The sequence below is a fragment of the Pseudochrobactrum algeriensis genome, from assembly GCF_018436245.1.
GTDB classification, from domain to species: Bacteria; Pseudomonadota; Alphaproteobacteria; order Rhizobiales; family Rhizobiaceae; genus Pseudochrobactrum; species Pseudochrobactrum saccharolyticum.
Window position 1 is genome coordinate 519,043 of the sequence record NZ_CP075361.1, and the last position, 115,343, is coordinate 634,385.

The following is a 115,343-nucleotide window of genomic DNA, read 5'->3' on the forward strand; positions in this document are numbered from 1 at the left end:
TCATGACGGTCATACAACCATGCTGCTTGGTGCGGCTGAACATCTGGCACGGACAAAGAATTTCAACGGCACTGTCACACTGGTATTCCAGCCGGCAGAAGAAGCCGGTGAAATCAGCGGTGCACAGGCAATGATCGCGGACGGTCTGTTCGAGCGCTTTCCGTGCGATGCGATTTTCGGCCTGCACAATCATCCGGGTGCGCCGGAAGGCACTATTCTCACCCGTTCCGGCCCGATGATGGCCGCGGCTGATACGGCTTATATCAAAGTTATCGGCAAAGGCGGTCACGCCTCCCGTCCGCATCTGACCGTTGATCCGGTGATGGTCGCCTGCAGTTTGGTGATGGCTCTGCAAACTGTCGTTGCCCGCAATGTCGATCCGACAGAAACTGCAGTGATTACAGTCGGCACTATTCACGGCGGCGAAGCATCCAATGTTATTCCTGATGATGTTGATCTGGCAGTGAGCATCCGCTCGTTCTCGCCGGTTGTACGTGAGCTGCTGCAAAACCGCGTTTGTGAACTGACTGAGCAGCATGTGGAAGCCTATGGCGCGACAGCTGAGATCAAATATGAGCTGGGCTATCCGGTGGTGGTCAATTCCGATGCGGAAACCGCTTTTGCGACAGAGGTTGCGCGTGAGCTGATCGGCGATGCCAAGGTTTCAACCTGTCCGTTGATCCCGGGCAGCGAGGATTTCTCTTATTTCCTCCAGCACAAGCCGGGTAGTTTCCTGCGTCTTGGTAATGGTGTGGATTCAGCCGTGTTGCATAATCCGAAATATAATTTCAATGATGCCAATCTGCCGGTCGGTTCTGCGCTCTGGGCGCGGCTGGCTGAACGTTATCTGGCTGCCGGTGGTAATAGCTAAAGCATGTCTCCCAAAAGTGGGCACCGGTTTTGGGATAAAGACATGCGTTAAAACAAAGAAATAGAGCGGGTGCAGTGGATCAGATTACATGCAGCACGCTCTTGTAAAACGCATCTGAGAGATAAAAAGGTGGTTCGCCACCTTTTTATATGCACTCCTATCATTATTTTCTGCGGATGGTGCAGGCTTCATATCCGTTGGCAAAGAGACGTCCGGCACGCATACCGATCATGCGTGGCATGTCCGCCAATGTGGCGGCACCTATAGAATGTGCCATAGCGATTGTTGCCTGAGCACAGATCGCAGCATCTTCCGCAGCATTATGATGATGAAAGCTCAGACCAAGATAATCAGCAAGAATATTCAGCTTGTGTGACGGCAATTGCGGCCAGACCATTTGTGCCATTTTGACTGAACAAAGATAATGCAATTCAGGATAGCTCTGCTGATACTGATCCAGTGAAGCGCGCCAGACACTGAAATCAAAAGCTGCATTATGGGCAATCATTGTGGCTCCCATAAAATCATCGGCGAATTCATCCATCACTTCCGGAAATTCTCCGGCATCTTCCACATGCTCCGGACGGATACCGTGGATGGCAATGTTGAAAGAGGAAAAACGCATAGTTTTCGGCCGGATAAAGCGCTCTTCAACCCGCACGACCTGACCATCTTCAATCCATGCCAGACCGACAGAACAGGCGCTGCCGCGTTGTTCATTGGCAGTTTCAAAATCAATTGCAATGGTTTTCACGGGATGCTCCGGCACTGTCTGTATGTGTTGTTACTGGAGAATAATGCGCGCATGGTCAAGAACCGGAGCTGCTGATGGCGGTAAAGCCGTCAAATCGCACTCCATTCCTCCATTCTCTCGCGAATGAGATTACGCAGAATGGGGAACATCGGCGGCTGTGAGCGACCGGACAGGCGAATGATGGCGAATTGCGACGTGTCTGAAACAGGACGCACAGGAACTTCCACCAGTTGTCCTGATGTTATCAGCTCATGTGCCGGTGCGATAACGCCGTAATAAATGGTCTGACTGCTCAATGTGGTCTGAAGCAACCCGTCAATCGCATCGGAGTGAAAGGTGACACTCTCATCGGGATGGGCTTCCGGTCCGTAGATCGCGACCATATTGCGTATCTGCTCAGGCGCGAGGATTGTGGTTGCCAATGGCCATGGCCGCAGATCAGAAAATTTGACCTGTTGATTTTGCAGCAAGGGATGCCCCTGACTGACCAGAAAACCTGTGCGCAATGCGGGCAGCATTTCAATATGCAGATCTGCGGTTATCGTTACACCTCTGATTTCGACAACCAGCATGTCCAGCGTTCTCTCCCGCAATGCCTGCACTTGCAGCGGAATGGAACCGCGCATCAGCAGAATATGCAAAGACGGATTGGTGGTTGAAAACCGGCTCAGAAGCGGCGCTGTCAGCAGGGCGCTTGGTGTTGACCCAAGCCCGATCCTGATCCTTCCCGCACTGCCTTCATGCTGCTGTTTGACAACTCGATAGAGTTCTTCGGTCTCGAACAATACGCGGCGTGCATGGTCGAGCACCACATTGCCAAAAGCCGTGACTTCACAGCGCTTGCCGATTCTATCAACCAGCTTCATCCCCAGCTCGGCTTCCAGTTGCGCAATACTGCGCGACAGTGCCGGTTGGGTGAGATGCGCATGTTCCGCTGCCCGTGTGAAAGAGCCTTTCTCAGCAAGCGCAATAAAATGTCGTAATTGCTGAATGTTCATGAAACTTTCCTAAACTGGTATGCCTATTATGCATGATTATCAAATTTACTATGCATTGGACAAATGAAAATGCACCTCTTAGCTAACATCGGTAATAGTTTTTAAGTCTAGGAGGGTGGAGTCATGAAAAACATCAGAGCGCTGATTGAGCGCGATGTTGAGGAGTTTGTTGCGCTGAGGCGTGATCTGCACCAGCACCCTGAACTGGCATTTAACGAAATCAGAACCGGTGGCATTGTCGCTGATCTGCTGGAAAAATGGGGCTATAAGGTTGAGCGCAATATCGGCACAACCGGTATTGTCGGCCAGTTGTGCAATGGTGAAGCCTCAGCGGCCATTGGTCTGCGTGCGGATATGGATGCGCTGCCGATTTTGGAAGCAACCGGTCTGCCTTATGCCAGCGTCAATAGTGGTGTGATGCATGCCTGCGGACATGACGGTCACACAACAATGCTGCTTGCCGCTGCCAAAGCGCTGGCCGAGCGCCGCAATTTCAGCGGTACTGTTAATCTGATCTTCCAGCCTGCTGAAGAATATGGCCGCCCTGATAGCGGTGCAGCCCGTATGGTTGCTGACGGCTTGTTTGAAAAGTTCCCGTGCGATGCCGTGTTTGGTATCCATAATATGCCGGGTTCGCCGCAAGGCCAGTTGCAGTTTTATGATGGTGCGATGATGGCATCGTCCGACAGTGTTTCCATCAAGATCACCGGTCGCGGCGGCCATGGTGCGCAGCCGCATACAACGGCCGATCCGATTGTTGCAACCGCTGCTATCGTGATGGCCTTGCAGACTGTTGTCGCACGAAATGTTAATCCGCTGGATGCGGCTGTCGTTACCGTCGGTGTTATGCAGGCGGGCATGGCGAATAATGTCATCCCTGAGACTGCACAGATCGAACTGACAGTGCGTTGTTTCAAGCCGGAAGTCCGCGATCTGCTTGAAGACCGTATTCGTGATCTGGTCGCCACGCAGGCACAGAGTTTCGGCGTCAAAGCTGATATTGATTATGTTCGCGGCTATCCTGCCTTGCAGAATTCCACCGAAGAAACAGAGTTCGCACGTGAGGTTGGCAAGCGCTTTGCCGCTGAGGGTAATTTTGTTGCCCAGACCACGCCGATGACCGGTAGTGAAGATTTTGCCTTCATGCTCGAAAAACGTCCGGGTTCTTATATTTTCCTCGGAAACGGCGATCAGCCGGGCCCTGTGAGCCGTGCGCTGCATAATGACGGCTTCGATTTTAATGACGCGAATATCGTTGAGGGAGCCGCCTATTGGGTGGCCTTGACGGAGGAATTTCTGAACGGCAACACAGGCCGTAAAGACTAAAACTATTATATCTGTTGGAGGATAACCATGAGCGCTTCTGTTATGCACGCGCCGCATACGGCTTCGGACGATCTGTCCGGCCAGTCTGAAAAACCACCGGTCAAGGCAATTGCTGCGGCCGTTGCCGGTAACGCTCTCGAATTTTACGATTTTATCGTCTATTCGTTTTTCGCGGTTTATATCGGGCAGACATTCTTCCCGCTCGGCAGTGAAACAGCAAGCCTTCTGGCCTCAGTTGCAGTTTTCGGTGTGGGCTTTTTCACCCGTCCGCTTGGCGGCGTTCTGATTGGTGCTTTCGCGGATAAAGCAGGGCGCCGCGCTGCAATGATCCTGACTGTGACGCTGATTACCGTCGGTACATTGGGTCTGGCCGCAACGCCGAGCTATGAAACAATCGGCATTGCCGCGCCGATCATCGTTCTGCTATGCCGTCTGTTGCAGGGGCTGGCACTTGGCGGTGAAGTCGGGCCGGCATCGGCCATGCTGATTGAAGCTGCACCGCGCGATAAGCGCGGCCTTTATGCCAGCTGGCAGATTGCCAGTCAGGGTATCGCCGTCGTTGCCGGTGGCCTGATGGGCGTGCTGGTGTCATGGTATCTGCCACATGAAGATCTGGTGTCATGGGGCTGGCGTATTCCGTTCCTCGTCTCGCTGGCGCTTATTCCGATTGCGCTTTATATCCGCCGCGCTTTGCCGGAAACTCTGGAAAAGCCAAGCGATAAAACCGGTACGCAGATTGTGACTTCGGTATTCTCCGATCACACACGTTTTCTGGTGCTGGGTATTCTGGTGATGATTTCGACCACCGTGTCGACACAGGTAGGCAACTATATGACCACCTATGCCATTCAGACCCTGAAACTGCCTGCAATTCTCGCGCAGGCCGGTACAGTGCTTGGCGGTACGATGACTTTCATTTTCGCCCTCGTTGCCGGTTATCTTGCTGATAAATATGGTCGCAAAGGCGTGATGATCTGGCCGCGTATCGTGCTGATGATCGTTATTATCCCACTGTTCTTCTGGCTGTCGGAATCCAAAGATGCGACAGTGCTGCTGATTGTAACCGCTGCGATTACACTGCTCACCTCGATGACAGGCGCTGCAAGCCTTGTGGCAATCCCTGAGATGATGCCGATTGCTCTGCGTGCCACCGGTGTTTCCCTGATCTATGCGATCGGTGCGACATTGTTTGGCGGCACCACACAGTTTATTATCACATGGCTGATCGGCATTTTTGGTGCTGTGGCACCGGCTTATTATGTGGTTGCAACCAGTGTGATTTCGCTTGTGGCGATGTTTATGATGCCGGAAACCCGTAATTTTGACGTTAAACGTTAAAAGATCGCGCATTTGAGAATGGACAGAATGGCTGGCATTGTTTAGCCATTCTGGCTCACAAGCAGGCGGTGATGCGGTGTAAACCGGTCACCGCTGCTTTCATGACTGTTGGTTACGCAATAGCGGTATCTCAAAGGTGTAAAATAGTTGAAACAGCGTTTGCGCGCCGTACTCGATGAAATCGAGGCTGAAATCAAAGATACCGGTATCCGTGGCAAAGTCGCTGATTATATTCCGCCTCTTGCACAGGTTGATCCTGCGAAATTCGGCATATCCATTATGCTTCATGACGGCACACTGATCTCTGCCGGTGACGCTCAGGAAAAATTCTCTATCCAAAGTATTTCCAAAGTGTTTGCTCTGGCGCTGGCTCTGGGCAAAAGAGGTGACGGCATTTGGCAGCGTGTCGGCCGTGAGCCTTCAGGCGATCCTTTTAACTCCAGTGTCTTGCTTGAGCTGGAAAAAGGACTGCCGCGCAATCCGTTCATCAATGCCGGTGCGATTGTGATTTCAGATATTCTGCTGAGTTCACATCAACCGCGTGAAACGATCGGCGAGATTGTACGTTTTGTGCAATCCATCGCTGAGGATGACGATATTTATATTGATGAAGTGGTGGCAAAAGCAGAAGACCGCACCGGCTTCAATAATGCGGCGCTGGCCAATTTATTGAAAGCGAATAAAAATCTCGACAATCTGCCGCCCCATGTTCTGGGCGTGTATCACCACCAATGTGCTTTGGCGATGTCCTGTGAGCAACTGGCGCGGGCAGGGCTGTTTCTTTCTGCATCCGGCCGCAATCCGGTCAGTAATCACCGTATTGTCAGTGTGGAACGTGCCTTGCGTATCAACGCGCTGATGATGACCTGTGGTCACTATGACGGCTCCGGCGATTTTGCATTTCGTGTCGGCGTGCCAGCCAAAAGCGGTGTCGGTGGTGGTATTCTCGCTATCGTTCCCGGTATTTCATCCATTGCTGTGTGGTCGCCGGGCTTGAACCAGCACGGCAACTCGCTGCTTGGCACACGCGCTCTGGAAATCCTGTGCCGCCGTATGGGCTGGTCAGTGTTCGGGAGCTGAAGCGATGTTCTCTGTGAGATTTGCATCGGGCAAAAACGAAAAACCTCACTCCTGAAGGGGACTGACACAGAAGCTTCGTTTTGAAACCGGATTGCGCCAGCATTTTGTTGCATCGATATGGCGAAGTCCGGCTGTTGTTACCTCGTTGAGTAACCACGTACCATCTCTTTGATAGACGACGCTGCGGTCACCGTCGGGCCATACATAGACTTCGAGCCTGATCTGACGGCGTTCTTCTTTGAGTTGCCCGGCAGCTTGGTAGAATGAAAATTCACGGCATATCTTGTCGGAATAGACAGACCCGCGGTCATCCTCAACGCGGCACTGCACGCGGTTATGGGAATATAGTCCCTTGCTCCAGTCGGTCAGCAATTTCCGGTTCGCCTGACAAGCCTGCTCAATATTGTCCATGCAGCCCATGTCATAGGCTCTGGAAGCTTCTGATATCATGTCACCTGAGTTTTGCAGATCTTCAGGTGTTACAGAGGCTGCACTGTCAGAGTTGTCATGTGCCTCCAGCAACATATTTCCGTATTTGAGGCAGGCCTCGCCATCTGTCGTCTTCACGTAAGGATGAAAACATCCGTTCCGATAGGCTATAGCGGCTTTTTGTAAATCTGTTTCTATACCAAGCCCTGAGGCATAGATATTTCCGGCCAGTTTGCATGCATAGGCTGACAGCCCCAGATCGGCAGAATTGCAGGCAAATTCCGACCATTGCAGTGCATTGGCATAGCGGGTCTTCTGACTCAATGCGAATTTGGCTGCATCATAGCAAATACGCACATCCGCAAGTCTTTCGTTGGCGTGAGTAACCTGATATCCGCACGTCTTGGTGTAGACATCCATCGCGGCGTTAACTTCACCGGCAGAGTTCAAACTATCTGCTAAGGAAAGGCAGGTACTGGCGGGGTTGTCATCAAAGCGACAACCGGTACGCAGCACGGATAACAGAGTGACGCTTTTGTCGTCCTCAGGTGACTGATTTGTCTCCGGATTATTTTGCGCTTTTGTAGCTATAAGCGATGCTAATGCCTGACAGCCATTGATATTTTCATTATTACACGCATTCGCCAGCATTGTTTCAATATTGTGTACCTGATCTGTGCTTTCCAGAGAAGCATAGGCGGATACCGCAGCGCTGCACGCCTGCGGGCCGTTGGACGTTTTGTCTGTCATGCATGTCATAACAAGCGTGTCGTAGAGTTTGCGCTGGGCAGGTTTTGCCGTTTCGAGATTTGGATCAAGCGCAACACCAAGACTGTCACAAATGCTGTCCTTGTCAGACTGTCCGGCGCACAACTTGATTGCTCTGGCTGCTGCCGCATTCCGGTCTTCAGCAGACCAGTGATCAGTTAGTTTGGTCTGTACTGCGCAGGCCGCCGGATCACCCGCGATACAGCCGCGTTCAAGCAAACCTTTTGCTTTTGCAATTCTTGTATCCGTGAGTGGCGGCGTTTTGTTTGCCTGCAGAAAATCCCGATATTTATAATAAGCGGGTTTACAGTGTACAATATTGGGTTGTTTCGGGCCGGGTGTACAAATTTCTTCAGTCAATGATCCGAGTGAATAATTCTCGTCGGCCGTTGCAGATGTATATTCACCGCGGGCTTGCACGACATATCCGAAGGCATCAGGAACTTCTTCACAAGCCCATGCAATACCGGATCTGCATGCTGTGAGTTTCGCGGTAAAATTTGATGCGGCCTCTGCAAGCGTAGGCTTTGTATAAGGTGCGGTGCCGCGGGCAAGCAGAATGCAGCTCACAGCCTGACGTGCGTCGCAGCCCGGCTTGGCAAGTTCAGGCAGTACAAGATCTTCAGCATTGCCGGTGCCGCCCTCGACCGTGCGAAACTGCGCATTCTCCAAGGTATTGTCTGTGCGGTTGATCGCCAGCTGACAGCCGCGTATGTCTCCTCCCATACAGCCCATCAGAGCGTAATGTGTAACCTTTGCGGGTAAAGTACCGTCCGGATCTTCTATATTGTAGATCGCTTCAGCATAGCTGCTGCAGGCTTCGTTCAAACCCAGATCGCAGGCTTTCTTAAGATTGGTCGCATTTCCTGCTTCTCCCATCAAGTTGCGGGCGGCGGCAAAACGGTCGGAGACAGAGGCAAAGCGATCATTCTCTCCCTCTGAGAATTCCTTCTCATCTTTCACTAATGCTTTAACAAATTCGGTACCAGTTGAGCATTCGCTGTTTTCGGGAAGATCACTGGCGCGGGCTATAATACTCCCGCTCGCCCGAATATTCAGCAGGCCAAGTGAAAGCGCATATTGACCGTCAGCCAATCGGTAAGCGGCCATGGATGGGCGATATTCTTTCAGAGCGACGGCTTGCTTGTTCAAAGCTGTTAGCGTGTCTGTCTTAGCCGCGATCAGATGGCAGGTATTGGGAGGAGCCTGAAAACTGCGGCCTCTGTCAGAACGCTTGGTGAAATCGCAAAAATGACTGATTTTTTCTACAGGCACAAAACCTGTTGCACGTTGCAGGCCTGTTCCGGTTGCATAGTCAACTGCAAAATAAGGCAGATTATCTGCCCCGAAGGTGACGTCCTTTAACCGAACCTCTTCGCCCGATTTCAACATATGGGCAGGGGATTTTCCCGGAGCAGCCATCACTGATGTGGCTTCACATATGTGTCTGGTACTCAGTTCCTGATAGGGAGGTAAATTCTTGGAATGAGCAGAATGAGTGACTGTGAAAACTGACAGTAGCAACACCAGTAAGCGCACAGCTTCTTTTTTGATCCGGCTTATACTGATCACTCTGCAAATCATCATGCTTTCTCCGCAATAATTCCGACAATACAATGCCGGAATACATGCTTCATGTAACATAGATAATTATGATCTGAATATATTATCCTCGCGCGATCAAACACATGCGGAGTTCACAGCTCAATGACCTGTCTGCTCACTCTGGCCTGTTCTGCAGTCAGCGCCATCAAATGACTTGTGACTGATTTTTGAGCAGCGGTTCTGATTTCATGTCCATAAGGAGCGCGTAGCGCAGTGGCGAAATCTTCCATCAATCGCAGATCGCCGCCCATATGATCACCGGCAAGTGTTTCAATCTGAATTGTGATATCCGGCCGGTCATCAAAGAATTTAATCACCAGACTGCCGTCTTCAAAACAACCGGTCAGTTCTCCCTCGCTACCACCGATGTGGATATGGCGTTCGGTGCGCTTGTTGAAGGCATGAACTTCAAAACTGGCGGTAATATTATTGGTAAATTCAATGCCGACAATCTGCCGGTCAACCACTGTATTGTCACTGTGATAAACACAACGGCCATAAGGCCCGTTACGGATCGCCTGCGTGCGCGCCTCAAGACTGGTGTCAACGGAGATCATGGAAACCGGCCAACCGGTATGCTCTCCCAGATAAATCCGGCGTGCGGAATAGGGGCATGTCATTTCCACCAGACAGCCATCGAGACAACGTTCCGCAGCGCCTTGCGGGGCGTTCTCCGGTGTAAATTGTTTCAGGCTGCCGAAACTGGAAATACGTAAAGGCGTTTCATCCGTCAGCCAGTGCAGAATATCCATATCATGGCTGCATTTCGCCAGTATCAGTGGACTGCCGTCTTCTAAGCGCCGGAAATTGCCGCGCACATAACTGTGCGAATGATGATAATAACCGATATTTTCGGAAGCGCGGATACTTTGCACAGTCCCGAAAGTCCGGTTCTCAATCAGCTCTTTGATCTTGGCAAAGAACGGTGTGTAGCGCAGCACATGACAGATCATCAGAAAGCGCTGGTTGCGGTCGGCGGCTTCCGCCATGCGTTGACAGGCTTCAACCGTGGAAGCCATCGGCTTTTCCAGCAGCACATTGAATTTGCGATCTAGAGCAGCAATGGCAACAGTTTCATGATCCTTGTCGAGATTGGCCACGACAACTGCATCAATGTTTTTGAGCGCGTTGAGCATGGTGATACTGTCTGAAAAGCAGTTCTCCGGCGCAATGCCATGCTTGCTGGCAAATGCAGCAACCGCATCCGGTCTGATATCGCAGACGGCGGCAAATTTCATAAGATGCGGGTTTTTCAGGGCAATATCGCCATAGGCATTGCCGCGATAACCGGCACCGATAAGAGCAACCTGCGGGATCTGTGTCATATTGCTATCCGCTGTAATCGGAAAAAATGCGGAGCTTTTGAGCGCTGTATATCGAATAGACACACAAGGCTGTAGGCTCCGCAGTCTGGGGGTGAAGGTGTAATGGTTATGATTTGCGTGCGCCGACCAGCTCATCCCACTTGCGGAAAGCCTGCACCATTTTTTCCGGTTTCAGCGGCAGCTCAATCGGATTATTGGCAATCAGGTCATCATATTCAGGTCGTCCGAATTGCTTGATAATATCCTGACTATGCTGCGGGGCCATGGAAAGCGGAACATTTTTCACCGCGGGGCCCGGATAGAGCGAGCCTTCATTATAGGCAAAGGCCTGTGCTTCCGGTGTGAGCAGGAAGGCCATAATGTCCAGCGTCACCGCCAGAACATCATCTTTCACGCCTTTCGGAATACACATGAAGAAGGCATCAGAAACCCAGTGGAAGCCTTTCAGTGTGGAGATTTTAGCTGTTTCCGGCACAATGCCGACCGCGCGCGGATTAATGTCCCAGCCGGTGGTGGTCACGATAATATCGCGTGAACCTTCGCCGAATTCCTTCATCGTTGCGCCGGTACCTGCCGGATAATAATCAATATAATCGCCGAGTTCCGCGAGATAGCTCCATGTTTTCTCCCAGCCGTTGATCGGATCGGTCGGGTCTTTGTCACCGAGAATATAAGGCAGCCCCATCATGAAGGTGCGGGCAGGGCCTGAATTTGTCGGACGGGCATAGAGGAAACGGCCCGGATTTTCTTTTGCCCAGGCCAGCAGTTCTTCAGCACTTTCCGGTGCTTTTGCCACACGCTCCGGTGCATATTCAAGCAGCGGGCCCGAAGGGTAATAGGTGACAACCACACCGTAACCGGCACCCTGAATTTTATGCAGGTTCAGGGCTGCAGGCTCGTAATTGGCTTCAATATCAGGAAAAGTTTCATTAAACTCTGGCAGGATTTGCATCCATGTATCTTCGATAAGACCGGCTGCGAGACCGTCACTGCCGGTCAGCACAAGATCAATATCAACGCGATTGCTTTTTTGTTGCACTTTGAGTTTACCGGCCAGTTCGGTCACCGGTGCTTTCAGAAACACGATGCGGGAAACCTTATCCGGATTGCGCTCGGCATAAAGTTCAAGAGCAGGCTGTACGAGCGACAAAGCCCCGCCGACATCCATCAGCTTCACCTCGACCGGTTTGGCAGGCAGCGGCATTTTGCGGGCAAAACTTAAGCCACTCCCAGCCAGAAATGCGGTTGCGGATGCACCTGTAATCAGCACGCGCCGGTTCATTCTCAGATCATTGATTTTCATCCTGTTCCCCTTTTTATTTTTATAGGTTGAGCGGTTTTGATGCTTATGTGTCATGCTCCGGAAAGGTTGCTTTCCGTATAAACAGATCAGATGTCCATTCGATGAAACTCACAGGCTGTTTTATGCCTCGGGCAGCGAGAACAGGCGCCAGAAGTGCCTCAACATTACCGGATGCCATGCGCACTGCTTCATCAAAGGAGGCAATGCCCCATGCCACAAGATTACGCACAGCCTGATCGAGACACAGCGTTGAACCGGCGAGACCGGCACCATTCGGATTTTTGACCATGCCATTGTCATGGCGCTCAATCCGCATATCCGCGAAATGATAAAAGCCTGTCTCAGCCGCTGCTGCGGAAACCGCATCGGTTACCAAAACGGAACGCGAAATCCCCTTCGCCCGTATCATTACTTTGAGCGCTTGCGGCGGAATATGAAATCCGTCGGCAATGAGGCAGGCGGTGAGGCGGTCTTCTGCCAATTGGGCAAACAGCGGATTTTCCAGCTTTGGCATATGCTGCGGCAGGCCATTGCCGAGATGGGTGGAAAGGCTGGCTCCGGCCGAGGCTGCTTGAGCCGCAGTCTCAAAGTTACAATCAGAATGGCCGATGGCTGTGAGAATATTGCGGGCCTTCATCGCTGCAATAAATTCTTCAGAACCGGAGAGTTCCGGCGCCAGCGTCACCAGCAGGATCGGTGTGGTGATCCGCGCCTGCAAATCATCAATCAGACTGGCATATGGTGGTGTCATAACGCCAGCCGGATGGCATCCGGCAAAACCCTGTTGCGGGTTGAGAAACGGCCCTTCAATATGCAGGCCTAAGCATATCAGACGGCCAAGTCTGCTATGCTGAATGGCATTATCCAGCACTTGAATACGCTGCAGCAACACATCCGGTGCAGCAGTGATCAGCGTCGGCAAACAGGCGGTGACACCTGACGCGAGCATAGCTTCTAATGCATGGTCGAGTTCAGATGCGGTAAGCTTGCCGGAGTTGAAATCAACACCGGCAAAGCCGTTGACCTGAAGATCGGTTAAACCTTTGGTGCGCATGACAAAAGCGACGCTGATTGGGTGTCGAGCAAAGCCACAGTGTTGTTGTGATTTTGCAAAATGGATGCCGGATGAAGCGGTGTTACTGGTCCTTCAAGGGCATTTTTAACAGCCTGCGCCTTACGTTGATCCGGCACGGATAGAATGATCAGGGACGATTTCATAATCTGTTTAATGCTCATGGAGATAGCCTGAGCAGGCACATCTTCCAGCGTGGCAAACCAGCCTTCACCCATTTGCTGACGGCGGCAGGCTTCGTCCAGATCAACAATAATATAAGGTTTGTCGGTCTCGAAATCGGCCGGCGGGTCATTAAAAGCCAGATGGCAATTTTCGCCGATACCGGCAAAGCAAACATCAATGCTTTCATTCATGATCAGCTTGCTGAGCCTGCTGGCTTCTGCTTCCGGATTATCTTCGGCATTGATTTCGTGGAGTGTGACTTTACCGCCGAGCGGTTTAACAAAGCGCTCAATCAGATAGCGGCGGAAGCTTGCCGGATGGCTCTTTTTCATGCCGACATATTCATCCAGATGAAAAGCGGTGACTTTGGACCAGTCAATATCCGGTTCGCGGATCAGTACTTCCAGCATTTCAAACTGGCTGGCACCGGTAGCAACAATAATTGAGGCTTTCCCCTTGTTGCGCAGAGCCGATCTGATGGCTTCCGCACCACGTTTTGCTGCAGCCTCTCCTAATTGCTGTTTCGTGTCGAAAACACGTATTTCCACGCCATTCTCCCCGTTTTAAAAGGCAAAGCATCAGCACTCCCGCGCATGACGCAGGCTGCAAAGCTCTGATTGTAAGGCTGATCGGTAATGTCGCTTTTTTAAGCTGGCACTGACCTCTGCCTCCTCCTGATTAAAAGAATACACCTTCATTTTAGGCTTGCAAGTTATTTTTGAATAATATTATTCAAAATAATAATATGGGATGAGTTGCTATGCAGAATTTTCAGAATCTCCGCTTTTCCGATGCGCATCAGCGTGATTGTGCCCGTGTTGTCAGCAGTCTGCTGGAGGCGGACGGGCAGTCCCGCGCCAGCCTTGCGGCTACGCTTGATCTGACCTCGATGACAACCTCACGCATTATTGCAGATTTGCTGGATAATGGTTTTGTAACGGAAGACGTGGCTGAAAGGCGCGGGCGCGGGCGCCCCGGAACACTCGTACGATTGAACGCCAAACGGGTCGGCTTCACTGTTATTAAAATGACCAGCTATCTGGTGGAAGGCGCTTTACTGGACTTGCAGGGGAATATTATTACCTCGCAGACCAAGTGTTTGAATGCTGATGCTGATAATCAGCAGATGACGGTTTTTCTGCAACAAATGATACAGGCATTGCGGGCTTCGCAACCGGATATGATGGTGCATGTCGGCACGACAATTCTCGTGGCGGGTATTGTCGATGTTAAAAAAAGGGTTTGGCTGATTACATCCCGCTGGCCGCAGGTGCGGGACTTTAATCTCGCTGAAGCCTTGAACCCTGTTACGCCGCTTGTCTGTTTGTTCCGCCAGCTGGATATCGAACTGGATGTGCATTTCAAAGCAGAGACTGCGCCGGTCAATACCGCTGCATTATTGCATTGGGGCTGGGGGATCGGGCTTGCTTATTGTTCCCGCGATGTTGCCAGTATTGCCCATCAGGGGCCTTTTGGTGAGATCGGCCATTGGCGTTTTGATACATTGCAGGATCGCCCTTGCGGTTGTGGTAACAGAGGTTGTCTGGAAACGGCGGTTGCCTTGCCGGTCTTGTTGCAGCAATTGGGGCTGGATGAGCTGATCAGCTTGGGTCAAGAGCAGGATATCGGCGGATATTTGCAGGATGCATCACTTGCAGACCATGTTGATATGCAGCTGGCAATCCGTCTTGTGGCGCGGGCGCTGGGCAATATGTGCCGCATTCTGTTTCCTGACAGAGTCTATCTGACAGGGCCGTTTACTTCTAATCAGGCTGTTTTTACTCAGTTATGCAGTCAGTTTCAGGCAGAAGGGCTGGTTGGTGCTTTAAAACTGCCCGATGTGATTATGGTACAAACCGAAAATCAGGACATTTTGCATAGCGCTATTCGTCCGCTGATTGAGAGTGCTCTCGGAAACTTACCCGCTATTGCAGCGGGGGAATTATAGCGTATCCCGAAAAGTGTGAAGCGCCTTCGCGGGGAAATCAGTCCACCGGACTGATTTCTAAATCCCGCTTCGATCAGATAAGATACGCGTTGAAACAAAGAGTTAGAGCGATTTTACCGATTTAATTTTAACGGGAACCGCTCTAAATCCGCCGTCAGATAACATGATCTGACGGCGGGTGTATTTTTTAATTGTTAGACTGTTTGGCGCGGGCAACAATCTGTGTCGGATTGACAAAGCGCAGTGCCAGTAACAGCCATACCAGAGTGGTAATCATATAGATCACTGCCATGGCATCAATAGACTGGACTGAGCGTACGCCCGAGGCAAAGACAGAATAATAGAGCGCCACAACAAGCGTCTGGCTGGTTGGTCCTGCGGTGAGGAATGTCAGCTCAAACATGGCAACTGTGCGGACAAGCACCAGTAGCAATGCAGCCAGAATGCCGGGCAACAGCATCGGCATCAGTACATAGCGAAACAGCTGGAATTTATTCGCGCCAAAGACATGGGCAGCTGCTTCCACTTTCGGATCAATCTGCTCAATGAACGGGATCATCACCAGAATAACAAAAGGAACGGTCGGCACTAGATTGGCCAGCACAACGCCCCAGAATGTCCCTCCGACACCCGCCTGATAGAGCACGGTTGCCAGCGGAATACCAAACGTGATCGGCGGCACCAGCAACGGCAGCAGAAACAACAGCATCACCAGATTGCGGCCGGGAAAGTTACGGCGCGCCATGGCATAGGCTGCCGTAACGCCGAGCAGACCGGACAGAGCCACAACCGTGAAGACGATCTGGAAGGTGACAATCAGCACATCACCGAGCTGGAACTCCCGCCATGCGGTGAAGTACCACCGCGTTGTCAGTGCCTGCGGCAACCATGTGCCGAGCCAGCGCGTTGAAAAGGACGAGAGCACTACTGTTGCGATCATTGCCAGCAGGTTGATGACAAAAAAGGCAACAATGACCCAGACCGCGGTGATCCATAATTTGGATCCGATAGAGGTATCTCTGATCATATTAGCCTTTACCTCCGCTGGTCGCGCCGCGATAAAACAGACTGCGAATGCCAAGAACCCCAGCGACAATCGCCAGCTGCACAGTGGCCATAATCATGGCAACAGCGGATGCCATTGAATAATCATATTGCTCAAAGGCTGCCTGATAGGCGGCAATGGAAATAACGCGTGTCGGCCCTGCCGGAGCGCCAAGCAACACGGCGGACGGGAAGACTGCGAAAGCCAGCACAAAGGACAGGCAGAAGGTAATTGCCAGTCCAGGCATCAGCAGTGGCAGCAGGACGTGGCGGAAGCGTTGCCAGCTTTTGGCGCCATGAGTTGCTGCGGCCTGTTCCAGTGCCGGATCAATACCGGTGACATAAGACAAAGTGAGCAAAAAGGTGAAAGGAAAGCCGGTAATAATCAGCGATGCGAAGACGCCCCAGTAATTATTGGTCAGCTTTAACGGGCTGTCGACAAGACCGATAAACATCAGCGTGCGGCTGAACCAGCCCTGAGGCCCAAGGTAATTGAGCAAGCCTTCAGCTACCAGAACTGTACCCAGCGTGACCGGCAGAACAAGAATGGTGGTGAGCAGGCGCTGACGGCGCATCAGCCGGACACGGAACGCCACCGGCACAGCAATCAGCAGGCTGATCAGCGTGACAGGGATGGCCAGCCACAATGTCGTTCCGATAGTTTTATACAAAAACGGATCGGAGAAGAACTTGATATAATTGGCAAACATACCTTCCCCCTCTTGCGGGGTGAAGGAGAGTAGCAAGCCATAGATGAACGGATAGATAAAGACCCCCAGCAGGAATATGACCGCAGGCAGAACCAGCATGGTTGTGCCGTCGATCCCTTTGACGGCGAGCCTTTGTCGCAGTGACAGTTTTTCAAGATCGGAAGAGGTGTTCATGTGTCACCTCACGCCGGAAACACAAGAGCACGGGCAGGGTCGATAGCCAGCGCGATAGCGCTGCCTGGTGCTGCATTCGCTGAAGCGTGAAACACCAGCTCATGTGCATTATCGGTGCTGGCAGTGCCGACAAAATCACGACCGCGATATTCAATAGTCTCAACTTTTGCCAGAATATTTGATTGGATGGTTGATGCGTTTGCAGCTGTCGTGCTCACATCATCCGGTCGCACTGCAAGAACAGCATTTTGCCCGATGGTCAGCGGTACCCGCGCGGTACCGGAAATCTGGGCATTGCCGATATCGAGTGTCACCTTGCCGTTCTGTTCGGCGATAACTTTACCGGAGAGGCGGTTGCGGTAGCCCATGAATTCGGCCACATCCAGATGATCCGGGTGTTCATAAAGCTCGACCGGTGAACCGACCTGACGGATTTCACCATCGCGAAGCACCACAATCCTGTCGGCCAGCGACAGGGCTTCATCCTGATCGTGGGTCACATAAATTGTTGTGGCACCAAGTTGATTATGAATGCGGCGGATTTCAGCACGCATTTCCAGACGCAGCTTGGCATCAAGATTGGACAATGGCTCGTCCATCAGAACCAGAGGCGGTTCAATCACGATGGCGCGGGCAATGGCAACACGCTGCTGCTGGCCGCCTGATAGCTGCCCCGGCAATTTGTCTTCCTGACCATGCAAACGTACCATGGCAATGGCGGCTTCCACACGGCTGTTCATTTCCGCTTTGGGTGTGCCGCGCATTTTCAGGCCGAAACCGACATTCTGGCGTACAGTCATATGCGGAAACAGCGCATAATTCTGAAACACCATACCGAAACCGCGATCTTCTGGTTTCAGGGTGTCGATACGGGTTTTATCAATAAAAATACCACCACCCGTTGTCGCGAGCAGTCCGGCGATACAGTTCAATGCTGTGGATTTTCCGCAGCCGGACGGGCCGAGCAGGGCAATAAATTCGCCTTTCCTGATCGAAAGGGAGATGCCTTTTAATGCCTGATGAGCTCCGAAAGACCGGCTGAGCTTTTCAAGCCGGATTTCCTCAAAGGGTAGTGACGCAAGTTGCATGAAATACCTCATTGCCGGATGTCACCTGAAAGGCAGATGACATCCGTCGTTTACCGGTTTTATTTTGGCTGGCTGGCGACTTCTTCGTCCCAGCGACGGAACGCGACGACCATGGCATCCGGATCAAGCGGCAGCTCCACCGGATTATTTGCGATCCAGTCGGCATATTCTGCGCGGCCATATTCCGCGATGGCATCCTGACTGGATTGCGGTGCCATGGAGAGCGGCACATCTTTGACCGCAGGGCCCGGATAGAAATAGCCTTCATCATAGGTATAAGCCTGCTGCTCAGGGGTGAGCAGGAAGCTCATCAGATCGAGCAGGACAGCGAGTTTTTCGTCACTGACACCCTTCGGCACGCTCATGAACTGCGCATCGGCAACCCAATGGAAGCCATCCAGTTTGGCAACGGCTGCCTCTTTTGGCACGACACCAAGCACGCGCGGATTGATATCCCAGCCGGTTGTGGTCACAGTCATATGACGGGTGCCTTCGCCGAGCTCTTTCATCAGAGCGCCGGTGCCGGTCGGGTAATATTCAACATATTTATGCAGCTCTTTCAGATAAGCCCATGTCTTATCCCAGCCTTTGACCGGATCGCGCGGGTCTGCATCACCGAGCAGATATGGCAGACCCATCAGGAATGTGCGGCCGGGGCCGGAATTGGCCGGACGGGCATAGGCAAATTTATTCGGATTTTCTTTTGCCCATGCGAGCAATTCTTCCGCATTGGCAGGCACTTTTTTTACATGCTCAGGCATATATTCGAGCAGCGGACCCGACGGATAATAAACGACTGCAACGCCGTGATCTTTGGCAAAGGCCTGCATGCGCCATGCCGGTTCCAGATAAATGGATTGCAGGTCAGGTAAGGCCGCGGTGTGGTCAGGAAACAGCTTGACCCACAGGTCCATTTCCAGTCCGGCAGCCAGCGCATCTGCGCCGGTCAGCACCAGATCAATATCGAGGCGCTTGGCGGCCTGCTGCGCTTTCAGCTTGCCCGGAAGTTCCGGTGCCGGTGCTTTGGTGAAAGTAATTTTTGAAACCAGTTCCGGCTTGGCCGCAGCATAATTTTCAATTGCTTTCTGGGTCAGCGCCAGATTGCCGGCGACATCAACAATGTTGATTGCGACCGGCGATGTCGGCAGTGCCAGTTTGCTCTGTGCCCAGAGCTTTGTTGCCGGCAGTGTAGCAAGAGCTGCCAGACCACCCAATGTCTGTCTGCGTGTGAAATGCATGACTGTTCCTCCCCGTTGTTTTTTATTGGTCGTACGGCCTGCCTCCTCAGAAAGGCCGTCTTTTATTTTAATATATTAGTCTATCAATTTTGCAGGGCAAGCAAAAAATATCCCGTTTTTACGGCTTGGTGCTTACGAACCTGAAATTCTGAACTGTTTTAGTCGCGCCGCTTGTCAGTAATGTTTCAAGCTGCTGTAAAATGACGGATTTGAAACGTGCATTTTGAGCGAGTTCAGGCGCGAAAATACTGTCAAAAGCCAGCAATGCACTCAGTATATCCTGTGCTGTGGTGAGCCCCGCCGTTGCCTGCAAGAGTTGTTCACGTAGCGGATCACGAATGTCGATAGCTTGTCCGTGTTCATCTTTACCGGTCACAAAGCGCATCCATGCGGCGACACCAAGTGCGAGGCGGTCAAAAGACTGACCGGCCAGAAGACGGTTCTGGATTGTATTCAGCAGGCGCTGCGGCAGTTTCTGCGAGCCGTCCATGGCAATCTGCGCTGTCCGGTGATGCAGAGCCGGATTGCAAAACCGTTCAATCAGCTGGTCTTTATAGGTTGAAAGATCAAAATCCGGCAGAGCGGGCAGTGTCGGCGTTATTTCCTCATCCATCATGGCGCGGATGAATGTTTTAAAACCGGCAGCGGCCATGGTTGCGGATACGGTTTCATGACCGGAGAGAAAGCCGAGATAGGCAAGTGTGGAGTGACTGCCATTGAGCAGACGCAGCTTCATCAGCTCAAAAGCGGCGACATCGCGGACAAAGGTTGCGCCGGATTTTTCCCATGAAGGGCGACCGGAAGGGAAATGATCTTCAATCACCCATTGGCTGAACGGTTCTGTGCAGACCGGCCATTGATCTTTCACGTTCAAAGCACGGCTGACACTTGCGCGATCCTGATCGGTGGTTGCCGGTACAATGCGGTCAATCATACTGGACGGGAATGCAACATGTTCCGTGATAAAACGGCCAAGTTCCGGATTTGTCAGCTCGGCAAGCCGGACAGTCACACGCTTTAGTGTTGCACCATTGGCTGGCAGATTATCACAGGAGAGAATTGTGAAGGGCTGTAGTCCTGATGCGTGTCTTCTCTTGATGGCCTCTACCAGAAAGCCGGGGGCAGAGCGCGGCGCATGCGGGTGTTTCAGGTCATGGATAATATCGCTGTTGCTCTCATCCAGCGTGCGGCTGGCGGGGGCGTAGCAATAGCCTTTTTCGGTCACAGTCAGCGTGACAATGCGGATATCCGGCTGGCACATGGCTTGCAGCACGGCGTCCGGGTTTTCCGGTGCGACCAGAATATCGGTGAGACAGCCGATAACATGCAGTTTTTCACCGGCACCATCACGCACGGCAACACTATAGAGATAATCTTGCGGAGCGAGTGCATCTCTGGTGTCGGGACTACGCAGAGAAACGCCGGTAATGCCCCAGCTCGGGTCATCCTGCAGGATATTCTCCGTATACACCGCCTGATGCGCACGGTGAAATGCGCCGATGCCTAAATGGATAATCCCTGTTTTCAATTGAGAGCGATCATAGGCAGGTTTGCCCACAGTTGCAGGCAGATCGGCCAAGGTTCTGTCAGATAGAGAATTGAGTGTTCCGGTCATAATTTATAAGCCTGTTTAGCCAGCCGGTAGCTGAGGTCATGAGCGACCTCATAGGCTTCTTCCTCATTAAGGCGGTGCTCAGCAACAAGACGGGCAAGGAAGGCACAATCCACACGGCGTGCCATATCATGGCGGGCGGGAATGGAGAGATAAGCGCGGGTGTCGTCATTAAAACCGACGGTGTTGTAGAAACCGGCGCTTTCCGTCGTCAGTTCACGATAGCGCCTGATCCCCTCCGGACTGTCATGGAACCACCATGCGGGGCCGAGCTTGAGGGCCGGGTAATGCCCCGCCAGCGGTGCAAGTTCGCGGCTGTAAGCCGTCTCATCCAGCGTGAACAGAATAAGCGTCAGGCGCGGATCATTGCCATGCGCATCAAGCAGAGGTTTGAGTTCTTTCACATAGCCGGTCTGGTTCGGAATATCCGCACCTTTGTCAAAACCGAAAGCGGAAAAAATCTGCGGATTATGATTGCGGTATGAGCCCGGATGGATCTGCATGACCAGCCCGTCATCAATGCTCATGCGAGCCATTTCGGTCAGCATCTGCGCGCGAAACAGTTCTGCATCTTCCGGTTTGACCGGTTGTTTGATGATCCGTGCAAACAGCGCTTCCGCTTCCTCTGCCGAGAGATTGGCTGTCTGTGCAGTCGGGTGACCGTGATCGGTGGATGTTGCGCCGCGTGCCTTGAAATAGGCGCGGCGGCTGCGGTGCGCCTGCAAATAACCCTGATAGGTCATCGGATTATTTGTCAGTGCGATAAATTTTTCCAGTTCACTCTGAAAATCAGGACGGGATGCATCAACCACTGCATCTGGACGGTAGGCGGGAACAACGCGCCCGTGCCAGCCTGAGCTAAGGATCGCATCATGATGTGTCAGCGGATCATTGGCGGAATCCGTAGTGGAGATTACTTCAATATTGAAGCGGTCATATAGCGCGCGCGGACGCATTTCCGGCGTCGCCAGCCTTTCGGAAATCAGATCATAAAGCCGGTCGGCATTGTTCTCGCTGAGACGTTCTGTAATGCCGAAAACGCTCTCCAGAGAATGTTCAAACCAGAGGCGTGACGGTGTGCCGCGAAACAGAGGCCAGTGTTTTGCAAATAATCGCCAGATGGTACGGCTGTCGGCTTCCACCGCTGCGCCATCCAGACGGGCAATGCCTAATTGCTCCAGCGGAATGCCCTGCGAGTAGAGCATACGGCAGATATAATGATCGGGTTTGACAAACAGGGTTGCCGGATCGGGAAAAGCGATATCTGTCGCATACCATGACGGTTCTGTATGCCCGTGCGGGGAGATAATCGGCAGTTTTTCGACCGATGCGAACAAGCGTCGCGCTATGGCGCGGCTGTCTGCCTCCGCAGGCAGAAGGCGATCCGGATTGAGTGCCATTGCTGGTCTTTTCCTCCCTGACAGACTTTGAGGTCTGTTTCCCGTCATTGCTGTCCGGCTTTTTCTGTCCGCGGTTTTTGATCCGTCTTGTACAGAATTTACATCCGGCGCTTGGCGAACAGTAAATAATAATATATTAGTATGTCAACAGCGCATGGATTTTTTGTTTCGGATCGCAGTTGCGAGCGGATAAACAAGACCTGAAGACTTGAGATTCAGGCAGGAGAACAAGATTGAACACGCAGCCGACATTCGGGCAGATATCCTCAGGAAGGCGGCCTGCCACAGGGCGTGAAACCGCAGCAAAGCTGATTTACCGCGCATTACAGGCGGATATTGTTGCAATGAAGCTGCTGCCTGGCACGGCGCTGAACGAGAAAACATTTATTGAGCAATTCGGTGTGAGTCGCACGCCGGTGCGTGAGGCGCTTATTCGTCTGGCTGAAGAAGGGCTGGTCGATATTTTCCCGCAGTCAGGCACTTTCGTGGCGCGCATTCCGGTTGATCTGATACCGGAATCTGTGGTGATCCGTCAGGCGCTGGAAGGAGCGACGGCGGAACATGCGGCATTATCATCAACACCGGAAGCCGTCGCTAAGCTGGATGAGCTGATTGATATGCAGCAATTCCATGCCAGCCGTGAAAAGCTCGGATTGTTTCATGAAGCAGACGATGCTTTCCATGAGGCAGTAGCGGAAATCGCCGGTTATCCCGGCATCTGGCAGCACCTGAAACTTGTGAAAATCCAGATCGACCGTGCACGGCGCATGACCGTTCCGGTGCTGGGGCGTATGGATCAGGTTTTGCGCGAACATAAACTAATCAGGGATGCCATTGCCGCCAAAGATGCACCGGAAGCGATAAAGGCGATGAAGCATCATCTCAGCGCTGTTCTGCCTGATATTGACGAATTGCGGAAAAGCCATCCGGATTTCTTCGTCTGATCAGGTGTTCGTCAGCTGCCGCAGATTTTCAAAATCATAAAATATAAAAACTTATTCGGAGGAGGGGTTAATGCGTCAAGCGTGGAGATGGTTCGGGCCGGATGCCGGTGTGCCTTTGGATGCTGTACGTCAGGCCGGAGCGACAGATATTGTATCTGCTTTGCATGATGTGCCGATCGGACAGGCATGGACGTCCAACCAGATTGCAGAACGCAAGACGCTGATTGAAAATACCCCTGCTGACCGTACGCCGCTTGTCTGGTCTGTGGTGGAGAGTATCCCGATCTCAGATGCGATCAAGCGTGAAGGCGGTGCTGCAAAACAGGATATCGCCGCATGGATTGCCTCAATGGAGGCTTTGGCGGCACATGATATTAAAGTTATTTGCTATAATTTCATGCCGGTTGTGGACTGGTGCCGCACTGATCTGGATTATGTAACGCCAACCGGCGCGACTGCCATGCGTTTTGATCAGGATCGTTTTGCTGCTTTTGATCTGCATATTTTGCAGCGTAAAAATGCGGAACGGGATTATTCCGAAGCTGACCGTCTTGCTGCCCGTGCAACCTATGAGGCGATGAGCGAGGCTGAGATTAATCAGCTGATTTTCAATATTGCCAGTGCTTTACCGGGTTCGACAACCGAGCCGCTGACGATACCGGCTTTCCGCGACAAGCTGGAAACCTATGCCCATGTGGATGCCAATAAGTTAAGACAAAATCTGATTGCGTTCTTGGAAGAAGTGACCCCTGTTGCGGACGAACTGGGTGTGCGCCTGACCCTGCATCCGGATGATCCGCCTCGCTCCCTGTTCGGACTGCCGCGCATTGCTTCAAATGAAGCCGATTATGCCGCGATTTTTGATGCGGTGCCGTCACCGGCCAATGGTATGTGTTTCTGTTCCGGCAGTCTTGGCGTGCGGGCGGATAATGATCTGCCTGCAATGGCGCGCCGTTTTGCATCACGTATCTATTTCTCGCATTTACGGGCAACCACGCGACAGGGTGACGGGCGCAGCTTCTATGAAGCCGCCCATCTTGAAGGCGATGTGGATATGGTTGCATTGCTGCGTGCGCTGGTCGAGGAAGACCGCAAGCGGGATAGCGGATCAAAGATTATTTTCCGCTCCGATCATGGTCACCGTATGCTGGATGATCTGGCAAAACAGGTGACACCGGGTTATCCGGTTATCGGCCGGTTACGTGGCCTTGCAGAATTGCGTGGCGCGATCACCGCATTGGATGCCGGTGCTTTGTGTCCGGCAAAGGCGGGCGGGTGAGCGATGACCCGTCAGAACAGTCCGGTTATTGTCCTTCATCCGTCTGACCATGTGGCGGTTGCGCGGGTGACAATCCGCGCCGGAGAGCCTGTCGGCAGTGGTGAACTTGTCGCCGCTAATCTGATCGGCAAAGGGCATAAAGTTGCACTTGTGCCCATCACAAAAGGACAGGAAATCCGCAAATACGGCAATGTGATTGGTGTCGCGACAGAGAATATTGCTGCGGGTGCGCATGTGCATCTGCATAATCTGGCAATGCTGCCGTCACAGCACGAGCATGAATTCTGTGTTGATTATGCGGAGCCGGAACTGTTTCCTGAAGCGGAAAGACGCAGTTTTTTGGGTTTCGACCGCGGTGCAGGCGGGGTTGGTACGCGCAATTATATTGGTGTGATTGCAACGGTGAATTGTTCGGCCACAGTTTCACAATATGTGGCGGATCATTTCAACCGCATGGGCGGTTTGAAAGACTATGACAATATTGACGGTGTTGTGGTGCTTGGGCATGCGGGTGGCTGCGGGATCAATACCCAGTCGGAAGCCTATCGGGTTCTGACCCGCACGATACAGGGCTATGCCCGTCACCCCAATTTCGGCGGCGTGTTGCTGATCGGGCTGGGTTGCGAAACCAATCAGATTGCTCCGATCCTTGAACATTACAAGCTGGAAGAAGGTGAGCGTTTGCAGACGCTGACCATCCAGCAATATGGCGGCACACGGAAGACAATTGAAGCGGCGATTGCAGCGATTGAAACTATGTTGCCGGTTGTGAATGCGGCGCAGCGCACACAACAGCCTTTGTCGCAGCTTAAACTCGGTTTGCAATGCGGCGGGTCGGATGGCTATTCGGGGATTTCCGCAAATCCGGCACTCGGCTATGCGTCGGATTTGCTTGTGCGGCATGGCGGCACCAGTGTTTTGTCGGAAACGCCGGAGATTTACGGTGCTGAACATTTGCTGACCCGCAGGGCGGCGCGGGCGGACATTGCTGAAAAGCTGTTGTCACGGATTGACTGGTGGCGCGATTACACGCAGCGCAACGGCGATGAACTTAATAATAATCCGTCTCATGGCAATAAGCTGGGCGGGTTGACCACAATCCTCGAAAAATCACTCGGTGCCGTGGCGAAAGGCGGCTCTATGCCACTGCGTCAGGTTTATGAATATGCCGAAACGATTGATGAGGCGGGTTTCGTGTTTATGGATACACCGGGCTATGATCCGGTTTCTGTGACCGGGCAGGTGGCAGGGGGGTGTAACCTCATCTGTTTCACCACAGGACGTGGATCCGTCTCGGGTTTCAAACCTGCGCCGAGTATTAAAATCGCAACCAATTCAGATATGTATGAGCATATGAAGGAAGATATGGATCTGAATTGCGGTGGTATTGTTACCGGTGAAGAGAGTATCCAGCAGGCAGGCGAACGTATCTTTGAGGAGATTATTGCTGTTGCTTCCGGTCGCAAGACAGTGAGCGAGATTTACGGCTATGGCGATAATGAATTTGTGCCATGGCAGCTCGGGGCAACGACCTGACAAACAAATAGCATGACGGGGGAATGGTGAGGAAAAAGCTCTTTTTGTCTGCCGGTGAATGTATGATTGAAATGTCCTCACTGGGAGGCAGTGAGTTTCATCTTGGCTTTGCAGGCGATACTTTAAACACCGCATGGTATGCGCGCGCTTGTCTGCCTGTGCAGGACTGGGATGTGTCGTATTTTACCCGTATCGGTACGGATAGTTTTTCTGCCAAGATGAAAGATTTTTTGAACCGAAACGGGATCGGTACTGCCTATATTGAGGAGGATACGCAGCGTCAGGCTGGTCTTTATTTGATCGAAGTTGAGAACGGGGAACGGCATTTTACTTATTGGCGCAACCAGTCGGCAGCACGTCTGCTGGCGGTCAATCAGCCATTGCTCGCCAAGGCTTTTTCCGATGCCAATATCATATATTTTTCTGCGATTACGCTGGCTATTCTTTGTCCTGAGCAGCGGACAGTATTTATCTCTCATTTGCGAGATGCTGCCCGTGCGGGAAAAACGGTGGTGTTTGATACCAATATCAGGCCGCGTTTGTGGGAGAACCACGATATTTTGCGAGAATCGATCATGCAGGCGGCAGCGGTTGCGCAGATTGTTTTGCCGAGTTTTGATGATGAAGCGGCAATGTTTGGTGATCGTAGTTTAGAGGATTGCGCTGTCCGCTATCGCGCTGCCGGTGCACAGGTCGTTGTGGTTAAAAACGGCGGCGGCACAATGCTGATTGCTGATGACAATGGCATGCGCCAGATCACGGATATTGAGCCGCTCATACCGGTGGACACAACCGGTGCCGGAGATTCATTCAATGGCGGTTTTCTTGCGGCACTGTTGAGTGGCAAAGATATTGAGACGGCTGTCAAAGCCGGTCATGCTGTTGCCTCTCAGGTGGTGATGCAGCGCGGAGCATTAATGCCGATGGGGCAATTAGTGTAATATACAAAAGTCATTTATTTGCAGAGCCTTAATAAAAAAAGGCCGGTTTAAACCGGCCTTTTTATTCATTTATTTTACTGGTTTGATATTCATCGCCAGCGTATCTTCATCAGCGCGCGGTGTCAGTTCCACCTTGTCTTTCTTCACAGCCCATGCACTGAGCTGGATCGCCAGCGGCAGATCAGGACGATCCGTTGCTACCAGATTATTCGCCTTTTCAAGTAAAGTGCGGCGCTCATCTGCATCCATCGCTGCGGCTGCATCTTCAATCAGCTTGTCCATTTCCGGATTGGCATAGCCGCGCACGTTAAACGCACCGAGCGATTTTGCCGGTTCATTGGAATGCATCAGCGATGACAACATGTAATTGGCTTCGCCGGTCAATGTACCCCAGCTTGCCATATAGAGCGAATATTCACCGCGGGTTTTCGCAGGGTTGAACACCGCTGCCGGAACACCGTTGACATCCGCAGTAATGCCGATCGCAGCCAGCATCTGGGCGACTGTAGGTCCCAGCTCATTCGGCATACGGTCATTCGAATAGCTCAGTGTAATTTTGAAACCATCCGGATAACCGGCTTCTGTGAGGAGCTCTTTTGCACGATTAATATTGAATTCAGGTGCCTGCAGCGACTTATCATAGCCGAAAATATTGGAGGTCACCAATTGTGTCGGTACGGCTGCCATGCCTTCCAGAGCAAATTCGACAATAGTCTCACGGTCAATTGCCAGATCAAAAGCCTCTCGCACGCGCGGGTCAAGCAGCGGATTTTTGTCCAGTTTGCTACCATCCTTGGCAAATACCATCGGGCTTTTTTCGCGGAAATCAAATTCGAGATAGCTGATATAGATGCTCTCATTTTTCACAACTGTCAGCGATGAATCCTGTTCAAGAACAGGCACATCCGAGGCCGGCACTTTGGAAATAACATCAACCTGACCGGCTTTCAGCTGGGCAACGCGGGCAGCATCATTCGGGATTTCCTTGCGGATAACGCGATCCCACGGCTGCGCACCACCCCAGTAACCGTCGAAACGCTCCAGAACCAGATCCTGTGTCGGTGCCCATGAAACGAATTTATAAGGGCCGGTGCCGATTGTCGCTTTACCGGTATTAAAGCCTTCTGCTGCTGTTTCCTGTGTTGAATAGGCGGCAGCCGCTTTATGCGAAGTGATAAACAGACGGATAAAATCATTCGGCAATGTCGGTGCCGCAGAATTTGTGGTCACGCGCACAGTCAGCGGATCAACAACTTCTACCGATTTAACACGGCGCACAAAAATCGTTGCCGGATTTGGTCCTGTTACATGCGGAATACGCTCGATGGAGAATTTCACATCTTCCGCTGTAAAATCCGAACCGTCATGGAATTTCACGCCTTCGCGCAGTTTGAATTCCCATGTCGTATCATCAAGTGCCTGCCAGCTCACTGCCAGCGACGGCTCAAGCTCAAGATTATTGCCTGAGCGGATCAGCGTATCGAAAATATGTTTCGTCGCTTCGGCATTGGCGGCAGTTGCCGTGAAATGCGGGTCCATCGACGCAGGGCCGGCTTTAATTGCCATAACCAGATCGGCTGCAAAAACCTGTCCGGCGCTAAAAAGCAATGTTGTGCCAAGCATTAAAGCATGCAGTGTTTTTTTCATGTGAATAGTCCAGTCCCCATTATTAGTCTTGTTCAAACTCTTCATCACGCTCCGGCAGATCGGAGGCAATTGTTTCCGGCCATTCGCGGGAGGCGATCACCAGTTTGGTCAGCAGTTCCGAGAGCATCATGCGCTCAGCAGGGCTGAGCGTTTCCAGCATCAGGCGTTCACGCTCGAGCATCGGCGTCATTTTCGCTTCAACAATGGCGCGACCAGTATCGGTCAGGCACAGCACAACACGACGCAGGTCATCACTGTCATCCTCGCGTTGCACCAGTTTCAGGCGCGTCAGCTTTTTAGTGGCGCGGCTCAGTGTGTTTTTCGGAAAGCCGGAACCGGCAACCACTTCGGACAAAGTCGTGCGGTCGCGCAGAAACAGCGAATACAGCACCACAAATTCCGGCCGCAAAAGATCATGATCCGCACCGATCAGCCCGTAGATCGGATTGTTGTAATGCAGAGCCAGATAGTTGATCCGGAAGGACAACCAGCACGGATTTTCCCATAATTTTGTATGCAGAATATCGCTTTCGCTGATGCGGCTGTCCGCCGCCTCACTGCGCCCCGCGCGCCCCTCTAACAGAGCGATTGCTACGCGTTCCTCCATCACTTCTCCCCGTGACAGTTTAGCAATTAAGTTCCATTCAGAACAAGATATAGCTTGTTTTAAGGATGTCAAACGTAATTTTTGTTCCAATTGGAACTTGTATGCGAAATATTTTCATGGATAATAGTTTTCAGAAACCCATGAGCGCAGACTCGGGAACACATTCGAAATGAGAGGAATTTCACATGCATATTAACGCCATGCACTGGGCGCAGGTTGAAGAGCGCGTCAAACAGGACGACCGCTGCATCCTGCCAATCGGCAGCGTTGAGCAACATGCCCGCATCAGCCTTGGCACAGATATGATCCTTGCCGAGAAAGTATCGCTGGATGCCGCAGAACCGCTGGGCGTGCCGGTATTTCCCGTGCTCCCTTATGGTCTGGCATCCAGTTTCGCCGACTTCCCCGGTACAGTATCCCTGAGCCTGCGCACCTATATCGGTGTGATTGAAGATATTCTCGACAGCATTTACCGCGCCGGTTTCCGTCGTATTCTGATCGTCAACGGCCATGGCGGCAATGCGCCTGCCGGTACTGTTGTGTCTGAGTGGCTGAACCGCAACCGCGATGCCAGCGTCAAAATGCACGATTGGTGGCGCGCACCACAAACCATGGGCAAAGTACTGGAAATCGACAGCCGTGCTTCCCACGCCTCATGGATGGAAAACTTTCCGTGGACACGTCTTGAAGGCGTTCAGCAGCCGGAACATGCGGTAGAGCGCATTGATTTTGGTGCAATGGCACGGGTTGATGCCGGTCGCAAACGCGCCCTGCTGGAAAGCTGCGAAGGCAATTATCACGGACTTTTTGAACGTCCGGACGCCGATATGCTGGCAATTTGGGATGTTGCTGTGCGTGAAACCCGCTTTGAACTCGAAAACGGCTGGCACTGAAATTTATAAATTTCCGGACAGGAGAAATCCTGTCCGGCATTGGAAATAGTTAAGCGGATACGGCGGGAGGAAACTGTCCACTATCCGCTTTTGGGGGAGCATAGCTGATGATTGCATTTATTGTCAGACGCTTATGGCAGGCAGCATTAGTGATGCTTGTCATGTCGCTATTGGTTTTTATGGGAGTCTTTGTCATCGGCAATCCTGTCGATGTGCTGATCTCACCGGATGCGACACAGGAAATCCGTGACAGGGTGATCGCCCAATACGGTCTGGACCTGCCGGTATGGCAGCAATATTTGCAATTCATGAGCAATCTGCTGCATGGCGATTTGGGGCGATCCTTCGTCTATAATATGCCTGTTTCCGAGTTGATTGCATCGCGCTTGCCTGCAACCGCCGAACTGGCTCTGACTGCCGTGTTCATGGCCAGCCTCATAGGTATTCCGCTTGGGATTTATGCCGGTTACAAGCCGGATAGCTGGGCGTCGAAAATTATTATGGCGCTGTCTATTCTCGGCTTTTCCGTTCCGACTTTCTGGATCGGGCTGATGCTGATTATGGTTTTTGCCGTGCAGCTTGGCATCATGCCGGCAGGCGGACGCGGTGCCACAATTTCCGTGCTCGGTGTTCCTGTCAGCTTCCTGACGCTTGACGGTCTGCATCATCTGGCACTGCCCGCCATCAATCTGTCTCTGTTCAAATTATCGCTGATGATACGACTGGCTGCGTCCGGTACGCGTGAAATTATGCTGACCGACACGATTAAATTCGCCCGTGCTGCCGGTATTAACGAGCGCACAATCCTGCGCCGCCATGTGTTACGCCTGATCTCTATTCCGCTTGTGACCGTCTTTGGTCTGGAGCTCGGCTCAACCGTTGCTTTTGCTGTTGTTACGGAGACGATCTATTCATGGCCGGGTCTTGGCAAGCTGATCATTGACAGTATCACCTCACTCGACCGTCCGGTGATGGTGGCCTATCTGATGCTTGTTTCCCTGCTTTTCATCACGATTAATCTGATTGTGGATCTGTCCTATGCAGTCCTTGATCCGCGCATGCGTCAGGGAGGCGGCAAATAATGTCATTGCTCAACAGCAGATCATTACAATTCTGGTCAGAGTTTAAACGTCATCCGGTGCCGGTTATTGCTGCTCTCGTGGTATTGACCATCATTTTACTGGCGGTTTTTGCGCCGTTGATTGCGCCGCAGGATCCCTATGATCTCTCCAGCCTCGTGCTGCGAGACGGACGTCGTGCGCCCGGCTATATCGGCCAAGGTGGCTATACTCATATTCTGGGCACCGATGGACAGGGACGCGATCTCTTCTCTGCCATTCTGTACGGGTTGCGCATCTCATTGGAAATGGGCTTGCTCGCGGGTGCGATTGCCTTTGCCATTGGCGCATTGGTTGGCTCAACGGCAGCCTATGTCGGCGGTCGTTTTGAAGCTTTCATCATGCGCGTCATCGACCTGCAGCTTTCCTTTCCGGCCATTCTGCTGGCCTTTGTCGTGGCAGCACTTCTCGGACAAGGCAAAAGCCAGCTGATTATCGCTCTGGTCTTTTCACAATATGCCTATTTTGTGCGTACGGCGCATGGTGCAGCCTCTGCTGAACGCCATAAAGACTATGTCGAGGCGGCACTGTCTGTGCCGATGAGTGGCTGGTTCATTGTCACCCGTCATATTTTGCCCAATGCTATGCCACCACTGATTGTTGTGGCAACAGTACAGGTTGCCTCGGCAATTTCGCTGGAAGCGACCCTGTCCTTTTTGGGTGTCGGCCTGCCGCCGACAGAACCATCACTCGGCATGCTCATTTCCAACGGTTTCCAATATCTGCTGTCCGGCCGCTACTGGATTTCGATCTATCCGGGCATTGCACTGATCATTCTCATCATGGCGATCAATCTCGTTGGCGATCAGATCCGCGACCAGCTTAATCCGAGGTTGAACAAATGACAGCTCATCTTCTTGAAGTCACTGATCTGCATACGCATTTCGAAACCCGTGCCGCTACCATCAAATCTGTCGATGGTGTCTCCTTTTATCTCGACCGCGGGGAAATTCTGGGACTGGTAGGTGAATCCGGTTCCGGTAAATCCATCACCGGCTTTTCCCTGATTGGTCTGATCGATAAGCCGGGACGCATCGTGCAAGGCTCTGTCAAACTGGAAGGGCGTGAACTTGTCGGCCTGAGTGAAAGCGAATTGCGCAAATTACGCGGCCGTGAAATCTCGATGGTCTTTCAGGATCCGATGATGACACTCAATCCGGTGCTGACCGTTCTCGATCAGATGACACTGGCACTGCGCGCGCATGAAACTATTTCGGACAGCGATGCCCGCACACGATGTGTGGAAGCTTTGCGCCGTGTACGTATTGTCGATCCGGAACATAAGGTTGATTTCTATCCGCATCAGTTTTCTGGTGGCATGCGCCAGCGTGTGGCAATTGCCATTGCTTTGCTGCACAATCCGAAAGTGGTGATTGCGGATGAGCCGACCACAGCACTTGACGTATCCGTACAGGCGGAAATTCTGACCGAGGTGAAAGCACTGGTCGCTGAACTTGGCATTTCGATGATCTGGATCAGCCATGATCTGGCAACTGTTGCCTCAATTTCAAAACGCATTGCCGTGATGAAATCGGGCAAGATTGTTGAGACCGGCCCCGCTTCAGAAGTGCTGAAAGCACCAAGCCATCCTTATACACAAGGTCTGCTGGATGCCCTGCCATCACGTTCCAAGCCGGGGCAAATGCTGGGCAAACCGACGGATGAAGAAGAAGCATCGTTTCAAATCGTGGCACCGGTAACGGAAGCCAAACCGGATTTTGTGACTGTTCGCAACGCGGTCAAACGCTTTGAATGGAAAAGTGATTTCTGGGGCAGGCTTGGCCAGAAAATCGGCCTGCTCAAACCACGCAAACCTGTCATTGCCGTCAATCATGTCAATCTTACCATCGCCCGAGGGGAGGCGCTGGGGTTGGTCGGAGAATCCGGATCCGGTAAGTCAACGCTCGGCCGCATGGTCTGCGGGATTTATCAGCCAACTGAGGGGGAAATCCGGCTATCCGGCCAGCCTGTCATGTCTGACCATGTACACGGGCGCAAACTGACGACCAAAATCCAGATGATTTTTCAGGATCCGTTTGCATCGCTTGATCCGCGCCGCACTATCGGCCAGTCCATTGCAGAAGGCCCCATTGCCCATGGTTTGACCACAAAAAGCGAAGCTCGTGCCTATGTGGCACAGTGGCTGAAAGCGGTAAGCCTTGATCCGGCCTTTGCTGACCGCTATCCGCACCAGTTTTCCGGTGGTCAGCGGCAGCGCATTGCCATTGCCCGTGCTTTGGCGATGAAACCGGAAGTGATTGTCTGCGATGAGCCGGTGGCGTCACTTGATGTGTCCATTCAGGCGCAAATTCTCAATCTGCTCCTGCGGTTGCGCAAAGAGCTGAACCTGACATTGCTGTTCATCAGCCATGACTTGTCCGTTGTGCGTCACCTCTGTGACCGCATTATCGTTATGCATCACGGCAAGATTGTTGAAGAAGGCATGGCTGAAACAATTTTCGAAGCCCCGCAGCAGCCTTATACAAAGATGCTGCTCGATGCCATTCCGAAGCTGGCCTAGACGCGCGATACCTGCCAGTATATTCAACGCGATTATCGGATCGCGTTGAATATTCAGGTAAGGGGATGCTATTGAAAAATCCGGTGTTTTTCAGTCTTCTGATATTTTTTATACTCGTCGCCGGTTTTTTCAATTTGTTGCTTAATCCTGCGCCTTCGCAATATCCGTCGATTGGCGGTGGCGGATATGACTTGTCCGGATTTGTCTATACGCTGTGCCTGCTGCTTTTTACTTGTCTGTGGTCTGTCATTCTGCTGATTACCAGCCAATGCGTAAAAAGGCCGGTTACAGCACGCCGGCTTGTTCTTCTGGCTATGATCAGTGCTTTGACATTTGTTGTCTCGTTGCTGCTTTATCACGATAATCTGACGTAAAAATATGATGTGCTGTTTACCCGTCACAGCGTCATCTCTCGCCAATAATGCATCATTCAACGGGGCAGAGTGTCAAAAAATATCCCTGCAATATGTGTGAATTTGTTCAGCATCCGTTGACAGCGCTTAAGGGTGCTCTACTTTATGTAAATACATTCTAAAATATCGATTTTTCTTTTTTATTTTCATGGTGATAGGATGATGACACGCCGTCAAACTTTATTGGGGGCTGCCGCCGCTGCCGTTGGTCTGTCGATGCAAACGCGTCGGGGGCAGGCGGAAGGTTCATCAGCGCGTGCTGCGGGATTTTGGTATCCGGAAGAAACAGAGCCGCATGAGCGTACTTTCATGCAGTGGCCGGTTAATCCTGTTGTCTATGATGATCCTGATTTTCTTGATGATATTCAGAAAACGATAGCGAAAATCGCCAATACGATCGCAGAGTTTGAGCCGGTTGTGATGCTGGCTGCAGCAAAGCATCACGGTGCTGCACGCAAACTGATATCGCAGAAGGTGGAGTTATGGGACATTCCGACTGACGATTTATGGTGTCGCGATTCCGGCCCTTCATTTGTCGTCAATGGAAAAGGTGGACTGGCCGTCACACAGTTTAATTTTAATGGTTGGGGAAACAAGCAGACCCACAGCGCAGACGGTAAGATCGCTACACAGATAGCCGAACGGTTAGGCTTGCAGGTTTTTGATGCAGGTCTGGTAGGGGAGGCGGGCGGCGTTGAAACCGATGGCCACGGTACGCTGATCGCTCATGAAAGCAGTTTCGTTAATGCCAATCGCAATCGGGGCAGCAAAGCTGAAATTGAGAAGATGCTGCTGGATACGATGGGTGCACGCAAGATGATTTGGGCGCCCGGAATTATTGGTGCAGATATTACCGATTATCATATTGATGCGCTTGCCCGTTTCGTTAAGCCGGGACAGTTGCTGATCCAGGTGGGTGATGAAATTGACGCCGAAGACCCATGGTCGGTTGCCTCCTTCGAGACGCATGACATTCTGGCCGCAGCGAGTGATGCCGAGGGGCGCAAACTGGATATGGTTATTTTGCCGGAGCCATACGATATTCGTTCGAAGAGCCGCGATTTTGTGTCTTCTTATGTGAATTATTATGTTTGTAACGGCGGGGTGATTGCTGCGGAATTCGGAGATCGTGAGGCCGACGAGCGGGCTGCTGCTATACTTGGCAAATTATATCCCGGCCGCGAGATTGTTACACTGAATATCGATCCGGTAGGGGAAGTTGGCGGTGGTATTCACTGTGCAACTCATGAACAACCCAAGGTCTGAATATGTGGAACTGGTTACGGCGCAATACTGAACCCTTGGCCGCTTTGGGCGGAATTGCTACGGCCTTTGCCGCGCTTTCAGCACTGATTATCATTCCGTATCAGGTCGGTCAGGCCGATCTGATACAGCGGGATCAGACCGCGCGCGAAATATATCGCGAGTTTCTGAACCTGACTGTTCAAAAGCCGGAGTTGGCAAGAGCTGATTATTGCTCGATCAGCAAGAAAACAGAACTCACCGCTTACGGGGCATATGTCGAATATCTGCTTTATACGGCTGAGCAGATGGTCGAAACTTCACCGGACTGGCGCGCACCAATGGCCGGATATTTGAGTGATCACATGGAATATCTATGTGATTCCGAGGGGCTGGGAGCGCGTGACGGGGTGGCTGATCTGCTGGCGCAGACGGGACTTGTCTGCAAGCCTGAGAATACCTGCTCGCAAAACAGTAGCCCTTAAAACTATATGCGGGGAGGGAGGTTTACACCCTGCCAGCATTGTTGGCGGTGAGCAGGTGGTTTCAATCAGCAGTGTACAGTCTGTTATTCTTCAAAGCCGCTTTGCTCAGCGGATATAGGTTTGCAGGTTCCGCTGTCTTTCTCGCCAACCATGCGCTTGTCACGGATGACTGTGTTCTTTGCGAGATCGATTTCCCATACAACAGAACCTTCATTCAGGCTCGTTTTTTGCCCCATTAAATTATTGGGAAAAATATTTTTCATCGCTGTTTTTATGTTTAAGAGTCACGTCGAGGGAAAATTATTCAAAAATATCAATTAATTATTGGTTAACTATTTCGAATCATGTAGTGCCCCTCATCAAGGTGGGGGCCTAATTGAATATGTTTTAATTACCCGCGAACTTTCAGTTCGCGGGTAATTGATTCTGCGCGCTTGTGTTTTTGTTAAACACGGGTGAGCAGCGCTTTCTTTTATGTCCCGACCGATGTGTAAGCATAGGTTTTAGGGACGAAATGAAACGGTTATTTACAGTGTTTATCATGGCGATTTTTGCCATGTTCAACTCTCTGTCTGGCGTTTATGCGCAAAGCGTAACAGGCTGGACACTCAATATTAATGCTGACAAACAAAGTCCGCTGGCGGCCGGTACTGAGATTGAGTTTTCTGCGACTGTAAATAACAGTGATAATTTCCCGACCACGCCGACGAGCGTTGCATTTACGATCCCAGCATCGGTTAAGTTTTACGGCCTTGATGTTGATAAGGACGTTTTCAGCGGTTGCGCCCCAATGCCTGCCATTGGCGTAGAGCTGACTAACGATGCGATAATTACCTGTGAAGTGCGTATACTTCAGCCGCAGGAAAGCGTAACCGCTAAAATCCGTTTGAGCCCTCAGAAAGAGGGTGTTGTCGTTTTTAATGGTAAAATTGCCAAGAACGGCGCTGAGCAGAACCGCAGCATTACTGTTAACAAAGGCGCTGACTTAGCCCTGACATTGAATGCTCCTGCTGAAGTTAAGGGCGGTGGCAAAGTTAACTTTACCGCGACTGTTAAAAATGAAGGCCCGTATCCGTCAAAGGGTTCAACACTTACCTTCCCTGTCCCTGCAGGTGTTGTGATGGACCAGCCGATGGAAAATGGCTGCACATTGTCGGGCAATATTGTCACTTGTGAAATCAAACAGGAAATTGAACCAGGCCAGTCTCTGGATTTTGGCTTTTCCGGACAGGTAACAGTCGGAAACAGCTCTAACATTCTGATTGCGGCTGAGGTGATTGCAAACTCACCACTCGATCCGGACGTTGAAAATAATAAAGCACTTGCAAATATGAAGGTTCTTGCCGGTACGGATGTGAGTCTGAGCAAGGTGCGCTCCCCGCAAGGTCTTCTCCTAACCGGTTCTCCGGTTGAATTTACTTTGACGCCACAGGTTGCCGGTGATGAGCCTTCACAGGCGGTTATCAAAGATGTTTTTCCGGAAAATTATGAGTTTGTAGGTTTCGGAAATCTGGCCGGCACTGGTTGGGCTTGTACAATATCTGGTCGAGATGTGGTTTGTGAGTATACCAAATCTGCTGGCAGCCAGTATAAGACGCCGATCAAAATTAATACTACGGCAATTAAGGCGACGCATGACGGTCAGGGAGCAGGTGCGCCTGTTACCAATGAAGCGACAATAACGTCTAAAAATGAAGACCCTGATTATATTGGTAACAACACCACTGATGACGGCGGCGCGAGCATTGTTGATCCGGCGATTGATTTAAAGGCGCACAAATCCGGCCCTGAGCATGGTTTGCTCATCGTTGGTCAAGAATATGAATATGTTCTCAGAAGCAGCAATATTGGAAATGCCGCTTTCGCTGGCGAGCTGACGATAACAGATCATCTGCCTGAGGGCATGATGATGGTATCGGCAGATACGCCTGATGGTTGGTCTTGTACTCCGGCTTCTGTCCCGGGTGAGGCCGATGTTGTTTGTAAAACAAACCAGTACACAAAAGATAATCCGCTTGGCGTTGGTGCCTATACCACCCCGATCAGGCTGAAGGTCAAAATGACCAAAAGCGGCACATTTAACAACGGTATGACCGTTTCGCTGCCGGATAATGTTACAGACGTCGATTTAACAAATAATACAGTTCATGTTGGCGGTAATGCGGGTTCCGAAGACGACAAAACTCTGGCTGATCTGGAAGTCAAAAAGTCCGTCATCGGCAAATCGGCTGTAAAAGCCGGTGAAAAAATCGAATTTGCTATCGAAATCATCAATCATGGTGACGCAGTGGCAACTTCGGTTGTCATGGATGATCGCATTGAGAATATTGTTGCAGGCGCACTGGGCGATAAGGCGGTTGTTACCCTTGATGTGCAGAAGGGCAGTGCAAGCGGCATGGTGTGTACGGCACCGCCGAGCGGTGCCTATCATGTCAATCTGAAATGCGACATTGCAACCTTGCCGGTTTGTGTGTCGGGTAAAGATTGCCCTATTGTTAAAATTAGTGCTTTTGCGGGTAAAGAAGGCACGCAGCGCAATACGGCGCATGTTTTCTCCACCAAAGTTCCGGATGCAAATCAGAACAATAACTCTTCCTTTGTTGATTACACTGTTGCACCGGTAACGGATGTTACTGTTCTGAAATCCAGCCCGTCACAGGCGCTTGGTGCAGCCGCAGGTCAGGGGCTGGTTTATACCATTGCTGCCCGTGTCAATGATAACGGTCTGAGTGGTGCGGACAATGTTGTTATTGAAGATAAGTTGCCAGTCGGTGTTCGTTTCGTTGGTATTACCGAAAATGGCGCAACCTGTTCGACAAGCCTCAAGGAAGGTGAGGTCGTTACTTCCGCCAATAGCACCATCACCTGTACATGGGCGCGTCTCGAAAACGGCACCCAGAAAGAAGTGGCTATTGAAGTTAAGCCTTCAACCGGTCAGGTTGAAGATGAGCTTGTCAATAATGCAACGGTCAGCACCACGACTGAAGAAACAGACAAGACCAACAATGCTGCCAGCGTTAAGGTGAAAATCCTTGCACCTGCACTTGATCTTTTGGTGACTAAAACCGATACGGTTGATGGCGAGCAACATGATCCGGTCGAGAAAGGCACCAATACAACTTATCTGATTGTAGCCAAAAATGATGGCCCGTCGGATGCGTATAATGTCAATATTGTTGATACATTTCCGGTAGCCGGTTTTTCCTATGATAAAGTGGAAGGTCAGTCGGCAGGCCTTACCTGCTTACCAGCAAATGTGAATGCTGGTCAGGCAGGCGGAACGCTTACATGCTCTATTCCGGTACTTAAAGCCGGTACTGAAGTGCAGTTCAAAGTCCAAATGAAGTCTTTGGTACGCGGTACTTATCAGAACAAAGTTGTAATAACTTCTGATGAAACAACTAAAAACTATGACCGTAATCCGGCCAATAATGCGGATGATGAAACAACCACTGTTCGTGTGAAGTCCGATGTCAGCGTTGTCAAAAAAGCCAACGAGCCGGTTGTTGATCTGCGTCAAAGTTTTACCTGGACGCTTACAGTTGAAAGCCTGTCAGGTGACGGCCTTGAAGTTGCTGAAGATGTTATTCTCACAGACACTTTGCCGGAAGGCATGGTGCTGACTAAAGAGCCACGTATTGTCAGCGGCAAGGGTGGTTCATGTCTCGGTGCTGTCGATACACGTCAGATCAGATGTGAACTCGGTGATATGGAACCGGCGGAAAAAACGGTCATTGAGCTCACCACAAAGATCACGGATCTTAAAGCAGAGGCAATGACCAATGCCGCTTCTGTCACGACAAAATCTTTCGACAAGAACCCGGGCAATAATACGTCTAGCGACAGTGTTCAGACTGTGCTCGGTGGTTCGGTAAGCGGTAAAATCTTCGTCGATTTCAACGAAAAAGCTGATTTCAATACTGGTATGGATACCGGCGTTACTGGGGTGACTGTCACCCTGGATGGTAAAGCCCAGCATGATGGTGCAGCACTCACATTCACCGCACAGACTAACGCTGATGGTAGCTATAATTTCACAGGCGTTCCTGCCGGTGAATATCAGGTCAGCTACAGCAAGGTGCCGGACAGTAGCAAATACCAGACCGGTGTTTCTGTGCCTGGTACCAATGATTATAATGATAGCAAGACCTCATCAGTGAACAACACAACCCTCGGTTCGGTTGTCATTGAAAAAGATTCCAAGAGTGTTGAGAATAACTTCACACTCCACGTCACGCCTTCGGTTGGTCTGAGCAAGGTAGCCAATGCACCTGTTTCAGTGGGTGATGGTACTTATACTGTCACATATACATTCACGGCCAAAAACCTCAGTCAGGAACCGTTGAAAGACATCACGCTGACGGATGTTTTGAATGTTGGCGCACAGAATTTTGGTTCTCCATCAGCGGATAATGTTCCGCAGCCAGGGTTCTACAAGGTTACATCCGTCAGCACGAACAGCGGTTCACTCTCAGCTGGTTTTAATGGTGCAACCAATACGCTGATCGTTAGTAATGCCGTGCTGCAGCCGAATGCAACGCTGATTGCCACTGTAGTCGTGCGGGTTAATCCTGATAAACCATGGAAAGCCAATCCGCTTGTTCTGACCAATCAGGCAGATGTTACAGCAGTCGGCGAATATTCCGGTAAAGCCGGCATTGCGGACAAGTCAGACAACAGAGCCGGTGGTGAAAACTATCCGAACCGGAACGTGCCGACCACCGTTAATATTGTGCCGGAAGCAGCGATTAAGCTGGAAAAAACCGGTGCGCGCATTGGCGGAACTGGCGAGATTACAGCCGGTGACGTGATTGAGTATACATTCAAAGTTACCAATACCGGTAAAACACCGCTCTTTGATGTGGTTGTAACCGATCCGAAAACTGGTCTGGTCTGGACTGCGAATACAAAGATTGCAGAACTCGCCGTTGGCGCCAGTAATGATACGGCCTTTAAAGCGACCTATGTCGTCAAACAGACAGACATTGATAATGGTACGCTGGAAAATACAGCGAGGACTGAAGGGACTTGGGGTGACTTTAGCGGCACGCCGCAAACGGTTACTTCAACAGATAAATTTGACCTGCCGCTGAGCGAACCTGCTCTGAGGTTTGAGAAGAAACTGAAGCAGTCAGAGGTTAAAACCCCGTCAATTGTTGGTGACAAGATCACCTATGAATTCATAGTCACCAATACCGGTAACACGACATTGAACAATGTAGTGATTACAGATGAATTGGCTGGTGTGGTGGATAGCGGTGCCTTTAATATTGGTACTCTTGCACCGAAAGCAACGAAGACTGTTGAGGCTTATTACCTGCTGAAATTGCAGGATATTAATGCCGGAAAAGTTGTCAATAAAGCACTGGCCACCGGCACTTATGGTCCTGATGACAAGAAGATCACCACACCGCCTTCAGAGGTGGAAGTTCCGACCTATCGTGATCCGAAGCTGACGCTTGTAAAGGCATTAAGCTCGGTTGTGCCGGAACCAGCCTATGCCGGAGATATACTGGAATGGACCGTGACAGCGACCAACGAGGGCAATGTCACTCTCTATAATATCAAAGTCAGTGATCCGCTGGTGGGTGCAGTTATCGCACCGGCATCACTTGCCTCGCTGGCACCAGGTGAAAGCGGTACATTTACGGTTAAAGCACCAATCCAGCAGGATCATCTGAACGCTGGTAAGGTAATCAATACTGCGAAGGTTGATTTTGAAGATCCGACAGGCCCGCAGCCGCCGGTGGATTCTAATGAAATTGTAACGCCGCTTGCACATAAGCCTTCGATCAGCCTTGAGAAGGTGGCTATTCTTGATGGTCTGAGCAATCCGGCAAAGATCGGTGATGAACTTCGCTACAGCTTCACTATCCGCAATACCGGTAACGTCGCGCTCAATGGTTTGGTTCTGACCGATCATCTGGATGGCGTGATTATTGATGTTGCTGATCTGACCCGTCTGGAAAACTTGATTCTGCAGCCGGTTAATGCGGCCAAGGACAATGATGCTGAAGCTCAGACTGTTGTTTACGGTACTTATAAGCTGAAGGTTGCCGATATTAATGCCGGTAAGGTTGAAAACACCGCCGATGTTAAGGGTATTCCTGAGCACGGTGATAAGACACCGGTAACGGATGACAGCAGCACCGATACACCGTTGGATCGCGACCCTTCGATCAAGCTCATCAAAACACTTGAAGCCTCTTCATTGCCGAAGCCTGCCAAGGCTGGTGACGTTATCAAGTTCAACTTTGCTGTTCACAATACCGGCAATGTGACACTTGAAAATATCCGCATTGTTGATCTGGTTACCGATGTGCAGGTCGTCAATCAGTCTAACTGGACTGGTCCGTTGGAGCCTGGTGAAGCCAACACAGATGCGTTCACTGCAACCTATGCATTAAAACAGTCTGATATTGATGCAGGTACTTTTGCCAACACGGCACAGGTATACGGCTCAAGTGTAAACGGTATGCCGGATGATGTGACGGATATTTCCGGTACTGATCTGACCAATGACGATAAAACTGTTGTTGAACTGGAAACCTCGGCATCGGTGACGATTGTCAAATCGGAAGCCCATGCCTTCTCTTCACCAACACAAGTAGGTGAAGTCATCACCTATTCCTTCCTCGTCACCAATACAGGCAATCTGACACTGACCAATGTCATTGTGGAAGATCCGCTTGTTGGTCTCGTGCCGGATATGCCTTTCACCATTGCGACATTGTTGCCGGGGGATGCGAATGCGGTCACGCTGACAGCGACCTATAAAGTCACACAAGCCGATATTGAAAAAGGTGAAGTCGTTAATCAGGCCACTGTTACCGGTGACTATGTTGACCCGACTGACAAGACAACTAAGCCAGTGACACCGGATGTTTCAGAGGAAATCAAAGTTCCTCTGGAGCAGAGGCCGGGTATTGCTGTCGTGAAGGAAGCGAACTCCAAGCTGACCGAACCGGCGGAAGCCGGACAGGAAATTGAATATACATTCACTGTCCATAATACCGGTAATATGGTGCTGAATAATGTGGTTCTGAATGATCCATCGGCAGGTATAACGCCAAACAGTTTCACCATTGGCACAATGCAGCCGGGTGAGCAGCAGGTATTCACAGCCACTTACGCCATTACTGAAGCGGATATTGATGCCGAAAAGGTTGTTAATCAAGCAACAGTGAAGGGCACCTATGGCGATCCGACTACTCCGAAAGACATTGAAGATCCTTCAGGCCCGACAGTGGAGACAGACGAGCCGACTATTGTGCCGGTTATGCCTCCGCTGCCTGAGCTGGAAATCATTAAAAAGGGTGAATGGAACGACGCTAACGGCAATGGCTATCCGGAAGTTGGTGAGACACTCGAATTTACATTTGATGTTGCCAATAAGGGGAATGCACTGCTCAATAATGTGACTGTGCAGGATGAAGGTCCGCTATTTGCAGGCAACCGCGGTACCAATCAACTGTCCGCGATTACTCCGGCACCGGTGACCCTGAAACCGGGTGAAAGCCAGACTTTTAAAGCAACTTATGTGCTGTCACAGGCTGATATTGATGCAACTGCCGGTCTTCCGGAAACGCTGACCAATATTGCCTTGGCCAAGGGCGATCAGCGTAACGGCAAGCCTTATGAATCTGAGGAAGATAAGGCGAAAATCAATCTGCCTGCTACCGAGCCGTCATTGGTAAAAATTACGAAGCAGGCACTGCTGCATCAGGTTCGTCGTGGTGACCGCGTGCCTTACATCATTAAGGTCGAGAACACGTCGTCGAGCAATGCAGGCCCTGTGCATGTGATCGATACGATGCCTTCCGGTTTCCGCTATGTTGCAGAAACCGCCATTGTGAATGGTGACAAATCTGAGCCGGAGATCAGCGGTCGCCGTCTCCAGTTCAGGAATCTGAAGCTTGGGCCAAACAGCACAATCGAGATCCGTCTTGAACTGCTGGTTCTGAGTTCGGCGGGTCCTGGCAAGCACATCAATATTGCCACCGTAACGGACAAGGACGGCAAGCCGGTTGCACCTGATGCACAGGCGATTGTCGAGATCATGTCTGAACCTGTTTTCGATTGCGGTGAAATCATCGGCACTGTCTTTGATGACAAGAACCGCAATGGTTATCAGGATGAAGGCGAAAAAGGTCTGGCCGGTGTGCGTGTTGCAACCGCTAAGGGCTGGCTGATCACAACGGACGAATATGGCCGTTTCCATGTGCCTTGTGCAGCGATGCCGGATCAGCGCATCGGTTCCAACTTCATCATGAAGCTTGATACCCGCACGCTACCGACAGGCTACCGTCTGACGACTGAAAACCCGCGTGTTGTCCGTCTGACTGCCGGTAAAATGACCAAGCTGAACTTTGGTGCATCGATCAGCCGTGTTGTTCGTCTTGACCTTCAGGATGCAGCTTTTGAAGCAAACCGCGTCGAGCTGAAAAAGCAGTGGGCTGACAACCTGCCGCAGCTCGTGGAAGTCCTGAAACAGGAAATCTCGGTTCTGCGTCTGAGCTACAAAATGGCAGGCAATGAGCAGTCATTGGCCAAACAGCGCATGAAACATGTCCGCAAGCAGATCGCTGATCTGTGGAAGCGCAAAGGAGATAACTACCCGCTTGAAATCGAGACACGTGTGGAGGTGAGCAAATGAGCCGCTCAGTGAAAACCGCCACGCAATTTAAGGTTATGAAAATGTCTCAGTTCAAACTCGGTTCTTTCTCCCGTCTCGCTCTTCTGGCCAGTTCCGCACTGATGGCAGGCCATTTCTCAACCGTTTCAGTCTTGGCGCAAACCAAGACTGAAACCACCGAAGGTTCAGACCTGCGCGGTAAAATGTCGGATGACAGCTCGCTGCGTCATCTGACAATCGGCGAAAATACCGAAAAAGGTATTGCTGCCGATGCGGGCAATATTCCGTTCATGATCAGTGTGGATGGTGATACGGTTGAAACCAGTGCCTCGAAACCAACGGCTCAAACACCACGTCAGATTGATCGTGAGCGCAAAACCGATGTGGATTTGAGCAGCGTTGACATTCAGATCAAATTTGATGGTCTGGATGCGTCGCCGATCCTCAATGTTTCCACCATGCCGGTGCGTCGCAGCTACAGCGCCAATGAAACAGTCGAGTTTCTGGCAAGCACCAACTATCCGGCTTTTATTGAGCGTTCGGAAATCCGCATTTTCGCAATCGGTGACGGCAAATCGGTTGATAAGCCTGTGGCTGTTGTGCCGGTGAAAACCAATGCCAAAGCGCAATGGGTGATGCCGGCACAAGCCGATGAACGTGAATATGCCTATGTGTTGCGTGTTTATGATGAAAAAGGCCGGTTCGACGAAACCGAAGCTCTGACTTTGCGCCGTAGCGAAAAGAAAGATATTTTGGGCGATCGTGCGGAAGCTGTTGCACCGGGTATGGGCGAAGACAGAACTGCACTTCGCAATATTCGCGTGCAGGGCGGTGCGGTAACAGTTCACGGTACCAATGTACCGGATGGCTATAAGGTCAAAGCTTTTGGTGAAACCATTCCTGTCGACCCGCAGCAGAAATTCGTAGTGCAGCGCATTTTGCGTCCCGGCGATCACGATATTGATGTCGGCATTAATGACGGCCTGAAAGGCGACGGTCTGGCCTTTAACCGCGATATCACTATTCCGGATAATGACTGGTTCTATGTCGGTTTGGCTGACATTACCCTTCGCAAGCGCAACGGCGACAACGGTATTGAAGCCGTGCGTCCGGGTGAATATGACAGCACCACCACCAATGGCCGTCTGGCATTTTATCTTAAAGGTAAAATCAAAGGCGAGTATCTGCTGACGGCTGCTGCTGACACAACCGATGACGAACTCGATAACATGTTCCGTAATTTCGGGAAGCAGAACCCGCGTCATCTGCTGCGCAAGCTCGATCCGGATGATTATTATCCGGTCTATGGTGACGATTCCACTTTTGTGGAAGATGCACCGACCAATGGTAAATTCTACGTCCGTTTAGAGCATGGTGACAGCCGTGCAGTATGGGGTAATTTCAAAACCCGCATCACCGGCACAGAGTTTATGCGCTCTGACCGGGCACTTTATGGTGCGCAGGGCGTTTACCGTTCGGAAGAAACAACAAGCTTTGGCGAGCGTAAAACCGAAGTTGATTTATATGCTGCCCAGCCGGATACATTGCCGCAATATGAGGAATATCTGGCAACCGGTGGTTCGGCTTATTTCATGCGCCGCCAGAATATTGTTGAAGGTTCTGAAACCATTACGGTTGAGTTCCGCGATTCAGTAACCGGTCGCGTTATTGAGCGCCGTACACTCAGAGCCGGAGAAGATTACCGCTTTGATTATATGCAGGGCGTGCTGATCCTCAATCGTCCGCTTTCATCCTCTGCCGGTACATCCGATCCGGTGCGTGACGGTGCATTGGGCGGCAACAAAACCTATGTGCTGGCACAATATGAGTTTGAACCGGTTGCCGGTGATCTCGACGGCTACAGCCTTGGTGGCCGTGGCCAGCAATGGCTGAATGACAATGTGCGTGTGGGGGTGACTGGCTATCAGGAAACCACGGGCACTGCCGATCAGAAGGCCGGCGGCGTTGATATTCGTGTGCGCCATTCCGACACCACTTTCATCGAGGGGGAAGTGGCCGGTTCTGACGGGCAGGGCTTTGGCTTTACCCGCTCCACCGATGGTGGTCTGACCAATAGCAACACCCTTGCTACCGGCAATAAAGGTCGTACCGCTCTGGCATGGCGCCTGAAAGGTCAGATTGATCTGGCCGATATTCAGGAAGACGGCGTTCAGGGTAAAATCGGCGGCTATTATGAAGAAAAAGAAGCCGGTTTCTCCAGTCTTTTCGACAATACCAGCGTCGATAAACGCCTCTGGGGTGCTCATGCTGATCTGGATGTGACGGACAAAACCCGTCTGAAACTCATCTATGATGATTTCTGGGATGCGGACGGTCAGATCAAACGTGAAGGCAAGACTTCCGTCAGCCATGAGATTGACGAATATTGGAAAGTGTCATTTGGTGTGACTTACACCGAACTGATGTCACCGACCGCTATCCGCTCAGGCAAAACCGGCTATGACGGTTCCCGCGTAGATACAGGTATGCGTATTGATTACCGTCAGGATGACGATCACCTTTATTATGTCTTCGGGCAGGTAACAGCCGGTCGCTCCGGTGATATTAAACGTAATGACCGTATCGGTGTTGGTACAGAACTGAAACTGACCGATACAATCGGCACGCAGGCAGAGATCTCCTACGGCACCAATGGTCTCGGTGGTCTGGCCGCTCTGACCTATGATCCGAATGCTGATGATCATTATTATGTCGGTTACCGTCTTGATCCGGACAGAGCCTTTGATCTCAATCGCAGCTATGATCTGATCGGCCGTGATAAGGGTGCCATTGTCGGCGGTGTGAAGCGTCGTATGAATGATGTGCTTTCAGCCTATTCGGAAGGCAATTATGACTTGTTTGGTGTACGCAGCGCGCTGACACACACTTATGGTGTGGTCTATACGCCGGATAATGTCTGGACATTTGACGGTGGTTTTGAAGGTGGCCGTGTCCGCGACAACACCACAAATTCCTCTGGCGTTGAATATTCTGACTTTGACCGTTATGCGCCGTCGCTGGCCATCGGCTATAAGGACGAGGAGCGCGGCATTACCGGTCGCTTGCGTGGTGAAGTGCGTGTCGAGCGCTCAGACGATCATACCCGTGACCAGAACACCTATCTGTTGGCTGGTGCCTATTCATGGAAAACCAATCCGGACTGGCGTGCACTGGTCAGTGTGGATGCGGTTCTCTCGGATACGAAATCGGATGTCACTTCATTCCAGAACACGGATTATGTCGAAGCCTCATTCGGTTATGCCTATCGTCCGGTGGAAAATGACCGCCTGAACGCGCTGTTCAAATATAGCTGGCTCTATGACATGCCGGGCAATGGTCAGCTGGGCAGCGGTGTTTCCAACTATCGTTATGCGCCTGCACAGCGCAGCCATATTCTGTCGGCAGACTTTACTTATGATCTGGTGCCGTGGCTTTCAGTCGGTGCCAAATACGGTTTCCGTATTGGTGACGTGAAATACCGTCCGGCAGAAAATGATCATAAATTTGACAAGGACTGGCAGCGTTCATCCGCCCATCTGGGGGTTATCCGTGCCGATCTGCATGTTGTTAAAAAGTGGGATCTGCTGCTTGAAGGTCGTGTGATGCATATGCCGGAAGCCAAAACTACCGATTTTGGTGCGCTGGCAGCGGTTTATCGTCATGTGGGCGAGAATTTCAAAGTTGGTGCCGGTTATAATTTCGGCCGCTTTTCGGATGATCTGCGTGACCTGAGCCTTGATGACCGTGGCATGTTTGTGAATTTTATCGGCAAGTTCTGAGCCGGATCACTATACGGATAATAACAATACGGGCAGCGAAAGCTGCCCGTATTGTTTCTGCGGCATTTTGCAAAATTCCAAGGATTTATATTGCTGAGCACGGACTGTAACATTCATCAGGATTGTGACGTTAGAAGCCGCCTGAGCGTGCTTAGAGATTTTCCTTGTAGAACGGAACGAGCTTGGCGAGTGCCAGCCTGACCGGTTCTTCCTTGTCATACAGGTCGTAATGCGACCAGCCTTCGAGAACCACAAGCTCCTTCTGTTTGGAGGCTGCGCGCTCAATAATCTCGCAGCCGTCGCGATAGGCGCCGAATGCGCCGACCTTATCACCGACCACAATGCAAAGCGGCTGCGTCAGGAGTACTTCCGCCAGATGAAAGGCATCCCAGCCCACTGCTGCTGCCTGATGCGACAGGAGCGAGCGGTTCAGACCGTTGGGCTTTTGACCACGTGGTGTGCGGTAATAATCAGTTGCCTCCAGCGGATCGCGATCAGTGATGCCGGCAGCGCGGGCTTCCTCAACAGAACTGGCAAGCAGATTGTCAACGTGAAGCTCTGCGCCGCGCGCTTCAGCTGTACGCTGTCTGGCCATTGCTTCCAGCGCGGCGATCGGATTGAGGGCAGTGAAATTACCGCGCATCAGACGGCCATAATTCGCGCCGGTGACGGTGCCAACCGCCTTGATGCGGCGCTCAGTCATTGCAGCATTGATTGAATAGCCGCCGCCGCCGCAAATGCCGAGTACACCAATGCGTTCTTCGTCGACATAAGGAAGCGTCACCAGATAATCGGTAACATGGCGGAAATCTTCGACACGCAGTGTCGGGTCTTCGATAAAGCGCGGTTCGCCGCCGCTTGCACCCTGAAAGCTTGCATCAAAGGCGATGACAACAAAGCCTTCTTTGGCCAGCGCTGCGCCATAGACATTGCCCGAGGTCTGTTCTTTGCAGCTTCCGATCGGATGTGCGCTGATGATGGCCGGATATTTCTTCGTTTTGTCGAAATGCGTCGGGAAGTGGATATCGGCGGCGATATCCCAATACATATCGTGATTGCGGATTTTCACGGTTTCCATGATGTGATCTCCTTAATTCCGGAGGCGAGTGACATTCTCACTGGCCGGTTTACATGAAGGCAGGTTTGTCGCCACCGGTATTTGGTTTGTTAATGCCGATATTGCGGTTACCAAGTGCACCGGTCGTTTCGGTTAGTTTTACGACCACGGCTGCCACGCTTTTGCGTGAGATCTCCGTGCCTTTAAAAGGCTCGTGGCGCTCAGTTGTTTCGTAGGTGACTTCGTCTGCATCAGTCAGCCAGGCAGGGCGCAGGACGGCATAATCCAGACCTGATGCCTCCACGAGATCGGCAGCCTTGCGATATGGCGGTAAATATTCACCGATTTCCCGGTTGTTCCACGCACCGAATTTACCGGGTACTTCGTCATAAATGCCAAGCGTTGTGCAGAAAATCAGCTTCCGCGAACCGGCATCTTTCATGGCGGTGATAATGGCGGCGGCTTGCGCGTCGACATCTCCGGCAAGGTTCGCATAAACGACATCCTGACCACTCACGGCATCTCTCAGCTTGGCAGTGTCGTGAACATCACCCTCAATCACACGGGCATTGTCAGGAATATCCCGACCAAGTTTCCTCGCATCGCGAAGAAACAGCGTCATCTCTGTGTCGCCAAGTTCAGCCAGCATATCAACCACATGCTGTGCGATCTGACCGCTTGCGCCAAGGATTGCAATTTTCTTCATTATTTTGCTCCGTATATTCATTTCATGAATTTAACATAATCCACTCGACGTAACGGAAAAATGGGGGCATCCTTCAATCAGTTTGAAGCTGTAATTCATAATGAGCATATAATGGACCGTAATCTTCTGCCTGCTCTTGCTGCCTTTGCGGAGGTTGCCCGCGAAGGGAACTATACTCGTGCAGCTGGTCGTATCGGTATTTCGCCATCGGCTTTGTCGCAAACGATCAGAATGTTAGAACAGCAGCTCGGCGTTCGTCTGCTTAACCGGTCGACACGTTCGGTATCGCTGACAGATGACGGCCGGAAATTACTTTCTCAGATCGAGCCGGGTCTTGCAATGATATCACATGCGGTCGTCGCTGTCGGTGAGGCGCGCGAAAAGCCAAGCGGTGAAATCCGGCTGAATGCGCCGCGGGTTGTCACGCATCATTTTATTGAGCCGTATCTCGGAGAGTTCGCCCGCCGGTATCCTGAGGTTCGTGTTGAATTATTTATCGATGACGGGTTGGGTGACATTATTCGGGAAGGCTGTGACGCGGGTATTCGCTTGCGTGAAAGTGTGACAGACACGATGGTTGCAGTGCCGGTCACTCCGCCGGTTTCTCTTGCCGTGGTTGGTGCACCTGCTTATTTTGCAGCTAATCCTCCGCCGAAGGTGTTCAGGGATCTGACACAGCATAATTGCCTCGGTTTTCGTCTGTCGGGTAGCGGAGCTGTATTCCGCTGGGAATTGACCGATCCGCTTACAGGAGATGAAAGGCTGTTCCAGCCTGCAGGAACATTCGCCACGAATAATGATGATGTCATGCTGAATGCTGCGCTTCAGGGAATAGGTCTGATGATGCATCTGGACTTTGCTGTCAGCCAGCATCTTGCATCCGGCGCTTTGGTGCGCGTGATGGAAGATTGGTGTCCGCCCTTTGATGGTTTCAACCTCTATGTTTCCTCACGGGATCAGATGCCTGCAAAACTACGCGTTTTCGTTGATTTTTTGGTTGAGAAGCGGCGGCAACTGGAGCGATAGAGCAATATGATTGAGCGCATTGCGTAAATCTGTAAGCAAATTGAGGATAAACTGTTTATTGTTCTGGAATTTTCAAATTGCTATTAACAATATTCCGGTCAGAATTATTAAATATACTGTAAGAATGATTAGCATAAGAGCTATGTACATTGTTCACCTGTTCAATTTTTTTGAAAAAGAACATCGGAACATTACCGTAATATTACGATATTTGTAATGAAATCACTCAAAGAAAATTCATTGTTATAATTTGCGTAATGTTGCCGCAAGGTACAAAGGTCAGGTTGCTCCCCGAATTGCTGTTTAAAAGCGGGGTTACCGGTAGTGCGGAGCAACAAAATAAATTTCGGAAAAACAATAACTTGGTCGTTACAAAAAAATACATCAAATCTGATAAAATACTTCCCGATTATCGTTCTGTTAAGTGGTTGTGCGAGTGTCCCTTTAAAAGAGGGGGGTACTCTTACTTCCTATAGTAATTTAAGTGAGCCGAAAGGAAAGTTTGCTAAGAAAAAACTTTACTTGAATTTTGGCGTGTTAAAAAAAGTAAGAACCGTAAGTATATTTCCGACGTCCTTTATAAATTCTGCTGAACGGCGCGTTGATAAAGTACAGGACAGAACCCTGCTGGCAAATGCGATTGATCGCGCTGTTTGTTACACTCTGAGTGAAAAATATAAAATTGTTCCTGCCGGTGAGCCGGCCGATCTCACAATCCGTACCGTTATTACCGATGTTGTGCCTACAAAGTCTGGTATTGCGGGCGCTGCAAAGGCGATTTCTATCGGTACAGCTATTGCCTTACCTGTAGGGGTTCCGCGATTACCGTTCGGGCTGGGCGGATTGGCTGTTGAGGCAGAGGCTACGGATCCGCAAGGGGCTCAGGTTGCGGCAATCGTCTGGTCGAAGGGGGCGAACTCATTCACCAGTGAGGCGCGTGTGTCGCAGGTGGGGGATGCCTATGATTTGGCTGCGGCTTTTGGTTCTGAATTTTCCAGACTGATTATCGAGGGTAAAGAGCCGGGTAATTTTGACCTTCGTTTGCCGTCCGGATATGAAATTCGCACAAAACTGGGTGGAAAACCGGGATCGGCTCTTTGCGAGAATTTCGGTCGTCAACCGGGTGTTTTGGGGGCGATCGGCGCTTCATTGGGAGCGCCTCCGTCATGGACGGATAAAGGCTCTAAATCCCTCTCTGCACCAAAACAAAGCAGCTTATCTGCGCAATCAACACCCTGACAGGCATGAGTATTTATAGCTTGGCACCTGCCACGTAACGTTGCCGTAATGTTCAGGCGGGATTGGTCATATGCTGACATATATAAACTTATTGAGGATATTATGCGTAATTATTTTGCGATAGGTCTCCTGATGGCGCTGATGGGCTGCGAGACAACAGACTATAGAGGCCGTTGTAACGAATACGGATTTCTTCCCGGAACAGATGCCTATGCGCAATGTGTGCAGCGCTTGGATATGTCGGATAAAGACCATTTGAGAAGGGCATATCCGCCTCCGACATATGGTGTTCCCCGCGGGGATCTTCTCTAGTTCGGTTGTCCGTTTTTACTGACACGTTTTTAATGTGGTCAGCTAAGCGGCCCTGAAAACATGCTAAAAGTGTTGGTGTTCGCAATGTGCAATCAATTTGACTCTGATCATATCAATGGCGGCTCATGCATATTCTGATAGTGGAAGACGATCGTGAATTGGCGGCTTCGCTGAAGGCTATGATGGAGGCATCCATTGGTGTTGCGGACACATTTGACACCGTTGCAGATGCAGAATCTGCCTTGCTTGCTTTCAAATTTGATCTGGCAATTATCGACCGTCATCTTCTGGATGGTGACGGTCTGTCTCTGCTGCCCACTTTACGGCAGCTTCGGCCGCGGCCTGCTACCCTGATATTAACAGCATTAGATGATCCGGCTGATATTGTTGCGGCACTGGATAAAGGTGCGGATGAATATATCAGTAAACCATTTGAACCAATGGAGCTTATTGCCAGAGCGCGGGCTGTGCTTCGCAGATATAATCTGGATGAGACCGGATGCACGCAGTTCGGGAATTTATCATTCGACCTTATCAACCGTTCCGCCATGGTTGAGGGGAGTATTATGAATACTCCAAGACGTGAGCTTGCTATTTTGGAGGCGCTCATCAGACGGGCGGGGCGTGTTGTCCAGCGTGATAATCTGGAAGCATCAGTTTACGGCATTGATGATGAACTGGGTTCTAATGTCATAGATTCCCATGTGTCGAGACTGCGGCGGCGTCTGCGGGAAGCCAAGTGTAATGTAACAATACGCACTATACGCGGTATAGGTTACATGATGGTGCAGGAATGAAGTTCATGCGCTCCATCGCTTTTCCCGTTGCTGTCCTGCTTGTTATGGGCATGGCGCTGATGATGACAATCAGCACAATATTAACATTAGTGTTTTTATTGATATCTTCGGACACGGAAGGCCGGCAAACTGTACCGCTGGATATTTTGGGAAAACTCCTGCAGTCCAGTCAGTTCTATGCGCCGTCAGGCCAGCTTGAACTTAATATTGGCGGCATATCTGCCGATATTATTGGTTTTGCAGAGCAACAACCGGATTTTTGGTATCTGCTGAGTGACGGAACTCAGACGATAACCCATGGGGTTGTGCCTCCGTCTGTTCAGAATGCGCTTAATACAGTTCCGGCCCAAATATCTTCATTTCAGTTTCACTTCACAACGGGTGAAGTAACCTATCAAGGCCTGCGCCTTGTTGATGGTGCCAATCCTCAGGCATTTGTCGTGCTGGGCGGTATTTCATTTACCGGAGTGCAAACAATTTTCGTTGCATTATGGGGGATAGGCCCTCAGGGCTTGTATCATTTGCTTGGGGCTGTACTTGTCGCTACGGCGACGATTGCAGCGATAGCGGTTAAGCGTGTGATTGCCTCACCTGTAAGACGGGTTGTAAATTCTGCCGAGCAGATTGACGGCTTGCCCAATGGACGCAGGATTTCAGATCGTGATACCCCTTCAGAATTAAAGCCGATGGTTGCTGCGTTTAATACGGCTTTGTCGCGTATTGATGATGCGTTTGAGGCTCAGCGTTTTTTTCTTGCCAGTGCATCGCATGAATTGCGAACACCGTTGACCAAGCTGAGAATAAAACTGGAAAAGATAGAAGAGCCGGCAATACGTGATGTGCTGATACGGGATACAGCGCGTTTGGCTTCAATCGTTACAACTTCTTTGCAACTGGCGCGGTTGTCCGGCCAGTCATTGGCATTTGCTCCGGTTGATCTCGCACATGCAGCCCGCCAAATCGTTGCTGAACATGTTCCGGCTGCTCTTAAGCAGGGCGTGGAGATTGAGTTCAAAGCACCTGAAAAACGGATAACAATTTCCGGTTCAGAGGCAGCGCTTCGGGTTGCGCTGGATAATTTAATCATTAATGCGTTGTGTCATGCGCAAGGAACAGAAATGCTGGTGATCGAAGTGCTTCATCCTGGCATATTGCGTGTTACCGACAGGGGGCCGGGTATTCCCGATGCAGAACGGGGCAGTATGCTGAAGCCTTTTGTGAGAGGGGCGGGTACTGTGGTTGAAGGGGCAGGGATGGGACTTGCAATTGTATCCCAGATTATGAGCGCCCATAATGGATCGGTGGCATTATCCGATGCGACTGGCGGGGGATTGGTCGTGAGTTTGACCTTCCCCGCAGGCTAAGCGATCAATATCAAAGTGAATTTATTCTTGATATTATAGCTATGGCGATTGGCCCCCATAGTAAAGATACGGGTATGATCGTTAAAAGCATAAAATTTATTGCGGATCTGATTTTTTTATAAATCATAGATTTAATCCATTTGTTGAAATGGATTTGTCTGTGATTTCGTATGATGGCGTGGAAATCTTGTGATTGTTTACAATATTTGCAAGGCAAATTCCGATGAATATTACGAAAATTTCGACTGGTTTTTCAGATAATTTTCTTGATAGTTTTCTTTTCAAAGAACATCTCCATCTCTATGTCACCTGTTTTTAGGTGAAACATTGAATTGGAGTGATGTTTAGAATCTGACTGTTACGGCAACATTACCTCTTTAAAACCAGCTCTTGAACTTGAAACAAGCGGTTGTGATCGACAGAAATATGGGGGGTGAGGTTTCCCATTCCTGTACCCGCTATATCAAGCGGAGCTCTCGCAATTTAAGCAGGGGGTATCTGACTATTAGAAGTGAAATACCATTCCTAATATCCGGCTGTTTATTCGGGAAGCATAAATGTTAAGCTTGTGCGGTATCCTCATGAAAGTTTCTTGTCTGCAGCAATTTCAAATCACTGGATTAAAGTGGCATAAACGAGATAGCGAAACGGGCCTTGTGTAACCGCATCAAAGGGATAGCAGGTTGCAAGAACCAGCTGAGAACCCGCTGCGTGAATATCGATCTGCGCCTCATCCCAACGCGCAACACTCATTTGCGTGGCACGATAGGTATAAGTTTTACCGTCAGTGCGGGTAATGCGAATAAGATCGCCTTTCTTAATATCTTTGAGAAAAGCAAAATGCGTGTCGCGATGTGCTGCATAAACTGCCGTTCCTGTCTCACCGGCTTTGGGTGTGTTCTGGAGATGGCCGGGCCCAAAAGCCAGAGCTTGTCCGCTTGCACCATTGAGAGCGATTGCTGATGCAGCCAGACGTGGCGCTTCGATACGCGCTACCGGCCATGTATCCGCCCATGCCCATGGTTTAACCTTTTCACCTGTTGCAATGCTCTGGGTGAAGGCACGCTCAAGCAGGAATTGAGCTGCATAGGCTTTTGCATGGATCCACAGTCCCTGACTGAGAAGTAGAAGACCACAGGCCATCACCGCAATTGACAGCAAGATGAGAGGGGAGCGCACCAAACTGCGCTCCTTTGCCTTTGTATCTTCTGCAACAAGAATACCCATCATGCATTCTCCTTGCGACGTGCCAACCAGAAGATGAGAAACCCGATAAACATAATGCCTAATCCCTGAAGCATATTCAGCATTGCCGGAGTTGCGGTTTGCGGCAGTGACATGGTGGGTGCGGGAATATTCGGTGCGGCAGCACGGTTCTTGCCTCGAGCAAATATCTGCTCTTTGCTTGCATCGGCATGATCAAGCACGCTGCGGTCTGCACGAATACCGAACAGTGTCTCAAAGTCCCAACCGGCAGGAAGCTGCAAAGGAATGTCGGCGCGGGTGAGTGGGGTATTTGCTGGGCGGCTCGGTGTCTGATCGACGGCAACAAGACTTGTGAGACGTGTTACCAGATGATGTTCCAATGCGAGGCTGAGGATACGAGTATCAGCTGCCAGCTCAGTGATCTTGCCGAGCTTCATGTCCACTTCAGCATCGTCGATCTTGCGACGCGCCCAGATCTTGGAAATACCTTCCGCCGGACTGGCTGCATCAAGCGGCAGGGTCACTGTCCATGGACGGGTTCCGACTGTGCCTTCAACCGTCATTGTGCCGCTGACTTGTTTGGTACGTGCAGCGAGCACCAATGGTTCCCCCTGATAAAGATCAGGAAGCAGACCCGGCGTCAGGCTGATGCCCTCCTGTGAGAAACTGGTTTTTACATTGGTGACAACCGGACTTTCGAGTTTATCGAACAGTTCACGCATGCGCTGGTCGACTTCTTCCACCGAGCCGATATGTGTGAAGGTGCCACGGCCAAGTTCAGATGCCTTGTTCATCAGATAGGTGTTGGGCGCCGAGCCGATGCCAACCATGAAGAGACGGGAGCGGTCGCGGCGGGATGCGATGACATCAAGCATTTGTCGTTCATTGCTGATCTCGCCGTCGGTCAGAAACACGATCTGGCGCAAGCCATCCTTTTGGTGGCTGTCATCAAGTGCTGCGTGCAAAGCAGGCAGCATTTCTGTGCCGCCTACCGCTTCAAGCGCAGAGACATAGTCGCGTGCATTGGTAATATTGAGTGCTGTGGCAGGGACAGAGTCATCAAAAAACTTGGTCAGCGTGTCATCAAAACGAATGACGTTGAAACGGTCGGTTGGTTTTAATCGGGAGAGGGCATAATCGAGACTGGTTTTGGCTTGCTTGATCGAAGTGCCACCCATCGAACCGGAATTGTCGATAACAAAGATGATTTCCCGTGTTTCATTCACAGGGCTTTTGATGCGCGGCGGGGTTATGTAGGCCAGCAGATAATTGTCATTGCCAACATGTTCACGAAACAGGCCGACGGTGGGCATTTCGGATTCAGCAGCCTGCCATTCGAGAACGAAATCACGCTCAGCCGTGGCCTTGCCATCCAGAGTAATTGTTGAGGCCAGTTCGCCCTGCTGGTTGATTTTGACAGGGTGATACAGGCTCTTAATATTGGCGGTGGGGAAACCGGCTTTGAGATTGATAGTAATTGTCACCGGATTAATGCGGTCTTCATCTGGCATAATCAGGGGTGTTTCAATGGCTCTGTTGTCTGAACCATGCGTTGGTTTTATTTTCTGCTGCCCCCAGCCGCTCTGAATGTCAGCGGTTTCAACAATCGGCTCGCTGTTTTCAGGATTATAGCGCGGTGCAACAACAAGCGGCACACGCATAGAAAAGCGATTATCGCTCAGGCGAACGGCCTGCTGATATTCGATCTGAATGACAAGTTTTTCATTCGGACCAAGATTAGCAACCGCATTGGTGAAGATGTTGGGGCGCTGTTGCTCGATGAGAGCAGCCTTCTTACCTTCGCTTTTCGCCTTCTCATAGATTTCGCGCGCGGCCTGTTTTTCCTTGATGTCGGCAACAATAACCCTGTCGCCGACAATCATCTTCAGGGAGTAGACTGCACTGTCTTCAGGCAGTGGGAATACGTATAGGCCTTCAACCCAGCTATTGGTCGGATTTTCAAAAACCTGACTGAGACGGGCGCGGGCGGTGGGGCCACTGACATCAATGTTGAAATCACTGGCAAGCCGTGGTGCTTCGATATATTGGCCGGCTTCACCGCTCTGAAGCAGAAGGCTGCCGCTTTGCACCGCATTCGGCGTTACATAGGCTGGCTGTTCAGCACGGGCGGAAGCCACGTTGAGAAGCGAAAGAACAACGGCCAGAACTGGCAGTAACAGCATATTCACAAACCAGATGAATTTGCAGAACTGAGACAGGCTGATTGCCCTTGTATTGTTGTGGGACTGTCTGATGGCAGGCGACATTATAAGCTCCTGTATCTGTCGGATAACTGGAGACAATTTGCGCTGGAGTGCTGTTTCCTCGCCAGCGTAAGCTTTGCCAAGTTTTGTCCGTACTTTGCCGCAAGCCACCTTGCAGGCTCCGCCTATGTGTGGAATTGTGAAGGAAAGTACGGATTCAGGAAGTTCTCATGTCTCAGCACGATGCGGTTTTGTCCGATCAATTGAATCTCCGCGTCGCTGAACGTGTACGTGAGGAGATCGCGCGCCGCAGGATTTCCCGCCAGCATCTGGCGGATGAGGCACGTATCAGTCTCTCGACACTTGAAAAAGCACTCTCAGGGCATCGGCCTTTCACGCTTGCGACGATTATCCGGCTTGAGCAGGCGATGGGATTTGAACTGCGCGATCATGCGGAAACAGAAAAGCCAAAGCCAGCCGCGATCAACGGACATGCGGCGGAAGAACTTGGTGCCTATTCACGCGCTGCCGTTTCGTGGTTAGAGGGGACATTCCTCACGCTTCGTCCTTCTTTTGGTAATAGCAGTGATATTTTTGCTTATTGCACAGACATCGTCTGGGATGCCGGAAACACACATTTGAAATTTGAAGAACGTGAGCGCACCGACGCGTCATTTTCGCAGCAGGGTTGTGTCTCCGTTCCGCATCTCTCAGGCCATGTCTATCTTGTGACCAATACGTCCGGACAATACCGCATGGCGGTACTTTCGCGCCCGAGTATCGCGGGTGAAATGTATGGTATTCTCACGACATTGCGTGCAGGGCAGGGCGCACAACTGACGCCGGTATCCGTGCCTTTAGCACTCATCCCGATAAGGGTTTTTGAAGCGCCGGTTTTTGGACGGATAACAACCGCAGATCAGGTCTATGATCAATATGCACGGTTTCTTAACAAGACCATCGGCGATGGCTATGCAAGTTTTGTGATGCCGTCATAATCGGGGCTAAGGATAATCTATCCATCTCATTCTGTACGACCAAATCAATCGCAGCTGAAATCGGTATTACAGCAAGACAGCCTGAGTAATTACATCGGGTGGATAGCGGCTGCGGCGGATCATAAGGCATTGCCAATCTGGTGCTGCTTATGTGCGGGCTGTCTGCTTTTCTCCTGACGTCGTTTTAGCTTGCAATGGTTCAGTCCTGAATGGTCTTCGCTCGCGCAGGCGTGCCTACACTTTGAGACTTGGAGATATAAAAATATCTTTATATGCGCTTGACACTTCGTTGTGATTGCAGCTAGGTAGAGATGCCTAGGTTCTCCGGTCGTTGTCTGCAGCGTGCCGGAGCTAAGAGGGAAGCCGGTGCTCCGTATTATGCGGAAAAGCCGGCGCTGCCCCCGCAACTGTAAGCGGCGAGCTGACGTCCAGCATGTCACTGGGATTTAACCCGGGAAGACGGACGGAAGCGATGACCCGTGAGCCAGGAGACCTGCCTTGGCGAAAGAACGTCCACGGGCGGGGTGTCCCAGTGTGCCGTAGCGGAGGCCGCATCGCGGCCTGTACTGCTATGTGCCCGCAGACCCATGCCCCCCAACTCAATTGGGGCAGAATATGTCGCAGAACTTCAATTTCGCTATCAAGAGCGTTCCGTTTAACGAGGATTATCTTCCCTCGGAGAATACGCGCATCACCACCAATTTTGCCAATCTGGCCAGAGGCGATCGTCGCCGTGAGAATCTCTGCAACACCTTGCGGATGATCGACAACCGGTTCAATGCCTTGGCGCATTGGGATAACCCCCAAGGTGATCGCTATTCGGTCGAGCTGGACATTATTTCCGTCACGTTGGGGATTGCCGGCGATGAATTCCCGCTGATTGAAATCCTCAAGACAACCATTGTCGACCAGAAAACCAATGAGCGCATCGACGGTATCGTCGGAAACAACTTCTCGTCCTATGTGCGTGATTACGACTTCAGTATTGTTCTTCCCGAGCACAATCAGAACCAGCCCATATTCAGCATTCCGGCCAATTTCGGCGATCTGCATGGAAAGCTTTTCAAATCTTTCCTACGCTCAGAGACATATGCATCTCACTTCGGCAAAGCGCCCGTCATCTGCATCAGTGCTTCGACCAGCAAGACCTATCATCGCACTGACAATCATCATCCCATAATGGGCACCGAATACCGGCAGAATGAATCCTCGTCGACAGATCAGTATTTCGCAAAAATGGGGATGCAGGTTCGCTATTTCATGCCGGCAGGCAGCGTTGCGCCTTTGGCTTTCTATTTTATCGGCGACCTGCTTGGCGATTATTCCAATCTCGAGCTGATCAGCACCATCAGTACGATGGAGACGTTTCAGAGGATTTATCGGCCTGAAATCTATAATGCCAACGCTGCTGCAGGCGCGGTTTACCGGCCGAATTTGAAGCACGGGGATTATTCGCTGACACGCATTGTCTATGATCGTGAAGAGCGCAGCCGGTTGGCCGTGGAGCAAGGCAAATTCACCGAGGAAAATTTCATCAAGCCATACCGGACCGTTCTCGACCAATGGTCCGCTTACGACGTCGCCTGACTGAAACGAAACAGAGGTCACCTATCTTGAAAACACTTCTTCCTACATCGACCGCAGGCAGCCTGCCTAAACCCTCCTGGCTCGCGCAGCCTGAAAAACTCTGGTCACCCTGGAAACTGCAGGACGAGGAATTACTGGAAGGCAAGCGGGACGCCTTGCGGCTGTCACTGGCCGACCAGCAACATGCAGGTATTGATATCGTCAGCGATGGCGAACAGACACGTCAGCATTTCGTGACGACTTTCATCGAACATCTCGACGGCGTGGATTTCGAGAAGCGCGAGACCGTGCGAATCCGCAACCGCTACGATGCGAGCGTACCGACTGTTGTCGGGGCTGTGTCACGCCAGAAGCCGGTTTTCGTCGAGGATGCCAGATTTTTGCGTCAGCATACCACGCAGCCGATCAAATGGGCCCTCCCAGGTCCCATGACCATGATCGATACTCTCTATGATGCCCATTACAAGAGCCGCGAAAAGCTGGCTTGGGAATTCGCCAAAATCCTTAATGAGGAAGCCAGAGAGCTGGAGGCTGCTGGTGTCGACATCATTCAGTTCGACGAGCCTGCCTTTAACGTCTTCTTTGATGAGGTGAATGACTGGGGCGTCGCCACGCTGGAGCGCGCAATCGAAGGCCTCAAATGTGAGACTGCCGTGCATATTTGCTACGGCTACGGCATTAAAGCCAATACGGATTGGAAGAGTACGCTTGGTTCAGAGTGGCGGCAATACGAGGAATCATTCCCCAAGCTGCAGCAATCCAGCATCGGCATGATCTCGCTGGAATGTAAGAACTCCCATGTCCCGATGGATCTGATCGAGCTTATCCGCGGCAAGAAGGTAATGGTCGGTGCCATCGACGTGGCATCCAATACTATTGAGACGCCTGAGGAAGTTGCTCAAACGCTTCGAAAAGCGCTTCAATTTGTTGATGCTGACAAGCTTTATCCGTGCACCAATTGCGGCATGGCTCCACTCTCCCGGCCTATCGCTATGGGCAAGCTTCAAGCCTTGAGCGCGGGCGCAGAAATCGTCCGCAGAGAACTCACTGCCTAGAGCATAATTCCTTAAACTTGGATCAGTTTAAGGTAAAATTATGCTCTCATTTTAAAGTGTTAGGGCGAGTTTTGTGTGCCAAGTCTGGCACACGGCGCTCTCGTGCTGCAAGCAATGTCACGCGTTCAATAACAAATACGCGGTTTCACGAAATCTGCACTCCGGAGTTGGCCGTTAGAGCATTTCACAGTCAAGTTGGATCAACTTGACTTCTTGATTATGTCAAGTTGGATCAACTTGACGCCCGTGATAATGCGACCAAACAAAGAATCTAGAGCGAGCGCTATGATCCAATCCGGACGTAAACCGCTCTAGCGGCCATCTCCCACACTTCAACCCGATACGGGGACCGAATGGATATATTTGATCAACCTCTGGAAATCGTGGACAGGGCGGCATTCCGCAATGGTATGTCGCGGCTCGGCTCAGCCGTAAGCGTCGTCACCACTGTTTTTGGTGGCAAGCGCTACGGTTTTACCGCCTCGGCAGTCTGCAGCGTCAGCGACACTCCGGCAACGCTTCTCGTCTGTATCAATCGGACAAGCTCGTGTTTTCCTGCTTTTGACAACGCGCGCCATTTCTGCGTGAACACGTTGACGCCGGGTCAGGAGGAGATCTCGGATGTCTTTGGCGGCAAGACGCCAGTTGCTGATCGGTTTGTGTTTGGCGAATGGGAAAAAGGTCTCACGGGTGTTCCGGTACTGGCCGACGCATCGGTAAGTTTCGAGTGCGAGCTCACCAATGCCATTGAGCAGGCGACGCACCGCGTCTTCTTCGGGCGGGTCATCAATATTCGTGAGAACGATGAAAAGGCAACTTTATTCTACTGCAGACGACGCTATTTCGGGGGCTAAAGAACCGTCTCGGCACTGTATCTGTCATTTGGCGCCCGCTGCGTTGACGATTTATCAATGTCGGGTATCCCTAAGGCAGCGGTTAAGCCGAAATATCCGTGCTTTATAACTCCTGCTCGTTATTAAACTTTTCGAATAGCAGAAAACGGCTTCAATTTCCGAAAAAAACATGATTATATAACTCAACAATTAATTGAAACCGATCTGCCTCAGAGAGTCTCGCTTGCAAACCGTCGATCATAATAAGAAGGATGGGTCGTATTTCGTTGAGGTATTTTTCTCCGTACGAACAAGGCTGACAAAGGTCATTGACGGCTGCCTTAAAGACCGTGTGGAAACACAGGACCTTGTGCAGGACACTTTCGTCAGATTGTGGGAGCGAAAAGGCATTCTTGGCGATGTCAAAGATCTCAAAGGTTACTTTATACGCACCGGCCGGAATATTGCATTTGATTATCGCAGGCGACTTCAACTTGCTCCCGTCATTGTCGATGTGCAAGAGCTTGAGTGGGTTCAGGATAATGCGCCATCTGCCGAGCAGCATCTGATTTCTCGTGAAGAGCTCCTGCGGCTACAGAAGATTATCGCGGATATGCCGCCACGTGCACAGCAAGTCTTTATTTTGTATCGTATCGAAGGCATGACATATGCTCAGATCGGTGCACAGCTTGGTATCTCACCTAAAACAGCATTCAATCACATGGTGACAGCGCTTAAAAATTTGCAGGCTGAAAAATCATCTTTTGATCGTTTCTGACCGGCGTTTTTTGCTCCGTGTCTCTTGCCGGAAAACCGCTTCATATTTTCAGGATGCGTCCACGTTAAGCGGCCTCTGTTCAACGCTCTGATATCTTATCTGCCGGAAGTGAATTGTGTCTAAGTCAGAAGAAGAGAATATTTCCAATCAAGCGGCACATTGGTTTGCATTGCTTCTGGAAGAACATATTGAAGAAGCTGAACTGGCAGGTTTCAGAGTCTGGCTGGAGGCTGATAGCCGTCATGCACAAGCATACTCCCGACTTGAACATTTGTGGAGCAGTGCAGGCATGGTGCCGGATCTATCCCAAACACAGCTTTCTCGGCGAAAACTGTTGAAGGGTGGCGCTACAAGCCTCGCATTGCTTTTAGCAGGCGGTGGGTACTATCAATTCAGTGTAAACCGGCCAGATTATTATAGTGCAACCGGTAAGGTAGAAGCCGCGGTTTTGCCTGACGGATCGAAGCTGCGATTGTCGTCAGCGAGTTCGGTTACAGTTCATTTCACAGAGCAGAAGCGTCTGGTGAAACTTATCGCCGGCGAGGCGTTTTTCGACGTTACTCCGGATAGTGCACGTCCCTTTACGGTCAGCGCGATGCATGTGAACACCACAGCGCTTGGCACTGCTTTTTCCGTTCGTCACGAAGATGACGGCGTAAGTGTCGTCGTCTCTGAGCACTCGGTCAGAGTGGAGACCCCATCGCAGTCCGTAGAGGTCGAAGAGCGTTATGCGGTGCGAAGTCGCGGGAATAATCTCAGCATTCCGGAACCAGCCGAGCTTGATACGAGGCTGTCGTGGCTTGATGGTCGTCTTGTTTTTATTTCCCGTCCGCTTGGCGAGGTTGTCAAAGAACTGGAACAATGGCAACGCGGAAAAATCATCATCACCGATGCTGCATTGGCACAAAGACCGGTAACCCTGATCATCAATATTGAAAGAACGGATCAACTCACGCAAAAACTCGCCGAGGCACTGCCGGTCCGCGTCGAAAACTGGACGCCATTACTCACCCTTATTCGTCCGCCTTAAATTATTTTTTCCATTTTTTGACCGGGATTTTTCGACCAGCTCTTCGTCCTTATAGATAGAGGCGCCTTTTAATATGGCCGAAATCTTTTGAAGGAGACGTTTATGCTGGCAGTAATAACACGAACCGGATCCGGTTCGAAAATCCAGCAGGTCTTCAAAACCACACTGCTTGCATCGGCCTTATATCTTGCATTGGTGCCATATGGGGCGACAGATGCTTTTGCTCAGGCGACAACACCTTACAGTTTCTCCATTCCGCCACAGCCATTGGCACAGGCGTTAGTCCGTTTTTCTGCAGTCACCGGCGTAGATATTGCCTTTGACGGAGCGTTACCATCAAACATCCGCTCAAACACCTTGCAGGGCACATATTCAGCGGCCAGCGGGCTGGGGCAACTTCTTGAAGGAACAAATCTGACCTATCGGTTCAGCGGCGCTTCAACCGCACTGATAATCAATCCGGCTCAAACGTCTGGCAATCGTCTCGGCGCTGTCGATGAGGGTACTGTTCTTCTTGATACAATTACAATTTCGGGTGGAACCGGTATAAGCGCTGCGGACGCACCATATCAAACGCCAGGATCAAGCGCTTATATATCCGCTGATGAGATTGAAGCACGGCGCGGCACATCACCGGGGGATGTTTTTTCGGGTATACCGGGCGTTCTGAACGGAGAATCGCGCAACTCCGGCGGTGTTGATGTCAATATTCGCGGTATGCAGGGGCAAGGCCGCGTACCGGTCATCGTGGATGGCGCTTCGCAGGAAGTGTCTGTGTATCGCGGTTATAACGGGGCGCAATCACGTTCTTATATTGATCCTGATTTCATCGGTGGCATGGCTATTGAAAAAGGGCCAAGCAATGGTGCAGATGCTACCGGCGCAACGGGTGGTGTGGTGCGCATCAGCACAATCAAAGCGGAGGATATTCTGCTGCCCGGTGAGACTTTTGGTGCACGCCTCAAAGGAGGTTTTGTTTCCAATAGTTCGGGAGTTCCCGCTCTCGGTACGCCTGTGGGACAAGGCAGCAATAATGACACTGGTTTGGATCGTCCTGGCGCATTTGTCCCGACATCAGGCAATGGCAGTGTTGCCATTGCAAAAACATCCGAGAATTTCGATATAGTCGCAGCCTACGCCCGACGTAAAACCGGAAATTACCACGCCGGCACACATGGATATGATGCCGACCTCAGCAAATTCCGCCCTGGCGAAGAAGTGCTGAATACATCGACAGACAATACATCCTGGATGTTAAAAGGGAATTTTCGCTGGGATGGCGGACATTCGCTGGAGCTTGGCTATACCAAATATCTCAGCGAATACGGCGAGATCATGCCAACCCAATTATCTCTGTTTGGCGGTGTGCCATATCAGGGCTTTCTTAATAAAATTGATCTGGACACTTATACAGGCCGCTATGGCTGGAAGCCTGATGATAATGATCTCTTTGATGTGCGGCTTGATACATTTCTCACAAAAATGGATTTGCGTATCAATTCATCTTTGTATTCTTCAGGTTACCCGATCGGGCTCGTTGATTATTATACAGGCCAGACACGCTGGGGTGCGACGCTTTCCAATACGTCTTTGTTCGCAACAAGCCTTGGTGATTTTTCATTGAACTATGGCACATCTTTCACCAGAGAGAATGTAGGCCTGCCGAGCGGCTACGAATTTGCATCAGCCGGTACAGCTGGTACTACGCCCGCACCACGAATGGGCAACCGCGAGGAATGGAGCGGTTTTGCCACAATGGACTGGCAACCTCTTGATTGGCTGACACTCTCGCCAAGTCTGCGTTACTCCCGTTTTCATTCCTTTGATCGCGCGCCAAAGCTCTCTAATACCGGCGATCTGATATTCGGCTCACCCTTGGAGAGTGAAGCATCAGGTTGGTCACCACTTGGCACGATCAAAATTGAGCCGGTCGATAATCTGCAACTCTATGCCAAGGCTGGCAGCGTTCTGCGATCGCCGAGTATTTTTGAATCCCTCACCAGCCTGTCCTTTACAGTGCAACCGGATGAAAATCCTATCCGTCCGGAGCGCAATCGCACTGTGGAACTGGGTGTTAATTACATGGCGGATGATGCTTTCCTCGCTGGCGATAAGCTCAGGCTGCATGCCGCTTATTTCGACAACCACGTCAAGGATTACATCACCCGTGCAGAAGGCACCGGTGGTCTGAGACGCATCAATCTCGACTACGCTGATATGCGCGGTTTCGAAGTGTCCGGAGAATATGACACCGGCCAGTATTTCGGAGGGCTTGCCTGGAACCATTATACCCATGTCATGTTCTGTGCACCAGAAGGGGTAATGTCTGCACGCCATTCAACCTGTGCGCCGGGAGGAATCTATAATAGTTTTGCTGTTCAGCAAGTTCCGCCAAAGGATACTGTAGCCATTCATTTAGGGGGGCGTTTTCTGGACGACAAACTGACCCTTGGCGGACGTATGACCTATGTCGGAAAGCGTATGGTGAAAGGTCTTGGTGATGGTACAGTTGAAACCGGTTTAACGAATATCCGCCCCGGCAGCTGGAATCCCTATGTGCTGCTTGATCTCTATGCAACCTATGAGCCGAACGAAAACGTACAGATGCGTTTCTCGGTCGATAATGTTACAGACCGCTACTATATGGATGCGCTGAGTGCCTCGCTGATGCCCGCACCCGGACGCACTTTCCGATTTGATCTCACGATCAAGCCATCCCTTGAGGGCGCATATAGTGGCGACGGATCGCTGTTCTCAGGCCTGACCTCAACAAGCGAAACAGAAACTGTGGCCACGGACTGGACAGGCTTCTTTGTCGGGGCAAATATTGGCATGGACTGGTCGAAACTCAGCGGCACAACAACAGCCCTGAATGGTACATCCAACGCCTATGCCGCCAATGAATCGGCTGCACTCGATCTCTCCGGTGCTTCCTTTGGCTTGCAGGCAGGTTATAATCACCAGTTTTCAAATGGTTTTGTTGCAGGCTTTGAAGCAGATATTTCAAAGCCGACATTTTCAGGCAATCAAACAACCTATTCAACTGAATCCGCAGATTATAAGGACGGCACCATCCAGTCAGTGCAGGATTATCAGTATGATGTCGCGGCTTCCGCCAAGGCGAAATTTGGCTACGCCTTCAACAGGATGTTTGTTTACGGTACGGGCGGAATAGCACTGATGAATGAAGTGCAGACGCGGGATCAATATATTTCAACCGGTGCAACATCTTCTATGTTGGGTGGAACAGGAACGAAATTCAATTATTCTGAACAGGAAGAGGTAACCCGTCTCGGGTTCACACTCGGCGCTGGTATGGAATATGCTTTGAGTGATAAATGGTCGATAAAGGCTGATTATAACTACACAAGATTTAGTTCCAAAACATTCAATTTCGACGGTGCAGCTTCAGGTGTCGTTGCCCCTTATGATGAACGTATTCGATGCGGTCGGGTTAACAGGCCTGCAGCATGCCCGCCAGGTTTCAACGGATTTCATAATGTCAGTTCAAGTGGTACGGGCGCAAAAATCGACGGTCGTAAAGCCGAAAATAAATTGCAAAACCACAGCATCAAAGTGGGCTTGAACTATCGTTTCTGAGTGCACTTTTTCAGAGATGTTGATGTATTAGAGCATTTCACCGTCAAGTTGAACCACTTGACGGTGAAGTGCTTTACGTTTGAGGATGCAACGCTCCTGTAACCTGCATCTGAACATAATTCGGGTTTTTGTGGCTATAAGAGCTGGTTTGGTTTGCCTGAATAGTTTCGGGCGTTTCTGTAAGGCAGTTTATTAGTGCCCCTAACAATCACGGATAATCCCTGATTACTGGGCTAGTTTTAGAATATTGAAATATAAGGCAAGCTATTAATTTTATGGTGCCGTTTACGCGCCTGATCGAAGTTGCAATTATGTCCAGTTCTGGTCATCGGCAAATAAGTTGCGAACTACTAAAATTGAGGCGAAATGGTCATGGTGATGGGCTGCGCTCTAAGGTAGCTATACGGCTTACCTGAGTTTATAAACTGTGCCTAAAAAGGCACAGATGCAGTGAAATGTGCGCCCGCAAATATGTCACTTGTGATGGTGTGTTCTGGTGCTGAGGAGCGGGCTGAATTTGCAAAGGCTCAATAAAATCAATATATAACATGATAAATTTCCTCATATTTTATATGGGTAGTATAATAAGGCGTCGTTTAGGCTTAGAATAGGTCTAAACTTATGTTCTTGCTGGTAAAATTTCCTTTCTCTATAGCGATCTATCATCGGGCTGAATAAGTGCTCGATTGAAAGTTTCACCATTATTCAGGACATTTTATCTTTCCATATGACGTATAGTTGGGAAAATATCGCAAGCCTGTATGCTGACGAGCGGGGGCGTTTAAAGCGTCTCCTTATTCAGCGAGGTTTGTCCGCCCATTATGCAGCAGATGCTGTGCAGGAGGCATTTCTGCGGCTGCTGCGTACGCCGCGTGAAGACGTGCGGGACTTGCGCAGCTATTTACGTCGCACCGCTGTAACAGTGGCAATCGACCATCAAAGACGAGAGAAACGAAGGGCTGTATTTATAGATCCCTGTCTGGCTCTTCATGATAATATGCAGGATACCGCACCTCTCGCAGATGCCCTGATGATTTCACATGAAGAACTTGAATTGCTGGATGCTGCATTACTCGATTTGCCGCCTCGTTGTCGGGAGGTACTCATACTCCATAAATTCGAAGGGCTGAGATATAGTGAAATATCCGAGCGCCTTGGGATTGCCAAGAATACGGTCATGGTTCACATGGTGAAAGCGCTTGGTATATTGAGGCATCGTATGAACGAGATTAATTCTGTTGGTGAATAGTTTTGAGTTCTCAATATGCGCAGAGCTGCGTGCCGAATAGCAATGCAATTCATATTCAACTCTCAGGCAGGTTTTTTAATTTGCATCCCTGTGACCCTATAAAGCAATTACCTGAACAAGCTTGCTGATGAAAAAAACTGATCCCGATAGCATCAATGATGAAGCTGTTCAGTGGTTTGTGCTGTTGCAGGATGATGATGTTTCACAGGCACAGCTTGATAGTTTTAAAACATGGCTTGAAGCTGCTCCGGATCATCAAATGGCCTGGAATGAAGTTGCACGTCTATGGAGTGGGCTGGATCAGCTTGGTGAAAAATACACACCCGTTCATGGGGATGCCGGTTACCAGAAAACGGAGTTGCCGCACCGCACCTGCTTATCACCATGGAAGGCGGTTGTGCTTGCTGCCTGCTTTGCATTGATAGCCGTTACAGGTTGGCAGCTCACACCGTCCGGTTTGATGGCCGATTATAATTCAGGTGTTGGAAAAAGGCAGATCGTAAAGCTGGAAGATGGCTCAGAAGTGGAGCTTGGCACTGCAAGTGCGATTGATGTCAATTTCAGTAAAGATCAGCGCATAGTGAGATTGATTGCGGGTGAAGCCTTCTTTTCAGTCACGAAAGACCAGCAGCGTCCCTTTATAGTCAAAGCGGAAGAGGGGCAGATACGTGTGCTTGGCACCGCTTTTAACGTCAAGATTGAAAATGGCGTAACGGTTGCTGTTACAGAAAATACGGTTGAAGTCAGTACGCCGTCCAATCAGGCTTCAAAGGTGACGAAAGGTGAAATGGTTCATTATGACAAGCACAGTTTATCACCCGTCCAGCCTGTTGATCTGGAGACTGTGCAGGCTTGGCGGCAAGATCAGCTCATCTTCAAAGATACCCCGCTGGACGAGGTGCTGACTGAAATTCAGCGTTACCGGAATGGCCGCATCCAGCTCTTCAGTGCGTCAGCAGGTAAACAACGCGTCACGGCAGTCTTTGATGCCAGACGGACTGACGAAGCACTGGATATTATAGCAGCCAGTCTCGGGCTGCAGATCTATAGAGCCACAGATCTGTTCGTGGGCATTACGTCAAAATAATTATCCTAAAAACATTCCGAACGACTAATTACTTTTGCCACTTCGCACGTCTTATTTATAGGAGGCGTGATCCATGTCCGCTTCTGTGTAAGATGAAACGGAATTGTGGGAATGAAGAAAACAAAAAGCGCAACAATGAGCTGCCTGAATCCGGTGCTGTCAGTTTTGCTCGCAAGCACAGCCTTCTTTAGTGTCACTGCTACAGGCTCTGTTCATGCTCAAATACAGGCACCAATTAATGCCAGTATCAATATTCCCGCACAGCCTTTGTCTGCTGCATTAATCGCATTTTCACGCCAGACACAGATTGAAATTTTTGCCCCGACCTCATTGTCTGCAAACAAACAATCGTCTCCTGTAAAAGGCAATATTGCACCTGAAGATGCATTGAAGGGGCTGCTTGTCGGTACAGGACTTCAATATAGGTTTTCCGGTAGCCGGTCCGTTGTTATCGAGGGCGCATCTGCACAGGATACAAATGCACCGGCTGAGGGGGCAGTGTTACTGGATACAATTACGGTCAGCGGCGGTTATCAGGAGGCGCGTGGTGCATTCGATGGCTACCTGGCAGGCTTAACAGCAACTGCAACCAAATCCGGCACGTCTTTGCTGGAAATCCCGCAATCAGTCAATGTGATTGGACGGGAAGAGATTGAAAGCCATACCGCGTCTCGCCTTTCTGAAACTTTGCGCTATACACCGGGTGTGACAGTTGAAGCTGATGGCGTGGATTCACGTTTCGACTCTATTTCAATTCGCGGCTTTAACACTGAGAATGCAACCTGGCTCGACGGAATGGCCTATCAGGCCGGAGCCAGCCTTGGCAGCGGTAATAACTGGACAATTCCGCAGATCGACCCGTTCACACTGGAAAGGGTTGAAATTCTTAAAGGGCCGTCCTCTTCGCTTTACGGCCAGCTTCCTCCCGGCGGTATGATTAACCAGCTTTCCAAACGGCCAAGCTCTGAGCAGTCTTCAACTGCTCAGGCCGGTGTGGATGGCTTTGGTAAGGGTAGTATAGGCTATGACTGGACCGGCCCGCTGACTGAGGGCATTGATTTCCGTATCATTGCCAAGCTTGGAGAGACCGGTGCACGTATTTCTGAAGGTGATCGTAAACGCACATTGATTGCACCTTCCATCGCTTTTGACGTCGGTGAAGGTAAGCTGACATTACACGCCCAATGGCAGCGCGATCGCGGTGGTATTGAATATACATGGCTGCCAGCATACGGAACATTATGGAGCAATCCTAATGGCGATATTTCGCGTAAGCTTTTTACCGGTGACCCTGATTTTAATAGCTATGACCGGGATCAGACTATTGTCGGTTATGAATATGAAACACCGCTAGGTAATGACCTGACTCTGCGTCATGCTCTTCGTTGGTCGCAAGTCAAAACAGATCTGGAAATGATACAAACCGACTTATGGTTTGATAATCCGGCTGACTGGGACTGGCGTACGATGGAGCGCTATGCCGTCAAAGCAACCGGTACTGCTAATAATCTGGTGAGCGATACATCCTTCAATTGGGATACTGATATCGGAGATACGCGACACCGGTTTATCGCGGGCGTCGACTATGCTTCCAGTAAGTTTAATGCCACGCGGCTATCAGGTGATGCACCATCTTTAGATTTATTCAATCCTGTCTATGGGCAGGGCGGGATCGGTAATTTTGAATTATTAAGTCACACGGATTCCAAATTGGATCAGCTTGGTCTTTATGTTCAGGATCAGGCTGAATTTGGTAACTGGCGGTTCCTCGCTGGCTTGCGCCACGACTGGACAAAAGCCCATGCAGATAATGAAAAGCGACGCGGAAGTGAAATCATTGACCAGAAAAACAGTGCCCTCAGCGGAAGGCTGGGCTTGCTTTATCTGTTTGATAACGGCGTTGCACCTTATCTGAATTACGGAACATCGTTTCAGCCGGTCGTTGGTGCCGACTTTGAAGGTGATGTCTTTAAACCAATGCGGGGCAAGCAATTTGAGGTTGGTGTCCGTTATGCACCATCCGATGATCTGCTTTGGAGTGCTGCACTTTTTGATACGCGCCAGACCAATCGTTTGACTGATGATACAATTAATGGCTGGCCATATCAGGTTCAGACGGGTGAAGTTCGTTCGCGTGGTTTTGAAACGGAGTTGAAAGCTGATCTGTCCAATGGATGGGGCGTGACAGCGGGCTATTCTTATGTGGATACTAAGATCACAAGCAGTGAAATCCTTGAGGAGTTGAATCAGCAGCTCATCTATTCCCCGCGCCATCAAGCCAGCTTGTGGGTGGATTATACTGTCCAGAACAGCATTCTAGAAGGATGGAAGATTGGTTCAGGCGTGCGCTATACCGGTTCAAGCCGTGGCGGTGACGTTGAAACACCATCGGGTTATGCCGGCATCAAAATACCAGGTTACACATTGGTGGACTTCCGTTTGTCTGCCCCGTTAAGCAAGTTGCATGATGGTGCAAAGCTGAATTTCTCGGTGAGCAACCTGTTTGATAAAAAATATGTCAGCGGTTGTGGTAGCAACTGGACATGTGGTTATGGCTATGGCCGCACAATGCAGTTAACCGTTTCATCAACTTTCTAGAGCAATCCGCAGTCAAGTTGAATCAATTTGACTGCGGTGATAATGCGACAATCAAAAGATATTAGAGCGAGCGCAGTGGATACAATTAAACGCGGCACGCTCTAAAACAACAACGGCCATCATTGCAGCTTGACTGGCGGGGGCAAGTCAAGCTGCCTTTTTTAAGGTATATTCTATAGTGCCACGGCCATTGGTGTGCCGGATACGGGGTCAGACGCAACCATAACTTTAAGGCCGAAAACCTCTTCCACAAGGGCAGGGGAAAGTATCTCGCCGGGCGCGCCCGCCGCTATTACCCTGCCATCAGCAAGCGCAATCAAATTATCAGCATAACGGCACGCTTGATTAATATCATGCAAAACAGCCACAATGGTTTTGCCCTGTTTTCGCAATCTGACAAGTAATTGCATCAACTCAACCTGATGCGACAAATCCAGAAAGCTGGTTGGCTCATCCAACAGTATGATCTGCGTATCCTGAGCCAAAACCATTGCAATCCATGCTCTTTGCCGCTGCCCGCCGGAGAGTTCGGATAGTAGCTTGTCGGCAAGGCCTTCCAGACGTGTCGCTGACAGAGCAGTGGCAACGGCCTCATGATCTTTCGGGCTATAGCGGGGGAAGAATGACTGCCAGGCAAAGCGCCCGCGAGCTACCAGTTCCGCAACAGTAATACCTTCCGGTGCGATGGGAGCTTGCGGTAACATGGCTACGTTTCGAGCCAGTTCTGACGGACGCATATTTGTAATACTGCACCCGTCTAATGTAACGCTGCCCGCTGCGGGGCGTATGAGATTAATAATACTCTTTAAGAGTGAGGACTTGCCGCAACCATTTGCCCCTATGATCGCGGTAAAGTGCCCGTCCGGTATGGCAGCATCAATCCCCTTGAGCACAGTATGGTCATTATATGAAACCCATAATTTATCCGTGCGTAAGCGTGCTTTCATTACCATTGTGTGGTTTTCCTTGCCAATAACCAGACAAACCAAATGCCGCCAAAGCAAAGTGTGACAACACCGACTGGTACCTGTGTCTGTCCCAAGCCATGTTGAGCAATCATGTCCGAAGCAGATAATAAAGCTGCACCGGTTAACGCTGCCAGCAAAGGCGCTGTGCCGGCGCTGGAAGCCAGTTTACTCGCCAGTTGTGGCGCAACCAGTGCGATAAAGGCGATTGGCCCGACAATCGCCGTTGCCATAGCCGATAATGAAACACCGGCAAAGATCAGCAGACGCCGTGTTCGTTCAACCGATAGTCCGCTTGCTTGTGCCAGTTCATCACCGAGTTCCAGCTGTCTGAGCGCGCGGGTGAGTAATAGTGATGCCGGAATTAACATAGAAAAAATAAGCGTCGCAGCAATCAATTGCCGCATTTCTACACCGCTGAACGAGCCTGTGCCCCAAACAGAAACCGCCACGGCTGTTTCAGGTTCTGTTTGTAACAATAGCCATTGACTGAAAGCAAAAAGCAACTGGCCGATGCCAATGCCGATCAATATCAGGCGAAAGCCCTGCACACCGTTTTTCCATGCAAGACTATAGACAAGGATTGCAGCAATCATGCCGCCCGCAAGAGCACCTGTAGCGGTCGCAATAAAACTGCCGCCGGTCAGGAGAAGCAACATCGCCCCGGCATAGGCACCGGCATCAAAGCCGATAATATCAGGGCTGCCTAACGGATTGCGTAATAAGGATTGGAAAATGGCACCTGACAGTCCCAGTGCAGCCCCGATCAGTACAGCGAGACCCGCGCGGGGCAACCGCCATTCCCGAACAACCATTGCTATGGTTTCATCACCTTTGCCCAATAAGGCCGACAGCACTTCACGGGGTGTTACCGGAAAATCACCAAGGCATAAGACGCTGATAAAAATGACAAGAGTCGCGGCGAATAATAAGATGCCGGTCAGATAGGCACGGTATATTTGTTTAACGGGCTGAAAACTATTTCTCATGAGTTCAGCCTGCCGCCGCGCCGCGCCAGAATAATCAGGATCGGGGCACCCATCGCCGAGGTGACAAGGCCAACCGGCAACTCGCCTTCAAGTAATACTACTCTTGCAATAATATCGGCGGCAATGAGGAGGACTGGGCCTGAAAGAGCGCTGCCTAAGAGCAATAAACGTATATTGGGGCCGGTTAAATAGCGTACAGCATGGGGCACCATCAGCCCGATGAATGCAATGGGACCGGCAGCCGCCGTTGCCGCGCCTGAAAGAGCGGTTAACGCGATTAATGTCAGCAGCCGTGTCCGGCCAAGATTGACCCCCATTGCTTTCGCCATATCATCACCCAGCACGACACTGTCGAGCGATCTTGCGACGATGATTGCTATGAACGCACCAAGCAGAAGAACAGGGGTTACGGTATAGAGAATTGTCGTGTCTGTAATGACAAGAGAACCGGCACCCCAACCTAATGTCCGGCGAAATAATTCGGGATCCCGAAATAAAACAGCCGAAGTAATGCCGCCTAATACAGAGCTGAGCGCAATGCCCGCCAAAGTCAGCCGCAATGGCGTAGCACCTGACCGGCTACCGAGAAATTGTACGCCTAGTGCTGCGGCCATTGCGCCTGCAAATGCCATTACAACTGTTGCGTAAGGAGAGTGCAACCCGCCGACGGCAATGCCAAGAACAATGGCAAGCGCTGCACCTGCATTAACGCCAAGCAAGCCTGGGTCGGCTATAGGGTTGCGTGTCAGCGCTTGCATAAGCGCTCCGGCAAGACCAAGACCAAGCCCAATGAGGATTGCCATTATGGTGCGCGGCAGACGTAAGGATAAGATCATTGTGGCTTCTGGGTTCGCTCTGCCGAGGAACGCATCCCAAAGCTCATTCGGAGGGATTGATTTAGCACCGATCAAAAGGCTTGCAATGCTGAAAATGAGCAAAGCGGCGATAGGATAAATCAGCACTGCTGAATTTACCTTTTTCATTCCTCGGATATTTGACCGCGTGTCCAGTAATTGCTGATATCACACCGCTCTGATGGCAGATTCAGCGATTTGACTGCACTGCGCAATGCGTCTGCGGAGCTTCGTTCGCACGCACCCCAGAGGAAGTCATCTGCCGATAGTGCAAGCGGTTTTATAAGATCGATAAAAGCTTCTGCGGTGTCAGGAGCCTGCTCAAGCCAATTTAATTCAACATTTTCAGCTTGACGCAAAAGCTGTTGCATATCTGGATCATCGCTGAAAATGAAAGCCTTAATATGCATGGATGCCGGACGCATGGCCAGCCAATTGGCAATTGCCGGAATAGCTGTTTCGTCACCAAAAAGGATAGCGCGAGCTGCAGCAGGCATCAGCATTGAAGCTTTAGGGCCGGCAATATGAATTTGGTCACCCACCTTGGTTTCAGCTGCCCATTGTCCTGCAATGCCGTGATCGTGCAAAACAAATTCGAGATCGAGTTTGCCGCTTTCAGGATCATAAAGGCGTGGCGTATATTCTCTGGAAATAGCAGAAGGATCCCGCGGCCATCGCAAACGACCTGTTTCTTGTGTTGGTAAGGTTAGAATATTGGAAACTGCATCGGGGAAGAAAATCTTCACATGATCATCAGGGCCCAGACTGATAAATTCACCTTGTGTGCCTGCCTCATTTGTAAATGCTGACAATTCAGGGCCACCCAGAGAAATTTTACGCAAACGCGGCGCGATATCTTCTACCGCCAATACTGTCAGTTTACGCAGCGTAATAGGAAAACGACGGATCTCTGTCATGTCAGGATTGATCTTCCATATGTTGTAACAGCCCTTCCATTGCATCCAAAAAAACAAGGGCGTCTGGATAAGTTTCAGGCCATAGATTTCTCAGGCCAAGCATGTTTTCAGCTTTCACTGCCGGCAGGTCTCGAAAACCGGTGAAATTCCAGAAATCTGCAATTTCCGGTGCGGGTTCATCGTCCAGTGCCGGATAAAGAATGCCGCCAACATCAGCTAAGGCTCCTATTTCCTCATAGGAAAGTGTTACGCCATTGCGCTCGGCATTATGGGTAAAAGCAGGAAGGCGGGCTCCGATATCGCTTAAAACTCGGCCGGACCATGAATTGGGTGCATAGACTACAATCTGGCGGTCCCTGCCGGAGACAACAGCAAAAATTTTACGATTTAAAATAGGGCTCCAGCGATCGCGCATCGCACGGCAACGCTTTTCGTAACCGTTTTTCGCTTCAGTAATTTGCGGTTCAAGACCCATTGCGACAGCTAGCTGAAAGCTGACATCAAGAAGTTTGCCCGCACCTTCCGCTCGCAGCAAAATCGTAGGCGCTATTGTACTCAACTTGCTATACATGGCGGAATAGTCAGAACCGCTTCTTATCATCCCCACTATGAGATCAGGACGCAGAGCAAGAATTTTCTCATAACGGATTTGTCCGTCATAAGTTGTCTGCCCGACAAGAGGGATGTTTTTCGCGAGCTCTCTGGCCGCTGGGCTCATGGATATATCGCTAAGTGCGGTGGTTCCAACCGGAACAAGACCGTGATTGAGCGCAATAGCACCTGCGCTATCCAGCGTCACGATACGGGTTGGACTTGCAGGCAGGGCAACAGAACCAAATGGCGTGTCTATAGTCGTAGCATGAGCTGTGCCCGAGCTTGCCAGTACAGACGCAGCGGTAGCAAGCATAAAATATCGTCGCGTCAGCATCCGCTGCGCACTCAATCCACCAACCTGATTTTGTCCTGTCAATTTCATAAGTTGTCATTATAACACGCTTTTAAAATGTCCAGCTAAAAGTGTATTAAAAAGGTCAAGTATTATGAATAATGGCTTTCCGGTAGATTTCTTCGCTGACTTGGTTGCTGATATAGACGAAAATGGTCCGGGTTTTGCTGCCGGATTCTGGTCTGATCAACAGGCTCCCCAATATTTTACACACGGACTCGCCCGCATAGGCGGAGCGATGATCGATGCGCATACCAATTTTGACATAGCCTCAGTATCGAAGATGTTTACCGCATTGTGTGTAGGAATTCTCGCGCGGGAGCATAAAATTTCTTATGAGGATTTATTAGGTGATCTAATTCCTGAAATGCGCAATGCCGCACCTCATGTTCGTTTGCGGCATCTCATGCATCACACATCAGCTTTACCAGACTATATGGAGCTGTTTGCAAAAAAGGGACTGCACTCTACTGATCGTCTCGGAATGCAACAAACTCTTGAAATTTTGAGTGAGCAACCTCCTGCACCCATGCCGGGTCAGGAATTTAGCTATTCGAACTCCGGGTATGTTCTTTTGTCGGCAGTTATTGAGCGTATTACCGGCCTTACTACAGCGCAATTCATGCATGAGAATATTTTTGCACCGTTAGGGATGAAGACAACTCGTCTTGTAGACCGGATGCCCCCTGATTTTTCTGATGTGGCTCAGTCATATGACGGCATCGATAACGGACTAACAATGAACACTGAGGTCAATCCACTCTGGGATATGACCGGTGATGGACAGATTTACTCTAACCTTAACGATCTCGGGCTCTGGGTTAAGGAGCTGATGTCACCTATTGTTTTTGCGGATATTTTGCCGGATCTCATGAAATGCGGCACCTTTGATGATGGTAGTGCTCTTAATTATGGTGCTGGTTTTATTCATGAATATGAAAGCGGACAGCATATAATTGGCCATGACGGGGGCTGGGCAGGGTTTCGGTCGTCTTTATTGATTTTGCCGGACACAAGACAAGCTGTCATCATTTTGAGTAACCGGGCTGATTTTGAAACCGGAGAATTAGTCAAGAAGGTTGCTAAAGCATGTCTCGGATAAGAGACGCCGGTTTTCCGACAACAACATGCATAAAAACAAAGAGATAGAGCAGGTGCGGTGGATATGATTAAATGCGACACGCTCTAGCTGGACTTGTCACAGATTGCTTCCGCCATCTTGAGTAGATTAATTGTGGATTAGTGAGGGGGGGATGGGGCCATAGATACTAACGATTTTAGACGTGAAGCCGTTCGTATTGCACTTACAAGCGGGTTAACTCATCGCTAGGTAGTATCTGATGTAGATGTTGGTTTTCTACGCTAACCAGAGCACTTTTCAAATACATCAATGGGTTTTACAACATCCAAAGAAGATATTCTTTGAACAAAATAACGCCTGAGCGAGATAGTGAGGCGGAAATAAAACGGGGTAAGTCCAGGGGCTCTAAAGTGCCTGCACACGCCTTGGCCACGTTCTTAAATAGAAACCGGAGAAAAGGATCTCATATGAAGCAGGCAATCATACGCTTGAACCCGCCTGAATTACCGGATACCAGCGCAATTGGATACTCCCAGATCTCTGTGGTCGAACCGGGACGCATGGCCTACATATCTGGTCAGGTGGCGTGGAGAGCCAGCGGTGAACCTGTCCCGGCGAATCTGGGTGAACAGATGGCAATTGTTAGTGCGAACGCTCGAACCGCTCTGAAGTCCATCGGCGCTACTCCGGAGAACATTGTGGTCGCCCGCGTTTACGTGGTTGATCTGACGCCAGAACGCCTTGAAGCGCTGATGCCACCATTGCTTCATACGTTTGATGGAGCGCAGCCTTGTATAACTGGGGTCGGAGTTTCCGCGCTCGCCGCCCCGGAGCTTCAGGTGGAGCTGGAGCTCGTCGTCAGGTTGCCGGACTGATTGCGGTTGCATCCCGTTCTTAGCGCTTAAGCGCTATTCCGGCAGATCGTTTAGAGTTAGTGGGAAAGGTGGGGGATGGCGAACAGCAAGTGTCGCCCTCCTAAATGACGACGCGTCACGATTGGATTCTTCGTGTGCTGCAGCGGCATCGTCATATGTGGCCATTAATAGCACTCGCCATATTGGCTTGGACGTTTGGCAAGTGGAAGTCGTGTTCGTCAATGCCTGCGATACCGGGAGAGGCGGGGCGGAATGCTGATAAGACTGTGTTGTTGTTGCTGCGCGCGAAGGCTATGTTCGGGAGTTGAAATGTAATTGTAACAAGCTCTGCGGAAGAAGAAACCGTTCAGCCAATTGGTCTCTCCGGCTTCTCCCGCTATAGGGTATTATGAAAAAAACGGTTCAGGATAACCTTGATCAGGCTCTATACGCACCTCGGTAGATGGCTGGCAACTATGAGACGGGCGGTTATACTCTATCTCTTAAGATTCAAAGATTGAATAAGCGCCGGTCTCTCTATCCGGCCTTAGGTACATCATTACGATCCTGTTTGAATGCGTTAGCAAACCGGCGCATCAATCGCACTAGGTCGGCAATGTCTTTTTCGTCCCATTTATCGAAGATCGCTCGACTCATCCGCTCACGCGCTGCATCGATCTTGTCAGTCATGAGTTTTCCCTCAGGTGTTGTAATCGCTTCGCGAACTCTGCGGTCGGCAGTACTGCCTCTGCGAGCGACAAGACCCAGACCGTCAAGTTTGGCGACCTGGCGGCTTACGGTCGTATAGTCCAGCCCGACCCGCTCCGCGAGTTCGACGACACCGATAGGCCCCATTCGTTCGACAGCGACGAGGAGCCGAAACAGGGCGCGGTCCAGTGAAATACCGGCCTCACGTACCAGTTCATCGTCTCGCTGCGGACGATTCATCGCACTGACAATCTCGATCAAAGACCCATGCAGATCTCGCATCATTGCTGATGTATGTGTATTTTGCACATTATTTATTGACATTACATTTGACTCCTATTATGTGCATAATACACACATGGAGGCAGAAATGACAAATGATTTCGCTGCAGATGTACTCATTTGCGGAGCGGGAGCGGCTGGCCTAACGCTCGCACTCGAGCTTGCGCGCCGCGGTGTTTCTTTCCGATTGATTGATAGGTTGGAAGCGCCCTTCCACGGTTCACGCGGCAAGGGGATACAGCCCAGAACCCAAGAAATTTTCGAGGATCTGGGTGTTCTTGACAAAGCCGTGGCCGCGGGTGGTATGTATCCACGACAGCGGACATATCGGGATGACGGAAGCTACACCGATACTGATATGGCGGAGATCATCCAACCCACACCGGCAGAGCCCTACCATCTGGCGCTCATGGTTCCGCAATACGTGACTGAACGCATTTTACGTGCGCGGCTGACTGAACTTGGCGGCCGAGTAGAGTTCAGCCATGAATTGAAAGGCTTTGAGCAGGATAGGGATGGAGTTACTGCACGTATCGGCCATCCCGAACACGAAGAGATCGTTCGGGTGCGCTGGTTGATTGGCGCCGACGGTGGGAAAAGCTTTGTCAGACGCTCTCTTGGGATCAGCTTCGCAGGTAAGACACTCGATGCTCGGGCAATTGTCGCGGATATAATGCTTTCCGGGCTCTCATGTGAGGTCGCACATCGCTTCGCCAGAGGCGGAGACATGAGCCGGCAAGTATGGATCGGTCCGCTCGCCGGTACGGATTTGTTCCAGATTCAAGGACCTGTCGCGAATGACACGCAGGTTGATCTCTCCGCGCACGGGCTGAGCGCTTTTCTGGCGGATCGCACAGGTCGGTCCGACATCATTGTACACTCTGTTCAGTGGGCATCAGACTATGAGATGAATGCCCGCCTAGCGGACAGTTACCAACTGGGACGCATCTTTCTGATTGGTGATGCTGCCCATGTCCACCCTCCGACGGGAGGTCAGGGTCTGAATACCGGCGTACAGGATGCTTATAATCTCGGGTGGAAGCTTGCAGCTGTCGCGCGTGGCGCCCCTGACCGGTTGCTTTGTAGTTACGAAGCCGAGCGGCGTCCGGTTGCCGAAGCCATGCTTGGGCTCTCGACCAGGCTGCTGGAAGCCCTAAAGGTAGGAGAAATGCGGCGTGGTCGTGAGGTTCGCCAACTCAATATCGGCTACCCTTTGTCGCCGCTCTCTTTGGACTGCACCGCGGCTCGATCTCAACTGCCGGCCGGTGAGCGCGCTCCCGATGCACCGTTGCGAGGCGCTGGAGGGCAGGTTGTCCGTCTTTTTAGCTTGTTCAAGGGTCCTCATTGGACATTGCTGGCATTCGAAGCCGAACAGCAAGCCTTTGAACCGCGCGAATTCTTGCATATTCACCGGATCGGGCCTTGCGGGGAACTCTCTGACGAGTGGGGGTATTTCAAAGACGCATATGCAATGAATCCTGGCGACTATATCCTGATCCGCCCGGACGGATATGTAGGCGCAATCTTTGCCGCTGATCGAACCAACGAAATTGAGATGTATCTCATGGAGGTAGGTTTGCCTCCCATCAAAGGAGATTGCCAATGAGGGCGGCAATCGTAGCAGTGATGGGGATTGAGCCAATCTTAGGCGAGATCAATCTGCATGCCCCACGAGAAGGTGAGAACCTGATCAAAGTGACCGCGGCAGCACTCAGTCACGCAGCAAAGGCTCGCGCATTCTGTGCCCGCTACAATACGAATGGCGAATTTCCGCTTATCGTCGAGATCGCGGACGAAGTGTTGCAACTTATAAACCCGACCGATCTGAATATCAGTTGCGGGAAAGCTCCTTTCACTGGCTTTGACGCCGCATGGCCGAAGAACGGCAGCACGTTGCGAGCTATTTTCGACCTCATACAGGGGGCAAAGTGAAGATGACTGAAGCTGCCTACTCGAAATCGGCTTCCAGTGCGGCCTTGCGTCGGAACTGGCGCATTTTGGTGCCACTCTTTCTGGTCGTTTGTATTTATTCTGCCGGAATGGCTTCGGTGTTGCCCATCCTGCCATTCTACCTCAAAGAGATGGGGGCAACTCCGCTGATCTTCGGCTTCGTTATCGCTACGGAAGCTTTCTCTCATTTTATCGCCGCACCTACCATTGGTCAGTTGTCGGATCGGTTTGGCCGGAAACGGGTTCTGTTTGCATGCCAGGCAATGGCAGCAGGAAGTTTCTTCCTTCTGGCGGTCGCTCCAAATGTGTTCGTGGTGATAGTGGCGCGTGCGCTCTTTGGGTTGACCGGCGGTAATTTCTCAGCCGCGGTCGGGTATGTCGCTGACCACACCGCACCTGAGAATCGCAGGCAAGCCATCAGTGTCCTGACTGGAGGCGTCGGTTTGGGCGGTGTTGCCGGAGCTGGCCTGTCCGGTCTTCTTTCTAACGCCTCGCTTACGCTGCCAATCTTTGCAGCTTTTTTCCTCTCAATAGTTGCTATGATCATTTCTTTGTTTGCGTTGAAGGCCGATCAGGCTTCAACAACGCAATCCGGATCATACGAACGCGAGAAAACATCGTTTCGCGCGATTGTTTCATCTCCGGTTATACGCATCCTTATTATAGTGATGTTATGCCATTTTCTGTCATACGGCATTTACAGCTCGCAAATGCCGATCTTTCTCGCGGAAACGTTTACCTGGAACGGACAGGCTTTCGGCCCACAGCATCTTAGCTACATCGTTGCTGCCGATGGCGTAATCAACATTTTGGTTCAACTCTTTGTCTTGGGGTGGCTTGGCGGGCGGTTTTCCGAACGTCAGCTCATCCTTTTGATATTTGGATTGATCTGCTCCGGCTTTCTCATCGCAAGCCTGGCCACAACCATCCCGCTTCTCGCATTGGCGGTGCTTTGTGTGAGCGCAGGCGATGCAATGGCAAAGCCGACTTATCTTGCGGCTCTATCAGTCCACGTAACGGCAAGCCGCCAAGGCGTCGTCATTGGCTCGGCCCAGTCACTGGGTGCGTTAACGGATATCGTCTCCCCATTGATCGGCGGTTTTATTTTGGGACACAAGCTTTATGGCGTCTGGATAGGCTTGGCGATCACGGTCGCTAGCATAGGCGCAGTATTGGCACATGTGAGGCTACCCTCAACTGATCCGGAAACACAGAAGTCCTAAACGGAGCCGCTGTTTGACAGCTGGTACTCCCCGGATTTGCAGCGGATCACGCCCCGAAATCACATGGAGTTATATGGATGAAGCACTCTGTGCGAGTGAAAACACAGCGAAACTTCGCGAAGACATCTCTTGGAGGCGCGCTCGTCGGTATCCTGATTGTTGTGGTGGCAATTTCAAGCGGGTGCGCAACGCCAGAACGTGCGGCATACAATGCATCTGAAGCTCGTCGCGCTCAGATTGCTGGATTTGAGAATATCAGGGCGCATGTAGATGACCCTAGGCCTCCGGCCTCAGTGTATGATCCCTGGAAGCCGGTTATCATGGCTGACAAGCCCACAATGCTTGCCATTTCCGGAGGCGGTGCAGGTGGAGCGTTTACTGTGGGCATATTGTCTGCATGGAGTGAGCTTGGAACCCGCCCGAGGTTCGAGGTGGTAACGGGTGTGAGTACAGGGGCACTGATTGCGCCCTTTGCGTTCCTAGGTTCTGAGTATGATGATGAGCTCCGACAGCTTTATTTATCGGGAGAAACACGAGGTCTCATTGATATCGAATGGAAGGGAGCCGGGTTTTTCTCTGCGGGACTCCTGAAGGGGCAGGCTCTACGCAGAAATGTTGAACAGAACATCACCGCCGGAATACTCCGCCGTATCGCAGCCGAGCATCGTGCAGGCCGGCGGCTCCTGGTTATGACGACAAATCTCGATACCCAGCGGGCTGTCATCTGGAACATCGGAGCGATTGCTGACAGCCGCAGGCCGGATTCTCTTTCACTGGTTCGGCAAATACTGATCGCATCGGCAAGTGTACCGGGTATTCTTCCGCCTGTATCTATCAGAGCAGTTGTCGATGGAAAGCAGATAGAGGAGCTGCATTCAGATGGAGGCAGCTCGGCGCAGTTTTTCACCCTTCCGGAATCTTTGCTTGTTACTCAAAACAATCATGCAAGAGGTCAAAATCTGCATATATACGTGATCGTAAACAACGCGCTCATTCCAGAATTCTCCATGTCGCGTGAGAGGGCTCTGCCGATTATTGGGCGGGCTTACGGCATACTTTTGAAGTCGCAAACGAAACAGGGACTTATCGCGCTGTATAATTTCGGGGAACGAACTGGCATGGAGATAGATATCGCATCGATCGATCAGCAGGTCCCTTATTCGATGTTGAACCCGCTAAGCGTTAATTATATGCGCAAGGTGTATAATATTGGTTACGACAAAATGATGAAGCAGCACCTGTGGGCCAAGCGACCAGTTTTTAATAAATTGCCGCTTACTCGATAAAACCCGGCTTGGGACATGCCGGGACGTCTGTCAATTTTTATGCAGCTAAAATGGTAGCTAGCAGTCGTATCACGCGCGCTCAGTTGCGAGGCATCGTTCACTCCAGGGTGTTGAAATCATTGATGAACAGTTCTGCCATGAGCGTGATTGCCGATTACTCTTACAGTGTGCACATCTAACCGGTAACTAATCTTTGAAAATATTGCTGGCAGCGTGGTTTTTCTCTCCTAAAATGGGAGGCCGTTTATATATGCAACGCTTGGCCGATCCTTAAAGCTCGACTTGAGATTAAAGATTTATGAGAACTCAAGGAACAGAGCTTTTCACGGCTTTACATGGTTGCTGAAGTGCGTCTTCAATGTGAAAAAGGTGCTAGTATGCCAGATAATCCTGATATCAAATCGGCGAAGCCTAAAAAAAGGCCTCTGATTGTAAGTGGTAATGCAACCAATGTGTTGCAGGAAAGCCGTGATGCAGTGGTTCTTTTGTCGGGGGGAAATCCCCAAATCGCAAAAGGTTATGGTAATCAGCCAGTTCAGGATTACATTGCGGCAATGCCGGAGTGGAAAAATACAATTGGCCAAAAGATTGATGATCTGATTGTCAAAGCCATTCCTAATGTTGAGAAGGCCGTAAAATGGAACTCGCCTCTCTACGGCATGCAAAGAGGTGATTGGTTTCTTGGTTTTCATTGTCTGACAAAATACGTAAAAATAGCATTCTTTCGTGGTTCTCAGTTGATGCCGGAGCCTCCCGGGAGTTCCAGGCAAAAAGATGTGCGCTATCTTGATGTATATGAGAATAGACCTTTGGACGAAGAACAATTCATCGAATGGGTTCTGCAGGCCAGTCAGTTGCCTGGGGAGAAAATGTAAGTATCACGCTCAAAAATAATGCAGGAATATATTCTTGTTATCTGGACAATGATGCTGCAACTGCTCAGTGTTGCTGCTTCACCAATTCACGCTACAAGGCGAATTATAGTGTCCCTAGCAATCACGGATAATCTCTGATTGCTGGCTTAATTTTAGAATATTGAAATTTAAGATAAATCATTGATTTTATGGTGCCGCTTACGTGACTCGAACACGTGACCCCATCATTACGAATGATGTGCTCTACCAACTGAGCTAAAGCGGCAGGGAGATGCTCCCGCACAGAATGCGATAATTTTATGCAATCTGTTCGGGCGCGTGATAGCGAAATCTCATTCTGATTGCAAGGCGCAAAAGCAAAAAGAAGCGGTTTCCGTTATGGCATTCTCGAAGTTTAAAACTCCCTGATAAAATGAACAGCCTTGCTTATTCTGTCAGGGAGTAAATCTCAGCTATAGTACTGTTTTTTGAAGCGAACTTACGATCTTGCTAAGCTTGGCAAAGCGTGGATTTTGCCTTTTTATATTGCTCAATCCAGCGTTCAACCAACTCTCCGGCGGGCAGGACTTCTTTGACTGCGCTGATCCCCTGACCGCAACCCCAGATATCTTTCCAGGCTTTTGCACCGGTGGTGGCTTTATGGAAGTCCATTTTGCTCGGATCAGCCTCCGGTAAGTGATCGGGATCCATTCCTGCGGCTTCAATGGACGGGCGCAAATAGTTTCCATGAATGCCGGTAAAATAATTGGAATAGACAATATCTTTCGCGCTGGATTGCACGATCATGTCCTTATAGGCATCAACAGCATTGGCTTCTTTGGTCGCAATAAAAGGCGAGCCGATATAAGAAAGATCTGCGCCCATTGCCTGTGCTGCGAGAATGGCACGGCCACTGGAAATGGCGCCGGACAGGGCAACAGGACCATCAAACCATTCGCGGATTTCAGCAATCAGCGCAAAAGGCGACAATGTTCCCGCATGGCCACCGGCACCGGCGGCGACAGCAATCAGTCCGTCCGCGCCTTTGCGGATGGCTGAATTGGCATGGCGGTTATTGATAACATCATGCAGAACAATCCCGCCATAGGAGTGAATTGCAGCATTAACCTCAGGCACTGCGCCGAGAGAGGAAATAACAACCGGAACCTTATATTTGACACATAATTCCAGATCCTGCTGCAAACGCAGATTGGAGCGGTGCACAATCTGGTTGACGGCAAAAGGGGCTGCGGGCCGGTCAGGATTTTCCTGATTATATTGCTGAAGTCCTTCGGTAATCTCTGCCAGCCACTCATCCAGCTGTGTGACGGTGCGTGCATTCAGCGCCGGAAAAGCACCGACAATGCCGCTTTTGCACTGCGCCATAACCAGTGCAGGATTGGCGATGATGAAAAGCGGCGCACCGATTGCCGGTAAGCGCAGATTGGTTTTGAGAATATCCGGTAGAGCCATGTCGCAGTCCCGTAATTGACGTAAACGTAAACGGTATATTGCTGGTAAGGATTGCAGGATGTCAAAGGCAAAATATAAAAACCGCATCATTTTGGTTCAGTGAAGCTTGGCGGTTGACTTATATGTAATATTTACTGTGAAATATGCAGAATGAACATGTTTATGCCATGTCGGCAATTTTACTAAAGATGCGTCGGTGCGGCATATTTCGGAAATAGAGGTTTTTTGCACAAATAGTCTTTGTGGAACAATATGTTAAGATCGTATATAATCTTTTTATATCCCCGTGATAGTTAGGATTTCATAAGACTTAAAAATAAGTTAATGCGTTGGTCTGCTTATTCGTGCATCAATAAGAGTAACAGCGCATCAAGCCGGTAGTAGGAAGGGACAATTTTGCAGGGCATCGAAAGTGCAATACGCAACGCTTTGACCAAAGCGGATTCGTCTGATCCGGCTATGCGCCAGCGGATTTATGAATCCGTCTGGAGCGCGCATGAACGCGCTATGGCAGCGAATGCCCAGCTTTCAGACCCGCAACGTGCTGAGCGGCGCGAGAGGCTGAAGGCCGCAATTTCCCATATCGAACAGGAAATGCGCGCGAATGCGAACCGTGTTTCTGATGAGGAAATGCTTGCTCCTGCGCCGCAATATGATGGCGGATTGGGTGTTCCTGATCTTGATCATAGTGATGTACGCTCTGAGGGTAAGGGCTCTCGTAAGCGTAAAAGCAAAGCGGAAACCGAGCCTGATCTGGGTTATGAACAGGGGCTCAGCCAACCTGTAAAACCTAAAAAACGCAAAAAATCCCGTATTTTCTCTCTGGCACTGCCATTGGCATTTTTGGTGACTGCCGGTTTGATCGGCTGGTCGCTCTATAATAGTTTTGTTACCATCGGTCCGGTAGGAAACGCACCGCTTTCGCAATCCGGCAATGCCGGTCCTGCGATGCAGGGTAATGAGGCTGACAGCAAAGACTGGGTGACAATTTTTACTCCTGCACAGCCTGATCGTATTTCTGTTCAGGGAAAAGCTACCGCTGAAATCGGGGGTTCCGGTAATGCCCGTTATGTCCGTATTAAATCGCCGACTGCAACAGATACGGCCAGTTTTGACATTGGTCAGGGTGTGCTGGATCAGCTTGAAGGCAAGCAGGCGACATTTGAAGTCATGGTGCGCAGCGACGACGGCGGAACCGTGCAAATGTCTGTCAGCTGCGATCTGGGCTCTCTGGGCGATTGCGGACGCAAGCGCTATGATGTGACAGACCAGCAAAGCAGTCTGCTGTTTGATCTTCCGGTTCCTGAAGTATCGTCGGCAAACAGTTCCGGTCGTCTTGTTCTGACCAGTGATATTAACGGCACTGGCAAAAGCGTCGATATTTATACAATCCGGGTTAAAACCGTAGAATAATCAATTTGCCGGAGGATCATCCGGCAGCAGTTGCATCAGATTTTGTATGATATCGGCCTCTGCAGGTGGTTTGTCCCAGCGCAGTCTGGAAATGCGCGGAAAGCGCATAGCCAGTCCTGATTTATGGCGTGTGGAGCGGTTAAGCCCTTCAAAGGCAACCTCTACAACAAGCCCGTGCTGCCGGTCTGCCCTGACAGCCCGTACAGGCCCGAAACGCTGAGTTGTATTCTCCCGTACAAAACGGTCGAGCTGTTTCATTTCCTCATCGGAAAAGCCGGAATAGGCTTTGCCGACGGGGAGTAACTGTGCCTGTTCACTGGCATCAGACCAGACTGCAAATGTAAAATCCGAATAATAGCTTGAACGCTTGCCGTGACCGCGCTGGGCGTAAATGAGAACCGCGTCGATAATATAGGGATCGCGTTTCCATTTATACCACGGGCCTTTTGGTCGCCCTGCACTGTAAACGCTGTCCGCACGTTTGAGCATCAGTCCTTCAATCACGGCATGAGGCGGGTGGTTGCGCAGGTGCCGCAGCTCGGCAAATGTCTGAAAGGTGAGCAGGGGAGAAAGATCAAAATAAGACGGATCAAGCTCTTTGATAAAGTCTTCCAGATGCTGCCTTCTTTGCGCAAAAGGCAGATTGCGCAAATCTGATCCGGTGAGGCGGTTGCCGCGATGCAGCAGATCATAGACACGGATGAAGGCAGGATAATCCTGTAATTGACGCGCAGTGACAGTTTTACGGTTCAGCCTTTGCTGCAAGGCATTAAAAGAGGCGGGCTCTGTTTTGCCGTCTGCATGGCGGATCAGCAATTCTCCGTCGAGAGCGCCTTCAAAACGGATGGCTGAGACAATATCCGGAAAGGCATGGGTAATATCATCACCGCTGCGGGAATAGAGCTTTTTGACACCGTTTTCACTGACAGCCTGTACGCGGATACCATCCCATTTCCATTCTGCAGCAAAATCCTCCGGTGTGAGTTTCTCTGTTTCAGCCTCATCCAGCGGTGTTGCAAGCATGACGGGGCGAAACGGTGCCGGATTATCATTTTCCGGTTTGCTGCTGCTGCCGTCGAGCCAGCTGAACAGGCTGAGATAAGGCGGGGTCAGCCCGTGCCACAATTCCTCAATCTCGCTCAGTTCAACCTGACCGAAATCCGCAAGTGCCTGCTTTGCCAGCCTTGCGGAAACACCGATCCTTAAGCCGCCGGTGACGAGCTTCAAAAGAGCGTATCGCTCAGAGACATCAAGCGCATCCAGCAAAGTCTCAACCAGTTGCGGCGCGGCATTGCGCGATGTTTGCTGGAGTGTTGTGATAACAGTGCCGAGGGACAAGTCATTGACCGGCTGCACATTATCGGCTGCAGGCCAGATCAGAGAAATCGTCTCCGCGAGATCGCCGACATAATCATAGGAATAGGCAAATAATTCACTGTCGACGCGTGTCATGGTTAGTGCACGCAACAGTGCGGGTTTTACACTGTTTAACTCAAGTGTGCCTGCCAGCGCGGCCAGTGCATAGCCGCGGTCAGGATCAGGTTGCACGCGGAAATACTCGGTCAGCAATAGCAGCTTTTCATTGCGGCGCGGCGTGAGCACCAGTCTGTCGAGCAATGCGGCAAAGGCTTTCATATATCTGCCTCATCTTCATAGCCGACGAGATGCAATGGTTTCGCCGAGATGGTGTTGAGAATGCACCAGCGTACCAGAGCTTCCTCGCGCCCGTGTGTCACCCAGACCTGCGAAGGGGAGAGTTCTGTGATTGTATCGGTCAGCTCATCCCAGTCGCAATGGTCGGAAAGGATCAGTGGCAGTTCAATTCCGGATTGTTTGGCTCTCTGGCGGATACGCATCCAACCGGAGGCATAACAGCTGACAGGATCAGGAAATCGTCTTGACCAGCGGTCAGCCATTGCAGCGGGCGGGGCAATAATCAGGCTGCCCGCGAAATCTGCTTTTTGATGTGTTGTTTCTGAAGTGGCAGGGCGCAGCTCTCCGAGGGCAATACCCTGAGATTGATAATATTGGCAAAGCTTCTCCAAGGCGCCATGCAGATAGATGGGGGCATCATAACCGGCCTGACGCAGCAGGCTGATGACCCGCTGTGCCTTGCCAAGCGCATAGGCACCGACAATATGGCTGCGTTCGGGCAAAAGCTGTAAGGATTGCAGCAGCTTGGTAATTTCATCGGCTGGTCGCGGATGCCGGAAAACCGGCAGGCCGAAAGTGGCCTCGGTAATGAAGACATCGCAGGCCACGGGTTCAAACGGTGCGCAGGTTTTGTCCGCAACACGTTTATAATCGCCGGAGGCGACAATTCTGGTTCCTTGATATTCCACTGCAATTTGCGCGGAACCCAATACATGACCCGCCGGATAAAAGGTGACTGTAACGCCGTTGATATTGAGCGGTTTTCCGTAATCAGCGATCTGACTGGTGCGCGCATAATGCTCGCCAAACCGGATGCGCATAATATCCAGCGTCTGGCTTGTAGCCAGCACATGATTACTGTCTGCACGGGCATGATCGGCATGGCCATGGGTAATCAGCGCGCGGTCAACCGGACGCACCGGATCGATATAGAAATCACCGGCCGGACAATAGAGCCCCTCGAGGGCAGGGTGCAGCAGTTCTTCGGGACGCATGGAAATAACATAGACCGGATGCAGCTTTAAACAAGACCATAGCCGGTGCGGATCGATGCGGCCGCCTGTTTGCCGTGAGCACTAAAATTGAACCCGCTTTGGCTGTGTGAAATCCGTTCGGGTTGCAAAAAATATCTTGTCAAATGCCCCGCATCACTGCATATCGCGTGCTCTGCAACAAATGCGGTAAGAATGGCGCGGGCATTTTTCTCTTCCGGTGATCTGATAGCGGATCGCCGTGCTCATTATGCGGTCATGATGTCTGAGGCGGGAGACCATTCCGCAGCAGCCGACCTGATGCGCCAATCGCTTGATTATCTGACATCCCAGTTCCGGCAATGGCCTGCGGGCCTGTTTATGCTCAGCGAAATGCATGAAAATGCGGGCGAAACAGATGAAGCTGTGGCTCTCTGGCGACAGCTGCTGAAGCTTGATCCTGAAGACCGTTTTGGCGCGGGACTGAAGCTGGCACAATGCGGTCTTGGCGAAACACCGGATGCGGCGCCGCCTGCCTATATTGAGGCACTGTTTGATGCCTATGCACCGGATTTTGAGGAATCTCTGGTCGATAAACTGCAATATTGCGGGCCGCAAAAACTGGCGGAACTGATTACCAGACATTTTCCGGAGCGCAGCTACCAGCATGTGCTGGATCTGGGCTGCGGCACCGGTCTGATGGGAGAGGAAATCCATCAGCGCAGCGGTTTGCTGAGCGGTGCGGATCTCTCAGAAGCCATGCTGAAAAAGGCGGATGAGAAGCAGATTTATACAAGGCTGATTAAGGCAGATGTAAACCAGTGCCGCAAGGCGGATCTGGTCGATGAGGCTCTGCCACAACCGGATATGATCCTTGCTGCCGATGTGTTTATCTATATCGGCCAGCTGGAGCGCGCTTTCGCTCTGGCCGCGGAATGTTTACGGAGAGGAGGGGTGTTTGCCTTCTCGGTGGAAACACATGACCGGTCTGAAGCGCAGAGTTCAGACGGTTCATGTGATGATATGATTTTGCAACCGTCTTTACGTTTTACCCATTCTGCCCGCTATATCGAAAATTTATTACAAGTCAGTCGTTTTGAATTGCTGGATTATCAGCGCATTGCTCTGCGTCTTGATCGCGGAGAATATCTCGATGGCTATGTCTTTCTTGCCCAAAAATGCTGAGCCGGTACGGTTTCGGCTTTCTGTTGTCTGAACAGAGATCAATCCGTGACGCTTTAAACACAAACGGGACTTCACACCTGTCGGGATGCACCCTACATTCACCCTGTGAAACCGATATCCGCTGCCGATAAATCTTCCGGTCAAGATGTTCTGCCCGCTGTCTTTGCACAGTGGTTTGCGGATAAGGGCTGGCAGCTGCGCCAGCACCAGCGTGAATTGCTGGAGCGCAGTCTGGCGGGGCAGTCCACATTGCTGATTGCACCCACAGGAGCCGGTAAAACGCTGGCCGGTTTTTTGCCTGCACTGACTGATCTGACATTGCGCGCGCAGAGTGGTGCGCGTAATCAGCCACGCCGTTCCGGTATTCACACACTTTATATCTCGCCGCTCAAAGCACTGGCTGTTGACATTGAGCGCAATCTGTCAAAGCCGGTTGCGGAAATGGCACTACCGGTAACTATTGAAACCCGCACAGGGGACACGCCTGCCCATAAAAGGCAGCGGCAGAAACTGGCGCCGCCGGATATATTGCTCACCACACCGGAGCAACTGGCTCTGTTACTGGCGGGCAAAGATGCGGCAGATTTCTTTACGGATTTGCGTTTTGTAATTTTTGATGAGCTGCATGCGCTGGTTACTTCAAAACGCGGGCAGTTGCTGGCACTGGGGCTGGCACGGCTGCGCAATCTTGCACCGCAGATGCAGACAATCGGCCTGTCGGCAACAGTGGCGGAGCCGAATGATCTGCGCCGCTGGCTGGTTGCGCAGGGCGATACTCCTGCACTGGCCGGACTGGTTACTGTGCAGGGCGGCGCAAAGCCGGAGATCAGCATATTACAATCCGGTGAGCGGATACCATGGGCCGGTCACAGTGCCGGCTATGCACTCGGCGATGTCTATGAACTGATCCGGCAATTCCGCACGACATTGATTTTCGTGAATACCAGATCGCAGGCCGAGCGGATTTTTCAGGAGCTCTGGCGTATCAATGAGCTGACCTTACCGATCGGCCTGCATCACGGTTCGCTGGATGCCACACAGCGTCGCCGTGTGGAGGAGGCAATGTCCCGCAATGCTTTGCGTGCAGTTGTGGCGACCTCGACCCTTGATCTGGGGATTGATTGGGGTGATGTCGATCTGGTTATCCATATTGGTGCGCCGAAAGGTGCCAGCAGACTGGCGCAGCGTATCGGGCGCTCCAATCACCGTATGGATGAGCCAAGCCGTGCGGTTCTGGTGCCTGCAAACCGTTTTGAAGTGCTGGAATGCAATGCGGCGCTGGTGGCCAATGTGGAAGGGGTGCAGGATACGCCGCCTCTGGCCGACGGGGCTCTGGATGTGCTGGCGCAGCATATACTCGGCATGGCCTGTGCCGAACCGTTTCATGCGGATGTGCTCTACGCGGAAATATGTTCGGCAGCACCCTATCAGCATTTATCCCGTCATCAGTTTGATCATGTGCTGGATTTTGTGGCAACCGGTGGCTATGCGCTGCGTGTCTATGAGCGGTTTGCAAAAATCCGCCCGATGCCGGACGGGCGCTGGCGTGTCAGTAATGGTAAAGTTGCCCAGCAATATCGCCTCAATATCGGTACGATTGTTGAAGCACCGGAACTGACTATCCGCATGATCCGTAAGGGGCGGAAACTTGCAGGAAGTGCTGCCAGCCCCATGCGCGGCGGGCGGATATTAGGGCGTATCGAAGAGTATTTTCTCGAAACGCTGACACAAGGCGATACGTTCTTTTTTGCAGGTCAGACTGTGCGTTTTGAAGGTATCCGCGACAATGAATGTCTGGTGTCGCAGGCCTCCGGAGAGGATGCGAAAGTGCCGGTTTATGCGGGCGGTAAATTTCCGCTCTCAACCTATCTGGCCTCGGAAGTCCGTGCGATGCTGGCGGATGACAAAAGCTGGCAGCAATTGCCGGATCAGGTGCGTGACTGGCTGCAATTGCAGCGTAACCGCTCCCTGCTACCGGCACAGAACGAATTGCTGGTCGAGACTTTTCCGCGCCAGAACCGGTTTTATATGGTGTGCTATCCGTTTGAAGGCAGGCTGGCACATCAGACATTGGGGATGTTGCTGACGCGACGGCTGGATCGGACAGGTGCACGACCGCTGGGATTTGTGGCAACGGATTATTCGCTGGGGCTGTGGGCGGCACGTGATCTGAATGCGATGATGGAAGATGGTGAATTATCGCTGGATGCGTTGTTCGATCAGGATATGCTCGGGGATGATCTGGAGGCATGGCTGGATGAAAGCTATCTGCTGAAGCGCACTTTCCGCAATTGTGCGTTGATTTCCGGTATGATTGAACGGCGCCATCCGGGTAAGGAAAAGACCGGCAGGCAGCTGACGATTTCCACGGATCTGATCTATGATGTGTTGCGCAGCCACGAGCCGGACCACATTTTACTGCAGGCGACACGAGCAGAGGCCGCAGCGGGGCTGCTGGACATTGCCCGTCTCGGAACAATGTTGCAGCGTGTACGCGATCACATCGTTCATCGTAACCTGCCGCATATTTCGCCTTTGGCATTGCCTGTGATGCTGGAAATCGGCAAAGAGCGGGTTGCCGGAACAGATGATGATTTGCTGGAAGACATGACCCGTGAGGCACTGGAAAATTGACAAGTGTGATTAAGCAGGCGCATCAGGGCGGCGCGGATATTCTCATCAATGATACGCTGTGCCATCTTGATCCACGCGGGGCATTATACCTGCCGTCATACCGGACGCTGGTGGTGTCTGATCTGCATCTGGAAAAAGGGTCATTCTTTGCTAAGCGCGGCATGATGCTGCCGCCCTATGATACGCTGGCCACTCTATCGCTGCTCAAGACCATCATTGATGATTATCAGCCATCTTGTGTCATCAGTCTCGGAGACAGTTTTCACGATTGTCAGGGCGCATCGCGACTGGTGGAGGAAGCATCCGGTTTGCTTCGCCAGATGATGAAAAGCCGCCAATGGTTATGGATTGAAGGCAATCACGATCCGGTGCATCCGGCGGGGCTTGAAGGGGAGACCATGGCGCAATTCAGGCTTGGCGGTCTGATCTTCAGGCACGAGCCGCTTGCGGGAGATAATCCCGGCGAGGTGTCCGGTCATTTGCACCCCGCAGCAAAGATTATCCGGCAGGGGCGCAGTGTGCGGCGCTCTTGTTTTGTCAATAATGGGCGCCGCCTGATCATGCCGGCATTTGGTGCCTATACGGGTAGCCTTAATGTGTTGGATAAGGCATTTCGCGGGCTGTTCGATGTGAATGGTTTTGACGTGCATTTGCGCAGTGAAACGCGGATATTCACTGTACATCCGCGTTTTTTGCGACCAGATTAATTAGAGCGGTTTGCATCCGGATTGGATCATAGCACTCGCTCTAAATTCTTTATTTGGTCGCATTATCACTGCCGTCAAGTTGATCCAACTTGACTGTGAAATGCTCTAGAGCGCCGTGTGCCAGACTTGGCACACAAAGGTCGCTCTAACACTTTAAAATTAGAGCATAATTTTACCTTCAACTGATCCAAGTTTAAGGAATTATGCTCTAATCTTTACGGAACAGCAATTGTCCGAGCCAGCCTGTGAGACCGGCGAGAAAAACGGCAAACAGACCATAGGCAAGACTATATTGATGCGCTGCCTCAAAAATCTGCTGCTCGAGACCGGCTTTGACAATATTGAGATGGGTATTAGCTTCCCCGATAAACACGCCATGGCGAAACAACAGCGCACGGGCTTTGTGTCGCCCGACCGGCACATTGGTTGAAAGCGCCAGTGTTGCACGGAACAAGGTCTGAGAAACGAATTCGACCGAACCGACTTTCTGGCTGTAAAGTCCCTGACGGGATTTCAGATCGCGCAACTCCTGCCCGAAGCGCATGGCATTCGGATCTGTCAGCGTGCCATATTCAGGGTTCAGCGCGAAATAATTGACGCCGAGCGAAAGCTGGCGATAGGTTTTCTCATCGGTAATATCCTGCAGCGGTCGCGTGGATGCCAGAGAATAGGAAAGCGGCACAGATGTGAATGTTTCTGAATCCGCATTGACCCAGACGCCGAGATAGCGTGACTTTTCACGCACGACGAGATTACGCTGCGGGCCTTCCAGCACCACGATAATATCGTAGCGTCCTTGCCTGCGGATCAGCGGATCTGCATTATCCAGCGCACCGAAAATTGTCAGATTGGTGCCGCTGAAATTGGATGCAATGGCAATCGTTTCTGTCGAGAGGCCGATCTCAATTGTTTCCGGCAATTGCTGCGGATCTTGCAGGTTTGTGACCGCAGCCATTTCCTGTCCGCGCTCTTTTATCCGTGTCGCGGCATTACCGCTCTGGAGCGGTATCAGTGCGGTGAGCAAAACGGTTGCCAATAAACTTTTGCGGAAGATCTGTTTCATCTTACTCATCCGCAAAGCCGATGGAGAAAAGATTATCCGGCTGAATGAACAGGCCGAAAGCCAGTCGCAGTGCAACGGCAAGAACCAGCAATGCCAGCAGCATACGCAATTGTTCACCGCGCAATTTTCGTCCTGCTCTTGCGCCATATTGCGCGCCGATCACGCCGCCGACCATCAGCAAAAAGGCCAGTACAATATCAACCGTATGGTTATTGGTCGCCTGCATCACTGTTGTAAATGCAGTCACAAAAGTGATCTGAAACAGCGATGTGCCAACAACCACATTGGTCGGAACGCGCAGCAGATAAATCAGCGCCGGAACCATGATAAAACCGCCGCCGACACCCATTACGGATGAGAGCAGGCCGATACAAAAACCGATGGCCAGTACCGGAATAATACTGACATAGATCATCGAGGCGCGGAAACGCGCCTTGAACGGCATACGGTGAATCCAGTTATGTTGCCCCGAGCGGCGGACATCCGGTGCTTTGCCGTCTTTGTTGCGGCGCAGGGTACGCCAGCTTTCAACGGCCATCAGACCGCCGACAGAGCCGAGAAAGACCACATAAAGCAGGGAGATAATCAGATCGAGCTGACCCAGATCACGCAACAGCGAAAATATGTAAATACCGACCAGAGAACCGACAAGGCCGCCGATCACCAGCAATATGCCAAGCTTGAAATCCAGCGTCCGGCGTTTGAAATGCGTAAGCGCGCCGGAAACGGAGGAGGCGATAACCTGATTGGCACCGGTGGCAACAGCAATAGCAGGCGGTATATTGTAGAAGATCAGCAGAGGAGTAATCAGAAATCCGCCGCCAACGCCGAACAGACCTGACAAAAAGCCGACAGCCGCCCCCATGCCGAGAAGAACCAGCATGTTGACTGAAATTTCTGCTATTGGCAGATAAATACCCACGACCCACTACCATTATTATGACACTGCCGGAGATTGAAATCTGTATCCCTTTATCCGGTGTACAGCTAAGCTCCCCGCAGAGTTCTCCCGAAAATAATACCCGGCCTATCGTCAGACTTTGCAGCTTTTCGATGGCGGCGGGCGGTTATTCTTCGTGACCTGACAGAATTCTGAGTTTAACCGCCATTTGCGGCGTTAAACCTGAAAATACATATGCTGATGTCGTTTTTTGCGTGCTTTTTGTATGCAACACACTCATCGTCGCAAAAAACTGTTAATTTTCTGCGCCTTTGGTAGCGCCAAGTCAAACCATCACTGTGCATAAGATGATGCGAAACCGTCAGCCGGAATAGTCACCGGAGATTGTGTGCGGCAGGTGTTGCAGTTAGGTCGCAATTTTATACGCAACGGCCATAAAAATACCCCTCTGCCAGCACGGCAAAGGGGTATGATTTCTTGTTGTTGCTGATTGTTGCCGGTGCAAATCAGCTGTTTTTGGCGAGCAGTGCTTCAACCAGCTTCTGATCCACTTCGCCGGTCGGCTTCATGCCATTGGCTTTCTGAAAAGCGGAAATCGCTTCTCTGGTCTTGTTGCCCATAATGCCGTCTGCCGTGCCTGCATCATAACCGTTTTTCTGCAGGATCAGCTGAATATTACGGACGGCTTTCTTCATATCGACGGAAGCTGTGGTGACAGCTTTGTCATCAGCCCAGGCATCCGGAATGCTGACCGAGTTGGCATCCTCAATCATGTCCTTCGGCTTCCAGAGCTTGGTCAGATTGATTGCCCGCTCCAGTTGTTCAGGCTTGAGGGATTTTGCAATCTGGTCGCGCTTGTCAGCCGCATCCGTATCACCGGCATTGGCAGCCAATGCGAACCATTTATAGCTTTCTTCCAGATTTTGTGTGCGACCCAAACCCTTAGCGGTCAGAATGCCCAGATTATACTGGCTGTCTTTTACGCCGAGTTCTGCAGCGCGGAAGAACCATTTGGCAGCATTGTCATGGTCTGCCTTGCCGTCCGGTCCCATTGCATAGAGCACGGCAAGATTGTGCATGGCGCTGGCATTGCCCTGTGCAGCAGACTGCTCATAGAGTTGTGTTGCCTTGATCGCATCGCGCGACATACCAAGGCCTTTTTCGTTGAAATTGGCAAGGCGGTACTGGGCCGGTGCAAAGCCGCGTTCAGCAGACAGAGCATACCATTTGGCAGCTTCGGCAAAATCGCTGGCAACACCGCGGCCGTCAGTATAGCGCATGCCGATTTCATAAAGAGCACGGGCATCCCCGCTTTCGGCGGCATTGCGCAGGGCAATCGGGCCGGCCTCTTTCGGCACTACAGGTACTGCTGTCAGCTTCGCCGTTGCAGCAGCTTCGCTCTTTTGCGGCAGGCTTTGCGTTGTCGTCTGATCCGGTGTTGTTGTCTCAGCCTGAGCCGTGTGAACCGGCGTGCTGTTTGCAGGCAGTTCCGGCATTGGCTGCATGTCCGGCGCGGTTGCTACCGGCGGATTAATGACCACAGGCTTGATAACAGCCTGTGTGCTGCCGGTCATTGGTCTGGCAGAGAGAGGCTCTGTCGGAAATTCGCGTGAACCAAGCGGCTGCGCTTCTGTACCGTCATAAACCGGACCATGGTTCAGGCTGGTAATCTGAAGCGTGGATGCAGTCTGTTCTTCCGGCCGCGCCGGATTATCAAGCGTGGTGATTGTCGGTAAAGCAGGTTTCTTGTCTTCAATCACAGCCGGAGCGGTATTAACCGGTGCAGGCTGCACACTGGCCAAATCCGGTGACTGCGGAACAACGCTGTCCTGCTTTTCAGTCAGATAGCTGTTGCCAAGCTGCAAGCCGGTTACTGCAATGATGATGGCGCCGATAGCCAGCAGAAGCGGCTTGCGCAGGGAGCGCTTTGGCTTGTCTGGAGCAGTCGTGCGTTCTTCATCGGATGTGATGTCGCCGCCCAGAGTACCGTCGCTCATGTTCTGATCGCGCAGACGTCCGGTTTCATCCGCTGCAGCTTGCGCCGCACGGCGTGCCGCGCTGATAAGATCGGATTTACCGGAGGAGGGATTATGATCCGGCCCGCGGCCACGCTGTTCATCGCGAACACGGCGGATAATGGCGTTGAGATCCGGCATTGCTGCAAGGGTCTGGTCGGTGCTTTTTTCTTCGGATTTGACCGGAATACGGTTTGCCGCAGGCGGCGTATCCAGTGTCAGCAGATCCGTGTCTTCAATCTCAAAAGCATCGGTTGTTGCTGAAGTCGGGCTGTTTGGCTTGGAACGGCGCACAGCCTGAGCCAGACCGCTCAGCAATGATTTGCGTGCTGTAGCGGTTGTTTCGGTCTCTGTATCTGCAGCTATTTTCTCCGGTGCAGGATTGGCAGCGGATTTGACAGCGGCACGTGCAGCTTCAATAGCCGCCGCAGCCGGTGACGGCACGGCGGAAAATGGTGCGTTGCGTGAAGAATTACCTGCTGTTGGTTCCGGATCATTGCCCCATTCAGGAATAGAGAACTGGCTGGTAAAGCGTGTTGCATTATTCTGTTCGCGCGACTGAGCGGCAGGACGCGAAGGCTGCGCAAAAGGCGGTTTCTGCAGATTGTCTTTTTCAATCTGTCCAAGACGCTCGGCAATTTTCAATAATGTATCATGAACCTTGTTAAAGGTGCGGCTGTTACGCTCATCCGTATCACGGGTCAGCTGCTCCAGCGCCTTGAGATCATCGGCAAGCTGGCGGGCAAAATCTGTGTCGCGGGAAGGGCCTTTGTCCACAACCTGACGAATGGCTTCCTCTGCGGCTTCACGGGCAGCGCTCAGAACTGTGTCGCGGTTAATGTCGATGGCGCGTTCAATCACATCGAGACGCGGCTTGATCTCTGCCAGTTCAGGCAGCAGGCTTTCCGGCTTGCTGAGCTGTTCTGTGATAAAACCAAGCTGCTTTTCGAGATTGCGCATCAGCTGTTGATCGGCAGCCGGTGCTGCTGGTGCAGCCTGCAATACAGCGGTTTGTTCCGAGACCTGACGGGTAATCAGATCGAGGCGGTTTTCCAGTGCCTGAATAAAGCGGTCATCATTCAGCGCGGTTTTATGGGCGCTGTTGCGATATTGCTCGTCCAGATGACTGGTCAGATCGGCAAAACGGCGGTCGAGTTCTTCAAAAACAGCGTTTTCCTGCTCCGGCTGCTGGCGATGATAGCTGGTCGCAAGAATTGCGCGGCTGATTTCATCCAGACGTTCGTCCAGCTGACGCAGGGAGTGGCTCTGATTGTCCGGCAGTTGTTCAATGGCATGGCGCAGATCATCGAGGCGTGTCGCGATCGCATCCAGAGCCGGATCAATATGTGCCGACTGGCTGGCATGGAATTTTTCAGTCTGCTGCTGTTCAAAATTGTCAAAGCGCTCATCCAGCGCATCCCAGCGATGGCTCATACGGCGCAGGGATTCTTCCCGTGCCAGAGTCTCAACAGTCCGCTTCAGTTCTTCAAAATCACGACGCATAATTGCATCGGTATTCGGGCTGTTATTGGCAGACAGATTGCTGGTGCCTGCGATAAAGCGGTCGGCAGCGGAAAGGCGTGCCGGATTGTGCTGCACACCTGTATCAGACAGATGCAGTTTTTCGCTGATTGCTGCTGCCTGTCTCAGTTCTGTACGGGCGCGCAAACGCTGTAATTCGTCGGCAATGGCAGCCAGAGCTTCCTTGTGCGGATTGTCCGCAGAAGCCGGTGCAGATGGTGCGCGCGGTGCAACTGCCGGATCATTGCGCAGAAATTCAAGGGCATCAGGCGATGCCGTTTCATCGGCAACCTGTGTGTGGCGGGAAAAGTCTTCCGCCTCCCGCCGCTCGACAAGATGATTTTCAAGGGCGGACAAAGTGCGGTTCAATTCCTCAAGCGATGCAAGCGGACGGCGCTCACGGCGCATATTCAGATTATCGAGAGGAGACCGCTGATTTGTCATCGCCGTTTACACTTTTCAAACTGTGCGCCTTAAAGGAGCTGATCAGATTGTCTGTTTGTTTTCGCCTGCAGATCTTGCTGGCGGATCAAGGCAAGGTCTTTGTTGAGGTGGTTGCAAGGCACCACACGAAACACAGACTTTGCCTCAGACACAGTTTTGTCGAAACGTGGTAAATAAGCGGTTAATTTTGGTGATAATTCTTAACTTTATCTTTGTCTGAGAATGAGTGCGTCCTGATTAATCTATAGGAACGCTGGTGTTCAGGAGATCCGCAAGGGCGGCAGACAGGCTTTGAAACGATTATGTTTTTAAGGATATGCTGATTTATGTAATGCAATTTTCATTTAACAAAAAAGCCCCGCCTCATAGAGGCAGGGCTTTAAGTTCCGCTTGTGATCGTTAACGATCAGCAGATTAGAACTTGTAGTTTACGCCGATGCGAACTTCGCTAACTTTAGTTTTGAAGTTACGATCATTGATGTTTGCTGCTGCATTTGGATCAAAGAGGTGTACTCTGTTCTTTCCAAAATCTTTATAAAGATATTCACCTTTTACAGTCCAGTTATCTGTTACTGCATATTCAAGACCTGCGCCGACAGTCCAGCCAACAACTGTTTTTGAGTTGTTTGTATCAAAGGCTTGACCGCTGTTGCCTTTCCAGCATTTACCTACAGTTACTGAGACCAGAGTGCTGTCACAACCGAGATTGTATTTTGTATTACCCCAGGCAATACCACCTGTGACAAATGGCAGGAAGCGGTCTGCTGCGTAACCCAGACGAGCACGTACTGTACCATTGGTGCTTAGCTTATCTGTACCATAATATGGGCTGTGCTGATTTTCATCACGTCCATACCAGTTTTTCTTCACGCTACCGAAGGAGACGTCAGCTTCTGCACCAAGTACGATATTATTATCGAACTGCCAGTTGTAACCGGCCTGCAGACCACCAAAGCCACCTTTAGTTTTCTGCTCACTCGCTTGTGGATTATTTACATCCTGTGAACGACCCCAGCCGTAACCGGCATGCGCACCGATATAACCACCGGTCCAGCTGAATGCGGAATATTCAACTGGTGCTGGTTCTGGAGCAGAAACAATAGCGTCTGCGGCGAAAGCCTGACCGGACAGTACAGTCATGGCGAGAAGGGCTACGATTTTTTTCATATCAAAAGTCCGTTCGTTAAAGAATTTGAACTGACCATATCGGTAAAAAAATTAATGAACACCCTAAAATTATAGTTTAAGAATTGCTAATCAATATTTGCCAAGTTGCTGAAATATCTTGTTTTTCCATAATACTGGACGCGAAAATACACTTAAAATATATTAACTGATTGAAAATCAAAATGTTAAATTATTTTAGAATGAAGTAATTTTATATTGATTTAATATATTTTAGATTTTCTTTATATATTGTTTATTGGTTTTTACAATTGTTTATGTTGCAAAAATGTATCTGTTTTTCTGTGTGAATTCTAAATTTATTTTCTGCAAAGTTGTGATTTTCATTCAAAAAGCCCGGTTTTGAAGAATCGAACAGCAGTTTTGAGGTGTTTAAAGTATTTCCTCTTCAGAGGTCTCTGTTTGGTGCACTCAGTGGCAAAATCCTGAATTTAAATTTTCAAAAAACGAATTTTTGACGTTTACGCAAACGTCAAAATTTATTAGGCTGATGTTCGAAGGTGCCGTAAAGTTTTTTGCTGTCTCATAAAAATGACGGTTTTCACGCAAGAGTGCATACTGTCAGACAGATCCCGTGATAGGCTGTTAAAGGCGACATGGGAAAGCGAACAGATACTACCGGAGAGGAGTCCGGTCGTATCTGGGCAGAAAGAGAACGGCACCACAGAATGCAGATCAGTCTGTGTTCTGAATGTTTGAATGACAACGCGCGGGAGAGGTGGCGTCTTCATGAGCACCTCCGCCTGCATTCCGGCAGAGCAATCATCTGCCGACGTCAAACTTGGAGGAAGTGCATGCCAGTCTATCGCGCGCCGGTTCGGGATACGCAATTTATTCTGAACGATGTTCTGGGCGTACAAAGCCGCAATGATCTGTCGTCTTATGCGGAAATGAGCGCAGACACGATTGAAGCTATTTTGCAGGAAGGCGCGAAGCTCGCCGAGCAGACATTGTTCCCTGTCAATTATAGCGGGGATCGTGAGGGCTGCGAACGTCTGCCCGATGCTTCTGTGAAAGTGCCGCAGGGTTTCAAAGAAGCCTATGATCAATATTGTGCCGGTGGCTGGGTTGGTCTTGCCGCACCGGAAGAATTCGGTGGTCAGGGGCTGCCATATCTGCTCCATGCTGCCGTTGGTGAATATATGTCCTCGGCCAATATGGCGCTGATGATGTATCCGGGCCTGACACAGGGTGCGATTGCGGCAATCATCACCCACGGTACGGATGAGCAGAAGCAAGCCTATCTGCCCAAGATGATTGAAGGCCGCTGGTCGGGCACTATGAACCTCACCGAACCGCATTGCGGTACGGATTTAGGTCTGTTGCGCACCAAAGCTGTGCCGCAGGCCGATGGTTCCTACAAGATTACCGGTTCGAAGATTTTCATCTCTGCCGGTGAGCACGGCATGACCGATAATATTATCCATCTGGTGCTGGCGCGTATTGAAGGCGCTCCAGAGGGTAATAAAGGCATTTCGCTGTTTATCGTGCCTAAATTCAATCTTGATGCCAATGGTGAAGCGGGCACACGCAATGGTGTGGCTTGTGGCTCTATTGAAGAAAAGATGGGCATTCACGGCAACTCAACCTGCGTGATGAATTATGATGACGCGACGGGCTTCCTGATCGGCGGTGAAAACAAAGGCCTGCGCGCCATGTTCACCATGATGAATGAAGCGCGTCTTGGTGTGGCACTGCAGGGGCTGTCGATTGCCGAAACCGCCTATCAGAATGCCGCGGACTATGCCCGTGATCGTTTGCAAGGACGGGCGCTGACCGGTGCGAAATATCCGGACAAAAAAGCCGATCCGATCATCGTGCATCCGGATATCCGCCGCACGCTGATGACCATTCGCGCTTTTAACGAAGCCGGTCGTGCCTTGCTGCTTTCAACCTCGCTGCAATCCGATATTGCCCATCACTCTGCTGATGAAGCTGCACGCCAGTTGGCTGACGATCATGTCGGGCTGCTGACACCGGTGCTGAAAGGTGTGCTGACCGATAAAGGTTTCGACCATGCGGTTATGGCACAGCAGGTCTTCGGTGGTCATGGCTATATTGAAGAAAACGGTATGAGCCAATATGTGCGCGATGCCCGTATCACCATGATCTATGAAGGCGCCAATGGCATTCAGGCGCTGGATCTGGTGGGGCGTAAGCTGCCTGCCAATGGCGGTCGTGCCCTGATGGCCTATTTCAAAGAAATCGGCGATTTCTGTGAAGAAAACCGTGCTGATGAAGCCCTGTCTTTCTACACCAAGCATCTCAAAAAAGGGCTGAACGATCTGCAAGGCGCATCTATGTGGCTGATGCAGAATGCGATGGCTAATCCGGATAATGCCGGTGCTGCTTCAACAGATTATATGCATCTCTTTGGTCTGGTCGCTTTCGGTTATATGTGGGCGAAAATGGTGAAAGCCGCACAGGCAAAGCTGAATGCCGGTGCTGGTGACAAAGCCTATTATGAGGCTAAACTTGTCACAGCCCGTTTCTATATGGAGCGTATCATGCCGGAAACACAATTGCGTCTGGCTCGTATCCAGACCGGCGCGGATACTCTGATGACACTACCGGAAGGTGCTTTTTAAGAGCTGCTCCGAGCGCTTCTTAAAACACTTGCGAATTTGGGAGTTAATTGAACTATGGCTGATGCTTTTATTTATGATCATGTGCGCACACCGCGCGGCCGCGGCAAGAAAGACGGGAGTCTTCATGAAGTGCCTGCGGTGCGTCTTGGTGCCAAAGTGCTGGAAGCTCTGCGTGATCGCAACGGCATTGATACTGCAAAAGTAGACGATATTATTTTCGGCTGTGTCGATCCGGTGGGGGAAGCCGGTGCGGTTATTCCGCGATCAAGCGCTTTTGAAGCAGGATATGATTTTAAAGCACCGGGTATGCAGATTTCGCGCTTCTGCGCTTCCGGTCTTGATGCGGTTAATCTCGCTGCCGCTAAAATTGCAGGTGGCACAGACGAGCTGGTGATTGCCGGCGGCGTGGAAAGCATGTCACGCGTCGGCATGGGTATGTCCGGCGGTGCATGGTATATGGACCCGTCGGTCGGTTTTCCGGGCTGGTTCATGCCACAGGGTGTATCGGCTGATCTGATTGCCACGAAATACGGCTTCTCCCGTGAGGATGTGGATGCTTATGCGGTGGAAAGCCAGCGCCGTGCAGGCGAAAGCTGGAAGAAGGGTTATTTCAAAAACTCCGTCATTCCGGTGAAAGATGTCAACGGTCTGACTATTCTTGATCATGACGAGCATATGCGCCCGACCACCGATTTGGCGGCGCTGTCTGGTCTTAATCCGTCTTTTGTGATGCCGGGGGAAATGGGCGGCTTTAATGCTGTGGGTATTCAGGCGCATCCGGAAGTCGAAACCATCAATCACGTTCACCATGCCGGTAACTCATCCGGTATTGTTGATGGTGCGGCGGGTGTTTTGGTCGGTTCCAAGCGTGCGGGTAAGATGCTGGATATCAAACCGCGCGCCCGTATCCGCGCTTTCACCAATATCGGCTCCGATCCGGCATTGATGCTGACAGGCCCTGTGGATGTCACGGAAAAACTGCTGGATCGCGCCAAAATGAAGCTCTCGGATATTGATCTGTTCGAGCTGAATGAGGCTTTTGCGGCTGTGGTGCTGCGCTATATGCAGGCTTTCAATATTCCTCACAATAAAATCAATGTGAATGGCGGTGCGATTGCCATGGGGCACCCTCTGGGCGCAACCGGTGCAATCATTCTCGGCACTGTGCTCGATGAGCTGGAGCGGCGTGATCTCAATACGGCACTGGTTACCCTGTGTATCGGTGCAGGTATGGGCACGGCAACCATCATTGAGCGTGTGTGAGGGAGGGTAGTCCAATGACAAATTACAAGAATTTCAAAGTTGAAACCGGCGCTGACGGTATTGCCGTTGTCACATGGAACATGCCTGACAAAAGCATGAATGTGCTGACTGTTGAGGTGATGACAGAGCTTGACCAGATTATCGATCAGGTTGTGGCAGATGCGGCGATTAAAGGCGCGGTGATTACGTCCGGCAAGGATACATTCTCCGGTGGTGCCGACCTCACCATGATGCAGGAAATGCTGGCGCGTTTCAAAAAAGAGCAGAAGCAGGATGCTGACAAAGCTGTCCAGAACCTGTTTGACAATGTCGGTCGAATGACCGGCCTGTATCGTAAGCTGGAAACCTGCGGAAAACCTTGGGTATCTGCGATCAACGGTACCTGCATGGGCGGGGCGCTGGAATTATCGCTGGCTTGTCATGGCCGTGTGGTTTCCGATGCGGAAGGCGTGAAACTGGCACTGCCGGAAGTTAAAGTTGGCCTGTTCCCGGGTGCCGGTGGCACGCAACGTGTGCCGCGTCTGGTCAATCAGCAAGACGCTCTGCAGATGATGACTACCGGCTCGAGCCTGACTGCTGCCCGCGCCAAAGGTATGGGGCTTGTGCATGAAGTGGCTCCGGCGAAAAAGCTGGTGGAAACCGCTAAAAAGATGATCCGCAACGGGTTGAAGCCTGTTCAGCCTTGGGATGAGAAGGGCTTTAAACTGCCGGGTGGTGCGATTTACTCCGCAGCCGGTGCCAATCTCTGGCCAGCGGCGACAGCCATTTTGCGTCGTGAAACTTCCGGCAATTATCCGGCGGCACTGACCATTCTCAAATGCGTTTATGAAGGTCTGCTGGTACCGTTTGATACCGGCCTGAAGATTGAGCAGCGCTATTTCACGCATATTCTGCAGACCACTGAAGCGCAGTCGATGATCCGCTCACTGTTCGTATCCCTGCAGGAACTGAACAAAGGCGCACGTCGGCCAGCTGATATTAAGCCAACCAAATTCAAGAAAATCGGTGTTATCGGCGCTGGTTTCATGGGCGCAGGTATTGCTTATATCACTGCCAAAGCCGGTATTCCGGTGGTGCTGATCGACCGTAATCTGGAAGCGGCAGAAAAGGGTAAAGCCCATTCCGCTGATCTGATTGCTAAGGAAATGCAGAAAGGTCGGATGACGGCTGAGGATAAAGACAAGCTGCTGGCATTGATTACGCCTTCTGCCGATTATGCGGCGCTTGATGGTGCCGATCTGGTGATTGAAGCTGTGTTCGAAGATCGCGGCGTCAAGCAGGCGGCAACCGAACAGGCGGAAGCGGTGCTGGGGCAGAATGCAATTTTTGCTTCCAATACCTCGACCCTGCCGATTACCGGTCTTGCCAAAGTCTCACAGCGTCCGAAGAATTTCATCGGCCTGCACTTCTTCTCACCGGTTGATAAGATGATGCTGGTTGAAGTGATCATGGGCAAGAAGACCGGTGAAAAGGCGCTGGCAACAGCACTGGATTATGTGCGTGCCATCAAGAAGACGCCGATTGTCGTCAATGATACACGCGGTTTCTACGTCAATCGTTGCGTGCTGCGTTATATGTCTGAAGCCTATAATATGCTGGTGGAAGGTGTGCCGCCTGCAATGATCGAAAATGCCGCCAAAATGGCCGGTATGCCGGTCGGGCCGCTGGCACTTAATGATGAGACAGCGATTGATCTGTCGCAGAAAATTCTCAAGGCAACGCTGGCTGATCTGGGTGACAAGGCGGTTGATCCGCGCCATGTCGAACTGGTCAATACGCTGGTGGATAAATATGACCGCCTCGGCCGCAAGAACGGCAAAGGCTTCTATGATTATCCGGCGCGGCCTGCCAAGAAACATCTGTGGCCTGAACTGAGTACACTCTATCCGCAGCAGGATGCGGACAAAGTGGATGTGGAAGTGCTGAAAGAGCGTTTCCTCGTCACTATCGCTCTGGAAGCAGCCCGTGTGATGGAAGAAGGTATTGTGACCGATCCGCGTGAAGCCGATGTCGGCTCCATTCTCGCCTTCGGTTTCGCGCCTTATACCGGTGGCACGCTGTCTTACATCGACGGTATGGGCGCAAAAGCTTTCGTCAAACTGGCGAAGAAGCTGCAAAAGGATTACGGAGCACAGTTCAAGGCACCGAAACTCCTGACCGATATGGCCGAGAGCGGTGAGACTTTCTATCAGCGTTTCAATCCCTATAAGGCCGCGGATAAAGCTGCTTAAAGCATTTCCAGCAAAAGTGGGAACCGGTTCTGCGTCCGGAAATGCTCTAACACGCAGTTTTGATCGAAATGTTGAAAATGGCGCGGATATCTCTGCGCCATTTTCATTTTTGTTGATGTTCTGATGTATGAGCTGAGTTATACTTATGAGGATTTTATTCCTTCGGATGGCTTATGTTTACCCATGAAGAACTCTGGTCAGCCATTGATAATGTGGCAAAGCGGGCGCAATTGACACCGTCCGGTCTGGCACGGCGTGCCGGGCTTGACCCGACGACGTTTAATAAGTCCAAACGCTTTGCGGCGGATGGCAGGCCGCGCTGGCCATCAACGGAATCTCTGGCTAAAATTCTGGAAGTCACTGCAATGGATGTGATGACATTTGCACAATTGCTGGCAGGCGAAAAATCTATTAATCCGCAGCAGAAGAAGCATGACAATGAACAGGAGTGAGTATGCGTAAACCGGCGACCCTTCGGACAATCCTGCCGCCGATCCTTGCTTTCAGTGTTGGTGCTACTTTATTTGCCGCCTATGTTGCCCCGTTTTACGGCGCGCTTGATCGTGAAACAGGCAGTGGTGAAACCGGTATTGTCATAGAAAATTTCGATCTGCCGGAAGATATGCCGCCGGAGCGTTTGCCGTCCGGTACTCTTGCCGGATCTTCAGAAGGTGACGAAAACAATACACAGCCGGATAATCCTTTGCCTGATGTTTCCGGCGAAATGCAGACTAAGCCTCTGGAACGCGTAGAGCCGCGCCCGCCTTTGAGCGATCTGGGGCTGGCTACGCCGGTGCAGGAAAAAACACCTGAGGCAACACAATCTGAGAAACTGACTGAAGAACAGGCGGCCGCAGGAGGTTTGTTCTATCGTCCTGTGGCATTGGCTGCAGGCAGACTGGCCGTGGGCAATCGCACGATCGAGCTGAACGGCATTGATATTGTCGAGCCGGATGCATCCTGTTCCGATGTGAATGGTGACGTCTGGCAATGTGGTATGCAGGCACGCACAGCATTTCGCTCATGGCTGCGCGGTCGTGCTGTCAGTTGTAATATGGATGGTGTTGAGCAAAATCAGGAGCTGATCCGCACAAGCTGTACATTGGCGGGTACGGATGTTGCACGCTGGCTGGTGGAAAATGGCTGGGCGCGCGCTACTTTCGGCGGCCAATATGCAGACAGCCAGACACAGGCTGAGAAAATGCTGCTCGGTGTTTTTGGTCGCAAGCCGGTAACCGATATGCCGCAAAGCGCAGGGGATAATCCGGCTGGTATTGCGCCTGCACCTTCATTGCCTGCGGAGAATCCGGTGCCTGATATAACTGCACCTGAAGTCACCACGCCGGCACAACCGGTCGCGCCGGATTTACCGTTTCCACCTGCACCCCAGCAGTAAAGCATAAAAAAAAGCCGCGTTTCTGAGAAACGCGGCTTTTCTCTTTTTATTTGAAGTCTCAGGCGCGTTTGAGTGCCTCGGCAATCAGACCGCGTGTTTCATCAATGCCGTAAAGCGCTACGAATGAACCAAAGCGTGGGCCGCGTTCTTGTCCGATCAGCACTTCATAGAGCATCTGGAAGAACGAGACGGACACGCCAGGGCCGCCGTCTGGGCTCTTCTTATTATGATCCTGATAGCGCTCGATAACACGCGCCACATCCAGAATAGCATTCTGGATTGTTGAGCCGTCTGCACCGCTGTCCAGCGCGGCCAGTGCCGCATCTAGATCACGTAATGCCTGCTGTTCAACTTCATCCGGCGCACGGAATTTCTTGCTCGGCTTCACGAAATCATTGAAGTAGCGAATGGCATATTCCACCAGAGCATTGAGCTCCGGATGGGTGGCCGGAGATGCACCCGGTGCATAGCGGGAAATAAAGCCCCACAAGGTGCTGGCATTTTCCGCATTGGATGCACTGACAAGGTTCAGCAACATGGCAAATGGTACCGGCAGATCAACCTTCGGCGGATTGCCGTAATGCTGATGCCAGACCGGATTGTTCAGGCGTGCTGCCCAATCCTGCTTTTCATAGGCGGCCAGATAAGTGAAATATTCATCCACGGCTTTCGGGATCACGTCGAAATACAGCTTCTTCGCTGTTCTCGGCTTCTGGAACATGTAGAGGCCGAGGCTTTCCGTCGGTGCATAGGTCAGCCATTCATCAATGCTGATGCCGTTGCCTTTGGATTTGGAAATCTTCTGGCCGAGATCGTCGAGGAACAATTCATAGACGAAATGCTCAGGCGCACGACCGCCAAGAATTTCACAAATCTTGTCATAGATCGCCTGATTGGTCTGGTGATCTTTGCCGAACATTTCAAAGTCAACGCCGATCGCTGCCCAGCGCATGCCGAAATCCGGCTTCCACTGCAGTTTCACATTGCCACCGGTGACAGGCAGGGTGGTTTCAACGCCGTTTTCATCGTCAAAAGTGATAGTGCCGGCCTTGGCATCAACCTTTTTCATCGGCACGTAAAGCACGCGACCTGTAGTTGGCGAGATCGGCAGAAACGGGCTGTAAGTGGCGCGGCGTTCCTCACCCAGTGTCGGCAGCATCACGGCCATAATGTCGTCGTAGCGCTCGGCGGCACGCAGCAGCACTTCATCAAAGTGGCCGGACTTGTAATATTCCGTGGCACTGGCGAATTCATAATCGAAACCGAAAGTGTCGAGGAAGCGGCACAGCATGGTGTTATTGTGATCCGCAAAGCTCTTATAGTTGCCGCCAAACGGATTTGGCACAGCCGACAGCGGCAGTTGCAAAGCTGGTTCAAGCGCTGCACGATCCGGCACATTTTCCGGAATCTTGCGCATGCCGTCCAGATCATCCGAGAAGCAGATGAGCTTGGTTTTGACTTTATCTTCGGTCAGAACGCGGAATGCATGGCGCACCATGGATGTGCGTGCAACTTCGCCGAAAGTACCGATATGCGGCAGACCGGACGGGCCATAGCCGGTTTCGAAAATCACGACTTCGGGAAAGCCGGTTTTCTCGTACCGTTTTATGATTTTCCGAGCCTCTTCAAAGGGCCACGCTTTCGCCTGTGCTGCTGCCGCAATCAGGTCGGGCGCAAGGTCGATGTGGTTTGAGCGGTCGGTTGTCATAATATCTTTCCTGATAGGAGGTGTTGGTTTGAAATATCCGCACTTTTTACGGGTACGGACAGACAGGTCTATGGTGAGATGCGGGTTTCGTCAATGATGTGCTGCGCTTTCTTTACAAGCGCTGGGGGATATGATGCGCTTTCTTTGCAAGCGCGGGTGTGTAATGCAAAAATGATGGGGGTTGTGTGCATTATCCTCAGGCTGAAATGCAGTTGAACACTTGTTAAGCCCTGTGGAATAGTTTCAAAGTCATAAAAAAGCCGATGCAGGAGTTCTTGGAAATGAAAATCACGCCGCAAGATGCGCTGATCTATATTATGGTAACAGTTTCAGCTGCGGATACGCGGATGACAGATGCGGAATTGTCCTCCATCGGAAATCTTGTGCATCGCCTGCCGGTTTTTACCGGCTTTGATGATGAAAGAGTGCCGGAAATTGCTGAGCGTTGCTATGAATTACTGACCAAGGATGATGGTCTGGATCGTATTCTGGATATTGCCCATCAGGCACTGCCGGAAAAACTTTATGAAACAGCCTATGCGCTGGCTGTTGAAGTGGCTGCTGCCGACCTGCATGTTGAACAGGAAGAACTGGCATTTTTGCAGCTGATGCGAGATCTGTGGAATCTTGACGAGCTCAGCGTTGCTGCCATTGAGCGCAGTGCGCGTGTGCGTTTCCGCAAGTTGTAATCCGGTGATGAGCGCATCTTTTTTGAGATGCGCTCATTTTTCCTTAATAGAAATCGACCGGAAAATAGCGCAGATACAGGTCGTCCAGCACACCTTTGCGCTCCAATGCATTGAGTGCATTATTGAAGGCGAGACGCAGATCCGCATCTTGCTTGCGCAAAGCAATCGTCATTCCCTGTCCGAGAAATTCCGGTGCCGGATAGCTGCCGCCGATAAAGCGGCAGCAGGAGCCGTCCGTCGCGGTATTGCCTGATGCTGTGGTCGGATTCATCCAGAGTGACAGACTCATTGCATCGCCGAAAAGCAGCTGGATTTTGCCATCTCTGAGATCCTTATAGAGTAGCTCGCTGTTGCTATAAGGACTGGTTTTTGCTTTCGGGAAATAGGTTTTCAACAAGGCTTCATGGGCGGAACCGGCGAGAACACCGACTGTTTTCCCGTCAGGTGAAAAGTTCTTATCGGCCAGTTCCGATGTTCTCACTGTCACAAAACGGGCTGGCAAGCTGAAATAAGCGCGGGTGAAGCTGAGTGTGGTGCGTTTTTCCCGATCCGGTGTCAGTCCGGCAATCAGCGCATCAGTTTCGTTTTTCTGCAAGGCGGGAAGCAATTCATTCCACGGGCGGGCTTCGATCAGGCAACGACTGGTTATCGCCAGTTCCTGACAAAGCGCACGGATCAGATCAATATGATAGCCGCTCAGCCGTCCTTGCGGGGAGAGGCTGTTGAAAGGTGCAAAATCTGTGCCGGTCAGGAAACGTATCTGCGCTCTTTGTGAAATATCCGGTTTTGCCGGTTTCTGGTCATCTCCCGCCAGATAGGGCGGGGCGGCGTAGGATGCCGAAATGCCGGAGGCGAGTATCAGCAGGATCGCAGAGCTGACGGCTGCGCAATATTTTAACGCCCGTTTGAGCGGGGCGGAAAGAACATCATTGCGCATTGGCTGACTGCAGCTCCTGTTGGTTTGTCCGGATTTTGCTCAGTATAAAATTTTCTCCTCTTTATAGAAAGCAGAACCCGCGTGAATAATAAATTTATTTTTTGAACAATAATTAATGTTGGTATTATTGAAATTGAATGATTTGTATATTGTATTTTTTACAGTTGATATTTTTTTAAAATGATTATTATTGTTAATTTATCGTAAATTTCAAAATAGTTTTGTTTTGTTGCTTCTAATTTAATTGAGTTGATTTTGGTTAAATATTCGCGGGGGCGAAATGACACTACATTTGTTGTTTACACAAAGCTTTATAAAACTCTGTGCAGCATTTTCGGTTCGGCTTGTCGCGGCGGGATTGGGTAAAGCGGATATTATTGCGGCCTTTGCCAGCGCTGCACGGCATAATACGTCTTTTAATGATGAACTCGTGCACAAAGGCGCAATTTCTGAAGCGGCACTTTACAGGCTTTGGGCTGAAGAAACGGGGCTGACTTATGATGATGCGCCGGATGCGGAAGAGGTTTTGTTGCGCCCTTTTGACGGACCGGCTCGTCTCAGCAGTATCCGCCATATATTGATTGCGGGGTCTAAAGGTCAAAGCCTGCTTTATATGGCACCGGATCTTCGGGAATTGGCGATGCTGAAATTCTACTTGCGGCAATATCCTGAAATGCGTGAGCGTTTAAGACTCTGTCCGCCCTCTGTATTGGTGGCATTATTGCATAACCGTTATGGCAAAGCCGCTGCCGGACGGGCACAAAAAATGACACCCGCACATCTTTCCGCCAGTCTGGTACTGAACGGCTGGCAGGGTTTCTGTTTCGCAGGCTTACTTATCGGGCTGTTATGGATGTTTCTGACGGAGGGCGGCTTCCGTCTGGCCTTTCTCTATTGGGGCATGACATTGTTTTTCTTTGCCTGCGTAACCATTCGCCTTCTGGCGGCGTGGAACGCACGGCCGCTGCATATCAGACCGCTTGCACCATACCGGCTTCATGATCTGCCGGTTTATACTGTGCTGGTGCCGCTTTATAAGGAGGCAGGGATTGTGCGGCAGCTTATACAGGCGCTCAGTGCCTTGAACTGGCCGGTTGCAAAGCTGGATATCAAACTGATTTGCGAGGCTGATGACAGTGAAACTCTGGCAGCGCTGTCACGGCATAAATTGCCTGCGCAATTTGAAGTTCTGAAAGTACCCTCGATTGGACCGCGTACCAAGCCCAAAGCCCTGAATTATGCACTGCAATTTGCCCGTGGCGAATATCTTGTCGTCTATGATGCGGAGGACAGGCCGCATCGCGATCAGTTGCTGGAGGCATGGCAGGCGTTCCGGCGTGGTGGCAGTGATCTCGCCTGTCTGCAAGCACCGCTGGTGATCGGAAATTTCAACTGTAACTATCTGACACGCTATTTTTCTTTTGAATATGCAGGATTATTTCG

84 protein-coding genes, 1 tRNA gene, 1 pseudogene and 1 riboswitch (2 of these 87 only partly in view) are annotated in these 115,343 nt (G+C 51.1%); of the genes and pseudogenes, 50 read left to right on the forward strand and 36 right to left on the reverse strand.

All coding sequences use genetic code 11. From position 1 onward, the window contains the following. Nucleotides 1-871 carry the 3' portion of a M20 aminoacylase family protein gene (locus tag KHQ09_RS04480; RefSeq protein ID WP_213596600.1) on the forward strand. The gene continues 323 nt to the left of window position 1, outside the view, so only the last 871 of its 1,194 coding nucleotides appear in the window; the start codon falls outside the window, past its left edge; the stop codon is at nucleotides 869-871. Between the two features lie 163 nt (nucleotides 872-1,034). Here the strand turns inward: KHQ09_RS04480 and KHQ09_RS04485 are convergent, their stop codons facing one another. Both KHQ09_RS04485 and KHQ09_RS04490 read right to left on the reverse strand, forming a co-directional pair. Then, a complete protein-coding gene (locus KHQ09_RS04485) occupies nucleotides 1,035-1,625 on the reverse strand; it encodes a 3'-5' exonuclease (protein ID WP_213596602.1) in 591 nt (196 codons plus the stop codon). Nucleotides 1,626-1,714: 89 nt separating this feature from the next. Then, nucleotides 1,715-2,623: a LysR family transcriptional regulator gene (locus KHQ09_RS04490; RefSeq protein WP_116086726.1), complete on the reverse strand. Its 909-nt coding sequence runs from the start codon at nucleotides 2,621-2,623 to the stop codon at nucleotides 1,715-1,717. 123 nt (nucleotides 2,624-2,746) lie between these two features. On the opposite strand from KHQ09_RS04490, the gene KHQ09_RS04495 reads away from it, so the two are divergent. The 3 genes from KHQ09_RS04495 (at nucleotide 2,747) to KHQ09_RS04505 (ending at nucleotide 6,367) form a co-directional block, all read left to right on the forward strand. Beyond that, the gene (locus KHQ09_RS04495; RefSeq protein WP_213596604.1) at nucleotides 2,747-3,949 is read left to right on the forward strand and encodes a M20 aminoacylase family protein; all 1,203 of its coding nucleotides are present in this window, start codon (nucleotides 2,747-2,749) and stop codon (nucleotides 3,947-3,949) included. Nucleotides 3,950-3,976: 27 nt separating this feature from the next. Next, nucleotides 3,977-5,287 carry an MFS transporter gene (locus KHQ09_RS04500; RefSeq protein ID WP_213596606.1) on the forward strand — a complete coding sequence of 437 codons (1,311 nt, stop codon included), beginning with the start codon at nucleotides 3,977-3,979 and terminating at the stop codon, nucleotides 5,285-5,287. Nucleotides 5,288-5,434: 147 nt separating this feature from the next. Continuing rightward, nucleotides 5,435-6,367 (forward strand): glutaminase, encoded by a 933-nt coding sequence (locus KHQ09_RS04505; protein ID WP_116086730.1) that lies wholly within the window; start codon nucleotides 5,435-5,437, stop codon nucleotides 6,365-6,367. 45 nt (nucleotides 6,368-6,412) lie between these two features. Here the strand turns inward: KHQ09_RS04505 and KHQ09_RS04510 are convergent, their stop codons facing one another. From KHQ09_RS04510 to KHQ09_RS04530, 5 genes are all read right to left on the reverse strand, one after another. Next, nucleotides 6,413-8,986: a hypothetical protein gene (locus KHQ09_RS04510; RefSeq protein WP_213596608.1), complete on the reverse strand. Its 2,574-nt coding sequence runs from the start codon at nucleotides 8,984-8,986 to the stop codon at nucleotides 6,413-6,415. Between the two features lie 275 nt (nucleotides 8,987-9,261). Further along, nucleotides 9,262-10,494 (reverse strand): Gfo/Idh/MocA family protein, encoded by a 1,233-nt coding sequence (locus KHQ09_RS04515; RefSeq protein WP_213596610.1) that lies wholly within the window; start codon nucleotides 10,492-10,494, stop codon nucleotides 9,262-9,264. Between the two features lie 106 nt (nucleotides 10,495-10,600). Continuing rightward, on the reverse strand, nucleotides 10,601-11,782 hold the full coding sequence (locus KHQ09_RS04520; RefSeq protein WP_213599803.1) for an ABC transporter substrate-binding protein: 1,182 nt from the start codon (nucleotides 11,780-11,782) through the stop codon (nucleotides 10,601-10,603). A gap of 58 nt (nucleotides 11,783-11,840) precedes the next feature. Next, complete coding sequence (locus tag KHQ09_RS04525) at nucleotides 11,841-12,851, reverse strand: N-acetylglucosamine-6-phosphate deacetylase (protein WP_213596612.1); 1,011 nt, start codon at nucleotides 12,849-12,851, stop codon at nucleotides 11,841-11,843. Next, the gene (locus tag KHQ09_RS04530) at nucleotides 12,833-13,582 is read right to left on the reverse strand and encodes a glucosamine-6-phosphate deaminase (RefSeq protein ID WP_213596613.1); all 750 of its coding nucleotides are present in this window, start codon (nucleotides 13,580-13,582) and stop codon (nucleotides 12,833-12,835) included. The genes KHQ09_RS04525 and KHQ09_RS04530 overlap by 19 nt, the downstream gene beginning before the upstream one ends. A gap of 212 nt (nucleotides 13,583-13,794) precedes the next feature. Here KHQ09_RS04530 and KHQ09_RS04535 point away from each other — a divergent pair, with 212 nt between their 5' ends. Beyond that, complete coding sequence (locus tag KHQ09_RS04535) at nucleotides 13,795-14,982, forward strand: ROK family transcriptional regulator (RefSeq protein ID WP_213596615.1); 1,188 nt, start codon at nucleotides 13,795-13,797, stop codon at nucleotides 14,980-14,982. A gap of 187 nt (nucleotides 14,983-15,169) precedes the next feature. Here KHQ09_RS04535 and KHQ09_RS04540 read toward each other — a convergent pair whose 3' ends face one another. The 6 genes from KHQ09_RS04540 to uxaC form a co-directional block, all read right to left on the reverse strand. Then, a complete protein-coding gene (locus KHQ09_RS04540) occupies nucleotides 15,170-16,009 on the reverse strand; it encodes an ABC transporter permease (RefSeq protein WP_022710252.1) in 840 nt (279 codons plus the stop codon). A gap of 1 nt (nucleotide 16,010) precedes the next feature. Next, nucleotides 16,011-16,910: an ABC transporter permease gene (locus KHQ09_RS04545; RefSeq protein ID WP_213596617.1), complete on the reverse strand. Its 900-nt coding sequence runs from the start codon at nucleotides 16,908-16,910 to the stop codon at nucleotides 16,011-16,013. Nucleotides 16,911-16,918: 8 nt separating this feature from the next. Next, nucleotides 16,919-17,998, reverse strand: coding sequence for an ABC transporter ATP-binding protein (locus tag KHQ09_RS04550; protein WP_213596619.1), 1,080 nt, complete (start codon nucleotides 17,996-17,998; stop codon nucleotides 16,919-16,921). Between the two features lie 59 nt (nucleotides 17,999-18,057). Then, on the reverse strand, nucleotides 18,058-19,236 hold the full coding sequence (locus KHQ09_RS04555; RefSeq protein ID WP_075654313.1) for an ABC transporter substrate-binding protein: 1,179 nt from the start codon (nucleotides 19,234-19,236) through the stop codon (nucleotides 18,058-18,060). A gap of 118 nt (nucleotides 19,237-19,354) precedes the next feature. After that, the gene (locus tag KHQ09_RS04560; protein ID WP_213596621.1) at nucleotides 19,355-20,851 is read right to left on the reverse strand and encodes a mannitol dehydrogenase family protein; all 1,497 of its coding nucleotides are present in this window, start codon (nucleotides 20,849-20,851) and stop codon (nucleotides 19,355-19,357) included. Then, nucleotides 20,848-22,248 (reverse strand): glucuronate isomerase, encoded by a 1,401-nt coding sequence (gene uxaC / locus KHQ09_RS04565; RefSeq protein ID WP_213596623.1) that lies wholly within the window; start codon nucleotides 22,246-22,248, stop codon nucleotides 20,848-20,850. Before uxaC ends, KHQ09_RS04560 begins: the two co-directional genes overlap by 4 nt. 233 nt (nucleotides 22,249-22,481) lie before the next feature. Here uxaC and KHQ09_RS04570 point away from each other — a divergent pair, with 233 nt between their 5' ends. The 4 genes from KHQ09_RS04570 to KHQ09_RS04585 all read left to right on the forward strand — a co-directional run bounded on the left by KHQ09_RS04570 (nucleotide 22,482) and on the right by KHQ09_RS04585 (nucleotide 26,948). Beyond that, nucleotides 22,482-23,192 carry a GntR family transcriptional regulator gene (locus tag KHQ09_RS04570; protein ID WP_420801429.1) on the forward strand — a complete coding sequence of 237 codons (711 nt, stop codon included), beginning with the start codon at nucleotides 22,482-22,484 and terminating at the stop codon, nucleotides 23,190-23,192. Nucleotides 23,193-23,262: 70 nt separating this feature from the next. After that, nucleotides 23,263-24,471, forward strand: coding sequence for a mannonate dehydratase (gene uxuA, locus KHQ09_RS04575; protein WP_213596631.1), 1,209 nt, complete (start codon nucleotides 23,263-23,265; stop codon nucleotides 24,469-24,471). A 3-nt stretch (nucleotides 24,472-24,474) separates the two neighbouring features. Beyond that, nucleotides 24,475-26,007: a UxaA family hydrolase gene (locus KHQ09_RS04580; RefSeq protein ID WP_213596633.1), complete on the forward strand. Its 1,533-nt coding sequence runs from the start codon at nucleotides 24,475-24,477 to the stop codon at nucleotides 26,005-26,007. A 62-nt stretch (nucleotides 26,008-26,069) separates the two neighbouring features. Next, nucleotides 26,070-26,948, forward strand: coding sequence for a sugar kinase (locus tag KHQ09_RS04585; RefSeq protein WP_238481562.1), 879 nt, complete (start codon nucleotides 26,070-26,072; stop codon nucleotides 26,946-26,948). A gap of 69 nt (nucleotides 26,949-27,017) precedes the next feature. On the opposite strand, the gene KHQ09_RS04590 is transcribed toward KHQ09_RS04585, so the two are convergent. Both KHQ09_RS04590 and KHQ09_RS04595 read right to left on the reverse strand, forming a co-directional pair. Next, on the reverse strand, nucleotides 27,018-28,595 hold the full coding sequence (locus KHQ09_RS04590; protein WP_213596637.1) for an ABC transporter substrate-binding protein: 1,578 nt from the start codon (nucleotides 28,593-28,595) through the stop codon (nucleotides 27,018-27,020). A 22-nt stretch (nucleotides 28,596-28,617) separates the two neighbouring features. Further along, nucleotides 28,618-29,202: a MarR family winged helix-turn-helix transcriptional regulator gene (locus KHQ09_RS04595; protein WP_213596639.1), complete on the reverse strand. Its 585-nt coding sequence runs from the start codon at nucleotides 29,200-29,202 to the stop codon at nucleotides 28,618-28,620. Nucleotides 29,203-29,387: 185 nt separating this feature from the next. Here KHQ09_RS04595 and KHQ09_RS04600 point away from each other — a divergent pair, with 185 nt between their 5' ends. The 7 genes from KHQ09_RS04600 to KHQ09_RS04630 all read left to right on the forward strand — a co-directional run bounded on the left by KHQ09_RS04600 (nucleotide 29,388) and on the right by KHQ09_RS04630 (nucleotide 35,874). Further along, nucleotides 29,388-30,095, forward strand: a complete 708-nt coding sequence (locus KHQ09_RS04600; protein ID WP_213596641.1) for a creatininase family protein — start codon at nucleotides 29,388-29,390, stop codon at nucleotides 30,093-30,095. Between the two features lie 107 nt (nucleotides 30,096-30,202). Further along, nucleotides 30,203-31,177 carry an ABC transporter permease gene (locus KHQ09_RS04605; protein ID WP_022711035.1) on the forward strand — a complete coding sequence of 325 codons (975 nt, stop codon included), beginning with the start codon at nucleotides 30,203-30,205 and terminating at the stop codon, nucleotides 31,175-31,177. Beyond that, a complete protein-coding gene (locus KHQ09_RS04610; protein ID WP_213596643.1) occupies nucleotides 31,177-32,058 on the forward strand; it encodes an ABC transporter permease in 882 nt (293 codons plus the stop codon). Before KHQ09_RS04605 ends, KHQ09_RS04610 begins: the two co-directional genes overlap by 1 nt. Further along, nucleotides 32,055-33,734 (forward strand): dipeptide ABC transporter ATP-binding protein, encoded by a 1,680-nt coding sequence (locus tag KHQ09_RS04615; protein WP_213596644.1) that lies wholly within the window; start codon nucleotides 32,055-32,057, stop codon nucleotides 33,732-33,734. Before KHQ09_RS04610 ends, KHQ09_RS04615 begins: the two co-directional genes overlap by 4 nt. 134 nt (nucleotides 33,735-33,868) lie before the next feature. Continuing rightward, nucleotides 33,869-34,108, forward strand: a complete 240-nt coding sequence (locus KHQ09_RS04620; RefSeq protein ID WP_213596646.1) for a hypothetical protein — start codon at nucleotides 33,869-33,871, stop codon at nucleotides 34,106-34,108. Between the two features lie 198 nt (nucleotides 34,109-34,306). After that, a complete protein-coding gene (locus KHQ09_RS04625; RefSeq protein ID WP_213596648.1) occupies nucleotides 34,307-35,413 on the forward strand; it encodes an agmatine deiminase family protein in 1,107 nt (368 codons plus the stop codon). A gap of 2 nt (nucleotides 35,414-35,415) precedes the next feature. After that, nucleotides 35,416-35,874, forward strand: a complete 459-nt coding sequence (locus KHQ09_RS04630) for a hypothetical protein (RefSeq protein WP_213596651.1) — start codon at nucleotides 35,416-35,418, stop codon at nucleotides 35,872-35,874. Nucleotides 35,875-35,957: 83 nt separating this feature from the next. On the opposite strand, the gene KHQ09_RS04635 is transcribed toward KHQ09_RS04630, so the two are convergent. Further along, nucleotides 35,958-36,137: a hypothetical protein gene (locus tag KHQ09_RS04635; RefSeq protein ID WP_213600089.1), complete on the reverse strand. Its 180-nt coding sequence runs from the start codon at nucleotides 36,135-36,137 to the stop codon at nucleotides 35,958-35,960. Nucleotides 36,138-36,388: 251 nt separating this feature from the next. Here KHQ09_RS04635 and KHQ09_RS04640 point away from each other — a divergent pair, with 251 nt between their 5' ends. Both KHQ09_RS04640 and KHQ09_RS04645 read left to right on the forward strand, forming a co-directional pair. Beyond that, nucleotides 36,389-44,530: a DUF7507 domain-containing protein gene (locus KHQ09_RS04640; protein ID WP_213596652.1), complete on the forward strand. Its 8,142-nt coding sequence runs from the start codon at nucleotides 36,389-36,391 to the stop codon at nucleotides 44,528-44,530. Then, entirely contained in the window at nucleotides 44,527-48,288 is a 3,762-nt protein-coding gene (locus tag KHQ09_RS04645) for a TonB-dependent receptor (protein ID WP_213596654.1), read from the forward strand. Before KHQ09_RS04640 ends, KHQ09_RS04645 begins: the two co-directional genes overlap by 4 nt. Nucleotides 48,289-48,439: 151 nt before the next feature. Here the strand turns inward: KHQ09_RS04645 and KHQ09_RS04650 are convergent, their stop codons facing one another. Then, on the reverse strand, nucleotides 48,440-49,366 hold the full coding sequence (locus KHQ09_RS04650; protein ID WP_213596656.1) for an alpha/beta hydrolase: 927 nt from the start codon (nucleotides 49,364-49,366) through the stop codon (nucleotides 48,440-48,442). A 49-nt stretch (nucleotides 49,367-49,415) separates the two neighbouring features. After that, entirely contained in the window at nucleotides 49,416-50,051 is a 636-nt protein-coding gene (locus KHQ09_RS04655; protein WP_213596658.1) for an SDR family oxidoreductase, read from the reverse strand. A 111-nt stretch (nucleotides 50,052-50,162) separates the two neighbouring features. Here KHQ09_RS04655 and KHQ09_RS04660 point away from each other — a divergent pair, with 111 nt between their 5' ends. The 4 genes from KHQ09_RS04660 to KHQ09_RS04675 all read left to right on the forward strand — a co-directional run bounded on the left by KHQ09_RS04660 (nucleotide 50,163) and on the right by KHQ09_RS04675 (nucleotide 54,789). After that, nucleotides 50,163-51,077, forward strand: coding sequence for a LysR family transcriptional regulator (locus KHQ09_RS04660; RefSeq protein WP_213596660.1), 915 nt, complete (start codon nucleotides 50,163-50,165; stop codon nucleotides 51,075-51,077). A gap of 324 nt (nucleotides 51,078-51,401) precedes the next feature. Continuing rightward, on the forward strand, nucleotides 51,402-52,316 hold the full coding sequence (locus KHQ09_RS04665; protein WP_238481563.1) for a DUF3313 domain-containing protein: 915 nt from the start codon (nucleotides 51,402-51,404) through the stop codon (nucleotides 52,314-52,316). Between the two features lie 437 nt (nucleotides 52,317-52,753). Beyond that, nucleotides 52,754-53,425 carry a response regulator transcription factor gene (locus KHQ09_RS04670; protein ID WP_116086772.1) on the forward strand — a complete coding sequence of 224 codons (672 nt, stop codon included), beginning with the start codon at nucleotides 52,754-52,756 and terminating at the stop codon, nucleotides 53,423-53,425. 5 nt (nucleotides 53,426-53,430) lie between these two features. Next, entirely contained in the window at nucleotides 53,431-54,789 is a 1,359-nt protein-coding gene (locus KHQ09_RS04675; protein ID WP_213630812.1) for a sensor histidine kinase, read from the forward strand. 612 nt (nucleotides 54,790-55,401) lie between these two features. Here the strand turns inward: KHQ09_RS04675 and KHQ09_RS04680 are convergent. Both KHQ09_RS04680 and KHQ09_RS04685 read right to left on the reverse strand, forming a co-directional pair. Then, nucleotides 55,402-56,016, reverse strand: coding sequence for a class GN sortase (locus tag KHQ09_RS04680; RefSeq protein WP_213599807.1), 615 nt, complete (start codon nucleotides 56,014-56,016; stop codon nucleotides 55,402-55,404). Continuing rightward, a complete protein-coding gene (locus KHQ09_RS04685) occupies nucleotides 56,016-58,262 on the reverse strand; it encodes a marine proteobacterial sortase target protein (protein WP_213596666.1) in 2,247 nt (748 codons plus the stop codon). The genes KHQ09_RS04680 and KHQ09_RS04685 overlap by 1 nt, the downstream gene beginning before the upstream one ends. 167 nt (nucleotides 58,263-58,429) lie before the next feature. On the opposite strand from KHQ09_RS04685, the gene KHQ09_RS04690 reads away from it, so the two are divergent. From KHQ09_RS04690 to KHQ09_RS04735, 10 genes are all read left to right on the forward strand, one after another. Continuing rightward, complete coding sequence (locus KHQ09_RS04690; protein ID WP_213596669.1) at nucleotides 58,430-59,197, forward strand: helix-turn-helix domain-containing protein; 768 nt, start codon at nucleotides 58,430-58,432, stop codon at nucleotides 59,195-59,197. 300 nt (nucleotides 59,198-59,497) lie between these two features. After that, nucleotides 59,498-59,712: riboswitch (cobalamin riboswitch) on the forward strand. A 100-nt stretch (nucleotides 59,713-59,812) separates the two neighbouring features. Next, on the forward strand, nucleotides 59,813-60,784 hold the full coding sequence (locus KHQ09_RS04695; protein ID WP_213596670.1) for a DUF1852 domain-containing protein: 972 nt from the start codon (nucleotides 59,813-59,815) through the stop codon (nucleotides 60,782-60,784). A gap of 26 nt (nucleotides 60,785-60,810) precedes the next feature. Next, nucleotides 60,811-61,839 (forward strand): methionine synthase, encoded by a 1,029-nt coding sequence (locus KHQ09_RS04700; protein WP_116087227.1) that lies wholly within the window; start codon nucleotides 60,811-60,813, stop codon nucleotides 61,837-61,839. 353 nt (nucleotides 61,840-62,192) lie between these two features. After that, nucleotides 62,193-62,693, forward strand: coding sequence for a flavin reductase (locus KHQ09_RS04705; RefSeq protein WP_022711055.1), 501 nt, complete (start codon nucleotides 62,193-62,195; stop codon nucleotides 62,691-62,693). A 223-nt stretch (nucleotides 62,694-62,916) separates the two neighbouring features. Then, nucleotides 62,917-63,450 (forward strand): RNA polymerase sigma factor, encoded by a 534-nt coding sequence (locus tag KHQ09_RS04710; RefSeq protein WP_213596672.1) that lies wholly within the window; start codon nucleotides 62,917-62,919, stop codon nucleotides 63,448-63,450. A gap of 115 nt (nucleotides 63,451-63,565) precedes the next feature. Next, nucleotides 63,566-64,480, forward strand: coding sequence for a FecR family protein (locus tag KHQ09_RS04715; RefSeq protein ID WP_213596674.1), 915 nt, complete (start codon nucleotides 63,566-63,568; stop codon nucleotides 64,478-64,480). 102 nt (nucleotides 64,481-64,582) lie between these two features. Next, on the forward strand, nucleotides 64,583-68,080 hold the full coding sequence (locus KHQ09_RS04720) for a TonB-dependent receptor domain-containing protein (RefSeq protein ID WP_213596676.1): 3,498 nt from the start codon (nucleotides 64,583-64,585) through the stop codon (nucleotides 68,078-68,080). 727 nt (nucleotides 68,081-68,807) lie between these two features. Continuing rightward, complete coding sequence (locus KHQ09_RS04725; protein ID WP_213596678.1) at nucleotides 68,808-69,329, forward strand: RNA polymerase sigma factor; 522 nt, start codon at nucleotides 68,808-68,810, stop codon at nucleotides 69,327-69,329. 127 nt (nucleotides 69,330-69,456) lie between these two features. After that, nucleotides 69,457-70,416 carry a FecR family protein gene (locus KHQ09_RS04730; protein WP_213596680.1) on the forward strand — a complete coding sequence of 320 codons (960 nt, stop codon included), beginning with the start codon at nucleotides 69,457-69,459 and terminating at the stop codon, nucleotides 70,414-70,416. Nucleotides 70,417-70,527: 111 nt separating this feature from the next. Then, the gene (locus KHQ09_RS04735; protein ID WP_213596682.1) at nucleotides 70,528-73,014 is read left to right on the forward strand and encodes a TonB-dependent siderophore receptor; all 2,487 of its coding nucleotides are present in this window, start codon (nucleotides 70,528-70,530) and stop codon (nucleotides 73,012-73,014) included. 173 nt (nucleotides 73,015-73,187) lie between these two features. Here the strand turns inward: KHQ09_RS04735 and KHQ09_RS04740 are convergent, their stop codons facing one another. From KHQ09_RS04740 to KHQ09_RS04760, 5 genes are read right to left on the reverse strand one after another with little or no spacing between them, the layout of a single operon-like run. Beyond that, complete coding sequence (locus KHQ09_RS04740; protein WP_338019228.1) at nucleotides 73,188-73,967, reverse strand: ABC transporter ATP-binding protein; 780 nt, start codon at nucleotides 73,965-73,967, stop codon at nucleotides 73,188-73,190. Beyond that, nucleotides 73,961-74,968 carry a FecCD family ABC transporter permease gene (locus KHQ09_RS04745; protein WP_213596684.1) on the reverse strand — a complete coding sequence of 336 codons (1,008 nt, stop codon included), beginning with the start codon at nucleotides 74,966-74,968 and terminating at the stop codon, nucleotides 73,961-73,963. The genes KHQ09_RS04740 and KHQ09_RS04745 overlap by 7 nt, the downstream gene beginning before the upstream one ends. Next, the gene (locus KHQ09_RS04750) at nucleotides 74,965-75,930 is read right to left on the reverse strand and encodes an iron chelate uptake ABC transporter family permease subunit (protein WP_213596686.1); all 966 of its coding nucleotides are present in this window, start codon (nucleotides 75,928-75,930) and stop codon (nucleotides 74,965-74,967) included. Before KHQ09_RS04750 ends, KHQ09_RS04745 begins: the two co-directional genes overlap by 4 nt. 17 nt (nucleotides 75,931-75,947) lie before the next feature. Beyond that, nucleotides 75,948-76,796 (reverse strand): siderophore-interacting protein, encoded by an 849-nt coding sequence (locus KHQ09_RS04755; protein ID WP_213596689.1) that lies wholly within the window; start codon nucleotides 76,794-76,796, stop codon nucleotides 75,948-75,950. Beyond that, nucleotides 76,741-77,715 carry an ABC transporter substrate-binding protein gene (locus KHQ09_RS04760; RefSeq protein WP_213596691.1) on the reverse strand — a complete coding sequence of 325 codons (975 nt, stop codon included), beginning with the start codon at nucleotides 77,713-77,715 and terminating at the stop codon, nucleotides 76,741-76,743. The genes KHQ09_RS04755 and KHQ09_RS04760 overlap by 56 nt, the downstream gene beginning before the upstream one ends. Nucleotides 77,716-77,779: 64 nt before the next feature. Between KHQ09_RS04760 and KHQ09_RS04765 the strand changes: the two genes are divergently transcribed. Together KHQ09_RS04765 and KHQ09_RS04770 are read left to right on the forward strand one after the other, a co-directional pair. Next, a complete protein-coding gene (locus KHQ09_RS04765; protein ID WP_213596693.1) occupies nucleotides 77,780-78,787 on the forward strand; it encodes a serine hydrolase domain-containing protein in 1,008 nt (335 codons plus the stop codon). Between the two features lie 446 nt (nucleotides 78,788-79,233). Next, on the forward strand, nucleotides 79,234-79,641 hold the full coding sequence (locus KHQ09_RS04770; RefSeq protein WP_213596695.1) for a RidA family protein: 408 nt from the start codon (nucleotides 79,234-79,236) through the stop codon (nucleotides 79,639-79,641). 516 nt (nucleotides 79,642-80,157) lie between these two features. Here the strand turns inward: KHQ09_RS04770 and KHQ09_RS04775 are convergent. Next, a complete protein-coding gene (locus KHQ09_RS04775; RefSeq protein ID WP_213596697.1) occupies nucleotides 80,158-80,652 on the reverse strand; it encodes a MarR family winged helix-turn-helix transcriptional regulator in 495 nt (164 codons plus the stop codon). Between the two features lie 46 nt (nucleotides 80,653-80,698). Here KHQ09_RS04775 and KHQ09_RS04780 point away from each other — a divergent pair, with 46 nt between their 5' ends. The 5 genes from KHQ09_RS04780 (at nucleotide 80,699) to KHQ09_RS04800 (ending at nucleotide 85,944) form a co-directional block, all read left to right on the forward strand. Next, the gene (locus KHQ09_RS04780) at nucleotides 80,699-82,216 is read left to right on the forward strand and encodes an FAD-dependent oxidoreductase (RefSeq protein WP_213596699.1); all 1,518 of its coding nucleotides are present in this window, start codon (nucleotides 80,699-80,701) and stop codon (nucleotides 82,214-82,216) included. Next, a complete protein-coding gene (locus KHQ09_RS04785) occupies nucleotides 82,213-82,542 on the forward strand; it encodes a hypothetical protein (RefSeq protein ID WP_213596701.1) in 330 nt (109 codons plus the stop codon). Before KHQ09_RS04780 ends, KHQ09_RS04785 begins: the two co-directional genes overlap by 4 nt. 2 nt (nucleotides 82,543-82,544) lie before the next feature. Continuing rightward, complete coding sequence (locus KHQ09_RS04790) at nucleotides 82,545-83,783, forward strand: MFS transporter (RefSeq protein WP_213596703.1); 1,239 nt, start codon at nucleotides 82,545-82,547, stop codon at nucleotides 83,781-83,783. Nucleotides 83,784-83,860: 77 nt separating this feature from the next. Further along, on the forward strand, nucleotides 83,861-85,069 hold the full coding sequence (locus KHQ09_RS04795) for a patatin-like phospholipase family protein (protein ID WP_213596705.1): 1,209 nt from the start codon (nucleotides 83,861-83,863) through the stop codon (nucleotides 85,067-85,069). A gap of 335 nt (nucleotides 85,070-85,404) precedes the next feature. Continuing rightward, nucleotides 85,405-85,944: a DUF1801 domain-containing protein gene (locus KHQ09_RS04800; protein ID WP_238481564.1), complete on the forward strand. Its 540-nt coding sequence runs from the start codon at nucleotides 85,405-85,407 to the stop codon at nucleotides 85,942-85,944. 189 nt (nucleotides 85,945-86,133) lie between these two features. Here the strand turns inward: KHQ09_RS04800 and KHQ09_RS04805 are convergent. Together KHQ09_RS04805 and KHQ09_RS04810 are read right to left on the reverse strand one after the other, a co-directional pair. After that, a tRNA-Thr gene (locus KHQ09_RS04805) sits at nucleotides 86,134-86,209 on the reverse strand. Between the two features lie 224 nt (nucleotides 86,210-86,433). Then, complete coding sequence (locus KHQ09_RS04810; RefSeq protein WP_213596707.1) at nucleotides 86,434-87,396, reverse strand: NAD(P)H-dependent flavin oxidoreductase; 963 nt, start codon at nucleotides 87,394-87,396, stop codon at nucleotides 86,434-86,436. Between the two features lie 396 nt (nucleotides 87,397-87,792). On the opposite strand from KHQ09_RS04810, the gene KHQ09_RS04815 reads away from it, so the two are divergent. Continuing rightward, the gene (locus KHQ09_RS04815; protein WP_213596709.1) at nucleotides 87,793-88,809 is read left to right on the forward strand and encodes a hypothetical protein; all 1,017 of its coding nucleotides are present in this window, start codon (nucleotides 87,793-87,795) and stop codon (nucleotides 88,807-88,809) included. Here the strand turns inward: KHQ09_RS04815 and KHQ09_RS04820 are convergent, their stop codons facing one another. Together KHQ09_RS04820 and KHQ09_RS04825 are read right to left on the reverse strand one after the other, a co-directional pair. Beyond that, the gene (locus KHQ09_RS04820; protein ID WP_213596711.1) at nucleotides 88,810-90,444 is read right to left on the reverse strand and encodes a cisplatin damage response ATP-dependent DNA ligase; all 1,635 of its coding nucleotides are present in this window, start codon (nucleotides 90,442-90,444) and stop codon (nucleotides 88,810-88,812) included. After that, nucleotides 90,441-91,457, reverse strand: coding sequence for a ligase-associated DNA damage response exonuclease (locus KHQ09_RS04825; protein WP_213596713.1), 1,017 nt, complete (start codon nucleotides 91,455-91,457; stop codon nucleotides 90,441-90,443). Before KHQ09_RS04825 ends, KHQ09_RS04820 begins: the two co-directional genes overlap by 4 nt. A 192-nt stretch (nucleotides 91,458-91,649) precedes the next feature. On the opposite strand from KHQ09_RS04825, the gene KHQ09_RS04830 reads away from it, so the two are divergent. The 3 genes from KHQ09_RS04830 to pdeM all read left to right on the forward strand — a co-directional run bounded on the left by KHQ09_RS04830 (nucleotide 91,650) and on the right by pdeM (nucleotide 95,959). Next, a complete protein-coding gene (locus KHQ09_RS04830) occupies nucleotides 91,650-92,618 on the forward strand; it encodes a methyltransferase (RefSeq protein ID WP_213596715.1) in 969 nt (322 codons plus the stop codon). A gap of 105 nt (nucleotides 92,619-92,723) precedes the next feature. Further along, nucleotides 92,724-95,252: a ligase-associated DNA damage response DEXH box helicase gene (locus KHQ09_RS04835; RefSeq protein ID WP_213596717.1), complete on the forward strand. Its 2,529-nt coding sequence runs from the start codon at nucleotides 92,724-92,726 to the stop codon at nucleotides 95,250-95,252. After that, entirely contained in the window at nucleotides 95,249-95,959 is a 711-nt protein-coding gene (pdeM, locus tag KHQ09_RS04840) for a ligase-associated DNA damage response endonuclease PdeM (protein ID WP_213596719.1), read from the forward strand. Before KHQ09_RS04835 ends, pdeM begins: the two co-directional genes overlap by 4 nt. Before the next feature lie 208 nt (nucleotides 95,960-96,167). Here the strand turns inward: pdeM and KHQ09_RS04845 are convergent, their stop codons facing one another. The 4 genes from KHQ09_RS04845 to KHQ09_RS04860 form a co-directional block, all read right to left on the reverse strand. Further along, complete coding sequence (locus KHQ09_RS04845) at nucleotides 96,168-97,022, reverse strand: TIGR02186 family protein (protein ID WP_213596721.1); 855 nt, start codon at nucleotides 97,020-97,022, stop codon at nucleotides 96,168-96,170. Between the two features lies 1 nt (nucleotide 97,023). After that, the gene (locus KHQ09_RS04850; RefSeq protein WP_022711093.1) at nucleotides 97,024-97,944 is read right to left on the reverse strand and encodes a sulfite exporter TauE/SafE family protein; all 921 of its coding nucleotides are present in this window, start codon (nucleotides 97,942-97,944) and stop codon (nucleotides 97,024-97,026) included. A gap of 485 nt (nucleotides 97,945-98,429) precedes the next feature. After that, a complete protein-coding gene (locus KHQ09_RS04855; protein WP_213596723.1) occupies nucleotides 98,430-101,903 on the reverse strand; it encodes a peptidoglycan-binding protein in 3,474 nt (1,157 codons plus the stop codon). 414 nt (nucleotides 101,904-102,317) lie between these two features. Beyond that, complete coding sequence (locus KHQ09_RS04860; protein WP_213596725.1) at nucleotides 102,318-103,070, reverse strand: outer membrane protein; 753 nt, start codon at nucleotides 103,068-103,070, stop codon at nucleotides 102,318-102,320. 812 nt (nucleotides 103,071-103,882) lie between these two features. On the opposite strand from KHQ09_RS04860, the gene KHQ09_RS04865 reads away from it, so the two are divergent. The 5 genes and pseudogenes from KHQ09_RS04865 (at nucleotide 103,883) to KHQ09_RS04885 (ending at nucleotide 110,566) form a co-directional block, all read left to right on the forward strand. After that, on the forward strand, nucleotides 103,883-105,676 hold the full coding sequence (locus KHQ09_RS04865) for an acyl-CoA dehydrogenase C-terminal domain-containing protein (RefSeq protein ID WP_213596727.1): 1,794 nt from the start codon (nucleotides 103,883-103,885) through the stop codon (nucleotides 105,674-105,676). Between the two features lie 54 nt (nucleotides 105,677-105,730). After that, complete coding sequence (locus KHQ09_RS04870) at nucleotides 105,731-106,939, forward strand: acetyl-CoA C-acetyltransferase (protein WP_213596729.1); 1,209 nt, start codon at nucleotides 105,731-105,733, stop codon at nucleotides 106,937-106,939. 14 nt (nucleotides 106,940-106,953) lie between these two features. Continuing rightward, nucleotides 106,954-109,170: an FAD-dependent oxidoreductase gene (locus tag KHQ09_RS04875; RefSeq protein ID WP_213596731.1), complete on the forward strand. Its 2,217-nt coding sequence runs from the start codon at nucleotides 106,954-106,956 to the stop codon at nucleotides 109,168-109,170. A 173-nt stretch (nucleotides 109,171-109,343) separates the two neighbouring features. Further along, nucleotides 109,344-109,583, forward strand: a pseudogene (locus tag KHQ09_RS04880) (S24 family peptidase); the annotation flags it as partial. 41 nt (nucleotides 109,584-109,624) lie between these two features. Beyond that, the gene (locus KHQ09_RS04885) at nucleotides 109,625-110,566 is read left to right on the forward strand and encodes a thermonuclease family protein (RefSeq protein ID WP_213596733.1); all 942 of its coding nucleotides are present in this window, start codon (nucleotides 109,625-109,627) and stop codon (nucleotides 110,564-110,566) included. 58 nt (nucleotides 110,567-110,624) lie between these two features. Here KHQ09_RS04885 and KHQ09_RS04890 read toward each other — a convergent pair whose 3' ends face one another. Continuing rightward, on the reverse strand, nucleotides 110,625-112,274 hold the full coding sequence (locus tag KHQ09_RS04890; RefSeq protein ID WP_213596735.1) for a lysine--tRNA ligase: 1,650 nt from the start codon (nucleotides 112,272-112,274) through the stop codon (nucleotides 110,625-110,627). Between the two features lie 281 nt (nucleotides 112,275-112,555). Here KHQ09_RS04890 and KHQ09_RS04895 point away from each other — a divergent pair, with 281 nt between their 5' ends. Next, the gene (locus tag KHQ09_RS04895) at nucleotides 112,556-112,963 is read left to right on the forward strand and encodes a tellurite resistance TerB family protein (RefSeq protein WP_028233671.1); all 408 of its coding nucleotides are present in this window, start codon (nucleotides 112,556-112,558) and stop codon (nucleotides 112,961-112,963) included. A 43-nt stretch (nucleotides 112,964-113,006) separates the two neighbouring features. Here KHQ09_RS04895 and KHQ09_RS04900 read toward each other — a convergent pair whose 3' ends face one another. Continuing rightward, nucleotides 113,007-113,900 (reverse strand): transporter substrate-binding domain-containing protein, encoded by an 894-nt coding sequence (locus tag KHQ09_RS04900; RefSeq protein WP_213596737.1) that lies wholly within the window; start codon nucleotides 113,898-113,900, stop codon nucleotides 113,007-113,009. A gap of 280 nt (nucleotides 113,901-114,180) precedes the next feature. Between KHQ09_RS04900 and KHQ09_RS04905 the strand changes: the two genes are divergently transcribed. Next, a protein-coding gene (locus tag KHQ09_RS04905; protein ID WP_213596739.1) for a glycosyltransferase family 2 protein crosses the window boundary here: on the forward strand, nucleotides 114,181-115,343 show its 5' portion. Its footprint extends 781 nt past the window's final position; only the first 1,163 of its 1,944 coding nucleotides appear in the window; its start codon is at nucleotides 114,181-114,183; its stop codon lies beyond the right edge, outside the window.

Excerpts from the sequence above, each read along its gene's own strand:
- KHQ09_RS04765 (WP_213596693.1), top strand. The coding sequence starts at position 77,780 with ATGAATAATGGCTTTCCGGTAGATTTCTTCGCTGACTTGGTTGCTGAT.
- KHQ09_RS04740 (WP_338019228.1), bottom strand. The coding sequence starts at position 73,967 with ATGGTAATGAAAGCACGCTTACGCACGGATAAATTATGGGTTTCATAT.
- KHQ09_RS04630 (WP_213596651.1), top strand. The coding sequence starts at position 35,416 with ATGTGGAACTGGTTACGGCGCAATACTGAACCCTTGGCCGCTTTGGGC.
- KHQ09_RS04820 (WP_213596711.1), bottom strand. The coding sequence starts at position 90,444 with ATGAAAGCCTTTGCCGCATTGCTCGACAGACTGGTGCTCACGCCGCGC.
- KHQ09_RS04645 (WP_213596654.1), top strand. The coding sequence starts at position 44,527 with ATGAGCCGCTCAGTGAAAACCGCCACGCAATTTAAGGTTATGAAAATG.
- KHQ09_RS04685 (WP_213596666.1), bottom strand. The coding sequence starts at position 58,262 with ATGTCGCCTGCCATCAGACAGTCCCACAACAATACAAGGGCAATCAGC.
- KHQ09_RS04615 (WP_213596644.1), top strand. The coding sequence starts at position 32,055 with ATGACAGCTCATCTTCTTGAAGTCACTGATCTGCATACGCATTTCGAA.
- KHQ09_RS04490 (WP_116086726.1), bottom strand. The coding sequence starts at position 2,623 with ATGAACATTCAGCAATTACGACATTTTATTGCGCTTGCTGAGAAAGGC.
- KHQ09_RS04900 (WP_213596737.1), bottom strand. The coding sequence starts at position 113,900 with ATGCGCAATGATGTTCTTTCCGCCCCGCTCAAACGGGCGTTAAAATAT.
- KHQ09_RS04830 (WP_213596715.1), top strand. The coding sequence starts at position 91,650 with ATGGCGCGGGCATTTTTCTCTTCCGGTGATCTGATAGCGGATCGCCGT.
- uxuA (WP_213596631.1), top strand. The coding sequence starts at position 23,263 with ATGCGTCAAGCGTGGAGATGGTTCGGGCCGGATGCCGGTGTGCCTTTG.
- KHQ09_RS04495 (WP_213596604.1), top strand. The coding sequence starts at position 2,747 with ATGAAAAACATCAGAGCGCTGATTGAGCGCGATGTTGAGGAGTTTGTT.
- KHQ09_RS04790 (WP_213596703.1), top strand. The coding sequence starts at position 82,545 with ATGACTGAAGCTGCCTACTCGAAATCGGCTTCCAGTGCGGCCTTGCGT.
- KHQ09_RS04510 (WP_213596608.1), bottom strand. The coding sequence starts at position 8,986 with ATGGCTGCTCCGGGAAAATCCCCTGCCCATATGTTGAAATCGGGCGAA.
- KHQ09_RS04525 (WP_213596612.1), bottom strand. The coding sequence starts at position 12,851 with ATGCGCACCAAAGGTTTAACCGATCTTCAGGTCAACGGCTTTGCCGGT.
- KHQ09_RS04600 (WP_213596641.1), top strand. The coding sequence starts at position 29,388 with ATGCATATTAACGCCATGCACTGGGCGCAGGTTGAAGAGCGCGTCAAA.
- KHQ09_RS04825 (WP_213596713.1), bottom strand. The coding sequence starts at position 91,457 with ATGCGTCCCGAAGAACTGCTGCACCCTGCCCTCGAGGGGCTCTATTGT.
- KHQ09_RS04545 (WP_213596617.1), bottom strand. The coding sequence starts at position 16,910 with ATGAACACCTCTTCCGATCTTGAAAAACTGTCACTGCGACAAAGGCTC.
- KHQ09_RS04785 (WP_213596701.1), top strand. The coding sequence starts at position 82,213 with ATGAGGGCGGCAATCGTAGCAGTGATGGGGATTGAGCCAATCTTAGGC.
- KHQ09_RS04860 (WP_213596725.1), bottom strand. The coding sequence starts at position 103,070 with ATGAAAAAAATCGTAGCCCTTCTCGCCATGACTGTACTGTCCGGTCAG.
- KHQ09_RS04635 (WP_213600089.1), bottom strand. The coding sequence starts at position 36,137 with ATGAAAAATATTTTTCCCAATAATTTAATGGGGCAAAAAACGAGCCTG.
- KHQ09_RS04640 (WP_213596652.1), top strand. The coding sequence starts at position 36,389 with ATGAAACGGTTATTTACAGTGTTTATCATGGCGATTTTTGCCATGTTC.
- KHQ09_RS04720 (WP_213596676.1), top strand. The coding sequence starts at position 64,583 with ATGCTGGCAGTAATAACACGAACCGGATCCGGTTCGAAAATCCAGCAG.
- KHQ09_RS04655 (WP_213596658.1), bottom strand. The coding sequence starts at position 50,051 with ATGAAGAAAATTGCAATCCTTGGCGCAAGCGGTCAGATCGCACAGCAT.
- KHQ09_RS04810 (WP_213596707.1), bottom strand. The coding sequence starts at position 87,396 with ATGGCTCTACCGGATATTCTCAAAACCAATCTGCGCTTACCGGCAATC.
- KHQ09_RS04735 (WP_213596682.1), top strand. The coding sequence starts at position 70,528 with ATGAAGAAAACAAAAAGCGCAACAATGAGCTGCCTGAATCCGGTGCTG.
- KHQ09_RS04660 (WP_213596660.1), top strand. The coding sequence starts at position 50,163 with ATGGACCGTAATCTTCTGCCTGCTCTTGCTGCCTTTGCGGAGGTTGCC.
- KHQ09_RS04695 (WP_213596670.1), top strand. The coding sequence starts at position 59,813 with ATGTCGCAGAACTTCAATTTCGCTATCAAGAGCGTTCCGTTTAACGAG.
- KHQ09_RS04580 (WP_213596633.1), top strand. The coding sequence starts at position 24,475 with ATGACCCGTCAGAACAGTCCGGTTATTGTCCTTCATCCGTCTGACCAT.
- KHQ09_RS04775 (WP_213596697.1), bottom strand. The coding sequence starts at position 80,652 with ATGTCAATAAATAATGTGCAAAATACACATACATCAGCAATGATGCGA.
- KHQ09_RS04590 (WP_213596637.1), bottom strand. The coding sequence starts at position 28,595 with ATGAAAAAAACACTGCATGCTTTAATGCTTGGCACAACATTGCTTTTT.
- KHQ09_RS04725 (WP_213596678.1), top strand. The coding sequence starts at position 68,808 with ATGACGTATAGTTGGGAAAATATCGCAAGCCTGTATGCTGACGAGCGG.
- KHQ09_RS04895 (WP_028233671.1), top strand. The coding sequence starts at position 112,556 with ATGAAAATCACGCCGCAAGATGCGCTGATCTATATTATGGTAACAGTT.
- KHQ09_RS04890 (WP_213596735.1), bottom strand. The coding sequence starts at position 112,274 with ATGACAACCGACCGCTCAAACCACATCGACCTTGCGCCCGACCTGATT.
- uxaC (WP_213596623.1), bottom strand. The coding sequence starts at position 22,248 with ATGGCACTCAATCCGGATCGCCTTCTGCCTGCGGAGGCAGACAGCCGC.
- KHQ09_RS04745 (WP_213596684.1), bottom strand. The coding sequence starts at position 74,968 with ATGAGAAATAGTTTTCAGCCCGTTAAACAAATATACCGTGCCTATCTG.
- KHQ09_RS04845 (WP_213596721.1), bottom strand. The coding sequence starts at position 97,022 with ATGAAACAGATCTTCCGCAAAAGTTTATTGGCAACCGTTTTGCTCACC.
- KHQ09_RS04585 (WP_238481562.1), top strand. The coding sequence starts at position 26,070 with ATGATTGAAATGTCCTCACTGGGAGGCAGTGAGTTTCATCTTGGCTTT.
- KHQ09_RS04865 (WP_213596727.1), top strand. The coding sequence starts at position 103,883 with ATGCCAGTCTATCGCGCGCCGGTTCGGGATACGCAATTTATTCTGAAC.
- KHQ09_RS04610 (WP_213596643.1), top strand. The coding sequence starts at position 31,177 with ATGTCATTGCTCAACAGCAGATCATTACAATTCTGGTCAGAGTTTAAA.
- KHQ09_RS04690 (WP_213596669.1), top strand. The coding sequence starts at position 58,430 with ATGTCTCAGCACGATGCGGTTTTGTCCGATCAATTGAATCTCCGCGTC.
- KHQ09_RS04605 (WP_022711035.1), top strand. The coding sequence starts at position 30,203 with ATGATTGCATTTATTGTCAGACGCTTATGGCAGGCAGCATTAGTGATG.
- KHQ09_RS04705 (WP_022711055.1), top strand. The coding sequence starts at position 62,193 with ATGGATATATTTGATCAACCTCTGGAAATCGTGGACAGGGCGGCATTC.
- KHQ09_RS04680 (WP_213599807.1), bottom strand. The coding sequence starts at position 56,016 with ATGGGTATTCTTGTTGCAGAAGATACAAAGGCAAAGGAGCGCAGTTTG.
- KHQ09_RS04540 (WP_022710252.1), bottom strand. The coding sequence starts at position 16,009 with ATGATCAGAGATACCTCTATCGGATCCAAATTATGGATCACCGCGGTC.
- KHQ09_RS04595 (WP_213596639.1), bottom strand. The coding sequence starts at position 29,202 with ATGGAGGAACGCGTAGCAATCGCTCTGTTAGAGGGGCGCGCGGGGCGC.
- KHQ09_RS04650 (WP_213596656.1), bottom strand. The coding sequence starts at position 49,366 with ATGGAAACCGTGAAAATCCGCAATCACGATATGTATTGGGATATCGCC.
- KHQ09_RS04675 (WP_213630812.1), top strand. The coding sequence starts at position 53,431 with ATGCGCTCCATCGCTTTTCCCGTTGCTGTCCTGCTTGTTATGGGCATG.
- KHQ09_RS04670 (WP_116086772.1), top strand. The coding sequence starts at position 52,754 with ATGCATATTCTGATAGTGGAAGACGATCGTGAATTGGCGGCTTCGCTG.
- KHQ09_RS04550 (WP_213596619.1), bottom strand. The coding sequence starts at position 17,998 with ATGCAACTTGCGTCACTACCCTTTGAGGAAATCCGGCTTGAAAAGCTC.
- KHQ09_RS04800 (WP_238481564.1), top strand. The coding sequence starts at position 85,405 with ATGGTTGCTGAAGTGCGTCTTCAATGTGAAAAAGGTGCTAGTATGCCA.
- KHQ09_RS04885 (WP_213596733.1), top strand. The coding sequence starts at position 109,625 with ATGCGTAAACCGGCGACCCTTCGGACAATCCTGCCGCCGATCCTTGCT.
- KHQ09_RS04560 (WP_213596621.1), bottom strand. The coding sequence starts at position 20,851 with ATGACCGGAACACTCAATTCTCTATCTGACAGAACCTTGGCCGATCTG.
- KHQ09_RS04730 (WP_213596680.1), top strand. The coding sequence starts at position 69,457 with ATGAAAAAAACTGATCCCGATAGCATCAATGATGAAGCTGTTCAGTGG.
- KHQ09_RS04500 (WP_213596606.1), top strand. The coding sequence starts at position 3,977 with ATGAGCGCTTCTGTTATGCACGCGCCGCATACGGCTTCGGACGATCTG.
- KHQ09_RS04515 (WP_213596610.1), bottom strand. The coding sequence starts at position 10,494 with ATGACACAGATCCCGCAGGTTGCTCTTATCGGTGCCGGTTATCGCGGC.
- KHQ09_RS04870 (WP_213596729.1), top strand. The coding sequence starts at position 105,731 with ATGGCTGATGCTTTTATTTATGATCATGTGCGCACACCGCGCGGCCGC.
- KHQ09_RS04535 (WP_213596615.1), top strand. The coding sequence starts at position 13,795 with ATGCAGAATTTTCAGAATCTCCGCTTTTCCGATGCGCATCAGCGTGAT.
- KHQ09_RS04795 (WP_213596705.1), top strand. The coding sequence starts at position 83,861 with ATGAAGCACTCTGTGCGAGTGAAAACACAGCGAAACTTCGCGAAGACA.
- KHQ09_RS04780 (WP_213596699.1), top strand. The coding sequence starts at position 80,699 with ATGACAAATGATTTCGCTGCAGATGTACTCATTTGCGGAGCGGGAGCG.
- KHQ09_RS04760 (WP_213596691.1), bottom strand. The coding sequence starts at position 77,715 with ATGAAATTGACAGGACAAAATCAGGTTGGTGGATTGAGTGCGCAGCGG.
- KHQ09_RS04855 (WP_213596723.1), bottom strand. The coding sequence starts at position 101,903 with ATGACAAATCAGCGGTCTCCTCTCGATAATCTGAATATGCGCCGTGAG.
- KHQ09_RS04875 (WP_213596731.1), top strand. The coding sequence starts at position 106,954 with ATGACAAATTACAAGAATTTCAAAGTTGAAACCGGCGCTGACGGTATT.
- KHQ09_RS04555 (WP_075654313.1), bottom strand. The coding sequence starts at position 19,236 with ATGCATTTCACACGCAGACAGACATTGGGTGGTCTGGCAGCTCTTGCT.
- KHQ09_RS04770 (WP_213596695.1), top strand. The coding sequence starts at position 79,234 with ATGAAGCAGGCAATCATACGCTTGAACCCGCCTGAATTACCGGATACC.
- KHQ09_RS04625 (WP_213596648.1), top strand. The coding sequence starts at position 34,307 with ATGATGACACGCCGTCAAACTTTATTGGGGGCTGCCGCCGCTGCCGTT.